The organism is Paraburkholderia sp. SOS3, assembly GCF_001922345.1.
In the GTDB taxonomy this organism is placed as follows: domain Bacteria; phylum Pseudomonadota; class Gammaproteobacteria; order Burkholderiales; family Burkholderiaceae; genus Paraburkholderia.
Window position 1 is genome coordinate 2,178,232 of the sequence record NZ_CP018812.1, and the last position, 115,343, is coordinate 2,293,574.

General features: G+C 64.8%; 101 protein-coding genes, 1 pseudogene and 1 riboswitch (2 of these 103 only partly in view). Of the genes and pseudogenes, 43 read left to right on the forward strand and 59 right to left on the reverse strand.

Translation table 11 applies throughout. The features are described 5' to 3' along the window. Both BTO02_RS29855 and BTO02_RS29860 read right to left on the reverse strand, forming a co-directional pair. Positions 1–181 carry the start of a putative bifunctional diguanylate cyclase/phosphodiesterase gene (locus BTO02_RS29855; protein WP_083615544.1) on the reverse strand. Its footprint begins 2,180 nt before the window's first position, so 181 of the gene's 2,361 nt are visible here — the first part of the coding sequence; the start codon lies at positions 179–181; its stop codon lies beyond the left edge, outside the window. A gap of 150 nt (positions 182–331) precedes the next feature. After that, positions 332–1,003, reverse strand: a complete 672-nt coding sequence (locus BTO02_RS29860; protein ID WP_075160641.1) for a MarC family protein — start codon at positions 1,001–1,003, stop codon at positions 332–334. 363 nt (positions 1,004–1,366) lie between these two features. Between BTO02_RS29860 and BTO02_RS29865 the strand changes: the two genes are divergently transcribed. The 3 genes from BTO02_RS29865 to BTO02_RS29875 all read left to right on the forward strand — a co-directional run bounded on the left by BTO02_RS29865 (position 1,367) and on the right by BTO02_RS29875 (position 3,735). Then, positions 1,367–1,579: a DUF3311 domain-containing protein gene (locus tag BTO02_RS29865; protein ID WP_075160642.1), complete on the forward strand. Its 213-nt coding sequence runs from the start codon at positions 1,367–1,369 to the stop codon at positions 1,577–1,579. After that, positions 1,576–3,054 (forward strand): sodium:solute symporter family protein, encoded by a 1,479-nt coding sequence (locus tag BTO02_RS29870; protein WP_075160643.1) that lies wholly within the window; start codon positions 1,576–1,578, stop codon positions 3,052–3,054. Before BTO02_RS29865 ends, BTO02_RS29870 begins: the two co-directional genes overlap by 4 nt. 342 nt (positions 3,055–3,396) lie before the next feature. Next, positions 3,397–3,735 carry a hypothetical protein gene (locus tag BTO02_RS29875; protein WP_156884025.1) on the forward strand — a complete coding sequence of 113 codons (339 nt, stop codon included), beginning with the start codon at positions 3,397–3,399 and terminating at the stop codon, positions 3,733–3,735. Between the two features lie 56 nt (positions 3,736–3,791). Here the strand turns inward: BTO02_RS29875 and cobM are convergent, their stop codons facing one another. From cobM to BTO02_RS29895, 4 genes are all read right to left on the reverse strand, one after another. Continuing rightward, complete coding sequence (gene cobM, locus BTO02_RS29880) at positions 3,792–4,517, reverse strand: precorrin-4 C(11)-methyltransferase (RefSeq protein ID WP_075160645.1); 726 nt, start codon at positions 4,515–4,517, stop codon at positions 3,792–3,794. Then, positions 4,514–5,245, reverse strand: a complete 732-nt coding sequence (locus BTO02_RS29885; protein ID WP_075160646.1) for a cobalt-precorrin-6A reductase — start codon at positions 5,243–5,245, stop codon at positions 4,514–4,516. The genes cobM and BTO02_RS29885 overlap by 4 nt, the downstream gene beginning before the upstream one ends. Before the next feature lie 33 nt (positions 5,246–5,278). Beyond that, positions 5,279–6,544, reverse strand: a complete 1,266-nt coding sequence (gene cbiE / locus BTO02_RS29890) for a precorrin-6y C5,15-methyltransferase (decarboxylating) subunit CbiE (protein ID WP_083615444.1) — start codon at positions 6,542–6,544, stop codon at positions 5,279–5,281. Positions 6,545–6,658: 114 nt separating this feature from the next. Further along, the gene (locus tag BTO02_RS29895; protein ID WP_075160647.1) at positions 6,659–7,183 is read right to left on the reverse strand and encodes a hypothetical protein; all 525 of its coding nucleotides are present in this window, start codon (positions 7,181–7,183) and stop codon (positions 6,659–6,661) included. Positions 7,184–7,457: 274 nt separating this feature from the next. Between BTO02_RS29895 and cobG the strand changes: the two genes are divergently transcribed. From cobG to BTO02_RS29920, 5 genes are all read left to right on the forward strand, one after another. Beyond that, positions 7,458–8,990, forward strand: coding sequence for a precorrin-3B synthase (cobG, locus tag BTO02_RS29900; protein ID WP_442953514.1), 1,533 nt, complete (start codon positions 7,458–7,460; stop codon positions 8,988–8,990). Beyond that, positions 8,983–9,609 carry a precorrin-8X methylmutase gene (locus tag BTO02_RS29905; protein WP_075160648.1) on the forward strand — a complete coding sequence of 209 codons (627 nt, stop codon included), beginning with the start codon at positions 8,983–8,985 and terminating at the stop codon, positions 9,607–9,609. Before cobG ends, BTO02_RS29905 begins: the two co-directional genes overlap by 8 nt. Then, complete coding sequence (locus BTO02_RS29910) at positions 9,610–10,374, forward strand: precorrin-2 C(20)-methyltransferase (protein ID WP_075160649.1); 765 nt, start codon at positions 9,610–9,612, stop codon at positions 10,372–10,374. After that, a complete protein-coding gene (gene cobJ / locus BTO02_RS29915; protein ID WP_083615446.1) occupies positions 10,362–12,239 on the forward strand; it encodes a precorrin-3B C(17)-methyltransferase in 1,878 nt (625 codons plus the stop codon). The genes BTO02_RS29910 and cobJ overlap by 13 nt, the downstream gene beginning before the upstream one ends. Positions 12,240–12,408: 169 nt before the next feature. Beyond that, positions 12,409–13,371: a flagellar brake protein gene (locus tag BTO02_RS29920; RefSeq protein WP_075160650.1), complete on the forward strand. Its 963-nt coding sequence runs from the start codon at positions 12,409–12,411 to the stop codon at positions 13,369–13,371. A 107-nt stretch (positions 13,372–13,478) separates the two neighbouring features. Here BTO02_RS29920 and BTO02_RS29925 read toward each other — a convergent pair whose 3' ends face one another. The 4 genes from BTO02_RS29925 to cobW all read right to left on the reverse strand — a co-directional run bounded on the left by BTO02_RS29925 (position 13,479) and on the right by cobW (position 20,344). Further along, complete coding sequence (locus BTO02_RS29925) at positions 13,479–14,018, reverse strand: vWA domain-containing protein (RefSeq protein ID WP_075161519.1); 540 nt, start codon at positions 14,016–14,018, stop codon at positions 13,479–13,481. A 149-nt stretch (positions 14,019–14,167) separates the two neighbouring features. Then, the gene (locus BTO02_RS29930) at positions 14,168–15,310 is read right to left on the reverse strand and encodes an ATP-binding protein (protein ID WP_075161520.1); all 1,143 of its coding nucleotides are present in this window, start codon (positions 15,308–15,310) and stop codon (positions 14,168–14,170) included. A 47-nt stretch (positions 15,311–15,357) separates the two neighbouring features. Beyond that, the gene (cobN, locus tag BTO02_RS29935; protein ID WP_075160651.1) at positions 15,358–19,170 is read right to left on the reverse strand and encodes a cobaltochelatase subunit CobN; all 3,813 of its coding nucleotides are present in this window, start codon (positions 19,168–19,170) and stop codon (positions 15,358–15,360) included. A 58-nt stretch (positions 19,171–19,228) separates the two neighbouring features. Next, a complete protein-coding gene (gene cobW / locus BTO02_RS29940; protein WP_075161521.1) occupies positions 19,229–20,344 on the reverse strand; it encodes a cobalamin biosynthesis protein CobW in 1,116 nt (371 codons plus the stop codon). 514 nt (positions 20,345–20,858) lie between these two features. Continuing rightward, positions 20,859–21,100, forward strand: a riboswitch (cobalamin riboswitch). Between the two features lie 258 nt (positions 21,101–21,358). Here cobW and BTO02_RS29945 point away from each other — a divergent pair. Genes BTO02_RS29945 through BTO02_RS29965 form a run of 5 tightly spaced genes read left to right on the forward strand, consistent with a single transcriptional unit; the run spans position 21,359 to position 24,597 of the window. Continuing rightward, positions 21,359–21,838 carry a cobalamin biosynthesis protein gene (locus BTO02_RS29945; RefSeq protein ID WP_075160652.1) on the forward strand — a complete coding sequence of 160 codons (480 nt, stop codon included), beginning with the start codon at positions 21,359–21,361 and terminating at the stop codon, positions 21,836–21,838. Continuing rightward, the gene (gene cobO, locus BTO02_RS29950; protein ID WP_075160653.1) at positions 21,835–22,437 is read left to right on the forward strand and encodes a cob(I)yrinic acid a,c-diamide adenosyltransferase; all 603 of its coding nucleotides are present in this window, start codon (positions 21,835–21,837) and stop codon (positions 22,435–22,437) included. The genes BTO02_RS29945 and cobO overlap by 4 nt, the downstream gene beginning before the upstream one ends. Positions 22,438–22,440: 3 nt before the next feature. Then, positions 22,441–23,787 (forward strand): cobyrinate a,c-diamide synthase, encoded by a 1,347-nt coding sequence (locus BTO02_RS29955; protein ID WP_075160654.1) that lies wholly within the window; start codon positions 22,441–22,443, stop codon positions 23,785–23,787. Next, positions 23,771–24,418, forward strand: coding sequence for a 5,6-dimethylbenzimidazole synthase (bluB, locus tag BTO02_RS29960; RefSeq protein ID WP_075160655.1), 648 nt, complete (start codon positions 23,771–23,773; stop codon positions 24,416–24,418). The genes BTO02_RS29955 and bluB overlap by 17 nt, the downstream gene beginning before the upstream one ends. Before the next feature lie 17 nt (positions 24,419–24,435). After that, positions 24,436–24,597, forward strand: a complete 162-nt coding sequence (locus BTO02_RS29965) for a hypothetical protein (RefSeq protein WP_156884026.1) — start codon at positions 24,436–24,438, stop codon at positions 24,595–24,597. A 38-nt stretch (positions 24,598–24,635) separates the two neighbouring features. On the opposite strand, the gene ribA is transcribed toward BTO02_RS29965, so the two are convergent. Next, on the reverse strand, positions 24,636–25,283 hold the full coding sequence (gene ribA / locus BTO02_RS29970; RefSeq protein WP_075160657.1) for a GTP cyclohydrolase II: 648 nt from the start codon (positions 25,281–25,283) through the stop codon (positions 24,636–24,638). Between the two features lie 257 nt (positions 25,284–25,540). Between ribA and BTO02_RS29975 the strand changes: the two genes are divergently transcribed. After that, positions 25,541–25,978, forward strand: coding sequence for a CBS domain-containing protein (locus BTO02_RS29975; protein ID WP_075160658.1), 438 nt, complete (start codon positions 25,541–25,543; stop codon positions 25,976–25,978). A 96-nt stretch (positions 25,979–26,074) separates the two neighbouring features. On the opposite strand, the gene BTO02_RS29980 is transcribed toward BTO02_RS29975, so the two are convergent. Both BTO02_RS29980 and BTO02_RS29985 read right to left on the reverse strand, forming a co-directional pair. Next, positions 26,075–26,410: a DUF4148 domain-containing protein gene (locus BTO02_RS29980; protein WP_075161522.1), complete on the reverse strand. Its 336-nt coding sequence runs from the start codon at positions 26,408–26,410 to the stop codon at positions 26,075–26,077. 195 nt (positions 26,411–26,605) lie between these two features. Further along, positions 26,606–27,304 carry a DNA-3-methyladenine glycosylase gene (locus BTO02_RS29985; RefSeq protein ID WP_075160659.1) on the reverse strand — a complete coding sequence of 233 codons (699 nt, stop codon included), beginning with the start codon at positions 27,302–27,304 and terminating at the stop codon, positions 26,606–26,608. 349 nt (positions 27,305–27,653) lie between these two features. On the opposite strand from BTO02_RS29985, the gene BTO02_RS29990 reads away from it, so the two are divergent. Further along, positions 27,654–28,022 (forward strand): BON domain-containing protein, encoded by a 369-nt coding sequence (locus tag BTO02_RS29990; protein ID WP_075160660.1) that lies wholly within the window; start codon positions 27,654–27,656, stop codon positions 28,020–28,022. A gap of 114 nt (positions 28,023–28,136) precedes the next feature. Here BTO02_RS29990 and BTO02_RS35715 read toward each other — a convergent pair whose 3' ends face one another. Both BTO02_RS35715 and BTO02_RS33995 read right to left on the reverse strand, forming a co-directional pair. Next, the gene (locus BTO02_RS35715) at positions 28,137–28,265 is read right to left on the reverse strand and encodes an acyl-CoA dehydrogenase family protein (protein ID WP_442953515.1); all 129 of its coding nucleotides are present in this window, start codon (positions 28,263–28,265) and stop codon (positions 28,137–28,139) included. Continuing rightward, a pseudogene (locus tag BTO02_RS33995) lies at positions 28,251–28,681 on the reverse strand (acyl-CoA dehydrogenase family protein); the annotation flags it as partial. The pseudogene BTO02_RS33995 and the gene BTO02_RS35715, both read right to left, overlap by 15 nt. A gap of 155 nt (positions 28,682–28,836) precedes the next feature. On the opposite strand from BTO02_RS33995, the gene BTO02_RS30005 reads away from it, so the two are divergent. Further along, entirely contained in the window at positions 28,837–29,919 is a 1,083-nt protein-coding gene (locus tag BTO02_RS30005; protein ID WP_075160663.1) for a calcium:proton antiporter, read from the forward strand. 94 nt (positions 29,920–30,013) lie between these two features. Here the strand turns inward: BTO02_RS30005 and BTO02_RS30010 are convergent, their stop codons facing one another. From BTO02_RS30010 to bcsD, 7 genes are all read right to left on the reverse strand, one after another. Continuing rightward, positions 30,014–34,897, reverse strand: coding sequence for a cellulose biosynthesis protein BcsC (locus BTO02_RS30010; protein WP_075160664.1), 4,884 nt, complete (start codon positions 34,895–34,897; stop codon positions 30,014–30,016). After that, positions 34,870–36,075 (reverse strand): cellulose synthase complex periplasmic endoglucanase BcsZ, encoded by a 1,206-nt coding sequence (gene bcsZ / locus BTO02_RS30015; RefSeq protein ID WP_442953516.1) that lies wholly within the window; start codon positions 36,073–36,075, stop codon positions 34,870–34,872. The genes BTO02_RS30010 and bcsZ overlap by 28 nt, the downstream gene beginning before the upstream one ends. Positions 36,076–36,190: 115 nt before the next feature. Then, positions 36,191–38,716 carry a cellulose biosynthesis cyclic di-GMP-binding regulatory protein BcsB gene (bcsB, locus tag BTO02_RS30020; RefSeq protein WP_075161524.1) on the reverse strand — a complete coding sequence of 842 codons (2,526 nt, stop codon included), beginning with the start codon at positions 38,714–38,716 and terminating at the stop codon, positions 36,191–36,193. Between the two features lie 130 nt (positions 38,717–38,846). Beyond that, complete coding sequence (bcsA, locus tag BTO02_RS30025) at positions 38,847–41,087, reverse strand: UDP-forming cellulose synthase catalytic subunit (protein WP_075160665.1); 2,241 nt, start codon at positions 41,085–41,087, stop codon at positions 38,847–38,849. Continuing rightward, the gene (bcsQ, locus tag BTO02_RS30030; protein ID WP_075160666.1) at positions 41,084–41,872 is read right to left on the reverse strand and encodes a cellulose biosynthesis protein BcsQ; all 789 of its coding nucleotides are present in this window, start codon (positions 41,870–41,872) and stop codon (positions 41,084–41,086) included. The genes bcsA and bcsQ overlap by 4 nt, the downstream gene beginning before the upstream one ends. Continuing rightward, on the reverse strand, positions 41,869–42,783 hold the full coding sequence (gene bcsP / locus BTO02_RS35720) for a cellulose biosynthesis protein BcsP (protein ID WP_075160667.1): 915 nt from the start codon (positions 42,781–42,783) through the stop codon (positions 41,869–41,871). The genes bcsQ and bcsP overlap by 4 nt, the downstream gene beginning before the upstream one ends. Positions 42,784–42,973: 190 nt before the next feature. Further along, positions 42,974–43,438: a cellulose biosynthesis protein BcsD gene (bcsD, locus tag BTO02_RS30040; protein WP_075161525.1), complete on the reverse strand. Its 465-nt coding sequence runs from the start codon at positions 43,436–43,438 to the stop codon at positions 42,974–42,976. A gap of 406 nt (positions 43,439–43,844) precedes the next feature. Between bcsD and BTO02_RS30045 the strand changes: the two genes are divergently transcribed. Next, a complete protein-coding gene (locus tag BTO02_RS30045; protein WP_075160668.1) occupies positions 43,845–44,240 on the forward strand; it encodes a hypothetical protein in 396 nt (131 codons plus the stop codon). Between the two features lie 174 nt (positions 44,241–44,414). Here BTO02_RS30045 and prpR read toward each other — a convergent pair whose 3' ends face one another. Next, on the reverse strand, positions 44,415–46,409 hold the full coding sequence (prpR, locus tag BTO02_RS30050) for a propionate catabolism operon regulatory protein PrpR (protein ID WP_075160669.1): 1,995 nt from the start codon (positions 46,407–46,409) through the stop codon (positions 44,415–44,417). Between the two features lie 215 nt (positions 46,410–46,624). On the opposite strand from prpR, the gene prpB reads away from it, so the two are divergent. After that, positions 46,625–47,548: a methylisocitrate lyase gene (gene prpB, locus BTO02_RS30055; protein ID WP_075160670.1), complete on the forward strand. Its 924-nt coding sequence runs from the start codon at positions 46,625–46,627 to the stop codon at positions 47,546–47,548. A 46-nt stretch (positions 47,549–47,594) separates the two neighbouring features. After that, positions 47,595–48,776 (forward strand): bifunctional 2-methylcitrate synthase/citrate synthase, encoded by a 1,182-nt coding sequence (prpC, locus tag BTO02_RS30060; protein ID WP_075160671.1) that lies wholly within the window; start codon positions 47,595–47,597, stop codon positions 48,774–48,776. Positions 48,777–48,882: 106 nt separating this feature from the next. Here the strand turns inward: prpC and BTO02_RS30065 are convergent, their stop codons facing one another. Both BTO02_RS30065 and BTO02_RS30070 read right to left on the reverse strand, forming a co-directional pair. After that, a complete protein-coding gene (locus BTO02_RS30065; RefSeq protein WP_075161526.1) occupies positions 48,883–49,932 on the reverse strand; it encodes a M23 family metallopeptidase in 1,050 nt (349 codons plus the stop codon). A gap of 581 nt (positions 49,933–50,513) precedes the next feature. After that, entirely contained in the window at positions 50,514–51,521 is a 1,008-nt protein-coding gene (locus BTO02_RS30070) for an aldo/keto reductase (protein WP_075160672.1), read from the reverse strand. A gap of 198 nt (positions 51,522–51,719) precedes the next feature. Between BTO02_RS30070 and BTO02_RS30075 the strand changes: the two genes are divergently transcribed. From BTO02_RS30075 to BTO02_RS30085, 3 genes are all read left to right on the forward strand, one after another. Further along, positions 51,720–52,640, forward strand: coding sequence for a LysR family transcriptional regulator (locus BTO02_RS30075; RefSeq protein WP_075160673.1), 921 nt, complete (start codon positions 51,720–51,722; stop codon positions 52,638–52,640). 411 nt (positions 52,641–53,051) lie between these two features. Further along, complete coding sequence (locus BTO02_RS30080; RefSeq protein WP_083615448.1) at positions 53,052–53,975, forward strand: GlxA family transcriptional regulator; 924 nt, start codon at positions 53,052–53,054, stop codon at positions 53,973–53,975. Between the two features lie 153 nt (positions 53,976–54,128). Next, positions 54,129–55,499, forward strand: a complete 1,371-nt coding sequence (locus BTO02_RS30085; protein WP_075160674.1) for an undecaprenyl-phosphate glucose phosphotransferase — start codon at positions 54,129–54,131, stop codon at positions 55,497–55,499. 29 nt (positions 55,500–55,528) lie between these two features. Here the strand turns inward: BTO02_RS30085 and BTO02_RS30090 are convergent, their stop codons facing one another. The 11 genes from BTO02_RS30090 to BTO02_RS30140 all read right to left on the reverse strand — a co-directional run bounded on the left by BTO02_RS30090 (position 55,529) and on the right by BTO02_RS30140 (position 67,680). Next, positions 55,529–55,939, reverse strand: coding sequence for a serine O-acetyltransferase (locus BTO02_RS30090; protein ID WP_075160675.1), 411 nt, complete (start codon positions 55,937–55,939; stop codon positions 55,529–55,531). Positions 55,940–55,954: 15 nt separating this feature from the next. Continuing rightward, entirely contained in the window at positions 55,955–57,169 is a 1,215-nt protein-coding gene (locus BTO02_RS30095) for a hypothetical protein (protein WP_075160676.1), read from the reverse strand. Positions 57,170–57,183: 14 nt separating this feature from the next. Then, positions 57,184–57,924 carry a WecB/TagA/CpsF family glycosyltransferase gene (locus tag BTO02_RS30100; protein ID WP_075160677.1) on the reverse strand — a complete coding sequence of 247 codons (741 nt, stop codon included), beginning with the start codon at positions 57,922–57,924 and terminating at the stop codon, positions 57,184–57,186. A 77-nt stretch (positions 57,925–58,001) separates the two neighbouring features. Next, positions 58,002–58,727, reverse strand: coding sequence for a heparin lyase I family protein (locus BTO02_RS30105; protein WP_075161528.1), 726 nt, complete (start codon positions 58,725–58,727; stop codon positions 58,002–58,004). 107 nt (positions 58,728–58,834) lie between these two features. Beyond that, positions 58,835–60,001, reverse strand: coding sequence for a glycosyltransferase family 4 protein (locus tag BTO02_RS30110; protein WP_075160678.1), 1,167 nt, complete (start codon positions 59,999–60,001; stop codon positions 58,835–58,837). Further along, complete coding sequence (locus tag BTO02_RS30115) at positions 59,998–61,314, reverse strand: flippase (protein WP_075160679.1); 1,317 nt, start codon at positions 61,312–61,314, stop codon at positions 59,998–60,000. Before BTO02_RS30115 ends, BTO02_RS30110 begins: the two co-directional genes overlap by 4 nt. Beyond that, positions 61,307–62,551, reverse strand: a complete 1,245-nt coding sequence (wecC, locus tag BTO02_RS30120; RefSeq protein ID WP_075160680.1) for a UDP-N-acetyl-D-mannosamine dehydrogenase — start codon at positions 62,549–62,551, stop codon at positions 61,307–61,309. Before wecC ends, BTO02_RS30115 begins: the two co-directional genes overlap by 8 nt. A 79-nt stretch (positions 62,552–62,630) precedes the next feature. Further along, the gene (wecB, locus tag BTO02_RS30125; protein WP_075160681.1) at positions 62,631–63,785 is read right to left on the reverse strand and encodes a non-hydrolyzing UDP-N-acetylglucosamine 2-epimerase; all 1,155 of its coding nucleotides are present in this window, start codon (positions 63,783–63,785) and stop codon (positions 62,631–62,633) included. Positions 63,786–63,849: 64 nt separating this feature from the next. Further along, a complete protein-coding gene (locus BTO02_RS30130; protein WP_075160682.1) occupies positions 63,850–66,054 on the reverse strand; it encodes a polysaccharide biosynthesis tyrosine autokinase in 2,205 nt (734 codons plus the stop codon). 4 nt (positions 66,055–66,058) lie between these two features. Further along, positions 66,059–66,496, reverse strand: a complete 438-nt coding sequence (locus BTO02_RS30135; RefSeq protein WP_075160683.1) for an arsenate reductase/protein-tyrosine-phosphatase family protein — start codon at positions 66,494–66,496, stop codon at positions 66,059–66,061. Beyond that, positions 66,493–67,680, reverse strand: coding sequence for a polysaccharide biosynthesis/export family protein (locus BTO02_RS30140; protein ID WP_083615547.1), 1,188 nt, complete (start codon positions 67,678–67,680; stop codon positions 66,493–66,495). Before BTO02_RS30140 ends, BTO02_RS30135 begins: the two co-directional genes overlap by 4 nt. Positions 67,681–68,028: 348 nt before the next feature. On the opposite strand from BTO02_RS30140, the gene BTO02_RS30145 reads away from it, so the two are divergent. After that, positions 68,029–69,132: an OpgC domain-containing protein gene (locus tag BTO02_RS30145; protein ID WP_075160684.1), complete on the forward strand. Its 1,104-nt coding sequence runs from the start codon at positions 68,029–68,031 to the stop codon at positions 69,130–69,132. Positions 69,133–69,329: 197 nt separating this feature from the next. Beyond that, entirely contained in the window at positions 69,330–70,136 is an 807-nt protein-coding gene (locus tag BTO02_RS30150) for an alpha/beta hydrolase (RefSeq protein ID WP_075161530.1), read from the forward strand. 81 nt (positions 70,137–70,217) lie between these two features. On the opposite strand, the gene BTO02_RS30155 is transcribed toward BTO02_RS30150, so the two are convergent. Next, a complete protein-coding gene (locus BTO02_RS30155) occupies positions 70,218–71,321 on the reverse strand; it encodes an AI-2E family transporter (RefSeq protein ID WP_075160685.1) in 1,104 nt (367 codons plus the stop codon). 332 nt (positions 71,322–71,653) lie between these two features. Here BTO02_RS30155 and BTO02_RS30160 point away from each other — a divergent pair, with 332 nt between their 5' ends. From BTO02_RS30160 to xth, 7 genes are all read left to right on the forward strand, one after another. Beyond that, positions 71,654–71,944 (forward strand): DUF3331 domain-containing protein, encoded by a 291-nt coding sequence (locus BTO02_RS30160; protein WP_075160686.1) that lies wholly within the window; start codon positions 71,654–71,656, stop codon positions 71,942–71,944. Between the two features lie 662 nt (positions 71,945–72,606). Next, positions 72,607–73,821 carry a sulfotransferase family protein gene (locus BTO02_RS30165; protein WP_075160687.1) on the forward strand — a complete coding sequence of 405 codons (1,215 nt, stop codon included), beginning with the start codon at positions 72,607–72,609 and terminating at the stop codon, positions 73,819–73,821. A 412-nt stretch (positions 73,822–74,233) separates the two neighbouring features. Beyond that, the gene (locus BTO02_RS30170) at positions 74,234–74,572 is read left to right on the forward strand and encodes a DUF4148 domain-containing protein (protein WP_075160688.1); all 339 of its coding nucleotides are present in this window, start codon (positions 74,234–74,236) and stop codon (positions 74,570–74,572) included. Positions 74,573–74,722: 150 nt separating this feature from the next. Next, on the forward strand, positions 74,723–77,281 hold the full coding sequence (locus tag BTO02_RS30175) for an adenosylcobalamin-dependent ribonucleoside-diphosphate reductase (protein ID WP_075161531.1): 2,559 nt from the start codon (positions 74,723–74,725) through the stop codon (positions 77,279–77,281). A gap of 226 nt (positions 77,282–77,507) precedes the next feature. Next, on the forward strand, positions 77,508–79,124 hold the full coding sequence (locus BTO02_RS30180; RefSeq protein WP_083615451.1) for an EAL domain-containing protein: 1,617 nt from the start codon (positions 77,508–77,510) through the stop codon (positions 79,122–79,124). A gap of 244 nt (positions 79,125–79,368) precedes the next feature. Beyond that, complete coding sequence (locus tag BTO02_RS30185; RefSeq protein WP_075160689.1) at positions 79,369–80,427, forward strand: aldo/keto reductase; 1,059 nt, start codon at positions 79,369–79,371, stop codon at positions 80,425–80,427. 136 nt (positions 80,428–80,563) lie between these two features. Beyond that, on the forward strand, positions 80,564–81,490 hold the full coding sequence (xth, locus tag BTO02_RS30190; protein ID WP_075160690.1) for an exodeoxyribonuclease III: 927 nt from the start codon (positions 80,564–80,566) through the stop codon (positions 81,488–81,490). Positions 81,491–81,618: 128 nt separating this feature from the next. Here the strand turns inward: xth and BTO02_RS30195 are convergent, their stop codons facing one another. Next, entirely contained in the window at positions 81,619–81,966 is a 348-nt protein-coding gene (locus BTO02_RS30195) for a DUF4148 domain-containing protein (RefSeq protein WP_075160691.1), read from the reverse strand. A 336-nt stretch (positions 81,967–82,302) separates the two neighbouring features. On the opposite strand from BTO02_RS30195, the gene BTO02_RS30200 reads away from it, so the two are divergent. Then, the gene (locus tag BTO02_RS30200; RefSeq protein WP_075160692.1) at positions 82,303–82,881 is read left to right on the forward strand and encodes a DUF4337 domain-containing protein; all 579 of its coding nucleotides are present in this window, start codon (positions 82,303–82,305) and stop codon (positions 82,879–82,881) included. 108 nt (positions 82,882–82,989) lie between these two features. On the opposite strand, the gene treA is transcribed toward BTO02_RS30200, so the two are convergent. Together treA and BTO02_RS34895 are read right to left on the reverse strand one after the other, a co-directional pair. After that, positions 82,990–84,840 (reverse strand): alpha,alpha-trehalase TreA, encoded by a 1,851-nt coding sequence (treA, locus tag BTO02_RS30205; protein WP_075160693.1) that lies wholly within the window; start codon positions 84,838–84,840, stop codon positions 82,990–82,992. Continuing rightward, positions 84,743–85,150, reverse strand: a complete 408-nt coding sequence (locus BTO02_RS34895; RefSeq protein ID WP_198039361.1) for a hypothetical protein — start codon at positions 85,148–85,150, stop codon at positions 84,743–84,745. Before BTO02_RS34895 ends, treA begins: the two co-directional genes overlap by 98 nt. On the opposite strand from BTO02_RS34895, the gene BTO02_RS30210 reads away from it, so the two are divergent. After that, a complete protein-coding gene (locus BTO02_RS30210; RefSeq protein ID WP_075161533.1) occupies positions 85,149–86,270 on the forward strand; it encodes an aromatic ring-hydroxylating oxygenase subunit alpha in 1,122 nt (373 codons plus the stop codon). The genes BTO02_RS34895 and BTO02_RS30210 overlap by 2 nt on opposite strands. Positions 86,271–86,285: 15 nt before the next feature. Here BTO02_RS30210 and BTO02_RS30215 read toward each other — a convergent pair whose 3' ends face one another. The 3 genes from BTO02_RS30215 to BTO02_RS34555 form a co-directional block, all read right to left on the reverse strand. Next, positions 86,286–88,334 carry a M3 family metallopeptidase gene (locus tag BTO02_RS30215; protein ID WP_075160694.1) on the reverse strand — a complete coding sequence of 683 codons (2,049 nt, stop codon included), beginning with the start codon at positions 88,332–88,334 and terminating at the stop codon, positions 86,286–86,288. Between the two features lie 47 nt (positions 88,335–88,381). Beyond that, complete coding sequence (locus BTO02_RS30220) at positions 88,382–89,974, reverse strand: serine hydrolase (RefSeq protein WP_075160695.1); 1,593 nt, start codon at positions 89,972–89,974, stop codon at positions 88,382–88,384. A 190-nt stretch (positions 89,975–90,164) separates the two neighbouring features. After that, positions 90,165–90,416 carry a hypothetical protein gene (locus tag BTO02_RS34555; RefSeq protein ID WP_156884027.1) on the reverse strand — a complete coding sequence of 84 codons (252 nt, stop codon included), beginning with the start codon at positions 90,414–90,416 and terminating at the stop codon, positions 90,165–90,167. On the opposite strand from BTO02_RS34555, the gene BTO02_RS30225 reads away from it, so the two are divergent. Continuing rightward, a complete protein-coding gene (locus BTO02_RS30225) occupies positions 90,405–91,040 on the forward strand; it encodes a LysE family transporter (RefSeq protein ID WP_075161534.1) in 636 nt (211 codons plus the stop codon). The two genes, BTO02_RS34555 and BTO02_RS30225, sit on opposite strands and share 12 nt — an antisense overlap. A 29-nt stretch (positions 91,041–91,069) precedes the next feature. Here BTO02_RS30225 and BTO02_RS30230 read toward each other — a convergent pair whose 3' ends face one another. The 4 genes from BTO02_RS30230 to BTO02_RS30245 form a co-directional block, all read right to left on the reverse strand. Beyond that, positions 91,070–91,492: a hypothetical protein gene (locus BTO02_RS30230; RefSeq protein WP_232243583.1), complete on the reverse strand. Its 423-nt coding sequence runs from the start codon at positions 91,490–91,492 to the stop codon at positions 91,070–91,072. Positions 91,493–91,663: 171 nt separating this feature from the next. Next, a complete protein-coding gene (locus tag BTO02_RS30235) occupies positions 91,664–92,860 on the reverse strand; it encodes a cytochrome P450 (protein WP_075160697.1) in 1,197 nt (398 codons plus the stop codon). 110 nt (positions 92,861–92,970) lie between these two features. Further along, entirely contained in the window at positions 92,971–93,906 is a 936-nt protein-coding gene (locus BTO02_RS30240; protein WP_075160698.1) for a 2-hydroxyacid dehydrogenase, read from the reverse strand. 170 nt (positions 93,907–94,076) lie between these two features. Continuing rightward, positions 94,077–94,250 (reverse strand): hypothetical protein, encoded by a 174-nt coding sequence (locus BTO02_RS30245; protein WP_156884028.1) that lies wholly within the window; start codon positions 94,248–94,250, stop codon positions 94,077–94,079. 891 nt (positions 94,251–95,141) lie between these two features. Here BTO02_RS30245 and BTO02_RS30255 point away from each other — a divergent pair. From BTO02_RS30255 to BTO02_RS30270, 4 genes are read left to right on the forward strand one after another with little or no spacing between them, the layout of a single operon-like run. Continuing rightward, positions 95,142–96,011, forward strand: coding sequence for an ABC transporter ATP-binding protein (locus BTO02_RS30255; protein WP_075160701.1), 870 nt, complete (start codon positions 95,142–95,144; stop codon positions 96,009–96,011). Further along, on the forward strand, positions 96,008–96,823 hold the full coding sequence (locus BTO02_RS30260; RefSeq protein WP_075160702.1) for an ABC transporter permease: 816 nt from the start codon (positions 96,008–96,010) through the stop codon (positions 96,821–96,823). Before BTO02_RS30255 ends, BTO02_RS30260 begins: the two co-directional genes overlap by 4 nt. Further along, positions 96,805–97,791, forward strand: a complete 987-nt coding sequence (locus tag BTO02_RS30265) for an ABC transporter substrate-binding protein (RefSeq protein ID WP_232243584.1) — start codon at positions 96,805–96,807, stop codon at positions 97,789–97,791. The genes BTO02_RS30260 and BTO02_RS30265 overlap by 19 nt, the downstream gene beginning before the upstream one ends. Before the next feature lie 35 nt (positions 97,792–97,826). Next, positions 97,827–99,122 carry an amidase gene (locus tag BTO02_RS30270; protein ID WP_075160703.1) on the forward strand — a complete coding sequence of 432 codons (1,296 nt, stop codon included), beginning with the start codon at positions 97,827–97,829 and terminating at the stop codon, positions 99,120–99,122. Between the two features lie 35 nt (positions 99,123–99,157). Here the strand turns inward: BTO02_RS30270 and BTO02_RS30275 are convergent, their stop codons facing one another. Together BTO02_RS30275 and BTO02_RS30280 are read right to left on the reverse strand one after the other, a co-directional pair. Continuing rightward, positions 99,158–99,421, reverse strand: a complete 264-nt coding sequence (locus BTO02_RS30275) for a hypothetical protein (protein ID WP_156884029.1) — start codon at positions 99,419–99,421, stop codon at positions 99,158–99,160. 136 nt (positions 99,422–99,557) lie between these two features. Continuing rightward, positions 99,558–100,919, reverse strand: coding sequence for a cytosine deaminase (locus BTO02_RS30280; protein ID WP_198039285.1), 1,362 nt, complete (start codon positions 100,917–100,919; stop codon positions 99,558–99,560). 285 nt (positions 100,920–101,204) lie between these two features. Here BTO02_RS30280 and BTO02_RS30285 point away from each other — a divergent pair, with 285 nt between their 5' ends. From BTO02_RS30285 to BTO02_RS30295, 3 genes are all read left to right on the forward strand, one after another. Continuing rightward, entirely contained in the window at positions 101,205–101,999 is a 795-nt protein-coding gene (locus BTO02_RS30285) for an aspartyl/asparaginyl beta-hydroxylase domain-containing protein (RefSeq protein WP_075160705.1), read from the forward strand. 115 nt (positions 102,000–102,114) lie between these two features. Continuing rightward, positions 102,115–103,194, forward strand: coding sequence for a DNA topoisomerase IB (locus BTO02_RS30290; protein WP_198039348.1), 1,080 nt, complete (start codon positions 102,115–102,117; stop codon positions 103,192–103,194). Beyond that, on the forward strand, positions 103,191–103,580 hold the full coding sequence (locus BTO02_RS30295) for an NUDIX hydrolase (protein ID WP_083615453.1): 390 nt from the start codon (positions 103,191–103,193) through the stop codon (positions 103,578–103,580). Before BTO02_RS30290 ends, BTO02_RS30295 begins: the two co-directional genes overlap by 4 nt. A gap of 37 nt (positions 103,581–103,617) precedes the next feature. Here BTO02_RS30295 and BTO02_RS30300 read toward each other — a convergent pair whose 3' ends face one another. From BTO02_RS30300 to BTO02_RS30325, 6 genes are all read right to left on the reverse strand, one after another. Next, positions 103,618–103,911 (reverse strand): DUF4148 domain-containing protein, encoded by a 294-nt coding sequence (locus tag BTO02_RS30300; RefSeq protein WP_075160707.1) that lies wholly within the window; start codon positions 103,909–103,911, stop codon positions 103,618–103,620. Positions 103,912–104,142: 231 nt separating this feature from the next. Then, positions 104,143–105,582, reverse strand: coding sequence for an MFS transporter (locus BTO02_RS30305; protein ID WP_075160708.1), 1,440 nt, complete (start codon positions 105,580–105,582; stop codon positions 104,143–104,145). A 46-nt stretch (positions 105,583–105,628) separates the two neighbouring features. Then, positions 105,629–106,300 (reverse strand): CoxG family protein, encoded by a 672-nt coding sequence (locus tag BTO02_RS30310; protein WP_075160709.1) that lies wholly within the window; start codon positions 106,298–106,300, stop codon positions 105,629–105,631. Positions 106,301–106,328: 28 nt separating this feature from the next. Further along, a complete protein-coding gene (locus BTO02_RS30315; RefSeq protein ID WP_232243585.1) occupies positions 106,329–107,822 on the reverse strand; it encodes a UbiD family decarboxylase in 1,494 nt (497 codons plus the stop codon). Between the two features lie 105 nt (positions 107,823–107,927). Further along, the gene (locus BTO02_RS30320; protein ID WP_083615454.1) at positions 107,928–108,365 is read right to left on the reverse strand and encodes a PaaI family thioesterase; all 438 of its coding nucleotides are present in this window, start codon (positions 108,363–108,365) and stop codon (positions 107,928–107,930) included. Between the two features lie 14 nt (positions 108,366–108,379). Continuing rightward, positions 108,380–108,619: a hypothetical protein gene (locus tag BTO02_RS30325; RefSeq protein WP_075160710.1), complete on the reverse strand. Its 240-nt coding sequence runs from the start codon at positions 108,617–108,619 to the stop codon at positions 108,380–108,382. Positions 108,620–108,873: 254 nt separating this feature from the next. Here BTO02_RS30325 and BTO02_RS30335 point away from each other — a divergent pair, with 254 nt between their 5' ends. Together BTO02_RS30335 and BTO02_RS30340 are read left to right on the forward strand one after the other, a co-directional pair. Then, the gene (locus BTO02_RS30335; protein WP_232243586.1) at positions 108,874–109,869 is read left to right on the forward strand and encodes a LysR substrate-binding domain-containing protein; all 996 of its coding nucleotides are present in this window, start codon (positions 108,874–108,876) and stop codon (positions 109,867–109,869) included. A gap of 4 nt (positions 109,870–109,873) precedes the next feature. Next, a complete protein-coding gene (locus BTO02_RS30340) occupies positions 109,874–111,520 on the forward strand; it encodes a class I adenylate-forming enzyme family protein (protein ID WP_075160712.1) in 1,647 nt (548 codons plus the stop codon). A 43-nt stretch (positions 111,521–111,563) separates the two neighbouring features. On the opposite strand, the gene BTO02_RS30345 is transcribed toward BTO02_RS30340, so the two are convergent. The 4 genes in view from BTO02_RS30345 to BTO02_RS30360 are tightly spaced (at most 58 nt apart) and all read right to left on the reverse strand, a layout consistent with a single transcriptional unit that may run on beyond the window. Further along, the gene (locus BTO02_RS30345; protein WP_075160713.1) at positions 111,564–111,944 is read right to left on the reverse strand and encodes a RidA family protein; all 381 of its coding nucleotides are present in this window, start codon (positions 111,942–111,944) and stop codon (positions 111,564–111,566) included. A 3-nt stretch (positions 111,945–111,947) separates the two neighbouring features. After that, complete coding sequence (locus BTO02_RS30350) at positions 111,948–113,330, reverse strand: MFS transporter (protein WP_075161539.1); 1,383 nt, start codon at positions 113,328–113,330, stop codon at positions 111,948–111,950. 58 nt (positions 113,331–113,388) lie between these two features. Beyond that, entirely contained in the window at positions 113,389–113,883 is a 495-nt protein-coding gene (locus tag BTO02_RS30355; RefSeq protein WP_075160714.1) for a (2Fe-2S)-binding protein, read from the reverse strand. A 2-nt stretch (positions 113,884–113,885) separates the two neighbouring features. Beyond that, a protein-coding gene (locus BTO02_RS30360) for a xanthine dehydrogenase family protein molybdopterin-binding subunit (protein ID WP_075160715.1) crosses the window boundary here: on the reverse strand, positions 113,886–115,343 show its 3' portion. The gene runs 861 nt beyond the window's last position; 1,458 of the gene's 2,319 nt are visible here — the last part of the coding sequence; the start codon falls outside the window, past its right edge; it ends in the stop codon at positions 113,886–113,888.

Consider the following 115,343-nt stretch of genomic DNA (forward strand, 5'->3'; position numbering starts at 1 on the left):
GCAGTTCAGGCAGCGGCGCGCTGCGCGAGAGCAGGCGCAATACGGCACGCTCCGATTCGAGCACCTGTGCGGCGACGGCCGGCCGATAGCCGCCGCTGCCATGCAAAGGGCCGGCCTCACGGCCGGCTTCGCCGTGAAGTTCGCTATCGGTCATCCTGTCTGCGCTATCCTGGCGGTTCATCATTGCGGCTCCACAACACGACAACGGCACACGGGTGCGATTCGAATACCCGGGTTTACGCTAATGCCACGCCTATTCATGCGGATTGCACGTTTATCTTGTGCTGTTTATGCGAACTGGATTTTCACGACATCGACGCCATGAGCGACATCATGAAGCGGGCCGGTTTGCCGCCAGCGGCGCAAGAAATTCGGAAAATCCGGTCAACATGATCTGGACGCCGATGCAAAGCAACAGGAACGCCGATACGCGCAACGCGACCTTCGTGCCCTCCTTGCCGAGAAAGTGCGCGATATACGCAGAACGACTGTACGTGAAATAGACGACCAGCACGACGAGTATCGAGATCACGATCGACGCGATCGACGACAGCACGAATTCGCTGAGCTTGTGCGTGCGGTTTGCATTGAGCGCAATAGCCGTTGCGATCGTGCCGGGGCCCGTGGTGAGCGGCATCGTCAACGGAAAGAAGGCTTTGGACATCGCATTGTCGGGATCGACGGGCTTGCCGGCCGCCGCTTCGGCGCGCGTCTCGGGTGCGTTGAGCATATTCCACGCGCTGACCGCGACCGCGAGGCCGCCGCCGATGCGCAGCGCCTCGATCGAGATGCCGAAGAAATGCAGCACCGGCGTGCCGACGAAGAACACGACGATCAGCACGAAGAATGCGTTGATCGACACGCGTTTCGCGAGCGTCGCGCGTTCCTCGACGGTCAGCGACTCGGTGCGGTCGAGAAACACGAAGGCGATCGCAAACGGATTGATGATGCTGATCAATGCGGTAAAGCCGAACAGGATGTCGGAGACGAGGCTGCTTGTCATTGTTGTCGGTCCGATCGATGGGCGTGGGGTGCGTGGGGTGAGCCGGTCTTGTAACCGCCGGACTTATCAGTGCCTGCCTTGCAATCGATTCTGCTGCGCCGATGCGGGTGCGCCGCCGCACAGTGTACCGCTTACCCATGTCGTCACGGTTCAGGCATCCGGTATGCGCGACTTGAGCCAGTCTGCATAGCTTTCGAATCGCATTCATATTTTTGATCGCTTGGCGCGGACGGCGCAGGCGTCTTACAGTCGGACGCTCAGGACCGCCTGCCGAAGACGCTCACGACCGCAGGACCCGCAGGACCCGCAGGACCCGCAGGACCGTGTCGACCGCCCGTGCGACCATCGTTCGAGGAGATGCCCATGTCCTTTCGTCTGCTTGCCGCGCTGCCATTCATCGGCATTCTGCTCGGCGTGCCGTTCGTCAACCGCGTCGAGCCGCTCGTGCTCGGCATGCCGCTCGTGCTCGCCTGGATCGTGATGTGGGTCATATTGAGCGCCGCGATCATGGCGATCGTCTACCGGCTCGATCCGGCCAACCGTGAACCCGCCACGCAAGCGGAGGATCGCCGATGAGCAGCGCACTGGTCATCATCGCCGCCGTGACGCTGTTCGCGCTGTATCTCGGCGTACGTGCACGGCACGGCCACGACATGAGCCTCGAGCAGTGGACCGTCGGCGGACGCAGCTTCGGCACGGCGTTCGTGTTCCTGCTGATGGCGGGCGAAATCTATACGACGTTCACGTTCCTCGGCGGCAGCGGCTTCGCCTACGGCAAAGGCGCGCCCGTCTATTACATCCTGGCTTATGCAACGCTCGCGTATGTGCTGTCGTACTGGCTGCTGCCGCCCGTCTGGCGCTTCGCAAAAACCCATCGGCTCGTGTCGCAGCCGCACTTCTTCGCGCGCAAATACGATAGCCAGGCGCTCGGCGTGCTGGTTGCCGTGGTCGACGTCGCCGCCCTGATTCCGTACCTGGTGTTGCAGCTGAAAGGACTCGGCATCATCGTTTCGACCGCATCGTATGGCGGCGTGTCGCCCTCGGCGGCAATCTGGATCGGCGCCGTGGTCGTGACGATCTATGTGATCGCATCGGGCGTGCGCGGCTCCGCCTGGAACTCGGTGATGAAGGATCTGCTGATTCTCGCGGTCGTGCTGTTCCTCGGCATCTATCTGCCGATTCGCCACTACGGCGGCATCGGCGAGATGTTCCATGCGATCGACGCCGCGCGGCCGGGCTTTCTGACCTTCCCCGAAAAAGGCTCGAGCGTTACATGGTTCCAGTCGACCGTGCTGCTCACGGCGCTTGGCTTTTTCATGTGGCCGCACACGTTCGGTTCGGTATTCACCGCGAAAAGCGAACGCATCTTCCGGCGCAACGCGATGGTGTTGCCGATCTATCAGCTGATCCTGCTGTTCGTGTTCTTCGTCGGCTTCGCGGCCTCGCTGAAGGTGCCAGGCCTCAAGGGCGGCGACATCGACCTGTCGTTGCTGCGGCTGTCGATCCAGAGCTTCGATCCGTGGTTCGTCGGCGTGATCGGTGCGGCTGGCGTGCTGACCGCGCTCGTGCCCGGCTCGATGATTCTGACCACGGCGTCGACGCTGCTCGCCAACGACATCTATCGCGGCGCGCTCGCGCGGCAGGCGCCCGATGCGGCCGTTGCAAAGCTTGCGCGCCTGATGGTTCCGTTGGTGGCGCTCGTCGCGGTGCTGTTCACGCTGCACGGCGGCGAGACGATCGTCGCGCTGCTGCTGATGGGTTACAACTTCGTCACACAGCTGTTCCCGGCGCTCGTGTGCAGCCTCGCGGCACGCAATCGCGTCACGAAGCAAGGCGCGTTTTGCGGGATCGCCGTCGGTGTGCTCGTCGTCACGGTCACGACACTGATGCACCTGAGCGTGGGCCAGTTGTTGCCGTTCCTGCCCGATACGCTGAAGGACGTCAATATCGGCTTCGTCGCGCTGACGCTCAATGTGATCGTGCTCGCGATCGTCAGCGCGGTGACGCAGCCGCATCTGCACGCGGAGCAATCGGGCGCGCGCATGCGCTAGCGCCGCGCGGCCGTCGCGCCGCGCTTCGTTACTCCGGCTACTCGTGCGAGCGGAGGGCAGCGCGTTGCGCTATCCACTTCGACGCTCCGACACTTCCTTCTCGTCCAGCGTGCTCGCCCCGTTGCGACCACGCTCCTTTTTCCCTGCGCGCAAAGCGGATTCTCAAAGCCAATCAGCACGCATACGCGTGCATCACCTGTTGCCGCGATCAACCAATAAGAATGTGTTCATCCGATCGCGATAAACATGGAGGAAAGCTAGAGAGATTTAGAGAGCTGCAGATTTATCTTAAACAACCCTTATTATTTTCTAGCGCAACCGAGTTGCGTAAAAGGAATTGTGATGAGCGTACCCGCAACACTTCCTCCCCCGGCTACGTTTGCCGACGTGTCGCCGATTTTCACGCCCGCCCCGCAGGGCGCGCGGCCGGCCCTGCCGCAACAGCTGCCCAATCAATATGCAAACGGGCAGTCCGTGTACGATTTTCATCCGAATGGCGTGGGCGGCCAGGCCGGCCAGTATCAGGTCTATGACGAACATGGCACGAAACGTCTCAACCTGAATACGTCGCAGGACGGACACGTTGGATTTGCCCAGTCCTACAACGACCACGGCGTTTCGCAGTCGACCACCATCTACGGCGAGAACGGCCAGGCCCAGAAAATGACCTACGGTTCGTAATACGCCCGTATTGCCCGTGCGGGTTCTACGCCGCCGCTTCGAGGCAGGCGCGCTGCCTAATCCCTGGCGTAGAGCGTCGAGTTCGCAAAGCGCTCGGCGGACAGCACGTGGCCGACCAGAATCAATGCGGTCCGTTCGATATCGGTTGCCTGCACTTTGCCGGCGATATCGGCGAGCGTACCGACTACTTTCTCCTCGTCGGGCCAGCTGGCCCGATACACGACTGCCACGGGGCAATCGTCGCCATAGTGCGGGATCAGCTCTTCGGCGATGCGCGCGAGATGCCGCACGCCGAGGTGAATCGCCATGGTCGCCCGGTGGCGCGCAAGGTCTCCCAGCTGTTCGCCCGCCGGCATCGACGTCTTACGCGCATAACGCGTCAGAATCAGCGTCTGCGAAACGTCGGGAAGCGTCAGTTCGCAGCCGAGCGTCGCCGCACAGGCCGCCGTCGCGGTCACGCCGGGCACGATTTCGTACGGAATGCCAAGTTCGCGCAGACGCCGGATCTGTTCGCCGATCGCGCCGTACAGCGATGGATCGCCCGAATGCACGCGCGCGACGTGCTGGCCCTTCGCATGCGCGTCGGCAAGCAGCGCGACGATCGCATCGAGGTCGAGCTCCGCCGTATTGACCACGACCTCGGCCGCGTTGCCGGCAAGCACCGCGTCCGGCACGAGCGAGCCGGCATAAAGAATGACCGGGCACGTGCGCACGAGGCGCTGCCCTTTCACCGTGATCAGTTCGGGATCGCCCGGTCCCGCGCCGATAAAAAACACCGTCATGAATCTGCACTCCATTCGGTTAGCGCGCGCAGCAGCGCGGACGCGCTGTCGAATTCGCGATCGGCCGCCGGCAGTTCGGGGCGCCGCGTCATCACGACCGGCAAGCCCCGTTCGCGCGCGACCTCGAGCTTCGCCGCGGTCGCGCTGCCGCCGCTGTTCTTGCTGACGACGACGTCGACGCCCAGCATCGCGAACAACGCGCGTTCGCCGTCGACCGTAAACGGCCCGCGCGCGCCGATCACCGACGCGCGCGTATTGCCGGCATGCGCTTCGAGACAGCGCACGACCCAGTATTGATGCGCGGGAATCTCATCGAGATGCGCGAGCGGCTCGCGACCAAGCGTGAACAGCGGGCGCCGGTATGGCGCGAGCGCTTCGACGATCTGCGGCCAGTCGTCGACGAACCGCCAGTCGTCGCCCGCTTGCGGCTGCCACGGTGCGCGCCGCAGCGCCCAGTACGGGACGCGCGCCGCGCGGCATGCGATGGATGCGTTGCTGCTGATGCGCGCGGCGAACGGATGCGTCGCGTCGATCAGCAAACCGATACGTTCATCCGCGAGATACGCCTGCAAGCCCTGCGCGCCGCCGAAACCGCCAACGCGTACGGTGCAGGCCAAACCCTCAGGCATTTTGCCGATTCCGGCAAGGCTGTATAAATCCGATGCGCGCAACGCGCGTGCGATCTGCAGCGCGTCGCCCGTTCCGCCTAGCAGCAGAATGCGCGTCATCGTCGTGTCGTGGCGAATCACGCTGTCACACCGTTACGGTTTGATCGCTGCGTACAGCGTGATCGGCAATGCGGGGCGCCACGTTTCGAAACCGCCCAACGGCTGCGCTTCGGCCAGCGCGATACGCGAGAGCGTGCCGCCATGACGCTTGCGATATGCGGCAAGCGCGGCCTCGCCTTCGAGCGTCACCGCATTGGCAACAAGCCTGCCGCCGCGTTTCAATGCGCTCCAGCATGCATCGAACACGCCGGGCACCGTGACGCCGCCGCCGATAAACACCGCGTCGGGTACGGCCAGCCCCGCGAGCGCAGCGGGCGCCTCGCCTGCCACGATCTGTAACGCCGGCACGCCGAGCGCATCGCGATTGCGCTCGATGAAACGCTGGCGTTCGCTATGCGCTTCGACCGCGATCGCGCGACACGATGGATGCGCGCGCATCCATTCGATGCCGATCGAACCGCAACCGGCGCCGACATCCCATAGCAGTTCGCGCGGCGCCGGCGCGAGCCGCGCGAGCGTCAGCGCGCGCACGTCGCGTTTGGTGAGCTGACCGTCGTGGCTAAACGCATCGTCGGCCAGGCCCGGTGTCAATGCGAGGCGCGGCGCGTTGCCGCCGGCGCGGCACTCGAGTGCGATCAGGTTCAGCGCCGCGCATGGCGCGGCTTGCCACGCATGCGCGAGCCCATCGATACGCCGTTCGAGCGGACCGCCGACGTGCTCGAAAACGGTCATTCTGGTTTCGCCGAAGCCTTGCGCGGCGATGTGCGTGGCGATCGCGGCAGGCGTTGTGCCGTCGCTGCTCAACACGATGAGCCGCGCGCCGTCGTGCAGATGCGCACCGACGGCGGCAAGCGGCCGGCCGACGACGGACACGGTGGCGATGTCCTGCAGCGGCCAGCCAAGGCGCGCCGCGACATACGAAACGGAGGAAGGCGCGGGCAGCACACGCATCTCGTGTGCGCCGACGTGACGCGCGAGCGTGGCGCCGATACCGAACCACATCGGATCGCCGCTTGCCAGCACGCAGACGGCCGCACCGCGTGCGCCAAGCAGCGGCGCAATATCGAACGGACTTGGCCAGCGCTCGCGGCGCGCGTGGAGGCGCGCGGGCAACATGGCCAGATGACGCTCGCCGCCATAGACGACCGACGCGTCGAACAGCGCGCGGCGCGCGGCGCGTCCGAGTCCGGCGAAGCCGTCTTCGCCGATGCCGATGACAGTAAGCCAGGGCTGCGCGCGGCTGACCGCATCGCGAGGATCTGATTCCGGTTCGGGTTGCTGCAATGCGTGCGTCGACATCGAAACGAAGCGGGGGTCGGCTGTAGAACGGTAATGATACCGCGCCGTCAGCCGACCCCCGTCACGTGCGCGGCATGGCCCGCACGCATGCGTCGTTATGTGCGGCGTTCAGGTCTAGGGGTTGCTGCCGCAGGCCTTGCAGTTTTTGTCGAAGTCGTCGACCGTGGCCTGGATCTGGTCGACTTTCGGGCCGATCTTGCCGAGCGACGTCTCGATGTCGGTGAGGTCTTTCTGGGTTTGAGACGACTGCGACCTTAGCGTATCGACATTCTTGTTGATCTGACCAATATTTCTGTCGACATTGGCGAACCTGCCCGAGATGTTCGTCACGCCGCTCTGTACGTCGTCGAGCTTGTTCGACACGCCGTTCACGTTGCCGTTCACCGCATTCACGCTGTTGGTCAGCGCATCGATTTTTCCGGACAGATTGCGATACCCGCCCAGCGAAGCCAGCGACACCGACGGATTTTTGAGGATCCGCGTGTCGGACTCGTCGCCCTTGTCGCCGGCGCCGGACGGCGTGCGGGATTGGACTGAAGCACCGCCGGGCCGCTGATCCGAAGCGCCGCCGTCGTTGTAGTTGTAGTTATAGAACTGGACTTGCTGGTTGCTGCCAATGTTAAAGGTCTGGATTGCCATGCTCGATTCCTTCAAGGTTCAATGCGTTCAGCGAATGACGGACATTTGATACTGAAGAACAGATCGAATAGCGCTCGGGCGACGCTCCTTTCCTCGTGAAGACAGGCTCATTGTCGCGATGCGCGCGCGTGACGGGCGGTATTCGCACACCACGTCCGGCGGCTTGCGAGGCATGGGCCGCAGACCGTCCAGCGGGCATTGCGCGCTTCAAACAGGGCATAATACGAACGGTCGCCGGGGTCAGCCGCGCGACATTAACCCGGTATTTCACTTGATCCACGCTTCATCCGCTGCTCGAACCGCTATCGGCACGCTGCGCGCCTCGGCATGTCCAGGCCTGCTGCGGATCGTCGCCGCGCGCGACGGGGGCATCTGCCGGATCAGGCTGCCGGGCGGTGCGCTTTCGCACGACGAGGCCATTGCTATCGCCGATGCGGCTCACACGCATGCCTCGGGCGTGATCGAACTGACGAACCGAGCCAATCTGCAGATACGCGGCGTGCGCGCAGGCGAAGAGCACGCGTTGATCGAGCGCCTGCTTGCCGCGGGTTTGGGGCCACGCGCTGCGGCACTGGACGCAGCCGATGCCGTCGATGCCGTCAATGCAGCGACCGATACGCCGCTCGCCAACCCCGCCGCCGACGACGTGCGCAATCTGATGCTGAGCCCCGCTGCCGGCTTCGACCGCGCCGCGCTGTGCGACACGACCGATCTTGCCGCGCAGATCCTCGACTTGCTGCAACGCGAAGCACGCTTCGCGGCGCTATCGCCGAAGTTCGCGTTGCTGCTCGACGGCGGCGAGCAACTCGCGATGCTCGGGCATCCGCACGATATCTGGCTGGCGGCGCTGCAAGCCCGCGACAATGGCGGCCCGCGCTTCGCATTCGGTCTCGCCGGCTGTGCGCCGGTCGCGCCGGACGATCTGCCCGCGCTCGGCGCCGTGCGGCGCGAGCATGTCGTCGCGCTCGTCGGCGCGCTCGTGCACGCATTCCTCGATCTGGCCGCGCCCGAAGAAATGCGCATGCGCGATCTGCTCGCGCGCATACCGGCTGCAGCGGTGCTCGCGCGCATCGATGCGTACACCGCGGTTCGCGCATCCTTGTCGCGCGATGCGTCCATCGCTGCGTGGCGCCGTCCCCTCGCGCAGCCGTCACTGCGCTTCGGTGCGCATGCGCAGAGCGAGCCGGGCCTGTCGTACATCGGCGGCGCTCCGGCGCTCGGACGCGTCGACGCGCCAACCCTGCGCGAACTTGCCTCGCTCGCGCGCGATGCGGGCAACGGCACGCTTCGCATCACGCCATGGCAAAGCGTGCTATTGCCCGGTGTCCGCACGCAAGCGGCACCGTCCACGCTGCTGCGGCTTACCTCGCTAGGCTTCGCATGCGACCGCTCGCTGCCGTTCGCGCGGCTCGTTGCATGCACGGGCTCGTCCGGCTGCGCAAAGGGCCACGCCGATACGAAAGCCGATGCGCGACGGCTCGCCGCGCGGTTGCCGGCCGACGTCGACGTCCATCTGAGCGGCTGCACGCGCTCGTGCGCCGCCGCGCATCCGGTGCCGTTCACGCTGCTCGCGGTCGCGCCCGAGCGCTACGACCTCTATCGGCGAGACCTCGCGCACCGCGGCAACGGCAACGACAGCCGCAGCGATAGCGATAGCGATAGCGACAGAAGCAACGGCAACGGCGACCACCACGCGACGCAAGCCGTTTCCGGCAGCGGCTTCGGCCGCTGCATCGCTCACCATCTAACGATCGAACACGCCGCCGAACTGCTCGAGCGGCTGCCCCGGAGTTTCACTGATGCCTGACTACATTCGCGACGGCAACGAGATCTATCGCCAGTCGTTCGCGACGATACGCGCGGAAGCCGACCTGTCGCGCATCCCCGCCGACCTCGAAAAGCTCGCGGTGCGCGTGATTCACGCGTCCGGAATGGTCGACATGGCCGGCAGCCTGCGGTTTTCCGACGGCGCGGGCCGCGCGGGGCGCGAAGCGTTGCAGTCCGGTGCGCCAATTCTGTGCGATGCGCGGATGGTCGCCGAAGGCGTCACGCGCGCGCGTCTGCCGGCCGGCAACGATGTGATCTGCACGCTTGGCGATCCGCGCGTGCCGGCGCTTGCGCGCGAAATGAACAACACGCGCTCGGCCGCTGCGCTCGAATTGTGGCGGCCGCATCTCGCGGGCAGCGTCGTCGCAATCGGCAATGCGCCGACCGCACTCTTCTATCTGCTCGAGATGCTCGATGCCGGCGCGCCGCGCCCCGCGCTGATTCTCGGCTTCCCGGTCGGTTTCGTCGGTGCGGCCGAATCGAAGGCGATGCTGGCCGGCGATAGCCGCGGCGTGCCTTATGTCGTCGTCGACGGCCGGCGCGGCGGCAGTGCGATGGCGGCTGCCGCGGTCAATGCGCTTGCGTCGGAGGTCGAATAAATGCAGAAAAGCGAACCATCCGCTGCAGTGCGCGGCCGCCTGCTCGGTCTCGGCGTCGGACCGGGCGACCCCGAACTGATCACGCTGAAGGCGCTGCGTCTGCTGAAATCCGCGCCCGTGGTTGCGTACTTCGTCGCGAAAGGCAAGAAGGGCAACGCGTTCGGCATTATCGAAGCGCATCTCACCGATGCGCAGGTCCGCTTGCCGCTCGTCTACCCGGTGACGACCGAAGCGCTCGAGCCGCCGCTGTCGTACGAAGCGATCATCGCCGACTTCTACGATACGGCCGCCGAAGTGATTGCGGGCCATCTCGATGCAGGCCGCGACGTCGCCGTGATCTGCGAAGGCGATCCGTTTTTCTACGGTTCGTATATGTATCTGCACGATCGCCTTGCGGACCGGCTCGCGCCGCGTTTCGAAGCCGAAGTCGTGCCCGGCGTGTGCTCGATGCTCGGCGGCGCGGCGGTGCTCGGCGCGCCGCTCGTCTATCGCAACCAGACGCTGTCGGTGCTCTCGGGCGTGCTGCCCGAAGCGGAATTGAAGCGGCGCCTGTCCGATGCGGACGCGGCGGTCATCATGAAGCTCGGCCGCAACTTCGACAAGGTGCGCCGCGTGCTAGACGAACTCGGGCTCGCCAGGCGTGCGCTGTACGTCGAGCGCGCGACGATGGCGAGCGAACGTATCGTGCCGCTCGCCGACGTCGACCCGATGGCGTCGCCGTATTTTTCGCTGCTCGTTGTGCCGGGGGAAAAATGGCAAGGCTGATGGCGCCGGCAATCGTGATTCTCGGCAGCGGCGCGCTCGCGACTGCGCGCCGCATACAACGCCGTTATCCGGGTGCGCGCGTGCATGGATTGCGCAGCCGCTTCGATGCACGCGCCGAACGTGGCGCCGGGTCCGGCCATGAAGCAGGCCATGAAGCAGGCCATGAAGCTGGCCGTGAAGCTGGCCATGAAGCGAACCAAGAAGCGCACCTCCAAACCCGCATCGAAGCTGACCTGGAAGCAGGCACCGAAGGCGTCGACATCGTCTACGAAGAACTCAGTGCGTATCTGCGCGAACTCTATGCGAGCGGCACGCCGATCATTGCGCTGTGCGCGGCGGGCATCGTGATCCGTTGTGTTGCGCCGCTGCTCGCGAACAAGGGCACGGAGCCGCCGGTGCTTGCGGTCGCCGAAGACGGCAGCGCGGTCGTGCCGTTGCTCGGCGGACTGGCAGGCGTGAACGCGATGGCGCGCGAGATCGCGCAGGCGCTCGATGTGCCGCCCGCGATCACGACAAGCGGCGAACTGCGTTTCGGCACCTGTGTGCTGAATCCGCCGCCAGGGTATGCGCTTGCAAGCATCGAGCAAGGCAAGCGCTTCGTGTCCGATCTGCTGGCCGGTGAACGTACGCGCATCGAAGGCGGTGCGCACTGGCTCGACGATGCGCCGTTGCCTCGCTCCGAAACGGCGCGACGGGCGATTCGCGTCACGCCGCTTGCGTGGGACGGCAACGCCGACGAGCTGCTGATTCATCCGCGCAGTGTTGTCGTTGCGCTGGCCGATGGCGATGGCGAAACCGCGGTGGCGCGCGTGCGCGATGCGCTCGCGGCCCGCGGGCTGTCGCCGCTGGCGCTTGCCGCGGTTGTCGTGCCGAGCTCCTGTTCGGGCGACGAGGCACTTGAGCGCGCGGCTCATGCGTTGGGCGTGGCGCTGCGTTTTGCCGATGTTGCCGACGCTGCCCACACCCGTTCGCTACCGCGCGCATGGCTCGAAGCCGCATTGCCCGCGCAATGCGAGATCGTCGATGCCGGTCCAGGCATCGCTCTGGCCGTCGCCGAAACACCGCTCGATCCCGACACCATCGGCCGCGCACGCGGCCGGCTGACCGTCATCGGCCTCGGCCCGGGCAGCGCCGAGCTCATGGCGCCGGCCGCGCGCGACGCGCTGCGGGACGCGACCGACATTCTCGGCTACGCCACTTATGTCGACATGGCCGGCCCGTTTCGCGCCGACCAGCGCGTGCATCCGACCGACAACCGCGAAGAGATGCAGCGCGCGCGTCATGCGTTCGAGCTCGCGAGCGGCGGACGGCATGTCGTGATGGTGTCGTCGGGCGACCCCGGCGTGTTCGCGATGGCTTCGGCCGTGCTCGAAGCGCTCGACACGTCCGGCGCGCCGCATTGGGCCGACGTCGAGCTGCAGATCGTCCCGGGCGTCTCGGCCGCGATGGCGACGGCCGCGCGAGCCGGCGCGCCGCTCGGCCACGACTTCTGCATGCTGTCGCTGTCGGACAACCTGAAGCCGTGGGCCGTCATCGAGTCGCGCGTCGCACTCGCGGCGCAAGCCGATCTCGTGATGGCGTTCTACAACCCGGTATCGCGCGCGCGCCCGTGGCAGCTCGACAAGGCGCTCGACATCGTGCGCGCGTCGCGTGCGCCGGACACGGTCGTCGTGCTCGGACGCGACATCGCCCGCCCCGGCGCGTCGCTCGTCTCGACGACGCTCGGCAGACTCAGTTCGGCCGACGTCGATATGCGCACGATGGTGATCATCGGTTCGTCGACCACGCGCGCTTTTTCGACACGGCCGCCATCGGCTCGCGGCACGCCGCGCGAATGGGTCTATACGCCGCGCTGGTATCGGTAACGCATGGCCGCGGCGCCTCGTCGCTCATCACGCGTCATCGATCTTCCAGCGCCGCGCATATGCAATGTGGTTGCATGCGCAATGAATCAGGGATTCTCCCTATCCAGATTTTTTTGGCGACCGACGATAACACCGGATAACCCTTATTTCCCGTGTTTTCAACGCGCCTATGCAAACTGACGAAGCGGTTGCAACGACAAACCCGGCCAACGCGTGCGCCGCGCCCGCCGCGCTTTTGAACGCCGACGCGGTACCGATCGGCGTGCCGCTCGAATGGCCCGTCGTCGATGCCGACGGTTCGCTGCTGTTCGATCGCGGCGCCGTCGTGATCGGTCCGGACGAGCGCCGCTTTCTGTTCGCGCACTTCAAGCCGCATCGCGGCGATCTGCAAGCCGATGCGCACAACGCCGCGAACGGCGCGCTCGACCCTCGCGGCGACGACGACGAAGACACGCCGTTATCGCTGACAGACACGCATCTGTCGATCGGCGCGCCGATCGGCATTCGTCCGCAAAACGCGAGCGGACCGATGTACCCGAGCCGCATTATCGGCTTTGCGCCGAACCAGTCGGTGTTCGCGATGCCGCCGCACGTCGACGGCCGCCCGCTCACGCTCGCGATCGGCGAAAACGTCGAGATCGTCGCCATCGCGAGCCAGGCGGTGTTCCGCTTCGTCTGCACGGTCGATGCGGTCTGCCGCCTGCCGTTCGACTACGTCGTGCTATCGAAGCCCGGTGTGATCCGCCGGCTGCGCGAACGCAAGTCGATTCGCGTGCGCGCACGCCTGCCCGTGCGCTTCGGCGTGAATCCGCAAGGCGACGCGTACGAAGGGCTCGGCGTGATGCAGACGATCAGCGCGCTCGGCATGTCGTTCGGCACGCCGTGGCTTGTCGCCAAAGTCGGCGAGCGCCTGCGCGTCTCGTTCCGGCTGCAATCGAACGACAGCGACACGCTGATCGAAACCACCGCGATCGTGCGCAATGCGCAACCGGCATCGGCCACCGACGCGCTCGCCACGCACGGGCTCGAGTTCGAGAACCTCGACGCGGCGCAACAGCTCGCGCTGAAGTCGTACGTGTTCGATCGGATCGACGATATTTCGCATTGGTCGAACGCGGCGCGTCCGGCTTGATCGATCCCGTCTCGAAGCGCCGCATGCGCGAGCAAGTCAGCGACTGAGCCCCGGCCGGTTGCAGGCCATGCAGGTTGCAATACGCTGCTAGCGTGCTCGCACGTTGGTCAGTCCGCTGCGATCAACTGGCGAGGCGTCACATATTCGCCGTCCCACGCACGCGCCAGTTGCGCGCATCGGCCGAGCCGGACGGCATCGCTTTCGAAGTCGACGAAAACGACGCGATGCGCGGCGTCGGGGCGCACCGGCATGCCGGCGCTGCGCCCGTCCGACAGCACCCATAGCCAGCGCTGCTGACCCGGCTTGCGCCTCGCTGCGCCGGCCAGCAACCGTGCCGCGCGTTCGATGGCTGGCGCGAACGGCGTCCCGCCGCCGCCGCCGATCGGATCGAGCCAGCGCTCGCTCCAGCCGCGCGGTATCGCCGGTCCGAAGCGCAAATCGGCGCTCACGCCGCCGAAGCAGATCAACGCGGCCTCGTGCCGATCGGCACGCGCACGCGCGAACAGCGCGGCAAGCAGACCCTTCGCGAGCGCGAACCGCGCGCCCGCCAGCATCGAGCCCGAGCAGTCGAGCACGAAGCAGTGCAGCACGCCGCGCGCCGGCGCTTCGCGCACAAACCGCAGATGATCGGCACGCAAGCGTTGCATGCCCTTGGCCGCAAGCGTGCGCGGCCAATCGATGCGCACGCCCGATCGACCGCGCGCCGCATGGGCGCCATGCTGCGCATGACGCCAATCGCCTGCCGGCCATCGAAAACCGCTGCGCGACACGCCAGCGGCGGCGTTCTTCCGATGGCTCAGCGTTTTTTTGACGGAAGCGTGATCACGCCTTTGACGTGCGTAGCACCGGTGGTTTCGGGCGGCAGATAGCCCCAGTCGCTTTCGGGTGAAGCTTGCGATTGCGACGGCGTGTGCGCTTGGGTGTGCGTTTGGGTGTGCGTTTGTTCCCTGCCGCCGTCAGACGCAGCCGCGCGGTTGTCGCGCCCCTCGGCTCGTGCCGCATCACGATCTTCCGGCTGCCGCTCATGCTGCACCCCGCCAGCTCGTTGCCGATGCAACAACACCGCGTGCGCGACCCGATCGACGTGCGTGGCCGTCACCGCGTCCGCCGCTTCGAGCGCGGCGAGCGCGCGCGCCGCGCGCAGCATCACGAGGTCGGCGCGCATGCCGTCGACCTGCGCCGCAATGCACAGCGCGCTCACACGCTCGTGCACGGCATCGTCGAAAGCGAGTTGCGGGAGCGCATCACGCGCGGCCCCGATGCGGCGCACGAGGTCCTCTTGCTGCTGCGCATGGCGTTCGCGAAACGCGCGCGGGTCCGTATCGAATGCGAGCCGCGCCTTGACGATCTGCTGACGGATTTGCGCGTCGAAGCAATTTTGCAGCGCGACCGTCAGACCGAAACGGTCCGTCAGTTGCGGACGCAGTTCGCCCTCTTCCGGGTTCATCGTGCCGATCAGCACGAAGCTCGCCGCATGGCTATGCGATACGCCGTCGCGCTCGACCGTGTTGACGCCGCTTGCCGCCGCATCGAGCAACGCATCGACGAGCGCGTCGGGCAGCAGGTTCACTTCATCGACATAGAGCACGCCGCGATGCGCGCTCGCCAGCAACCCGGGCGAGAAACGCACCGTGCCGTCGCGCAGCACGGTTTCGATATCGAGCGTGCCGATCAGGCGCTCTTCGCTCGCGTTGAGCGGCAACGTAACGAACCGGCCGTCAGGCAGCAGTTCGGCCAGTGCGCGCGCGGCCGTCGACTTCGCGGTGCCGCGCGGGCCGCTCACGAGTACACCGCCAATGCCCGGGTCCACCGCGGCGAGCAGCAGCGCCTGCTTCAGCTCGTCCTGACCGAGCAGCGCGGCGAACGGGAAAATGGGCACGCGGCCGACTTCGCCTGGTTGCTTGGCTGTTTGTTCCGCCGGTTGCGCGCCTGGTTGCACGCCGGTTTCTTCGGTCGCGCCGTTCGACGCGTGAGTCGTGGCCTTCATCATCGCGTTCCTTCGATCTGTTGTTCGCTTGCAAGCAGATGCTGTTCGATCTGTTGCCGATACGCGCCCGGTTCCTGCCATAAGCCGCGCTGCATCGCTTCGACGAGCCGCTCGCAGATGCCGTGCAGCGCATGCGGATTGTGCGTCTGCAGGAACGCGCGCGTGTCAGCGTTGTTCAGGTAAGCGTCGGCGACAAGCGCATATTGATGGTCGGCGATCACGCGCGCGGTCGCGTCGTAGCCATACAGGTAGTCGACGGTCGCGGCGATTTCCGCCGCACCTTTGTAGCCATGCCGCTTCACGCCATCGAGCCACTTCGGATTGACGACGCGCGAGCGGATGACGCGCGCGATCTCTTCGCTCAGCGTGCGTACGCGCGGCGCATCCGGGTTGCTATGGTCCGCGTGATACAGCTGCGGCTGGCTGCCGGATAAATGCCGGACCGCCGCCGCCATGCCGCCCTGGAACTGGTAGTAATCGTTCGAGTCGAGCACGTCGTGCTCGCGGTTGTCCTGGTTCTGCAGCACGACGTCGAGCGTCGCGAGCCGTGTGCCGAATGCGTGGCGCGCGTCTTCGCCCGAGGTCTTTTGCGTGTACGCGTAGCCGCCGTGTGCGAGATAGGCACCGGCCAGATCCGCGTCCGTCTGCCACTGGCGCGTGTCGATCATTTCCTGCAGGCCGGCGCCGTATGCGCCCGGCCGCGAACTGAAGACGCGCCAGCCCGCGCGGTTGCGCGCCTCCTGCGCATCGACTCCGCGCGCGATCCACGCATCGCGCTCGCGCAGCACGCGCGCCCGGATCGGGTTCAGATGCTCGGGCTCGTCTTCGAGGTTCGCCACTGCCTGAACCGCCGCATCGAACAGATGCATGACATTCGGAAACGCGTCGCGGAAAAAACCCGATACGCGCAGCGTCACGTCGATGCGCGGCCGGTCGAAAGCGGCAATCGGCATGATCTCGAAGTCGCTCACGCGATGGCTGCCCGGCGCCCATTTGGGACGTACGCCGAGCAACGCGAGCGCTTGCGCGATATCGTCGCCTCCGGTGCGCATCGTTGCCGTGCCCCACACCGACAGGCCGATCGCGCGCGGATAGTCGCCGTGCTCCTGCAGATGACGTTCGAGCAGCTGCTGCGCCGATTTGAGGCCAAGCGCCCAGGCGGCTTGCGTGGGGATCGCGCGCGTATCGACCGAATAAAAGTTGCGGCCTGTCGGCAGCACGTCGGGGCGGCCGCGCGATGGCGAGCCGCTCGGTCCCGGCGGCACGAAGCGGCCTTCGAGACCGCGCTTGAGCTGCTGCATTTCTTGCGGACCACAGGCGTCGAGGCGCGGAAGCACCGCGTCGCGCAGGCGGCGCAGAACGAGCGCGGCTTGGGGCAATGCGGGGCGTGCGTGCTCGTCTGGTAACGCGCCGCCGACGCCGCACAGCTCGTCCAGCAGCTTGCCGGCGAGCAGCTCCAGCCGCTCGCGCGCGTCGCCGTTATGGCGCCACGGTGCTTCGCTGACCTGTTGCAGCAGCGGCGGCCTCGCGCCCTGCCAGGGCGCCGACCAGTCCGCCGTCAACGGATCGAACAGACGATCGATGCCGAGATCGCGCGCGAGCGCATCGATGAGCCCCGCGTTCGCGCCGTGCCCGTCGCCGACCGGATAGCGGCCGAGCGCGAGCAGCGTATCGCGCCGCTGCACGCCGCGCGGCGACTGGCCGAACGTGTGCAGCCCGTCGCGGATCTGCGCTTCCTTCAGCTCGCACAGCCACGCATCGACGCGCGTGAGCAACGCGTCTTCGGCATCCTGACCGTTGGGCTCGGCGATGCTCAGTTCTTCGTGCAGCCGGTGTTCGACGATCGTCGCGAGAATCGTGCGTCGCAGCAGCTTCGCGCGCCGCGCATCGACCATCAGCGCTTCGTAGTATTCGTCGACCTGCCGTTCGAGATCCTGCAACGGCCCATAGCTTTCGGCACGCGTGAGCGGCGGCATCAGATGATCGACGATCACCGCCTGCGCGCGCCGTTTCGCCTGGCTGCCTTCGCCCGGATCGTTGACGATAAACGGATACAGGTGCGGCATCGGCCCGAGAATCGCATCGGGCCAGCACGCATCGCTGAGCGCGACGCTCTTGCCGGGCAGCCATTCGAGATTGCCGTGCTTGCCGACGTGCAGGACCGCGTCGATAGCGAACTGTTCGCGCAGCCAGAAATAGAACGCGAGATACGCATGCGGCGGCACGAGCTCCGCGTCGTGATAGCTCGCGTAGTCGTTCTGCTCGCGCGAACGCGACGGCTGGATGCCGACGAACACATTGCCGCAACGCCAGCCCGCGATCATGAAGCGGCCGCGCCGCACGGCCGGGTCGCATTCCGGTGCGCCCCAGCGCGCATTCAGTGCATCGCGCAACGAGGCAGGCAGGCGCGCGAAATAGGCTTCGTAGTCGGCGAGCGCGAGACTTTGCAGCGCGGGCCTCAAGTCGCGCACGACCGGATCGTTCGTTACGCCGCTCGTCAGCAGGTCGAGCAATGCGTCGCCGTCGGCGGGAAATGCTTCGTCCGCCGCGATGCGGTAGCCTTCGTCGCGCAGCATGTGAAGAATGCCGACCACCGAGGCCGGCGTATCGAGGCCGACGCCGTTGCCGATGCGCCCTTCGCTTGCCGGATAATTCGCGAGAATCAGCGCGACCTTCTTGTCTGCATTATCGAGCGCGCGCAACCGGCACCAGCGCTCGCTCAGTTCCGCGACGAATGCGACCCGCTGCGCGTCGGGCTGATAACGTACGACGTCCACTTCGGTGTGCGGACAACGATACGCGAGCCCTTTGAAACTGATCGCGCGCGTGATGATGCGGCCGTCGACCTCCGGCAGCGCGATATGCATGGCGATGTCGCGCGAGTTCAGGCCATGGTTGTCGTTGATCCAGTCCTCGCGGTTGCCGCCCGAAAGGATTACCTGCAGCACCGGCGCATCGCCGGCCACGGCAAGCGGCACGGGATCGTCGATCGCGCCGGCGGCGAACGCCGTGGTATTCAGCACGAGCGACGCATGATGTTGCGCGCACAACTGTGCGACGACCTCGCGGCTCAACGCGTCCTTCAACGATGTGATCGCGATCGGCAGCGGATTCATCTGCCGCGCTTCGAGCGCGTCGATCAGCGCATCAAATACGGCCGTATTGGCGGCCTGTAGATGCGCCTTGTAGAACAGAATCGCGACGACCGGCGCCGCCGCGCGCCAGCGCGCCTGCCAGTCGGCGATGGTCGGCGTGTCGTGTGCGGGGTGATAAAGCGCGGCCGCGGGCAGCGGCACCGGCAGCGCGGGCTCGCGTCCGAAGCCGAGCGCGCGCCACGCGATGCAGCGCAAGAACCCTTCCGCGTTGTGCGGCCCGCCCTCGCGCAGATACCGCCAGAGCCGATGGCACAACGCGGCATCGGCGGTGCTGCGCGCAAGCAGGTTCGGATCTTCCTGCAAGTCGCCCGAGAACATCGCGAGCGTCTGCCGCTTGCGCTCTGCGAGCGCGACCACCTGTTCGATACCGTACGGCCAGTACGCTTCGCCGCCGAGGTGATCGACAACGACGACGCGCGCATGCTGCAACACGTCTTCGATATAGAAGTCGACCGAGGCCGGTTGCCGCAGATACGTGACGTTCGCAAGGCGCACGCTCGGAAAACCGGCGGGCAGGCGCGGCACGACGCTCGCGAGCAGCGACAGCGTCGTATCGGCCGAGCTCAGCACGACGATCTCCGCGGGCCGCTGGTCGATCCGGATCACACCCTGCGTGTCGTCGACGAAACCGCCCGGCGTGGTGCGCAGCAAATGCATGTTCGTGCCGCCTCGTGTGAGTGGCGCCCGCACGCGCGGTGGCGCGCGGGCAGCCTTGTCAAGCCTGTTGGGCCGCGTGCATGCGCAGCGCTTCGTCGAGCGCGCGCTGCAATACCGCTTGCTCGAGGTCCTCGCCGATCATCACGAAACGGCTCGCGTGCGGGCTCGCGGTCGCGTCGCCCTGCTGCTCCTGCGGCCGCCAGCGGCGATCGAAATAGCTGTCGAAACGGCGCCCGACGCCCTGGATCACGAGACGCATCGGCGCGTCCGGCAGCGCCGCGAAGCCTTTGACGCGATACACGGTATGCTGCTCGACCACGCGTTGCAGCGCGGCGATCATTGCTTCGCGCGACGGCGCGTATGCGCTGACCACCACCGAATCGAACTCGTCGTGATGGTGGTCGACGTGGTCGGGGTCATCGGCCGAGCCATGATGATCGTGGCGCAGGTGAATCGTTTCTTCCGACGCGGACTCGAGCCCGAGCAGCGCATGCAGATCGAGCTGGCCGTTCTGCGCGCGCACCACTTTGACTTGCGCCGGAATCTCTTCGCGAATGGTCGCTTCGACCGCTTGCGCTCGCGCGTCGTCGAGCAGATCGGTTTTGTTCAGAATGACGAGGTCCGCCGCGCACAGCTGGTCTTCGAACAGCTCGTGCAGCGGCGACTCGTGATCGAGATTCGGATCGGCTTTGCGCTGCGCGTCGACAGCGAGCGGATTTTCGGCGAACTGGCCGCTCGCAACGGCCGGCCCGTCGACGACGGTCACCACCGCATCGACGGTGAAGCTATTCCTGATCGACGGCCAGTTGAACGCCTGCACGAGCGGCTTGGGCAGCGCGAGGCCCGACGTTTCGATCAGCACGTGGTCGATCTGGTCGCGGCGCTCGACGAGCTTTTCCATGACGGGAAAAAATTCCTCCTGCACGGTGCAGCACAGACAGCCGTTCGCGAGCTCGTACAGCTGGCCTTCGATTTCGCGGCCTTCGTCGTCGCAGCCGATGCCGCAGCCTTTGAAGATTTCGCCGTCGATGCCGAGTTCGCCGAACTCGTTGACGATCACAGCGGCCCGCAGTCCGCCGGCGTGCCGGAGAATATGGCGTAGCAGCGTGGTTTTGCCGCTGCCGAGAAAGCCCGTGACGATCGTCACAGGAATTTTGCGCATCTGGGTTTGCATGGCGACTTTACGATGTGAACGCGGCGCGATGTACGACACAAGGAGCGACATCGAGCACGCGAAGAAGTGGACGGAACGCCGCAACCCCGCGGCATCAACCCTGGTCTTCCGGCCGGTATCCGGGCTGGCGAGAGCGCCGCTTCACCTTCCCACGCGAGTGAACAGTTTCTCGCGCAGTGGTTTTTCTGCCCGCGCGGCCTTGCGCGCGGACCTCGAAGCCGGCTCTGCACCGCGGCAACCGCGATGCGCTCGCCTTCCGTTGCGGGGGCAGCACAGGTTGACCTGAAGCCGCTACGCGGCAGCCGCATTCGACAGGTTCAGGCCCGCTGTTTCCCGTTTAACTGCACACGCCGGACGGCGCGCGCGAGCACCAGAAGTGGCTGCGAGTGTAGGCGCGGGGCGGGGAGGCGTCAAGAAACGAACCGATCATCGAGCTTCGGTTTTCGCGCCCGGGAGCGGCGATCGGCCACGTATGCCGATGCGCCCGGTGCCTGGCGGCGATGCGTTCATGTGCTATCGTATGCGCGCGTCCGGTGCCGCCTATGCGCGTAGTGCTCGCATGCGGTTAAACGGGAAACAGGAAAGCGCGGTTGCATGCTGCACGCGCCCAACCTGTGCTGTCCCCGCCAACGGTAAGCGGCCTGCGGACTCCATGTCCGCGCATGCGCTTCGATGCCACTTTCGGCCGTCCGCCGATGGGAAGGCGAAGCGCATGAGGCCGTCAGCCCGGATACCGGCCGGATGCAAGGGGGCGAACGTCACGGTCGCCAGTCGCCGGTTCCGCGGGGGACGGATACGGGCGCCCACGCATGGCGCAACCGCTAGCAACGGCTTTGCAACCGCTTTGCAAACTGCTAAGCAACCGCTCGCCGCCGTGCACGCTATGTGGCATTGCATGACACGTCTTCATTACGCGCTTGCCGGCGCGGCTCCTTGTACGACCGCACCTCGCGCCGCCAATCTGCGCGCGCTTTTTCTCGCGCCTCGTTGTCCAACGCATCACGGCGGCGCGCGATGAGGCATGCGATAACCGCACGGCCGAAACGGCTCGTCGTCGGCATCGGCTGCAAGCGCGGCGCGAGCGTCGAACAGATCGATGCGGCCGTGCGTAGCGCGCTCGGCCCGCATTCCATCGACGACGTCCGCGCGGTCGCGACCGTCGACATCAAGGCTCGCGAAGCCGGCATCGCCGGTTTCTGCGCGCGTCATGCGCTGCCGCTGCACGCCTTTTCGCGCGAGCAGATCGCGAACGCAGCCTCGGTTTTCGCGGGGCAGACTTCGGCGCCCTCGCGCGCCGTGCGCGCGCACGTCGGCGTCGACGGCGTGTGCGAACCGTGCGCCCTGCTCGCCGCCCCGCAAGGGCGGCTCGTTGCGCCGAAACGCGCATTCGAAGGCGGCGTGACCGTCGCCATCGCCATTGTCGATTCCGTTGCGCATGCAACGTTCGGTCGTGAACGCACCCAGCATCGACAACACCATCAGGACGCTCAATGAAAACCGACCCCGAATCGCATCAGCGCATGACCCAGCGCCGCCGCGAAGGCCATGAGAAGAAACAGGCGGAAGCGACCATCGAAAAAGGTCTGCTGATCGTCAATACCGGCACCGGTAAAGGCAAGAGCACGGCGGCGTTCGGCATGGCCGTGCGCGTGCTCGGTCACGGCATGCGCCTCGGCGTCGTGCAGTTCATCAAGGGCGCGTTGCATACGTCCGAGCGCGACTTCCTCGGCAGCCTGCCGAACTGCGAGTTCATCACGATGGGCGACGGCTACACGTGGAATACGCAGAACCGCGACGCCGATATCGCCACCGCACGCAAAGGCTGGACCGAAGCCAGACGAATGATCGAAAGCGGCGACTATCAAATGGTGATCCTCGACGAGCTGAACACGGTGCTCAAGTACGACTATCTGCCGCTCGACGAAGTGCTGGGCGTGCTTGCCGCGCGGCCCGGGATGCTGCATGTGGTCGTCACGGGGCGGCATGCGCCCGATGCGCTCGTCGAGGCGGCCGATCTCGTCACCGAGATGCGCGCGATCAAGCATCCGTATCGCGAGCAGCACGTGAAGGCGCAGCGCGGCGTGGAGTTCTGAACGATGGCGCAGTGCCCCGCGCTCTTTATCAGCGCACCTGCCTCCGGCCAGGGCAAGACGACGATCACGGCCGCGCTGGCGCGCCATCATCGCCGGCAAGGGCGCCGCGTGCGCGTGTTCAAGACCGGCCCCGACTTTCTCGATCCGATGATTCTCGAACGCGCGAGCGGCGCGCCCGTGCTGTCGCTCGACCTGTGGATGGTCGGCGAGGCCGCGTGCCGCGAACTGCTCGCACAGGCCGCCGCGCAAGCGGACCTGATTCTGATCGAAGGGGTGATGGGTTTGTACGACGGCACGCCGAGCAGCGCGGATCTGGCGGCTGCGTTCGGCGTGCCCGTGGTCGCCGTGATCTCGGCGAAAGCCATGGCGCAGACGTTCGGCGCCGTCGCGTTCGGACTCGCACACTATCGCGACGATGTGCCCATGCGCGGCGTGTTCGCGAATCGCGTCGGGTCGACGCGGCATGCGCAGATGCTCGAAGCCGCGCTGCCGCCCGGCCTCGAATGGATGGGCTCGATCGCAAGCGCCGCGGACATCGAATTGCCGGACCGGCATCTTGGCTTGCACCAGGCCGCGGAGATCGTCGACCTCGACAAGCGGCTCGATCAAGCCGCCGACGCGCTCGCCTGCACGCCGCTCGCCCGGTTGCCGCCCGCCGTGCAGTTCGGGCCGACGCAAGCGCCGGTGCCGGCATCGGATCCGCTGCGGCCCGGCAGCGGCGCGCGACCCGCAGCGCTGCCGCGCCTGCTCGAAGGCGCCCACATTGCCGTCGCGCGCGACGCCGCGTTCTCATTCATCTACCCGGCGAATCTCGCGTTGCTCGACACGCTCGGCGCGCGCGTCAGCTTCTTTTCGCCGCTCGCCGACGAACCGGTGCCGGACACTGCCACTGCGCTCTATCTGCCCGGCGGCTACCCCGAATTGCATGCGGCCACGCTCGCGCGCACTGCGCGCGCGGCCGGCTCGGTGCGCGCGCATGCGGCCGCCGGCAAACCGGTGTTCGCCGAATGCGGCGGCATGCTGTACCTGCTCGAAAGCCTGACGGCCGCCGACGGCACGACGACGCCGATGCTAGGCCTGCTGCCCGGCCACGTGCAGATGCGCACGCGCTTCACGGCGCTCGGCATGCAGCAGCTCGACAGCCCGCTCGGCACGATGACCGGTCACACGTTCCACTACTCGCACGTGAGCACGCCGCTCACGCCCGTGCTGCATGCGACGCGTCCGCAGTCGGACGCGGCCGGCGAAGCGGTCTACCGCTCAGGCCCGATCGTCGCAACCTATATGCACATCTACTGGCCGTCGAATCCGGCCTTCACCGCGGCACTATTCCATGGCAACGCGTTTTAACGACGCCGATCGCGCGGCGGTCTACCGCGCCATTTACGAACGCCGCGACATGCGCCACTTCGTGCGCGGCCCCGTCGACCCCGCCGTGCTGCAGCGCCTGCTCGACGCCGCGCACCACGCGCCGAGCGTCGGCTACATGCAGCCGTGGCGCATCGCGCGCATCACCGATGCGGCGCTGCGCGCCGCGCTGCAAGACGCGGTCGAACGCGAGCGGCTACTGACCGCCGACGCGCTCGGCAAGCGGCGCGACGAGTTCATGAAGCTGAAGGTGGAAGGCATGCGCGATTGTGCCGAAGTGCTGGTTGTCGCGTTGATGGACGGACGCGACGCGCACGTCTTCGGCCGACGCACGCTGCCCGAGATGGATCTCGCCTCGGTGTCGTGCGCGATCCAGAACATGTGGCTCGCGGCGCGCGCGGAAGGCATCGGCATCGGCTGGGTGTCGCTGTTCGATCCCGCGGAAGTACGGGCGCTGCTGGGCATGCCTGACGGCGCACAGCCGGTTGCGATACTCTGCGTGGGTCAGATCGACGAGTATTACCCGGAACCGATGCTTGAAATGGAGCGCTGGGCGACGCGCGCGCCGCTCGCCGATTGCGTGTTCGAAAACCGGTGGCCGGATGCGACGTGACAGAACCGGATAACGAAATGAAAGAACCACGAAAAATATCGGCAGCAGAGGTCGTCTGGCTGGTCTGCTTCCTGGCACTGTGCCTTTACCCGCCGACTTTGTTCGGCAAGCTCATGGGGCTTATTGTTTTCGCGATTCTGGTCAGGTGGTATGTGCGCGGCGACCCGCGCTTCCGGTAGGCCGTCGCGTTCGCTCACGCGGCAAGTCGCGCAAGCGGCTACTCGTTCTCGTCGAAGTAGTGGCCGAATTTCGCCTGCTTGGTGCGGATATACCGCTCGTTCTCTTCACGCACCGGAATGGCAAGCGCCACGCGCTCGCACACGGGAATGCCGTGTTTGGCGAGCGTGTCGAACTTCTCGGGGTTGTTGCTCATCAGCCGCACCGACGTGACCTCGAGCACACGCAGAATGGCGGCCGCCGAATCGTATTCGCGCGAATCGTCGGGCAGGCCGAGGTCGAGATTCGCTTCGACCGTGTCGCGCCCCTGCTCCTGCAGCGCATAGGCGCGGATCTTGTTCGTCAGGCCGATGCCGCGCCCTTCGTGGCCGCGCAGATACAGCAGCACGCCGCATCCTTCAGCCGCGATATAGCGCAGCGCGAGGTCCAGCTGTTCGCCGCAATCGCAGCGGTACGAGCCGAGTACGTCGCCGGTCAGGCATTCGGAGTGCAGGCGTGTCAGCACCGATTGCTTGCCCGCGACGTCGCCCATGACGAGCGCGACATGTTCGGCGTCGCCGTCGGTGACGCGGAACACATACGAGGTAAAGGTGCCGTATCGGGTAGGGAGCGTGGCTTGCGCTTCGAGCGCAACGCATTCCTGGGTATGCGGATCGTCGCCGGGCGACGGATCGTGAGACGTGGGCATGGCGTTAAGCGGATGTCTGACAGAGCCCGAGTACGACCGGGGAAATAGTGTGGAACTGGAGTTTACCGCTAAACGCGAAGACCCATTCGTCATGCATCCAGTCGCAGCGACCCGCATCGGCGCGTGCGTGCGGGATCCCACGTGGCACGTCGCACCGAAGCAGCGTCGCCGTGCGCGCGACTGCCGCCTATACTGGATTGGCCAGTCCCTGACGACAGCCGCCACCCGGTGTGCTGCACTGCGAAAGGAGCCGCTTTATGACCCGCGTTGCACAAGTACTCAAAGCGAAGACGGACCAGAACGTCTACACGATCGCCGCGTCGGATTCGGTCTACAACGCACTCAAACTGATGGCTGACAAGCAGATCGGCGCATTGCTCGTCATGGAAGGCGAGGCGATCGCCGGCATCGTCACCGAGCGCGACTATGCGCGCAAGGTCGTATTGATGGACCGCTCGTCGAAGTCGACGCCGGTGCGCGACATCATGAGCAAGGCCGTCCGGTTCGTGCGCCCCGAGCAGACGACCGACGAGTGCATGGCACTGATGACCGAACGCCGCATGCGCCACCTGCCCGTGCTCGATCACGACAAGCTGGTCGGCATGGTGTCGATCGGCGACCTCGTGAAGAACATCATTGCCGAGCAGCAGTTCACCATTCAGCAACTCGAGCAGTACATCACCGGAGCCGGCTGACTCCGCAATCGCAAGCAAGCCGGCCCGCGCATCTGTTTCTGCGCGGGCCGGCCTGTTCGACGACGGCCTTGCTGGCCGAACCCATGACCGGCCGGATCAATGGCCGAAATTAACCGTATTGGCCCGGTCGAGGCGCGCCGGCGCACCAGCTTGCGACGTACCGCCCGTCGCTGCGCCATAACCTGTGTCAGCCGCCGGTTGCTGCGCGACAGCTTGCGCGTTCTGTTCCTGCACGCGGTGTTCGGCAGCCTGGATATCGGCCGGGTACGTCGCGTCGTTCGCGGTCGCCGGGTTATAGCCGGCCTTTTCCAGTTGAATCAGTTCGTTACGAACCTGGGCACGCGTCACACCGGGCTCGTTCGATTGCGCAAACGACACAGCCGGAACAGCGAGCACGGCAGCGATGGCAACAGCCTTGATCAGCGATTTCATAATCCTTACCTCCGACATTTCTTTTTTGCTTGACTTCTTGCCCCATGCAAGAGCCAGTGACTCCATTCTATGCAACGGCTTCCTAAGGGAAAACCCCAATTCTGAAGAATCTTAATTGCGAAATATGCAAACGTGCGCCGTGCATCGACCTGTCTTCGGCGATGGCGCAGCAATCGACGCGACCTCACGCCGCGCTCACGTCGCCTTGCCGTCTTCGTTGCCGTCTTCATTACCGATTTCGTTGCCGATTTCGTTGCCGAGGTCGACGGCTGACCTACCGGGCATCAATAATTTGCGCGGTCCGCTGACGAACGCGCTGCCGGGCTCGTAAAAGCGCAGCAGCCGGTGCATCTCGCGCGACAGGCCGATGCGTGTCGTCGTCGCGACCGGCACGGCCTTCGCGCGTGGAATCGCGCCGAGCCAGAGCCCCGTGCCCGTGCATAGATCGACGCCGTTCTGCTGCGGCCCGACACCGAACGCAAGCGTGAGCCGTCCGGGACCGCGCGCGAGATCGCGCAGGGCGATAGCGGGACGGCGCACCTGCATCCAGGCGATGCCTTCGAGCGGTTCGACCGCGCGCAACAGCACGCCGGCGCCGATGCCTTCATCTTCGGCAGACACGTTCAACATGTAGGACAGCCCATAGGTGAGCCGCACATACGCGTGCCCCGGCGCGAGAAACAGCGATTCGTTGTATTGCCGGCGGCCGATGAACGCGTATCCGGTCGAGTCGCCGACCGGATATGCCTCGGTTTCGACGATGCGACCGCTGATGCGTCCTTCCGCCATGTCGTGCACAAGACACTTGCCGACCAGATACCGCGCGAGCTCCGTCGCGTCGACCGGCAATGCCGCGCGCTCGAGCGGCGCGATGCGCCACGTCTTTTCATTCATTCGTCTGTCTCGCCGTGCGCGTTTCGCGACCCGTGCCATGCGCCCGAAAGCAAGCCGGTTCGCGCGTCTTCGCGAAATCCGTTGTGTCAAAACCTCAGTCGCTTTCCGTAAGCGATCACTGTGGAACCAATTGCGGTATCTTTACACTCCGACAGACGTCCGCATGGCAGCCGTAACAGCCGGCCACCACAGTTTGTCAGTAGGCCACGTTCGGGTTTTCACCCGGGTTTCGCCGTACACCGCAGCACCGTTCCACGCGTTTTCATCCCAGAAGTAGAGAAGTTGGTAGTGCAGTGGTCCCCCATCCCGGGGCTGACCGTCGCTTAAGCATGACAACAGGAGAAAGTGAATGAAGGCGATCCAGGCAATCAAGGTGGTAGGTGGCGCACTGATCGTACTCGCGTCGCTCAACGCGTATTCGCAGGCAAGCGATACCGGCGCGGACATGAGCACGCAGCCGAGTGCGAAGCAACAGCACAAGGCCATGAAGAAGGCCGACCGTGTTCTCGCACGCAAGGTGCGCGGCGCGCTCGCTAAGGCGAAGGGCGTCAGCGCCGCGAATATCATCGTCCGTGCCAACGCGAGCACCGGCGACGTGTGGCTCGAAGGCTCGGTGCCGGAACAGCCGCAAGTCGAGCAGTCCACGCAGGTCGCGCAAGGCGTAGCGGGCGTGAAGAACGTCAAGAACGACCTGACGATCCGCCCGGTCGGTCAGTAACGCGTCCTGTAACGACGCACGCACCGCTCTTCTTCGTGAAGAGCGGTGTCCTGGAGTCCGGTTCCCGTTCAGTTGTCCCCCGCTTTTCGCTGGCAGTTCTGCCCCGCTTCTCCCTCAATTTTCAAACTCCCGTCGCAACTCGCGCGCAATGACGATCTGCTGGATCTGCGTCGTGCCTTCGTAGATGCGAAACAGCCGTACGTCGCGGTAAAAACGCTCGATGCCGTACTTGCCGAGCGACAGGCCAGGCGTGCCCGCTTCGACCAGAAATGCCGAGATCGCACCGGCGCCGTTGCCGGTTGCATCGGTGCGCGCCATCACGGGCGCGGCAAATACTTCTGCTTCTGTGCCCGCGTGCCGTCGAGCACGATGCCGGTCGAGCCAATGCCGTTGTTGCTGCCGATTGCCGAATGAAACGCCGGCGACGTTTTGCCGAGTTCGAACGCAACGAGCACTTCTTCCGCCATCGTGAGGCCCAAGCCGCCGTATTCTTCGGGAAGGCACAGGCCGAACAGCCCGAGATCCTTCATTTCCGTCAGCAGCACGGCCGGAACCCGGTCAGTCTGCGCAACGATTTCCTCGTTCGGCACAAGCCGTTCACGGACAAAGCGTGTAATGCTGGCGAGCAACAGGTTCAGGGTTTCCCGGTCTCTGACCATCGCGATGCACCTCCGGAGTCGTCGTTCTCACATCGCATAAATATTATTATATTTCAACGAATTAGAGTACATTCTTAACCTAATAAATGAATTGTCGATGAGCGCTCTAGCGCGCGGATTGCGCGGTTTGAGCAAGAACAAAAAGGACTCAACGAATGACCACTTCTTCGTCCGTGCTGCCTCGCTGGACCATCGTCACGCCGATCGGCGCATGGATCGTGTTCGGCGCCGCGTTGGCGTTTCCCGGGCAAGGCGTGCTGCTCGCGCTGGTCGGCATCGCGCTTGCCGGCTCCGTATTCGCGGGCGTTCACCATGCTGAGGTCGTCGCGCATCGCGTGGGCGAGCCGTTCGGCACGCTCGTGCTGGCGGTCGCCGTCACAGTGATCGAAGTCGCGCTGATCGTGTCGGTCATGTTATCGGCCGGGCCTGAAAAAGCGGGGCTGGCGCGCGACACGGTGTTTGCCGCCGTGATGATCGTCTGCAACGGCATTGTCGGCATTTGCCTGCTGGTCGGCGGGCTGCACCATCGCGAGCAGGGCTTCCAGATTCGCGGGGCGAGCGCTGCGCTCGCGGTGCTCGCGTCGTTGTCCGTGCTTACGCTCGTCATGCCGAATTTCACGCGCACGAGCCCGGGCCCCGTGCTGTCTTCATCGCAGCTGGCGTTCGCAGGCGTGTCGTCGCTCGTGCTGTACGGCGTGTTCGTGTTCGTGCAGACCGTGCGGCATCGCGATTATTTTCTTGCGGACGTGGCCGACGAAAACGTCCACGCGGCGCCGCCCAGCGGCGCCACCGCGCTGCTGAGCCTCGTGCTGCTGTTCGTGTCGCTGGTGGCCGTCGTGCTGCTCGCGAAGCTGCTGTCGCCGTCGATCGAACGCGCGGTCGCCGACGCGGGCGCGCCGCCGGCTGTCGTCGGTATCGTGATCGCGGCGCTCGTGCTGCTGCCCGAGGGTTATGCCGCAGTACGCGCCGCGCGCGCGGACCGACTGCAGACGAGCCTGAACCTCGCGCTCGGTTCAGCGCTGGCGAGCATCGGGCTCACGATTCCGACCGTGGCAGTCGTGATCCTGTGGACCGGCCAGCCGCTCGTGCTCGGCATCGACGGCAAGGACACGGTCATGCTGATTCTTACGCTGCTGGTCGGCACGCTGACCCTCAGCACCGGGCGCACGACGATTCTGCAGGGCGCCGTGCATCTGTCGCTGTTCGCGGCGTATCTGTTTCTGTCGGTGGTGCCGTGAGCGCGTCATTCAATGAGCGCCTCAGTGAGCAGACGGGCAGGCGCGCGGAGCCGCTTTCAGTCGCGACTCGCGCGCGCCGCGTACGGCGTCCCGCTCAATAGTTCGTCGGCTGATACGGCGACGTGAGCGGCGTCGGCGGGAACGTCGTCAAATAACTGCTCTGCTTCGTAAAGGCGTAGCGCACGTAGACCGCGCCGATGAATTCGCGATACTCGTATGCGTTGCCGAATGACGCCGACGCGCCCACCGTCAGCTGCGGTGCAAGCTGATATTCGCCGACGGCATCGACCGAGTACGACACGCCTGTGTGGCTTTGCGCCGGATAGACGGCACCCGGATCGGGCGCGAGGTTCTGGCTGGCCGCCGACGCCTGTTGCTGCGCATTGGTCGGGTAGTATGGCGAACTGTCCTGCCGATAGTGCTGCACGCCGACCGAGCCGCCGAGGTCGTACGCAAAGCGGCCGTTCCTGCCGGTCCAGCGGATCGGTATATTCAGGATCACGTACTGCTGCGGGCTGAAATAACCGCCCTGGCCGAGCGTGAAAAACGACAGGTTGTTCGCGTAGTGCATCACCGTCGTGTTGACGCCGGCCGTGAAGGTCTGATCCTCGTCCTTGTACAGACGCGTGTAGAAGCCGCCGCCGCCCTTGCCCGCCGTGTTGCTCTTCACGTTGTGGCCTTCGAGGTACTGGAACTCGCCATTCAGGTAGACGCCGCTCGTGCCGTCGTCCCATGCGAGATCGCCGCGCAGCCCGTTCTGCGTCACGCCGCCCCACTGCTGACCGGTCGCATCGTCCTTCGTACCCGCATAAGACAGCAGACTGTCGGTGACCGCACGCCGGCCCGCGGTCAGCTTGTACGACACCTGATCGGTCAGCCCGCCGCTGTACTGCAACCCGCCGACGACGTTCTGCTCGCGAAAGCCGAATGGCGTCGCGCCGACGTCGGCTTTCAGCCCGCGAATGTCGTAGCCGAGCGACACGCCTACACCGGCCGCATGCTGGGAGCCGGACGGCGTCGTATTGCGTATGAATGCGCCGGAGCCGAAGCGCGCGAGCGTGTTCGGCGATGCGTCCGACGTGCCGGCATCGAGCGACACCGGCGTCGCCGTAATGACGACGTGGCCGTCGCCCGCATGGATGCGGCCTTCGAGCGGTGCTTCGATGTCGTTCAGATTCGACAGGCCGTTTTCGCCATTGCGGTTGCGAAACACGATGCCGCCGCCCGCCGTGCTTGTCTGTGCGCGGTTGATCTGCGCGAGTTCTTCTTCGACGGTCATCGTCTGCTGCGTTGCCTGCGACGGTGCTTGCGCGGCGGCGGCTTGCGGCAGATACGGCGCGTACAGGCCTGGCGCATTCATGCGCGGCGCAGGCGCGGGAGGCTGCGGGACGTAGGGCACGAGACCGTAACCCTGGTTCGTATAGCCCTGTGGAACCGGCTGCGGAACATAAGGCTGCGCTTGATATGGCTGCGCGGCGTATTGCTGCTGCGCTGGTTGCGGGTATGGTTGCTGCGCGAAGCGCTGCTGCGGATAAGGCTGCTGAGGATAGCCTTGTTGCGGGTAGCCCTGCTGTGGATAGCCCTGCTGCGCATAGGCAGGCGGATACGCGTCCGGAACACCCGCGTTTCGCGCACTGTGGTTCGTCGTGCCGTGTACGTTCTTACCGGACGTGCGCCGCCTGGCGGTGCTCGCGACGCCCTGCTGCCGAGCGTTGCCGGCCGCCGCTTCCGCTTGCGCCCGGGCGGCTTGCGCGGACATCGGCCACGGCGTGCTGACGTACCCGTCGCCAGGCTGCGGCGCGTAGCCGCCGGACTGTCCATAGCCCGGCGCGGGCTGCGCGTACGGTTGCGGCTGCGCATACGCCGAAGCCGGCACAGGCGCAGGTTGCGCGTATCCGCTCGCTTGCTGATAGCCCCCTTGAGCCGCATACGCCGGCGCCGCGTACGACACGCCCGCCTCCCCCTGCGCGGGATAAGGCTGCCCGGGCGCGAGACCGCCGCCCGATTGCGACGAACCGTATTGATCCGGACCATAGCCATCCATGTCCGGCGATGCGGCAGGCAGCGCGCTCGCCGTCGGCGCAATCGGATTCATCGGCGTCGCGGGCGCCGCTGCGACATGCGTCGCACTCTGGGCCGGCTGGATCGGCGGTAGATAAGCAGGCATATCGGGCATCGGATACGGTTGAGACAAAGACGAAGCGATGTCGACAAACACACCGCGCGAGCCGTCGGCGGGCGCACCGATCGACACAGCGGCCCCACCCGGCAACGTACCGCCCGCTGCGCGGTTTGCTGCGCCGGACGGCTCAGCGAACGAAGCCGCAAGCGACGAGGTCGGCACATCGCCCGCTTCGCCCGTCACCTTGTTCGAAAACGGATTGATGCCAGGCGGCGGAATCGGCCCCGACGGCCGCAGCGGCATATTCCACCCGCTTTGCGCGCCTTGCGCGCCCGGCGCCGCCGACGCGCCGCTCTGCGCAAGCAATGCGCGCCGCAGGTACTGCGCGGCAAGCGTGTCCTTGCCTTGCGCGCGATACATGCGCCCCGCGGCAGCGAGCACGTCGAAACTGTCCGGCGCCGCGGCAAGCGCCTGCTTGATGGCCGACTCGGCAAAATCGAAGTCGCGCGCCGACGTCGCGGCCCCCGCCGCCGCGGTCAGCAAACCGACGTCGCCTGGCCGTTGCGCGAGCGCAAGCCGGTACGTCGCGAGCGCGTTCGAATTGTCCTTTGCCGCGGTGTAAAGCCGCGCGAGCGCCGCAAGAATATCGGGATCGTTCGGACGTGCGGCGAGCCACGGTCCAAGCACGTCATAGGCGCTCGCCAGATCATTCGACTGCCGCAATGCGTCGGTACGCCGCACGACGATCGCAACGTTGATCCGCTCGAAGTCGCGCCGCTGCTGCGCCGTGAGCGGCATCGACGAAAGACGGCGCATCGCTTCGCCAAGTTCGGCGTCCTGGCCCGCGTTGAGCAGAATGCCGGCGTCCGTCAGCAGCAGGTTCGGATCGCCCGGCGCACGCGCGAGCGCGTTGCGCACGATCATCAGCGCGCGGCCCGGGTCGCCCGTGTTCACGTAGCCGTTTGCGATCACGCCGATCAATTCGGGGTCCTCTCCGGCGAACGGCTCGGCCGCCTGCAACAGCACGCGCCCTTGCGCCGCGCGGCCGCTGCGCGCGAGCGCGATCGCTTCGTCGGCCTGCTGATGAACCCATAGGCGGTGCTGCAGCACCGTCATCGGCGGCGTGCGCTTGTCGACCGCAATCCGGTCGAGCTGGCTCAATCCGTAACGCCAGTCCTGCATGTCGGCCGCGAGCAGCGCGCTTGCATAGAGCGCGTCCGGCATGTCCGGATGCAATGCGACGAGGCCGTCCATCATGCTCTTCGCGTTCGCATACGCGCCCTGCTTCGCATAGATGCGTGCGAGGTCGAGGCGCAGCCACGGATCGTCAGGATTGCTCTGCAATGCGTCCTCGAACAGCGTGCGCGCGCTGCCGAGATCGCCGCGCGCTTCCGCCGCGCGCGCCTGCGCGGCCTGGGCGGCGCCGCGCAGCTTGTCCGTGCCGCCAACCTTCTCGCGCTGTTCGTCGGTCAACTGATTCGCGAAGGCGAGTGCTTCGTCGCCGCGTCCTTGCGCGGCGAGCGCGCCGACCAGTCCGCGAATCGCGTCGGGGTTGTCCGCCTGGCGCCGTAGCGCCATGCGGAACGCCGCTTCGGCGCCGCGCGGGTCGCCCGTTTGCAGCAGCAGGTCGCCAAGCGCGGTCTGTGCGGTCACGTCGCCGGGGCTTACGGTGATCGCGCGCTCGAACGAGGCGCGCGCCTGCGCGAAGTTGCCGTTGCTCTGTTCGCCGAGGCCTTCGCTCGTGTACATCCAGTAGGTCGCGCTATTGAGCGCTTCGCGCCAGCGCGCGGCGCCGCCCGCCTGCGACGCGCGCTGCAGGTAGTCGTGCGCCTGCTTGAACTGCTCCTGCTTCAGATACGCGACGCCCATGCCGCCCAACGCATCGGCATCGTTAGGCGAAGTCGCGAGCACCGACGAGAAGCGTGCCTTCGCGACCACGAGATCGCCACGGTCGAGCGCGGCGAAGCCGTCGGCGATCGTGCGGCCGCGCGCGTCGACCGTAGCGTCCTGCTGCGCGCGTTCGCGCGCCCGGCGGTCCTGATCGGCGAGCGAGTCCGCGCGCGCCTTGACCGGCACGTCGTCCGGCACGACGTTCAGGTAAGCCTGGAAGAGCGGCGCGTCGGAGGCGCGCACGCCCAGCCAGAGCAATGCCTGGCGCCAGCTCGCTTTTGCCTGCGCGCCGACCGTGGGGTCGTTCGCGAGTTGCGCGAGCCGCGCGATGCCGTCGCGCCGGTTCGCTTCGCGGTAGGTCAATTGCTGCGCGTAGGCGAGCGCGAAACGCGGGTCTTCCGGATGTTCGCGCGCCAGCTGCTCGAGGCCGCGCCGCGCCTCTTCCCAGCCCTGCGGCGTACCGCCGAGCGTCTGGTAGTACTCGAGCGCAAGCTGCGGATCGGCGGGCTTCGCGCCGAGCGCCTGCCGGTACTGCTGCGCGGCCGACGCGGCCTGGCCGCTTTGCGCAAGACGCCTCGCATCGTTGACGGCCTGATCGGTCGGGCTCGCTTCGCCAAGACGCCGCGCGAACTCGCCGATCGCCGGGTAATCCGGCGCCGCCGCGCGCAGTCGCGCGAGGTACTGCTGCGCGCCGCTGCCATCCTTGCGGTCGGCGAGCACGACACCCATGCCGTACAGCGCGTCGGGCTGTTTCGGCTCGATACGCAGGACCTTCTGCCACGCCTGTTCGGCGAGATCGCCGCGCTTGTGCGCCTGCCAGTACTTACCCTGATCGATCAGCACCTTGAGCGGATCGCTTGCCGGCGTTTGCGCTCCGGTTTGTGCAAGCGCGGTCATCGGCGCCGCTGCGCCGGCCCCGAACCCGAGCAGAACGCCGATTACGAGCGCGCGTGGGCGGGTGAGCATACGGTCTCCCAACGCGGCTGCAGCCGGCCGGTTGCATCGAAGCGGTAGCGGCCGTCGGCGGCGCCGGTGCCGAACAGCATCAGAACCTCGTCGTAGTAGACGGGCTGGTTGCCGCCACGCGCGGACGCGCCGGACGACGTTGCGTCGGTCGCCGCGGTGCTGGCCGCCGATGCTCCGAGCGCGGCCAGATGCGCTTGCGCGAGATTCGCCGCGCGTGCGTCGTTGAACGCGCGCAGATAGGGCAGCAGCGCGCCCCAGAAGCCAGGCGGCGCTTCGCCTTGCACGACGCCGCTCGTCGTCATCACGCGCTCCGGCGGCACGCCGGTTTTCGCGATCTGCTCGCGCATCCCGCCGAGCGCATCGAGCCACGGTTTCGCGAGCGGATCGGACGCGTCGGTCAGGCCCGCCCACAGGTACACGCGAATCGCGTCGTAACTGCCGATGTCGCCGTTTTTCGGATCGACAACGAAGCGGCCGTCGCGCCACGCGGCCCAATCGGGTGCGAAGCCGCGCGGTGCCGTGGTTTTCACGAGCGTGTACGCATTGGCCGCAATGCTTGCCCATGGTCCCGACGGCGCCTGCGCTGCCAGTGCGCGCAGCACCGGCAGCGGCAGATAGCTCGGATTGAGCCGCGTCGTGCCGCCCGTCTGAAAACCGCGCGGGCCCGGCAGCAGCATCGGCCCGAGACCGGCGAGCGTGGCGACTTCCTGCTTCCCGATCTGCGTCGCGAGCGCCCAGGCGAGCTTCGAGTACGAAGGCTCGTGCCACAGCCGCGCGGCTTCGAACAGGTCGTAAGCAATCCAGAGGTCCGAGTCGGATGCGGAGTTCGGATCGAGCACGCCATACGAACCGTCGGGCTTGCGGCCCCACTGCCAGGCCGGCAACTGCACGTCGGCGCTATCGAAGCGCCCTGCCGAGAGATTCGAGCGCGTCCAGCCCAGCAGCCGGTCGAAGGTCGTGCGATCGTTCGCGACCAGGGCGAAAAACATCGCGTACGACTGCCCTTCCGAGGTGGTCTGCTGCACCGCCGTCGAATAGTCGACGACGCGGCCGTCCTGCTGCACGAAGCGCGCGACGAACTGGCGGTAGGCGGTCCAGTCGTCGCAATTCGCGGGTTGGGCCGCACGCGCGTCGGCAGCCGGCGCGGTAAGCGAAAGCGCAAGCGCAAGCGTCAGCACGCCTGTCAGCGCGCTTGCAGCATCTGCTGCACCCCACACGGCCCGAGACTTCACCCCGCACGCGGACCTCAGTGCCGAGCCGTTCCGATGCGACCGATAACGAAGTGTCCGCATATCAACCCTGCAGCCGGCGCGCCGCGATCGCGCGCAGCAGCCGGTAGAAGAACGCCGCGATAATGAGCGCCGCGATCAGGCCGCCGGCGAGCAGCAGCAACGGATGCACGGACAGCACCCAGTGCATGTACTGGATCGGCGACAAATGCCCGACGTAGTAGACGTCGCCATTCGACACGACTTCGAGCGTTCGCCCGCGCACGACCGTCAGCGCCCCCTGGATCTGGCTCACGAGTTCGGGATCGAGCATCGCGGTGATCAGGTCGTTATCGGACTGGCCCGCGGCGCCGATCAGCGCAACCACGCTGCGCCCCTTGTGCAACGGCGACTGGAAACCGGTCAGCAGCGCGTCGCCCGACGCGCTGACGAGCGACAGGTCCGCGCGGCCCGCGGTCCGCACGCCGCCGCGGTCGCCGTACCACCACGTCGAGAGGCGGAACGACGGGTTCGACAGCTGCCAGCGGCGCGCGTCGTCGTTGGAGGAAAACGGCATCGACTTTTCCCAGGACGTCAGCAACGGCTGCTGGCCCGGCGCGCCGAGCACGAGCAGATCCCTATCGGCATAACGCGCGATATCGCCGGGCGCGCCGACCGTTACGCCGGTCACCGGGTAGCCGGTCGATGCGCCCATGCGCCCCATCGCCATCAGATAGAGGCTGTAGTCGCCGGGATTCGGCTGCGCCGGCAGGATCACCGCGGTCTGCGACAGATCGGCCATTCGCGTGAACGGGAAGCCGCTGTTCGCGAATGCGGCGAGGTCCGGCAACGCCATGTAGTGCGGGAACGACGAGAGGTCGATCGTCGAGTCCGGATCGATCGCGCCACGCACGTTGTCGAGCACCTGGCCCTGGCATTCGCCGGTCTTCGGCATGTCGTAGTAAAAGTGAAAGCGCAACTGCGCCTGCGATGCGAGCAGATGCGGCGGAATGTAGATTTCGCGCTGCGCGAGCCCCGTGTGATCGGGCTGCAGGCGGGTCAGATAGCGGCCGAGGTCGAGCGCCGACGCCGACTGCGCGGGAATGCGCAGCGACTGCACGAACGTATTGCCGACGCTGATATTGAGCGTCGAGCGGTCAGGCGCGGGCCGCGCGGTAAAGCGGTAACGCAGGTCGATCGGCACGCCTTTCGAACGCCACGTGAACAGATCGGGTGCGACGCGCAGATTCACGCGAATCACGTCGGGGTTGTAACCGGACACCGATAACTCATTAGCCGGCGTCAGTTCGCCGATCCGCACCGGGCGGTCCGTCGGCAGCCAGCGCGGCGCGTCGTAGGGCTCGCGGGCGCGCGGCGCGTCGACATGCGTGATGGTCTGCACGGAGCCCGCAAGCGGTGCGACGCCGAGCGTCAACGCGTCGGCGGCGATCTTCAGCTCGCGCGTATCGCGGCCCAGCACGAGCAACAGCTTGCCGCGCGCCGGCGCGTCGCGGTCCACCACGGCCAGCATCGGACCGTCGATTCGGGGCAGCTTCACGCCGGCCGGTTGTTCGTCGCTGGTTGCGAACACAACGGCATTGCCCGACAGCGGCGGATTGTCGAGTTGCGCCGGAAACAGCGCGCCGCGATAGCGCGCGAACGCGCCGAACCACGATGCGACGATGCCGGCCGCTTCGAGCGTCTGCGCACTCGGCTTTTCGGCGAAGACGAACGGCAATTCGAGGCGGCGGATATCGCGGCGGTCGAAGAAAGGCAGCGGCAGCACGCCGAGATCGGGCTTCGTCGCGAGCGAGCCGAACGTCAGATCGAGCGTGCTCGCATTGCTGACCGTCGCCCACAACGCGCTGCTCGCCGGATCCTCGCACCCCTGCGTGTAATGGCCGATCAACTGCACGTTCAGGTTGTTGAACTCGGTGATGAGCCGCGGCTCGAGCGCAATGTCGCGCGCCACGAGCACGCCGGCCTGCTCGCGCGGCAGCGGCAGCGTGGCCGCGACTTCACCGTTTACGAGCACTTTCAGATGTGACAGGTTCGCGAGCAGCGACGGCGAATAGCTGTAGATCAGATGCAGCGTTGCGCCCGTCACCACTTCGTCGGCGCGCACCGAGAACGGCACGCCGTTCTGGCTGTCGACGCCGCGCAGTTGCAGCGGATCGAGCGCACCGAGCTGCTCGAATGTGAACACCTGACGCCGGCCGCCTGAAACGAGCGTGCCGGCATCGGCCGTGGTCGGCATCGTGTCGCGGCCCGCATGCACGGCGGCGAAGGCCGGCGCGACAGGGTCGGCGAGCGCGGGCTGCGCGGCGGCGCGCGCGTCGAGTACGCGGGCCGGTCCGGGCGCGGAGCCGGTGGACATTCCGGGGTCGGCCGGGGCGAGCGGTGCGCCGCCTTGCGCAGTGGCCAGCCGCTGCGGTAATGGTGCCGCCTGTTCTGCGCCGGTCGTCGCAGGTCCCGCTGCTCTTACCGCAGCTCTTGCCGCCGGTATCGCCGCGGTTATCGCACTCCCCAGACCGAGCACCGCCATGCCGGCTAGCAGCACGCTCAATGCACCGCGCAGGCGATGTATACGGCCCGTCGTTCGCCCGCTCATGCATGTCGTCGAACCGTCTGCGCGACGGCATGCGACCAGTCGGCGCGCATCGCCTTCGCGCGAGTCACGCGGGTCCGATTCAAACGAGTCACTGCGCGCGTCGTCGTCACGTCGCATGTTCCCCATGAGTTTATTTTCCGTCTTTGGAGTCGTTGGAGTTGTTGGCGGCCGCCTTGCGCTTGCCTCCGAATGTGCGCAGGTCGGCATATAGATGTCCGAAGAGCCCTGAGATGCCGCTCAAGCCGACCCTCATCACGTGGCCGAGGCTGCGCAACGGCGTATCGGCTTCGCGTCCTTCGGCCCAGCCGGTCCACGCGTCGGCGCGCGCGAATGTGCTTTGCACGAAGTCGAGCTCCTGTTCACGCGTCATCGGCGCGAAACGCAAGCCGACGCGACCCGGCACGGAATACGTGACGTCGGCCGGAAACACGAATTCGTCGTTGCCGCGAAACAGCGACACGACGACGCTCTCATGCAACGGCACATGCGTCGCGCCGGGCAGTTTCAACGCAACCCCGCCTTCCGCATAGTCGACGGTCTCGCATGCGAGCGTGCGACCGGTCGTGAAGCGCAGCGACGCCGGAAAGCGCATCGCCACGCGGTGCGTGTTGCGCACCTGGCGCTGTTCGCGCGCAGCAGCGACGCTCGCGCCGAGAATCAGCATGTTGTAGCCGGTCCACGCGAGGTTCAGGAGCGTCGTTTGCACTTCGCTCGGCGAGTGGCGGTTCAAGCCGATATGCACGCCGCCCGCGATGAAGCCGAGCAGATTCAGCAGCAGCAGAATCAGGTACGGCCGCGAAATGCTCCAGTCGAAGTATTGCTCTTCGATGCGCCCGCCCTTCGCCGTGACGTTGAATTTGCCGAGCTTCGGGTTGATCAGCGCGAGCAGCGTCGGCGCCGTGATGTACGACGCGAGCACCGATTCATACACCTCGGACCAGAACGAATGGCGGAATTGCCGCTGCATCCGCGAGTTCGTGATGTTTGCGTGGAACATGTGCGGCAACGCGAAAATCGCGATCGTGCCGGCCGCGGCCTGAATGATGTGCGCATTGAAGAACAGATACGACAGCGGCGCCGTCAGAAACACGAGACGCGGAATGCCGTAGAAGAAATGCAGCATCGCGTTCAGGTAGCAAAGCCGCTGCCCGAACGACAGTCCGCGGCCGAAGAGCGGATTGTCGATGCGGAAAATCTGCGTCATGCCGCGCGCCCAGCGGATGCGCTGGCCGATATGGCCACCGAGGCTCTCGGTCGCGAGCCCCGCGGCCTGCGGAATCGCGAGATACGCGGTCGTGTAGCCGCGACGGTGCAGCTTCAATGCCGTATGCGCGTCTTCGGTCACTGTCTCCACGGCGATGCCGCCGACCTCTTCGACCATCGAGCGGCGCAGCAGCGCGCACGAGCCGCAGAAAAACGTGGCGTTCCACAGGTCGTTGCCGTCCTGCACGAGCCCGTAGAACAGTTCGCCTTCGTTCGGCACCTTGCGGAACGTGCCGAGGTTCTTTTCGAACGGGTCGGCCGAAAAGAAATGGTGCGGCGTCTGCAGCATCGACAGCCGCTTGTCGCGCAGAAACCAGCCGAGGCCGATCTGCAAAAACGAGCGCGTCGGAATGTGGTCGCAGTCGAAGATCGCGAAGTACTCGCCGTCTGTGATTTTCAACGCTTCGTTGATATTGCCGGCCTTCGCATGGCGGTTGTGCGTGCGGATCGTCCATGCCACGCCGACTTCTTCGCAGAACGCCTTGAAGTCGGCGCGGCGGCCGTCGTCGAGCACATGGATCGACAGTTTGTCTTTCGGATAGTCGAGCGCGATCGCGGCATAGATGGTCGGCTTCACGACCGACAGCGGCTCGTTGTACGTCGGGATGAAGATATCGACGGTCGGCCACCGGCTGCGGTCGGCGGGCAGCGGCATCGGCTTGCGCTTCAATGGCCATGCGGTCTGAAAGTAGCCGAGCAGCAGCACGAGCGCCGCATACACTTCGGCCGCGACGAGCAGCAAACCCCAGATTGCATCGAGCGGATGCTCCCAGTGCGTCGTTTCGGTGAGGCGCCAGTACATATAGCGGCCCGTCGCGATCACCGACAGCATGATCATCACGAGCGTCGCGAAGTGTCCGTTGGCGCGGCGAAACAGCAGAGCGCAGACAAAGCAGCAGACCGCGAACGTCAACTGCTCGCCGAACGCGAGCGGCACCGTGAAGACGAAATACAGCACCACGACCGCGAAGATCACGAGCGCGATGCTGACCGGCTTGCTGCCGAGAATGCGCCCGTCGATAAGCCGCGACGCGAACCGGTCGAAGCGCGAGCGGCGCGGCGGTTCCGCGTCCGCGGCGGCGAGAATGTCCTCGGGCGTGGCGCTCATGCGACGCTCCCCTGCAACGAAGCCTGCCCGTTCAGCCGTTCGTCGAGCCAGTCGCCGCACGTGCGCAGGTCGGCGGCCGCCTGGCTCAACGGGTCGTAGTGAATCACCGTCGTGTCGTACGCAAGCGATTCGCTCACGCCCTGATCGAGATGCACGACGCCCGGAAACAGGTGCGGCTCGAGCGAGGCGCGCAGCACCTTGAGCACGTCCTTCGTCAGATTGCGTCCGATGTCGACCTGGTTGATCACGTAGCCATAACCGATAAAGTCCGCGCGCGGCACCGCGTAGGTCTGGATCAGCCGCTCCATATGCGGAATCGCTGCGTACGACGCGGCATCCGCGATCACGACGTTGAGCACGAAACGGGCCGCGAGCAGCGCCGCACGCGTATAGACGGTCGCGCCCGGCGGCGTGTCGATGAGCACGATGTCGGTGGGTTCGAGGCCAAGCGACTCGAGCGCGGCGCGCACGAGATGCGGGTCGCTGTCGAGCCGCGCTTCGAATGCGCGGCGATCGTCTTCGTTGAGCGCGCCATGCGGCAGCACGGTCACGCCATCGATGCCGTCGAACATCACGCTGCGCCACGGGTCGCCGCTGACCGTTGCGCGCGAGACGCCATCGAAATGATCGACCGGTATGCCGAAGTGCAAACGCAAGGCGTTTTGCGGATCGAAATCGACGGCGATCACGCGACGTCCGTTCGAGCCGAGCACCGACGCGAGATTCGCGGCGAGCGTCGTCTTGCCCACGCCGCCTTTGGCGGACACGACTGCGATGACTTTCATGAACGTTGGCCGCCCGGCTTCTCGTTGTCGCGGCGCGGCGCGGCGGCCAGTCTCGCGAACACGGTCGCAAGATCGCGTGTGTCGGCTTGTGTCGCTGGCACTGGCTCTTGCAGCGGCGGTGTGGAAAACAGGCCTGAGAGGATCGAGCGCGGTGCGGGCGATGCAGCGTGCGGTTGCGACTGCAATGGCGACGGCGCCGGCGTTTGCAACCTCGGCTCGGCTTCGGCTCGTGCCGGCATACGCACGTCCGTTGCATCACGCGTTATCGGGGTTCGAGCAAACGTTTGCTTTCGATTTGCAAACAAGCTTGCATCAGGCTCACGCGATATTTCCCGTGTCGCGTCGCTCGCCGCACGCGAACCGGAGGCCGACGCAGCCGGCGCCGTGGACGCAGCGGATGCGGGCAACGTGCTCGGGTCCGCCGGCGCGACGGCCGCGGTCAGGCCTACGGCCGCTTGTGCATGTCGATCCGACGCGCTTTGCGCATCGCCTGACGTAGCCGCCGCGCGAGGCGCAGAACTGAATCGCGACGCAGCTTGCCGCGCGGCGTCGACCGGCGGCGGCATCGTCGCGTGCCGGTGACTGCGCGCGAACAGCGGTAACCGTGGCGAGGCGGATGTGACCGGGTCACGCGTCACGTCGTCCTCCTCTGCCGCCATGGCGGTCGAGGTTGCGTTCGCGGCCGACACCGCCGTTGCCGCCTTTACGTCCTGCGCCGGCACCGCCGACTTTGCCGGCGCCGGGCGTCCTGCACCAGGCACCCGCTCCGGTTGCGCGATATCGAGCGCGGACAGCAAAGGCCAGCGTGAAGCCGCATGCTTTGCATCGTCGTCGCGCGCGACTTCCTGGTAGCGGTCGGGATTACCGCCGAATCGCTGGAAGAGATTACCGATGTCATCCGAAACGCTCATGTCTGCTACCCCCCGGGCCCAGACGGGCCCGCTCCTTTCGTTCTTGCTTGTTGCCTGCTTGTTGCCTGCTTGTTACCTGCTTGTTGCCGTGCCTGCTCGGGGCCTTTGCAACGAATTGCCGTCGATAATCGCCGACGTGTCCACGCGACATCGATGCACGTATCGCTCTCGCTTCACTCGCGCCGGTTCATCATGCGGTCTTCGATAGCCTGAATTCGAATGCGCGATGCTGGCTCGCTTCAACCTGACGCAAGGCCAGTCCAGCCGCGCCCAGTTCACTGAGCCATCGCCGATAGGCGCCTTCGAGAAACGCCGGCGTCCAGGTCGCGGCCGTCTTGCCGAACGCCGCAAGCGGCGCGCAGAAATGTTCGATCGCGAGGTATTCGTCGTGCTCGACGAGATTCACGAAACCCCAATCGAGCGAGGACCAGGTGGTGTTGAAAAACGCAGCGAGTTCGTCGAGCGTGGCGCATGCGCCGGCCGGATGTGCATCGGCAAATCGGACACCGATGCGTGCCATCAGCTCGCGCAAGTGTGCGGTATCAAGCTGGGTTTCGAATTCCTGGGCCAGCGCGGTCAGAAAACCACGCCACTGCATTGAAGCCTGATGACTTGCGTAATAGTCGAGCAAGGTGGCCGTGTGTTCGTCTCGCATGTCCGGAAATTTCTTCACGTTTCATTGACTGCACCGGTACCGGCGGACGCCGGATTGACGCGGCATTGCACGGAATTCAGGTGCCGCGCAACGGCGTCGCCAGCATAGCATCGTTCGATGCGCACAAAAAAGCAAACATCGATGCGGACCGCATCCGGCTTGTGTATCGTTGGGAATGAACGACGTTTTGCGATACGCGCGAAAGCGATTCTTGACTTGGGCGGCGCCTAAGTGGATCGCCTGAGCAGAGCCACTCCGGCTCGATGTCTCCGGCGATGGACTGGCCTTCGCGCTGAATCGCGAGTTATCTTTTGACGCTGACTTTGAAGACCGGGTTTGCACGTGACGACAGGCGCACGGCGACCGGCCGCTAACGCTGAACCGATCGAACTACCGGAACCGCACCATGAACGATCAACAAGCCAGGCAGTTTCTCGCCGACGTGCGCAAGCCGCTGCTCGCGCTGCACAAGACGATCCTCGAGCACGAGCGCGCCGGATATGAAAAGGAAATCGGCGCCGTCACGCCGGCGGCATTTTTGCAGGCGCTGATCAACCACCCCGGCTTCCGGTGGCTCGGGGCCTTGTCGACAGTCATTGCGAACGTCGACGAAATGCTCGATGCCGATGACGCGACGCCGGAAGAGCGCATCGGCGCGGCGCAAAGCGTGGTTGCGCTGTTCACGCAGGAGCAGCCTGACAGTGCATTTCTATCGCACTACCGGCAACTTTTACAGGCGAGTCCGGATGTGCTGCACGAGCACGGGCGCGTTGCGCAGGTGTTGCGCCAGATAGGCGCGTAACCGGTCAAAGACCGTTTTATGCGCGTCGCGTCCCGAACTCCCTCACCTTGGGGAAAAGCACCATGCGCCGATCTGCGATGTCGTGAAATCACCTGGCAATGCTTTCTATCGCGGTTTCGCTTCGACCAAGGTGAGACTTTGCGGGATGTCCTCGATGCTATCGGTGCGCGAACGCTACTTCGCCGCACTGAGCTTGCGCCATAACGTCGTCTTGCTGATGCCCAGCAGTTCGCATACGCGGTCGCGATCGCCGCCGCATGCGTCGAGCGCCGCGCGAATTTCGTCCGCTTCCACGCGACGGCTACGCTGGCGCAGCGTCAATGCGCGCGGCGCTTGCGTCGTACTGTGGAAGACCTCGGGCGCGATCGAGCGCAAATCGTCGACGGTCAGCGACAGTGCGCGACTGCGTTCGGCGCTTGCGTTGCAATCATCGCTTCCCGCGCTTTCATCGATTTCATCGCTTTCAACCAGTTCCACTGCGATCCGCTCGATCACGTTCTGCAACTCGCGCACATTGCCAGGCCACGCATGCCGCGCAAGCGGCTCACGCACGGCAGACAATGCGCGCGCCGCCTGCGCGGCGCTGCCGATATGCGCCGCGAGACGCGGCTCGCGCCGTGCAGCCTGATAGAGCAGCTCGGCGGCAAGCGGCGCGATGTCCGTTTGCCGCTCGCGCAACGGCGGCAATGCGACATTCAGGATGTTGAGCCGATAGAAAAGATCGGCGCGAAACTCGCCTGCGTCGACTGCTTCGGTCAGCGCGCGATGTGTCGCCGCGACGACGCGCACATCGATGCGCGTCGGCTCCGTCGAACCGAGGCGCACGACCTCGCGCTCCTGCAACACGCGCAACAGCCGGCTTTGCAGCGGCAACGGCATTTCGCCGATTTCGTCGAGAAACAGCGTGCCGCGATGCGCGGCTTCGATCAACCCTGCTTTGCCGCCGCGGCGCGCACCCGTGAACGCGCCCTCCTCGTAGCCGAACAGTTCGCTTTCGAGCAGCGCCTCCGGAAACGCGCCGCAGTTGATCGCCACGAACGGAAAATCGCGCCGCGCGCTCAACTGATGCAGGCTCTGCGCGATCATCTCCTTGCCCGTGCCGCTCTCGCCGCGAATCAGCACGGTCGCGTCGGACTTCGCGTAGCGGCGCACGAGCTTGCGCACGCGATCGATCGCGGCGCATTCGCCAATCAGATCGTCGAGCCTGTAACGCGCGACGAATTGCTGCGCGCGCTGCCGCGAGCGCAAGGTGCGATCGAGCCGTTCGACCGCCCGCGATTCCTGAAACGTCAGCACCATGCCAGTCGTCGCGCCGCGCTCGACGAGCGGCCCGCGATGCACGAGATAGCTGACGCCGTGCACGGTTTCGAGCGTTTCGCCTTCGGCATCGGGTGCGCCGCGGGCGAGGTCCGGTGCGAGGTCGGCAAGCGGCATGCCGACCGCCGCGACGGGGTCGATGCCGAGCGCCGCCGCGAGGCGCTGATTGATCGCTTCGACGCGCCCTTGTGCGTCGAGCGCAGCGACGCCGTCGCGCAGATGCTGCAGCACGTTATCGAGCCTTTGGCGGCGCGCGATCTCGGTCCACGTCGCGTGCGCGACGTCGAGCGCCGTGTCGAACGCGGCGCGCACCGACGCGCGAGAGTACAGAAACACTGCTTCCATGCCGGCGCGTGCGGCCAGGTCGGTAACGAGGCCGGGTCCGACGAGCGCGTCCACGCCGCGATCGCGCAGGTCGAGCACGCAGCTTTCCGCGTCCTGCGCGGACCGGTACGACGCAAACAGCAGATCGAGGCCGTAAGCCGCTGCAAAGCGGCGCACCTCGGGCGGCGTCTCGCCGTACGTAACGAGCCCCACGGATGCCGCGTCGCGCCTCGCGCGCGCGAGTGCGTGCATCACATCGAAGCCGGTCGGATTGACGAGCACCACCGGCACGTCGACGCGCGATTTCAGATATGTGCCGTTCGAACCGGCGGCGACGACCACGTCCGGCCGCTGCGAACCGGAGGCCGCTTCGATCGCGTGCACGGCGTCTTCATAGCCAAGCGATACCAGGTGCAGGTCGGCGCGGCTGTCGTATTCGTCGGCGATGTCGCGAAACAGGTCGCGCAATTTACTGATGCCGACGGCCCAGATGCGCGGACGCTCAAGCGGATTGGAAGACCGGATCATTGGGGTGTGGGCGGCTGACAGGGTGAACGGTCCGATCGAGGCGGAAGAACTCCGATTATGCGCCCGAATTCAATAATGAAATATCAGATTTCATTATTGAAACCAAGTCCAACTTCAATGTCCGCTCAAAATCGATCGAAATCAACGACTTGCGCACGGTCGCCCAATTGGCCCATTCTTTGCGCTACACCGACCCGTTACCGGAGCCCACTATCATGACGCCCACCACCGAGCCATCTACGAACACCGCCGCACATGCTCAGACAAGCGCCGGCGCCCGCTTCCGCGCCGCAGTCGCCGCGGAAAAGCCGCTGCAGGTCGTCGGCGCGATCAACGCGAATCACGCACTGCTCGCGCAGCACGCGGGCTTCAAGGCAATCTACGTGTCCGGCGGCGGCGTCGCGGCCGGCTCGCTCGGCCTGCCCGATCTGGGCATCTCGACACTCGACGACGTGCTGACCGACGTACGCCGTATCACCGACGTCTGCGATCTGCCGCTGCTCGTCGATGTCGACACCGGCTTCGGTCCGTCCGCGTTCAATATCGCGCGCACCGTGAAAGCGCTCACGAAAGCAGGCGCGGGCGCCATGCATATCGAAGACCAGGTCGGCGCCAAGCGTTGCGGCCACCGCCCCGGCAAGGCGATCGTCTCGCAGGACGAGATGGTCGATCGCATCAAGGCCGCCGTCGACGCGCGCACGGACCCCGCCTTCGTGATCATGGCGCGCACCGATGCGCTCGCCGTCGATGGCCTGCAGGCCGCGATCGATCGCGCGGCGGCCTGCGTCGAAGCGGGCGCCGACATGATCTTCCCCGAAGCGATGACCGAACTCGACATGTATCGCCAGTTCGTGAAGGCCGTGAAGGTGCCGGTGCTCGCGAACATCACCGAGTTCGGCGCGACGCCGCTGTTCACCGTCGACGAGTTGCGCGGCGCGGACGTGTCGCTCGTGCTGTATCCGCTGTCGGCGTTCCGCGCGATGAACAGGGCCGCGGAAAACGTCTATCGCACGATCCGTCGCGACGGTACGCAGCAGGCCGTCGTCGACACGATGCAAACGCGCGCCGAGCTGTACGAAAGCATTGGCTACTACGCGTACGAGCAGAAGCTCGACGAACTGTTTTCGGGCAGCCGGTAAGCGAGTCAATATTCAGTGAGCCTGAATAAACGATGAGGAAACGAAGATGAGCGAAGCAGACACGTCCAGCACGTCCGGTCCATCCGCAGCGGGCGCATTCAAACCGAAGAAATCGGTCGCGCTGTCGGGCGTGACGGCCGGCAATACGGCGCTGTGCACGGTCGGCCGCACCGGCAACGACCTGCACTACCGCGGCTACGACATTCTCGATCTCGCGGGCGCCTGCGAATTCGAGGAGATCGCGCATCTGCTCGTGCACGGCAAGCTGCCGAACCTCGCCGAGCTGGCCGCGTACAGAACGAAGCTCAAGGCGATGCGCGGCCTGCCCGCGAACGTGAAAGCCGTGCTCGAATGGATTCCGGCCGCCGCGCATCCGATGGACGTCATGCGCACCGGCGTCTCGGCGCTGGGCACCGTGCTGCCCGAGAAGGACGATCACAGCGTCGCCGGCGCACGCGATATCGCCGATCGCCTGATGGCGTCACTGGGCTCGATGCTGCTCTACTGGTATCACTACTCGCACAACGGCCGGCGCATCGAGGTCGAAACCGACGACGACTCGATCGGCGGCCACTTCCTGCATCTGCTGCACGGCACGCCGCCGTCGAAGTCGTGGGTCGACGCGATGCACGTGTCGCTGAACTTGTATGCCGAGCACGAGTTCAATGCGTCGACGTTCGCGGGGCGCGTGATCGCGGGCACGGGCGCGGACATCTATTCGGCCATCACCGGCGCGATCGGCGCGCTGCGCGGGCCGAAGCACGGCGGCGCGAACGAGGCGGCATTCGAGGTGCAAACGCGCTACCGGAACCCGGACGAAGCCGAAGCCGACATCCGCAGGCGCGTGGAAAACAGGGAAGTCGTGATCGGCTTCGGGCACCCGGTCTACACGACCGGCGACCCGCGCAACAAGGTGATCCGGGAAGTCGCGAAGAAGCTGTCGAAGGAGGCGAACAACACGAAGCTGTTCGACATCGCCGAGCGGCTCGAGACGGTGATGTGGGACGCCAAGAAGATGTTCCCGAATCTCGACTGGTTCAGCGCCGTGTCGTACCACATGATGGGCGTGCCGACCGCGATGTTCACGCCCGTGTTCGTGATCGCGCGCACGAGCGGCTGGAGCGCGCACATCATCGAGCAGCGCATCGACAACAAGATCATCCGGCCGAGCGCGAATTACACGGGGCCGGAGAATCTGAAGTTCGTGGCGATCGGGAAGCGCCCGTGAAGCGGGCATGAAGCGTGTATGAAGTGGGTATGGAGCGGTCATAAAGCGGAGCCGCTGCGCTCGCACGCAGCGGCGTCCTATGGCGGTCCGCTTTCGATGCCGGCCGTCAACCGCGGTTGTGCGGCAGATAAGGCATCGGATCGATCGGCTTGCCGTCGCGCCGCAGTTCGAATCCGACCGACACGCGCGAGTTGTTTTCACTGCCCATCTCCGCAATCTGCTGCCCCTTGCGAACGATGTCGCCGGTCTTCACGAGCAGCTTGCGATTATGCGAGTAGGCCGTCAGAAAGTCCTTGTTGTGCTGGACGATTATCAGGCTGCCGTATTCGTTCAGACCCGTGCCCGCGTACATCACCTTGCCGTCGGCGGCTGCGCGTATCGGGTCGCCTGGCTTGCCGCCGATTTCGATACCGCGCGTTTCGCCAGGCTGGAACTGTTCGACGACGTTGCCCTGCGCAGGCCATGCAAGCGAGACGCCATTCGCGTGACGCGCCAGTGCTGCAGTGACCTGGTGCACTTCCTCGGGCGTCGGCGGCTCGGCGCTCGCTGAGGACGGCTGCTGCGTCTGCTGCGTCTGCTGCGTCTGCTGCGGCGTGCTCGCGGAAACCGCATCGGCGGCCGGCGGCGTGCTGCTTGCAATCGACGCTGCAGAACTCGAGGCTGGAGTGGAAGCCGCAGCCGCGGCCGCGGTAGCGTTGCGCGCCGCTTCAGGCGACGAAACAACGAGCGTCTGCCCCGGTTTCACGCGCGCCGACACCTTGATCCGGTTCCACGCGGCCAACTGTTTAACGGTGACGTTGTGCTTCTGCGCAATCCGTTTGAGCGTATCGCCGCGCCGCACTCTATACATCGCCGGCTTGACGACGGCGGGCGGCGGCGTCGCCTTCGATTCCATTGCGTGCACCGCAGCATCCTGCGCAACAGCTGCAACGCCGGATGCCGCGGCGGCCGGCGCCGCGGCGACCGCCGGTGCGGACGCGGCCGGTACGCCTGATGCCGCGACATCCGCACCGGCGCCCTGCTGCTGAACATTCACACAACCGGAGAGCGCGACGGCAAGCGCCAGCCTGGCCAGGCCACAGATGCCGCCAACGCCGCGCAAGCCACGGCGGCCGGCACGCCTGTCACTACTCCTGTCGAAACAACGATTCGACATCTTTTGCTCCATGTTCGTCGGCTGACGCGACGTCCGCGGCGTTGCCAGCGTGACCATCGACGTCCGCCGTATTTGACGAAGCCGCGGCTCAAGTGCAGCGATCCTTCGTCAATAGGGCCAGATAGGCGATTAAAATTCAAGCAGAATTGTAAAGGCAGCACACTAACAAACAGGTGCTCCCCAACACTTCGATACAACTGTTTAACAGCTGTATTCGAGCGCGCGGCATGCCGCGCACGCGAACATGCGATCGCATGCTTCGGCACGAGTGCACCGCGGCCTTGTTTTTGTATCGGCAGATCGCCACGAAACTTAAGCGGCAAGCGGGTTGGCGCGCGAAATGGGGGTTAGCGGGACGACGCTATCGTCATCGTCGAGCGCGGGGAGATCTAGCGCTGTCGAAGGTGAACGGAGGAAGGACGAAGCCGCTTCGCGCTGCGCCTGTAACCGTTAAAGCGGAAGAATTTGCCGAAAACGCAGGCGGCCGGTATGCCTGCGTGGCCGCGAGCGGCAATACCCGTTTTTCCGGCGCGACGTTCGGCTCGCATCGAGGTTGACGCGCTCATCGCGCGGCACCTCATTCAATGGTCGGCATAATGCTGTTCGCTGTCGAGATGCTTCATGCCGATCTCGTTGTAACGTGCGCCCGCGACGGCTTCGGCCGGCACCGCCGCTTCGATCTGCGCGAGTTCGTCCGCACTGAACCGCATCTCGAGCGTGGCGAGCGCATCGTGCAGTTGCGGACGGCGGCGCGCGCCGATGAGCGGCACGATGTCGTCGCCGCGCGTGAGCACCCAGGCGAGCGCCAGTTGTGCCGGGTTGCCGCCGTGGGCCGCGGCGACTTCACGCAGTTTGTCGACGAGCTTCAGGTTGCGTTCGAGATTCTCACCCTGGAAGCGCGGGCTGATGCCGCGAAAATCGCGCTCGAGCTTGCGTTCTTTCGACCAGCTGCCGCTCAACAGCCCGCGCGACAGCACGCCGTACGCCGTCACGCCGATGCCCAGTTCGCGGCACGTCTGCAGGATGCCGCGCTCGATGCCGCGCGACATCAGCGAGTATTCGATCTGCAAATCGCTGACCGGTGCGACCTTGTGCGCGCGGCGCAGCGTCTCGTCGCCGACTTCGGACAGACCGACGTGCCGCACATAACCCTGTTTGATCAGATCCGCGATCGCGCCGACGGTGTCCTCGACGGGCACGGACGGATCGAGTCGCGCCGGACGGTAAATGTCGATATAGTCCGTGCCGAGGCGCTTTAGCGAATAGCTGAGGAAATTGCGTACTGACGCGGGCCGTGCGTCGTTGCCAAGCCAGTTGCCGGCCGGGTCGCGCAGCGCGCCGAACTTCACGCTGATCACGACGTTTTCACGCTGGCGTCCGCGCAACGCATCGCGAATCAACATCTCGTTGTCGCCCATGCCGTAGAAGTCGCCGGTGTCGAGCAGCGTAATGCCGGAATCGAGCGCGGCGTGCAGCGTCGCGATGCTTTCGGTGCGGTCGGCGGGACCGTACACGTCGGACATGCCCATGCAGCCAAGGCCGATGGCGGATACTTGCGGGCCTTGCCGGCCCAGGCGACGGTTGTTCATCAGGTACTCCGAAAGATGGCGGGACGTGTCGATTACGCAGCAAATTCTGCATCCCGTACGGTCGGCGATAAACGCGCCGGCTTCGACCAGACTGGTCGAAAAGCGCTAACAATCGAAGGTCACGCGCGCGCAGCCGCGGCCCTTAGCCGGCCACCGAAGCCACGCACGCGGCAAAACACGGCAGATCAGGAGCCCCGGATGGACCACTTGCAGGCAATGAGAGTGTTCGTGCGCGTTGCGCAACTTGGCAGCTTCACGAAGGCGGCTGAGCAGATGCAATTGCCGCGCCCGACCGTCAGCAATGCGATTCAATATCTGGAAGCGCATCTGCGCGTACGTCTGCTGCAGCGCACGACGCGCCGTGTCGCGCTGACGGCCGAAGGCGCGCTTTACCACGCGCGCTGCATGCAGGCGCTCGCCGATATCGACGATGCCGAGTCGCTCTTCGCCGACGCGTCCGCGGGCCCGCGTGGCGCAGTACGCGTCGACATGCCCGAACGGCTCGCCCTGCATACGGTTATTCCGGCGCTGCCCGATTTCTTTGCGCGCTACCCCGATATCCGCATCGTGCTGTCCGCAACCGATCGCCTGGTCGATCTGATCGACGACGGCATCGATTGCGCACTGCGCGTCGGCACGTTGCGCGATCAGTCGCTCGTCGCGCGGCGCGTCGGCGAGTTCCAGCAGTTTCATTGCGCGTCCCCGGCTTACCTCGAGAAACACGGCGTGCCGCGCTCGCCCGACGATCTCGCGGACCACGTCGCCGTCGGTTTCTTTTCGAATCGCACGGGCCGCGACCTCGATTGGGAATTCGAGGAAGACGGCGAACTGCGCACGATCACGATGCGCAGTTCGGTGTCGGTCAACAGCGCACACGCGTATCTGGGATGCTGTCTTGCCGGACTTGGCCTCATCCAGGCGCCGCGCGCGAGCATCGAACCGCTCGTTGCGTCCGGTCAGTTGATCGAGGTGCTGCAGGACTGGAAGGCGCCGCCGTTGCCTGCGTCGATCGTGTTTCCGCAGCAACGTCACCTCGCACCGCGCGTGCGCATCGTTATCGACTGGATGGCTGAATTGCTCGGTGCCGCATATCCGCAAAAGGTCGACGCAAATAGTTGACGCCCATGAAAAGGCAACTGATGCAGGCACACCTGGCGCACCCGGTAGCGAGCACCGGCACTGCGCTTCCGCGCAATCCGCAGCGAGCGCGGAAAGTACTGCAACTACCGCGCGTTCGTTCATGTTTCGAAAGAATCGCGACGTCCGAGGTCCGCGTTCAGCGCCGCAAATAGCGCCGCAATTGCGCTTCGGACATTGACTCCCGTCAAGCTCTCGCAAGGCCCGGACTTTTCTCAGGACCAAATCGGAGTGGTCCTATATTCCCTCCGCGTCATGCTCACTATGCTTCCCCCCTCGACGCTGGGGAACGAGTTGCGCGCAGCAAGACCCGCGGGCCGCCCGCCGACAAGCCACATGAAAATGCGTGCGGCTTGACCAGCGGATCCGTTGTCACGTGGAGATGCACCGAAGATGAGTTCGATCGACTATGCTTTTACGCCGTCCAGACGGCCAACGGGCACCGCGCCGTACACGATCGGCATTGTGCTGTTCGATCGATTCTCGTTGTTGCAGGCCGCGGAAGTCGCCGATGTCTTCGAAAAGGCCAACCGGCTCGACGCCGGCGCATCGGCGCCACGCTACACAACCACCTATCTTTCGGCAAGCGGCGAACATGTGACCTGCTCGCTGCGCATCGCCGTTCTCACGCAGAAGCTTCCTGAACATGCGGCGCGGCATCGTGGCTTTCGCGCATTGTTCGTCGCCGGCGGCGACGGCGCGCGCGAAGCTGCCGGCGACTCGCGGCTGCTCACATGGCTGCGCGAGGCAAGCGCAGCCGCCGGGACGGTCGGCGCGATCGGCGAAGGCAACGCGATCCTGCGCGCCGCCCGCGCGCAACATGCCGACGCCGTTCGCGACGCGTCGATCGTGCCGGCCATCGAGGTGGCGCTCGACACCGTGCGCCGCGATCTCGGCGCCGACGCCGCGCACGTCGTGGCCACGCAGTTGTCGTGGACAAGCCTGCCGAAGCCGGTCTCCATCGCGCTGGATAGCCATGAACCGATCAGGCGGAAGATCCGCGACAGCGCGCAGTGGATCGCGCGCAACTGCGACAAGCGTATATCGATCACGACGGCCGCGCAGCACGCAGGCATGAGCGAGCGCTCATATCTGCGGCATTTTCGCGCGGAGATGGGCATCAAGCCATCCGAGCATCTGCGCCGCACACGCGTTGAACTCGCGTCGAGCCTGCTCGCGCAGAGCGATCTGCCCGTCGACAAGATTGCACGCCGCTGCGGCCTGACAAGCGGCGAATGCCTCGCGCGGCTGTTCCGGCAAGTCGTCCATCTGTCGCCGACCGAATACCGCAGCCGCGCACGCCACGATCCGTCTTGAGCGCGGGCGCCGCGCGGCTTGCAGCCTGACCTCATGCGTCCCGCGCCTGCGACCACTGCCTGTGAACACTCATGACCTGCTGTCGCGGCATCTCGCTACGATCCGGTCACATCGCCTTTTCTTCGCTTCTGAACGCTTTTGGCTTCGCGTCCCATGTTTTCACTCGCTTTACAAATCGGCGATCTGTTGATGATCGTCGCCGGCGCGCTGTTCGCGCTTTCGTGCACATACAGCGATGCGACCACTTCGCATCTCGACGATCTGTTCGGCTTGCTTGGCGTCCTGCTGGCGCTGCTCGCGTTCCATCTGATCGGCGTCTACCGGTCGTCCGACAGCAACGGGGCGGCGGCACGGTCCACTACGCGCGCAATGTGCGGCTGGCTCGCCGCGCAACTCGCGATCGCGCTGATTTCAAGCGCTTACCCGGGCGCGGCGCAACGTATGAACTGGATTCTCGGCTGGACGGCGTTCAGTGCGGCACTGATGCTGCTTCATCGCTATACGCTGTACACCGCGCTTCGCGCCCTGCGCAGCCGCGGCTACGGACGTACGCCGGTCGCGATCGTCGCTCGAGCCGAACACGGCCGCGCGATTGCTACACGGCTCGCCACGAATCAGGACACCGCGTACACACCAGAACTGATCTTCGATACCGCGCTGGAACGCGACACGCTCGTGGCGGACATTCCGACCGTGTGCCAGCTCGAATCGTTTGCGCAACTGGTGCGTGCGCATCGCATCGGCGAACTGTGGATTGTCGATGCGCGAGACGAACCGGCGTGCGTCGAACAGATCGTCGACGCGTTTCGCGACGACTTCGTCAATATCCGCATCGTGCCCGCACTCGAGGGGCGCCTGCTGCCGGAACCGGCCATCGTCGATTGCCTCGGCGTGCCCGTGCTCAATGTGATTGCGTCGCCCGAACGCGGCCTGCGTGTGCTGCCCAAGGCGATCTTCGACCGGCTCTTCGCGCTATGCGCGCTGCTGGGGCTCGCGCCGGTGCTGGCGCTGATCGCGCTGGCCGTCAAATGCTCGTCGCCGGGGCCGGTGTTCTTCCGGCAAAGCCGCAAGGGCATGAACGGCGAAGTATTTTCGATCTACAAGTTCCGCACGATGTATCAGGACGCCGACCGGCCCGGCGCGGTGAAACAGGCGAGCCGCAACGACGCGCGCATCACGCGCGTCGGCCGCTTTCTGCGCGGCACGAGCCTCGATGAGTTGCCGCAGTTCATCAACGTGCTGAAGGGCGAGATGTCGGTGGTGGGGCCGCGGCCGCATGCGGTCGAGCACGACGAGTATTACAAGCATCTCGTGCAGGACTATATGTACCGGTATCGGATCAAGCCGGGGATCACCGGATGGGCGCAGGTCAACGGGTATCGGGGGGAGACGGAACGCGTGGAGAAGATGGCGGCGCGCGTGATGTTCGATATTCACTATATCCAGCACTGGACGATGGGGCTGGATCTGAAGATCGTCTGGCTGACGGTCTTGAAGGGATTTGTGGGCAGCAACGCGTATTGATGCCATGCCGCCCGCGTGCACCGGCGCCGTTATTCGCGCACGATGCGCGCCGGCACTCCCACCGCAGTCGCACCGGCCGGCACGTCTACCATCACCACCGCATTCGCGCCGATGCGCGCGCCGCGGCCAATCGTTACCGGTCCCAGTATGCAAGCGCCGGCGCCGATCAACACGTCATCTTCGATGACGGGCGCACCGGGCCGCCCGCCGCGTCCGCCAATCACGACATTCGGCGCGACGATCACATTGCTGCCGATCGCGGCGTGCCGATGTACGACAATCCCGAGCCCCTGATAACCGAACGTCACGTTGCGCCCGACCTCGACCGACGGCGGCAGCGAAACGGAAAAGAGCATCCGGTTGAGCACCTTGAGCAGCCACGGCAAGCAAGGCACACGAAGCCGGTACAACAAACGGGACAAGCGAAAGACGTAGATCATAGGTCACTCACGAATTCACGACGAACGGCAGGATAGCGATTTCAGATGATCGAAGATCCTGATCGCGATAAGGAACAGCAGAAAGAATACGAAGTTGACGTCCCAGTAGCCCGAGTGAATCGACATCAGCACGAGGGTCAGCAGATAGCAGAAGCCAAAACGCGCCAGCACCCCGCAGCGCAACGCGTACGCGTGAAGCCGCGCGACGCCGAATGCAATACCGAAGAAACCGGCGAACACGCCGACATAACCGAAGTCGACGAAGAGCGCGCCTTGCAGCGTCGGCGTAATGCTCATCGGGCGCCCGGCAATCCACCGCGCGCCGACCAGATCGCCGACGATATTGCGTGCACCCCAATGCTTGCCCGGCAAAAACGTTTCGAAGTTACTGAGCAGCAGGCCGCCATACAGATGGTCGTGCATCGAACTGCCCAGCGTGGCAATCGTGTTCTGACTCGCATCGAACATCGACAGCGCAGGCACGAACGGCAACAGATAGCGGTGCTCGCCGACAAATCGGAAATCGATATTGGTGAAAAAGCGTTCGACGTCGTAGCTTTGCGCCACGCGAAAAAAAGCCATCGTCGCGGCAAAGCCGAGCAACGCGCATGCGGCGACCAGGCTCAATATCGCGGCCTTGCGCCCCGACACCCTGAAAATCGCGTAATACACATAGCAAACCGTGACGAACGCGAGCACAGGCGAACGGTAACCGAGCAGAAGAATGCCCGCGATGTAGACGACTGGCTGCACGAGATCGACCTTGCGTGCGCTTTCGATGTCCGAGATCGTGCGAATCATGAGCCAGAAGCCGTATAGCGGCGCAAGGTTCGAGACGAGCGCGGAATTGCCGAATCGCGATTCGCCCATGAACAGAGGAATACCGCGATTCGCGAGAATTTCGAACACCACGCAGCCCGCAAACAGCGCGAAGAATACGCAGGTCAGCTGCTTCGACGTGCGAGGCTGCAACGGTCTCGCACGCAAGACCGCGCGTCCCGACGAAGCGATGCCCGACACGGCATACCCGAGCACGAGCCCCAGCAATCCGATGCCGAACAGATCCCAGCACAGGCTCTTGTCGTATGCATCCTTGATCGACCACGGCATGTCGATCAGCCCCGGCAGGTTGTACGCGATATAGACGCACAGCACGAGCGTCCACGGGTTCATATGCCGCAACGCCAGGCGGCGTGTCGGGTTCGCGGACGCCTTCAGCCAACGTTCCATCTGCCCTGCTCCGCTTATCCGCGCCGCGTAGCGAGCCACGCCCTGCCGAGCATCAGCGCAAAACGGCTGTTCGTGCCGAGGTAGCGACGCCACATCCGACGTGGCTCCTGCATGACACGAAACAGCCACTCGAGGCCGCAACGCTGCATCCAGCGCGGCGCGCGCCTGACTTTTCCCGCGATCACATCGAACGTGCCCCCGACACCCATCACGAAATCGACGCCCAGTTCGTTCTTCCAGCGGTTGATAAAGTTTTCCTTCTTCGGCGAGGTGATCGCCACGAATAGAAGGCGCGCACGCGATGCGCGGATCGCTTGCACCACGGCCTCTTCGTCGTCCCAGAAGTAGCCGTGGTGATGACCCGCGATATCGAGTCGCGCGTGACGCCCGATGCAAGCCTGCGCCGCGCGCTCGACGACGCTCCCCGTGCCGCCGAGCAGAAACACCGGATAGCCGCGCGTTGCCGCATGCGCGAGCAGCCGGTCGAACAGATCGACGCCCGCAACGCGTTCGGGCACGTCGTGTCCAAGCAGCCGCGCGCCCCATACGACGCCCATTCCGTCGATATTGACGATGTCGCAGGCACGCACCGACTCCGCGAGCCGTGCATCGTTTTGCATATGCACCAGCTTTGCGACGTTGACGACGACATGCTGCGTAAACTGCCTCGCGGCAATACGCTGCCCGATCCATTCGACGGCTTCGTCCATCGTCGCGGCGTCCATCGGGCAGCCGAAGAGTTCGATACGTTTCATAAACAATGACGGCAAGATCGACGATGCCTTTCGAGCAGTTCGAGCGGCTCGTCACAAAGCAATGAGATGCGGCCCGATCAGCGCCGCGTGACGGAGACGGAGACGGATAGCGGGCCGTATAAGACAGTGCTCGTATCGACGTCGGAGGGCGCCATGTCCCACTTTGGTTTGTAGAGGCCGAGTTTCAGATAGGCATCGTCGACGCCCGGATACGCATTTGCCGCACCGCGCGCCGCAAACACCTGCACGCCGTCCTTATAGAGTTCGGTGAGCGCATGTTGTCCCGTTTCGTCCGGCACGTAATGGATGGCCCAATGCACCCAGCGCCCGCGGTCCGCGCTTGCGCAGCACAGCCACTTACCCGCGGAGACCGTGTCGTGCTTCGCGCCGCCATGCACCGATAGTGCGTAGCGCTCGCCGAGCAGCGCGAGGGCAAGGGTCGGTGCGCCGGTCCATTTGCCCTGGTTGACCTGCGCGATGATCATCAGTTGACGCGAATCGAAGGAAAAGTTCGCCGGCAGCCATGTGCTCCAGCGAATCAGGTAGTCGCGGTTCTGCTGGAAGCGCACGGGCGCCGGAAACAGCAGTTCCGCGCGCGGCACGCCATTCGCGACGCCTGCATAGCGCTCGCCGCGATCGATATGTGCGCGCAGCACCTTGCGTGCAGCATTCGCGGAACGGGCCGCATCGGCAGGATCGCTAACGAGCTCGATGCCGCTCGGGTTTGCCTGGACACCGGCTCGCGGGTCGAGGCCGCGCTGCCAGTCGATTTCATACAGCGTCGTGTATACGGTCGAGTCCAAGCGTGCCGGCACATCGATCTCCGCTGTGCGAGCAGGCGCGCACGTCGCCAAAGCGGCCGTCATGCTCACCACACATGCAACCACGCGCAGGCACCAGCGGCTCTTCGTCACGATTTATCTCGCTCGGTGCGCGAGATTGCGCTTACCGTTCGATAGCAATCGATGTAGCGCTCGACAACGGCTGCGCACGAATAGTGCTGTTGCGCACGCGCGAACGCCGCACGCCCCATCGATACGGCTTTGTCCGCATCGCCCATCAGCAGCCTCAGGCACAACGCGAGCGCGTGCGGGTCGGACGGCTCGACAAGAAAGCCGGACACGCCATCTTCGATGAGATCGAGAAAGCCGCCGACGCGCGTGCCGATAACCGGCACCGACGAAAACATCGCCTCGAGCGTCGCAATGCCGAACGCTTCGTAGTGGCTCGGCATGCAGAACGCGCGTGCGCCACGATAGAACGCGAGCTTCTCATCGCCTTCGAGCCAGCCGACGAACCGCACCCGGTCGTCGATCCGATAGTCGCGTGCGAGCCGTTCCCAGCGCGCGATGTCGCCACCGCCGGCGAAGCACACGGGCACGTAGTAGCCGTCGCCGGCAAGCAGCGCGATCGCGGTCAGCAGGTCGTCGATGCCCTTCTGTTCGGTCAGCCGGCCGGCAAAGGCGATATAGGGCTGCGACAGCGCGGCATCCTGCATCTCGCGGCGGGCCATATGCTCGTGAGCCGCCGTCTCCGCGTCGTGCGCGGAATTGCCGATCACGCGCAGCGTGCGACGCGCCGCACCGAGCCGCCGCATTTCGTCGGCAATCGGACTGGACACCGCCACGGACGCGTTCGCATTGCGCAGAAACCATGCGATGGCCTTGCGAGTGATCGGGCCGGACTGCATCGCGAACGGCAGAAAGTTGCCAGCATGCAAATGGAAAATCGTCTTCTTGCCGCGCAGCTTCGCAAGCGTCCACAGCATCAGCTTGCGATAGAACGATCCGTGTACGGACACGTGAAAATGAACGATGTCGGCATGCGGCAACGCACCGAACGTGAAGCTCGGCAAATCGACGAATACAAACGCGGCAAGCGCTGCGAAACGCTTGAAGCCGCGCGTTTCGAAGAATGACAGTCCCACCGCCGCATTCGCGAAACGCGCGCGCTGCGAACCGAGTTCGGCGAGCACGGACGCGATGCCGCCGCGTTGCCCCCGGCCAGGGCCGACATGCAGCACGCGTATCGGGCGCCGCGCGCTTCTTACGGGGGCGACGTGCATCGGTGCATTCATCGATGTCTCCACCAGCCGGTCAGATACACGCGACGCTGGCTGTCGGCGAAAATCGACCATAGATAAAGCGCAAGCAGCACGGCTTGTGCGAGCAGAAACGCAACGGCCGCGCCTTGCGCGCCGTGACGCGGCACGAGCGCAAAGGCGACCGCCACATTGAGCAGGCCCGTGGCGAGAATCAGGCGCGACCGGCTACGGCCCGCCCCGAACGGCAACAGCACCTGAAGTCCCAGGAAATAAGCGAGATTGCCGAACACCATCGACCCGCACAACAAGGCGAGAACCGGAGCCGCGCCGCTGAATTCGCCGCCAAGCACGAAATGCGCGAGCGGCTCGGCCCAGCCGATAAACAACGCGGCGCACACAGCCGAGATGGCCAACGTTATGACCGCACCGAGCACGGTCAGCCGGGCGGCCGATGCGCGATCGCACGCGAACAATGCAGCGATGCGCGGATAGAGCACGGCGCATAGCTGCGCGGGAGCGAGATTGCCGACCGTGCGCAATTTTTCTGCTGCCGCATAGAGGCCAGCCTGATACACGCCGGCCGAACACTTCAGCAGAATCGTGTTGGCCGCACCGAACAGGCTTACCGATGCGTTCGCAACGAACGCGTCGGCCGCTTCGGCAATTTGCCGGCGGACCGCGCCCCACGACGACTGCGGCGCGCGCAGCACACCGAAGCGCCATGCGATCACGACCGACAGCAGCGCGGCCACTACGGGCCCGGCTGCCTGGATCGCCGCGGCAAGCGCCACGTCCTGCGGTCCATGGACGAGCCAGAAAGTCAGGGGCAACGTGACGCCGCGATTGATCGCCACCATCGCCGCGATCAGACCGAAGCGCTCGGTTCCCTGGAAAAACCAGTAGAGCGTGAATACATTGCCGAAGACGCCGAGCCACGACAGCAGAATCACGTCACGAGAACTCGGATCGTGCGGCGTGAACGCAAACAGCAGAGCCAGCGCGGCGAACGACACGAGGCATAAGCACGCCTTCGCCGCCGTCACGGACCAGATCAGTTCATTGAGGGCGGCTGCGCGCCCGGCCCGTTCGACGACCGCTTTCGGGCCGGTCAGCCCGAAGCCCCATTCCGTCAGCAACGTGCCGTACGCCGCGAGCGCCATGCCGTATGCCAGTACGCCGAACTTCTCGGGGCCGAGCATGCGCGTCAAATACGGAAATGTCGCAAACGACGCGAGGTAGTTCACCGCGAACGACACGATCATGATCGCGACGTTGCGGCTCACCCGCGCGCCGGAATGCGCAGCGGCCTTCCCGGCGCGCCCTGCGCTGCGCGTTGCGTCACTCATGCGAGAGCAACCCGCGCGTATCGATCACGACTTTCGCCTGCAGGCGCACCGGATCGATCCGCTTGAACGGCGTGTGATCGACGAGAATCACGATCACGTCGGCCACCGCGATTGCATCGTGCAGCGCCCACAATTCGGCCTTGCCGACGAGCGACGGCGGCAGCACCGCGACGTTGGGCTCGACAGCCAGCACGCGCCCGATACCGCGTTCCGAAAGTGCGCGCACGATGCCAAGCGCAGGGCTTTCGCGCAGATCGTCGATATCGGCCTTGAACGCAAGCCCGAGGCACGCAATGACGGGCTCCTTGAAGCGCGTGGTCGCGCGCTCGATGCGGTCGAGCACATGGTGTGGCTTGTCGTCGTTCACGATTCGCGCCGTGCGGATCAGGCGCGCCGTGTCCGGCGCCGAATCGACGATGAACCACGGATCGACGGCAATGCAGTGGCCGCCTACGCCGGGCCCCGGCTGCAGGATATTCACGCGCGGATGCCGGTTCGCGAGACGAATCAGCTCCCACACGTTGATATCGAGCTGTTCGCAAATCAGCGAGAGCTCATTGGCAAATGCGATATTCACGTCGCGAAACGCGTTCTCGGTCAGCTTGCACATCTCGGCCGTACGCGCATCGGTCAGGATACAGTTGCCGGTCACGAAGATCTGGTAGAGCGCGCGCGCCGCTTCGCCGCAACGCCGCGTCATCCCGCCGATCACGCGGTCGTTTTCGACGAGTTCGCGAATCACATGGCCCGGCAGCACGCGCTCCGGACAATGCGCGACGCGAATGTCGGACGCTTCGCCGGCTTGCTGCGGAAAACTGAGGTCCGGCCGCATCTCGGCCATCCAGCGTGCGACGAGCTCCGTCGCGCCGACCGGCGACGTCGATTCGAGCACGACGAGATCGCCCTTCTTCAGGACCGGCGCGATCGCACGGCTCGCCGCTTCGATATACGCGAGATCGGGCTTATGCCCTTCGGCGAACGGCGTCGGCACCGCGATCAGAAACGCGTCGGCCGGCTCCGGTGCGATCGTCGCACGCAGGAATCCCTGCGACACAACCGCATGCACGAGCATGTCGAGTTCGGGCTCGACGATATGAATCGCGCCGCGGTTGATCGTATCGACCGCGTGCTGGCTCACATCGACGCCGATCACGCGTTTGCGTCTCGCCGCAAATGCAGCGGCCGTCGGCAAACCAATGTAGCCGAGTCCTACTACGGAAATTGTTTCGAATTCCATAATATACCTTTCGTGTTTGACCTTCCTGATTGGACATGACGGCCGGCGCAAGCGTTGAACGTATGCGAGCGGTGAGCGGTTACACCGTGCATAGGCTGGCATCCCGTCGCCAGACGGCCTGCAGCGCATCGACAATGCGAGCCGCGGCGTGCCCGTCGCCATACGGGTTCGCGATGCGCGCCATCGCCGCACATGCGCGCGGATCGTCGAGCAGCGCAAGCGTGCCCGCGACGATCGCCGCTTCGTCGGTACCGACGAGCTTGACGACGCCGGCGTCGACCGCTTCCTGGCGCTCCGTCGTATCGCGCATCACGAGCACCGGCTTGCCGAGCGACGGCGCTTCTTCCTGCACGCCACCCGAATCGGTCAGGATCAGCTCCGCGCGATCCATCAGCCGGACGAACGGCAGGTACTGCAGCGGTTCGATCAGGTGCACGTTCGCCATCCCGCCGAGCAGACGGCTCACCGGTTCGCGAACCGCGGGGTTCAGATGAACCGGGTACACGATGTCGACGTCGGGCCGTGCACGCGCGATGCGCGCGAGCGCCGCGCAAATGCGCTCGAAGCCCGCGCCGAAGCTCTCGCGCCGGTGTCCCGTGACGACGAGCGTGCGCCGGCCAGGCGCGAGGCACGGCAGATCCGCGTCGGCGGCAGCGGCAATCCCGGGCTCGCGCGCAAGCAGCGCGCGCACCTCGAGCAGCGCATCGATCACGGTATTGCCGGTCACGACGATGCGCGCATCGTCTATGCCCTCCGCGAGCAGGTTTTGCCGCGCCCGTTCGGTCGGCGCGAAATGCAGCGCCGCGAGCGCGCCGGTCAGCTTGCGGTTCGCTTCCTCGGGCCATGGCGACAGCAGGTCTCCGGTACGCAGCCCCGCTTCGACGTGCCCGACCGGCACACGCTGATAGAACGACGCCAGCGAGGACGCGAGCGTCGTCGTCGTATCGCCGTGCACGAGTACGAGGTCCGGACGGCAGTCGCGAATCACGTCGCGCATGCCATGCATGATCGACGCAGTGACGTCGTACAGATCCTGGCCGCGTTTCATCACATTCAGGTCGAAGTGCGTGCGAATGCGGAATAGTTCGAGTACCTGATCGAGCATCTCGCGATGCTGTCCAGTCACGCAAACGAAGCAGTCGACGCCGTCCGTCCCCGCAAGCCGCCTGACGAGCGGCGCCATCTTGATCGCTTCGGGCCGCGTGCCGAAGGCCAGCAACACTCTCTTGTTCATATCCGCTCCACCGCGCAATTCAAGGCGCGTTGCACTGCGCTGTTCACCTGCATCGACAATCCGTTCATTGCGTCACGCTCTCGTACGGCGAAAAGCCGCCATAGGTGCTCGCGCGTTGCGGCACATCGCAGAGCACGATGCCGCTGACCGCAACGCCCGCGCTGCCGAGCAGACGCATCGTGTGGCGCAACTCCGCGCCGGAATGACGGCCGTGCCGCATCGCAAGCAACGTGGTGCCCGCGTGCTTGCCGATCAGCATTGAATCGGTCACGGCGAGCACCGGCGGCGTATCGACGATCACGACGTCGTACGCGCGAGAAAACTGTTCGATCGCCTCGGTAAAGCGTTCGCCCATCAGAAGCTCGGCCGGCGTCGCCGTGCTCGTGCCCCGCGACAGCACGTCGAGCCCGGGCAGCACGCCGCGCTGAACCACGCTGCCGGGCGCAGCGCCGCCAAGAAGGTCGGCGAGACCCGGCACGCGCGCGACATCGACATACGATTCGATACTGCCGCGCCGCAGATCCGCATCGATCAGCAGAACGTGCTTGCCCGCCGCGGCGAGCACCGCGGCCAGGTTCACCGACAGGAACGACTTGCCCACGCCGGGCCGTGGGCCAGTGACCATCACGACGTTGTTGATCGCATCGGCGCCCATGCGGAACTGCAGCGCGGTGCGCAGGCTGCGCACGCCTTCGACTGCGACGTCTTGCGGCGCACTGACCGCAAGCACCGCCGACGCGCCGCGCGTGCCGCGGCGCATGCGCTGCAATTTGGCCTGGCGCGTACTGTGCGAAATCGATGCATAGACCGGTACGCCCGACGCCTGCTCGATATCGAACGTATGCTCGAGCCCCCGCGTGAGCGAACGGCGCACGAACGCCGCGCTCACGCCGAGTACGAGACCGATGAGCGCCGCCGCGCCGATCACGAGCGCCTTGCGCGGCTTGACCGGCTTTTCCGCGGTCACGGCATAGTCGACGATGCGTGCGTTGCCCTGCTGCCCCGCACGCAGCACGCGCAGTTGCTGCGCGCTGTCCATCAGCTTCGTGTACAGCTGCGTGTTCACTTCGACATCGCGCTGCAGGCCGAGCGCAACCTGCTGCGTGTCGGGCAGCTTCTTCACCTGCTGCTCGAGCCGGTCCTGCTCGCGGCGCAAACCCGCGAGCTGCGCGTCGATCGCAGCGAGCGACGGATGGCCGGGCGCGAAGCGCGGCGCCAGTTCGTCGCGCTGCTGCTCGAGCGCAAGCATCTTTTCCTTGCCATCGACAATCGCGCGCAGCAGCAGACGCGTTTCTTCGGCGAGATCGACGGTGCCGTGCTGATTGCGGAATGCGTTGTAACGCTGCTCGGCGCGGTCGAGATCCGCGCGCAGGCGCGGCAACTGAAGATCGAGGAAATCGAGCATCTGTTGCGCCTGGCCCGACTTCAGATCGACGTTGCGCTGCACGTAACGCTGCGCGATCGTGTTGACGGTCTGCGCAGTGCGCTCGCTGTTCTTGCCTTCGAGCACGATCGAAATCACGCCGGACTGCCGCGCTTTCTCCTTGACGTCGAGCGCGGCTTGCAGCGCTTCGGTAGTCAGTTGCCGCGAGGCACGCGCGAGCGTGAACTCGGTACCTTCGCGCGCGACGAAGCTTTCCACGTAAAGGCGCAGCGGCCCGTCCTTCGTCTGTCCATCGACGCTGAGCCCGGTCTCGCCTTTCGCCACGACGAGACCATCCGGGTCGATCAGCGAGAACGTGCGGCCGGCACCCACGCGCAGCGTAAAGCGCTGGTCGTAGAGGCGCGGCGGCACGTCGAACTGCGTGACGTTCAGCACTTCGCCGCCCCACGCGAAACGCGCGAGACCGAACACGGGCGTGCCGGACTGGCCCGGCGTCGCACGGCGCGCAAGCCACGCGCCGACGATCGGGACATAGCGCGGCTGCACATCGATATCCAGATGCAGCATGCGCACCGCGTAGTCGACCACCTGCCGCGAGCGGATCAGCTCGATCTCGGCTTCGGTCGTCGCCTTGCCGTCGAACAGCGCGGCGAGATCGCCAAGCTTGTCGTTGACGAGACTCGTGCTGTCGTCGACCTGCACGATCGCGTCGGCGCGATACTTCGGTGTGGCGATCAACGCGTAGGCGACGCCGAGCAGCAGCGTCAGCGCCGTGATCAACGCGATCAGCAAGGCGTTCTCGCGAACCACCGCCGCGACCATCGACAGATCGACTTCATCGGGCGCGCTGTGCGCGTCCGAAACGTAATGAGTTTGCGTAGGCATCGAATCAGCGGCACAGTTGGCCGATGGCGGGTTGCCAGTCGGTGAGCCCTTGCTCGATCTGTGCGATCGCCAGCTCGAAGATGAATGGATCGCGCCGGTACGGGTCGACGACATCGAAGCCGCCTGCGTCGCCGAGGCGATAGACCTTGCCTTGCGCGTGCGGCCACGCTTCGAGCAACGCGTCGCGCTGCTCGCGCGTCATGGTCAGGATCAGTTCCGCATCGCGCACATGCGGTTCAGCGAGCGGCGTAGCCGCGTGCGTCGAAAGATCGAGGCCGCGCCTGCCCATCAGCCGCACGGCGAGCGCGTCGGCGCCGCGGCCATCCGATGCATACAAACCAGCCGATGCGACCGCAACGCCGGGCATGCGGCTCGCGAGCAGCACCTGCGCGACCGGGCTGCGGCACACGTTCGCGGTGCACACCATCAGAACGCCGCTCATTTGCCCACCACCGCAGCCGTGAGGCCTGTGTTGATCATCGGCAGCAACTGGTTCAGCACACGGCTAAAGCGCGCAAGACCCGTCGCATCGACATAGACGACGTCCTTCGGCTGCAGTTCGAACTGGTTGGCGAGCAGCATCGCGACCGGCGATCGCGCATCGAGGTGATAGACGCTCGGCGTGCCCGACAGCGCACCGCGGATCACATACATTTGTGCCGCGTCGGCGCTCGTCTGGTTCAGGCTGCCGGCCTGCGAGACCGCATCGCTCAACGTGAGCCGGCCGTTTCGCATCGGCACTGCCGTCGCCGGATGGTTGATTTCGCCCATCACGTAGACGCCGTTTTCGTCGCGAGAGACGACGCGCAGCATGTCACCCGCCTTCAGCACGATCCTGGCCGGATTCTTCTGCTGCTCGAAAAGCTGCGACAGATTCACCGTGTACGAGCGGCCGTCGCGCACGAGCACCATGCGGCTCTGATCCGCATTCGCCGTGAAGCCGCCTGCGCGGCCGACCGCTTCATAAAGCGTCATCGGAATGTCGTTGATCGGCTGCGCGCCCGGCGCATGCACTTCGCCGTCGATATAGATCTGCGCCGAGCGAAACGACGCAACGCGCACCGTGACCTGCGGATTGCGGAATACGTTGGCAAGGCGCCGCGCGAGCAGGTCGCGCGCTTCGTCGGCCTTCAATCCGGCGACCCGCACGCTGCCTGCATACGGAAACTGGATGCAGCCGGAGTCGTCGACGACGAAACCCGCAGGCGCATCGGCCGCACGCACCTGCGTCTGGGTCTGCGAGCCCTGCGCGGCCGCCAGTTCGGGGTGATCCCATACCGTGATTTGCAGCACATCGCCGACGCCGAGCGTGTACGGACGGCCGGCAGAAAACAGATCGGGGGCACTCTCGCCCGCGGCGCCGTCTCGCATCTGCGCGAGCAGCGCGGCATCGATTTCGCGAATCGGCACGCCGCTCGCACTGCCGGCATCGGCGCGCGTCGCCGCAGCAGTCGATCCATTCGGCACAGCGCCGTTCGACGAAGTGGAGGCATCGCGCGCCATGCGCATGCCGGGTGCGACGCTGCACGCGCACAGCACGAGCGCGGCGGCTGCCAGCGTCACTGCCGTCGTTGCGCGGCGGCCCGGGGCCGTTGCGCGCGCACGTTTCGATATCCTGCACAACATGAAAATAATCAGCGGCTTTTCGCGGCTTGCGTGTCCGTCGTATCGACGCATACCGGCGCATCGGCACCGGCAACACACAGCGGAAAAACTGAGAACCTCGATTTTGAAGAGCCGCCCATCGTAGAAGCGCTCGGCGTACGAGTTCGGCCAAACTCCAAACCGTTTTCGCCAGACGCTCATCTCTTTTTTGTCAGGGATGTCGATCGTCACGCGCGCTGCATCGACGCACGATCGCGGTGCACCCCATGTAACGCCCCGAAACACTTTCGAACAATCGAACGCGCGCGAAACAGGAACCCGCGATATCGGCCTGCAGTCTCTCTGTGGGCCGCCGATCGACCGTACACCATGCCAAAACCCACCCCTCGCCTTATCGAACTCGACTTCTTCCGCGGACTCGTTCTGCTTGTCATCGTCGTCGATCACATCGGCGGCAGCATCGTCTCGCGCTTCACGCTGCATGCGTATGCGCTATGCGACGCCGCCGAGGTGTTCGTCTTTCTCGGCGGCTTCGCAACGGCGACCGCGTACCGCTCGCTTGCCGAGCGGCACACCGAAGCAGTCGCGCGGCAACGCTTCCTGCGGCGCGCGCTCGAGTTGTATCGCGCATTTCTGATCACTGCGGTGCTGATGCTCGTCGTCACGGCCGTGCTCAGCGCGCTGCGCATCGATGCGCCCAATCTCGCGATGACCGATCTCGACGACCTGCTCGATACGCCCGCCTCCGTGCTCGGCGATCTTCTTCTGTTCCGGCGCCAGCCGTATCTTGCGTCGGTGCTGCCGATGTATGCATTGTTTGCGCTGTCCGTGCCGGCCGTGCTGCCGCTCGCGCGCAGCAAGCCGTGGCTGCTGCTCGCGGGCAGCATCGCGCTGTGGGCGATCGCGCCGACCGTCGCCCGCGTGCTGCCGATCGCCGAGGGTGCGCAATGGGACTTCAACCCGTTCGCATGGCAATTGATGTTCGTGCTCGGCGTGCTGGTGCGTTGCCAGCCCGTCTATGAACGTGTCACCTCGCATCGCGACGGCTGGCTCGTCACCGCGCTCGCCATTACGATCGTCGCGGTGGGCGCGTATTACAAGCTGTTCATCGAGACCGCCCCGATGGACGGCAGCCTCAAACAGAATCTGTCGTGGTTGCGCGTATCGAACTTTCTCGCGATCGCGTGGCTCGCCGCGCATATGATTCGTGCAGGCTGGACGAAAAAGCTCGCGGAGCGGCTGCCGTGGATCGGCCAGATCGGACGCAAAGGGCTGCTATGCTTCGTCGCGGGCACCGTGATCTCCCTCGTCGTCGATTCGCTGTTGTACAAGGCAACCGAGGGTTATCTGAACGTGCCGCTCGGCCTCATGGCAGACGGAGTCGCAATCGGTGCGCTGCTTGCGGTGGCGAAAGTTTCGGCACCCATTTCGCGGGTCTTCGCACCGAAGCTCGGCAACCCGTCGTCGAGCTAGCACGAACCCGTTTGCTTTCGCCCGCACCGTCTTTATCGCTCATGCGCAGAACGTTTCGACGTCCACTTCGACCATCCATCGGATTGCTGTGCAGTTTCGTCACGCTCGCCCTGACGGCGAACGCCGCTGCCGCGGTCGACACTCGCGTCGACGCAGCAGCTACTCCGACCGGCCCATCGGCGCCGGTCGCCGCGGGTATGCGAGCCGCAGGGGCGAGCACGGTACAAAGCCACACGTTCCGTTCGACCGCGCTGCAGCGCGACTGGTCATACGTGGTCTACCTGCCGCCCGGGTATCGCGCCGACGGTCCGCCCGACGGTCCGCGCTACCCGGTGCTCTATCTGCTGCACGGCAACGACGACGACGCACATCGCTGGATTACCGAAGGCCATCTGCAAACGGCCGCCGACGCGCTGATCGCGCGCTCGGAGATCCCGCCGGTCGTGATCGTGATGCCGCAAGGCGGCACCGACTGGTACGTCGATCGCAAGGAGAAGATCGAAACCGCGTTCTTCGGCGAACTACTGCCGCATGTCGAATCGCACTACGCGGTCACGAACGATCGCAAAGGCCGCGCGATCGGCGGCGTATCGATGGGCGGCTTCGGTGCGTTGCGCTACGCGATGCTCGAGCCCGATCGCTTTTGCGGCGTGCTGCTGCTAAGCCCGGCCATTTATTCGGGCGAGCCGCCGCCGCAATCGGCCGCGCGCCGCGTCCACGTGTTCGGCGAGCAGCGCTTCGATGCCGATATCTGGCATGCGCTGAACTACCCGGCGCTCTGGCCGCGTTACATGAGCCAGCCCTACCGGCTGCCGATGTTTATCGCCGCCGGCGACCACGACGTCGTGATCGAGGCCGAAGCGTCGCTGCTGTACACGCATCTGCGCGAAGCGGGCAATCCGGCCGCGCTGCGGATCATCGGCGGCGGACACGATTGGGACACCTGGTCCGCCCTGCTGCCCGCCGCCCTCAAATATGGTTTGTCCTGCATCAGGTCGTCGTGATGCATGACGCGCGCCGCCGCACCACGCCGGCACCGCTCGTGCAAGCGTAAGCGGCGGCGGCACGAAACGCCTGATCGGAGCCTATCGGACAAAGTCGGTCCACAGCACCATCAACACCGTCATCAGGGCGGGCCCGATAAAAACGCCGAGCAGCCCGAACGTTTCCGCGCCGCCCAGTATCCCGAACAGCACGAGCAAAAATGGCAGCCGCGTCGAGCTGCCGATCAGCACGGGCCGCACGAAGTGCTCGGCGATAAACACGACCACGAAGCCGAACACGACGACGCCGATCGCGCCGGCCGTGCCGCCTTGCAGGAAAAGCCACAGGCCCGCGCAGCAAAATACGACCGGCGCGCAAAACGGCAGCATCGCGGCGATCGCGGTGACGACACCGAGCAGCGTCGCGTGTGCGACGCCCGTGACCGCATAGGCGATGCCGAGCAGCACGCCTTCTCCGATGCCGACCACGACCAGCCCCGACACCGTGCCGCGCACGGCGCCCGCCATCCGCTCGGCAAGCTGCGCGCTTTCGTTGCCGAACGCGCGGCGCATGCCTTTCAGCACCGCGCCCGAAAGGCTCGGGCCCGCCTGAAAAATGACGAACAGCGTAACGAGCGTGAAGCCGAACACCATGAGCGCGTGCGCGGCCCGTGCACCAAAATGGCGGCCGAACGTGACGACTGCGTTGCCGTGCAGCCCTTTCATCGCCGGCGAGGCTTTCAACGGCTGTCCTAAGTTCGCGTTCCACCAGTTCATGACCTGCTCGGAGCCGAACGGCAGATGGGATACGAAGTCCGGCATCGGGATACCGTTCTGCTCGACGTAGTGCAGCCAGACGGTCACGTCATGCGCCTCCGCGGCCGCCTGCGCGATGCCGACGGCGGCCGGCAGCACGAAAAGCAGCGCGACGAGAACCGTCAGCAGTGTCGCGATGACCGTCGTGCGGCCATTGAACGCGGCCTGCCGCTCGATCCGGCGAAACAGCGGCCACAGCGAGGTTGCAATTACGCAGGCCCAGGCGACGGCGGGGATGAAATCCCGCACCACCCATAACGCCAGTAACACGAGCGCGGTATAGAGCGCCGCCGAAGCGACCCGCTGCATCCTGCGGCGGCTATCCATATCGGCGCCGGCCGTTACGCGCGGCGGGGGGCCCGGAGGAACAGCGGGTGGGCGTGGAATCATATGGCCTCTTCATGTGTTATTGGGGGGCGAGGATTGTTCGCCGTGCGCGCGAGAAGCGCGGCGCGTGTCGCACAGACCTCCGGTCTGCACATCTTAAAGGACGGGGACATCCCCGGCCCGTCGGCCTGTGCAGGCCGTGCACGGGGTACAAAAGCTTGTTGCGGGAATGCGATCGGCCGGGCGCCGCACGTCGGAAAGGCCGGTCTCGCCGTACTTCAAAAGCTTTCATCCCAATTATTTCGGATCAGGCAACAGTGTTTCAACGCCCGCACAATGGCGCTGCCGCGCCGACGGGACTACATTCGGGCACACCCGAATTTACGGAGCCGACCATGACGACGTTAGAGTGCGTACCACTGCTCGGTGCCAACGGCTTGCGCATCGAGATTCTCGAGCGCTCCGAAAACACGCTGGTAATCCGCTGGGTCGAACCCGGTAAATGCCACTATGGGGAACAGCGTTGGCGCCGCCGCTCGGCACACACTTCAGGCACGTGCGCGGTATCGCGCCGCAAGATCCGGCGCGGCGACGCGGTGTTCAAGCCGGCCGAAAGGCCCGCACCGCTGAACGCGGCCGCCATGATCGCAGCGGATATCCTCGCCAACCTGATCAACGGCATCTAGACCGCAAGCATGTAGCACGCTTTACAACGGATCTTTGCCGCCGGTACGGCAACGTTATCGCGTGCGAAGACGCGCAGCGCGGTTGCCGCTTTTGGCGAACGCGTTCTCACGCTTTGACGTGCAGCGCCGGCGCTCGATCGCTTCCGGCCAGCCGTATCCGGTTATCCCGAGCGTGGCACGCGCTTGACCGCGGCGATCATTCGCGCGCCTCGTTCCAGCGCAACATGTGAGCTACCACAGTTACGAGTCGCCGATGCGCTCGATCAGGCGAATGCTGCCATTTCGCTCGCTTCGCCCACTGTCCCCATCGCTCGCTTACTCACTCGACACCGCGTCGACACCGCGTCGACACCGCCTCGGCGCCGCTTCAGCGCCCTGCGTTGATCCGTCCGTGCAGCGACGTTTCCCCTCCTCGCAAGACCCGACTTTTCGCGCACGCCCCCGCCGGGCAAACGAATTGCGTACCGCACTGAATCGATTCGACCCGATGAACTAGAATGATCCCAGCACACCGGTATCAAATGGATTGCGGGGCCTCTTTCCGCAATTCGACAGGATCGCAGAACGAGTCGATCCGGTCCGCAAGGCGGCTGCGCGTACGTGGTGAAGACAAGCCCTGAGCAGTTCACGCTACACAAACCGGCAGGATGCGGGAGGGTACCTTGTTAAAACAATGGATACACAACACGCATAGCATTTCGCGGCTCGCGCTGACGAACTCCCGGCTTTCCGCAGCCGAATTGCTGTCCTGCGCACGCGCGAAAACGGGCCTGCACGATTTCGGCGCCGAGCCGATCGAGGACGCGCTGGACCAGTTGCAGACGGCAGTCTATGAGGAAGCGGACCTGAACCTGTTCGGTCGCGTCTCGACACACTGGGACAATCTGCGGCTACTCACGAATCTGCTCATTCTGCGCGACAGGGAGCTTGCCGATCCCGGCATTCTCGAGCGGCCGATCACGCAACCGGTGTTCGTGCTCGGCATGCCGCGCAGCGGTTCGTCGTTTCTCCACTCGCTGCTCGCCGAAGACGTCGCCAGCTTTGCGCCGCGCTGCTGGCAGGCCATCTACCCCTATCCGGACCATCCTGCCGCCGGGCGCCGCGCAGGCCCGCGCAAGGTGCAGCGCCAGTTCGATTTCTTCCATCGGCTCGCGCCCGATCTGCATAACGTCCACCCGTTCACCGCACTGACGCCGCAGGAATGCACGGAGTTCACCGCGCACAGTTTTCGCAGCCTGCGCTTCGAGACGATTTACCACGTGCCGTCGTACAAACGGTGGGTGCAACAGGCCGGCCACGTTCAGGGGTATCGCACGCACCGGCGCTTCCTGCAGCATCTGCAGGGGCCGCGCGCGACGCGCTGCGTGCTGAAGTGCCCCGACCACGTGTTCGCGATGGAAGCGCTGCGCGAGGTCTACCCCGACGCGCGCGTGATCTTCACGCATCGCGATCCGCTGAAGGTGCTGCCGTCGGTCGCGCGGCTAACGGAAGTGCTGCGCAAGCCGTTTGCGCGGCACATCGACCAGCATGCCATCGGCCAGCAGATCAGCTCCGACTGGGCAAACGGCGCACGACAGATCATCGCGGCCGACGCGCGCGGCCTATGGCCGGACAAGCATGTGTTTCACGTGCACTACAAGGCGCTCACGGCTGCGCCGCTCGACACGATACGGCAAATTTACGATCACTTCGAGCTCGAGTTCACGGCGGCATATCTCGATCGGCTGCAGGAGCAGATCGCACGCAAGCCGACCGGCGGCTACGGCAAGAACGTCTACCGCTTCGCCGACTTCGGACTGCGAGCCGAGGAAGAACGCGAACGCTATCGCGACTATATGGCGCACTTCGACGTGTCCGAGGAAGTCGCCATTCAGTGATCTGCCGGATGCGGGCTGCCGCCCATGCCGTTCCTCGCTGCCGCGGCGTTCACCTCCGGTGAGCGCGAACGCGTATCGCGTATCGCGTGGTGCAATCGGCTTGTGCGAACGGATAGTTCGCGGGCCATGCCCATTATCCGAACGTATAGTCCGTATACCGCGCCGCAAAGCCCGCGCTGCTTCGTTTGATCCAACGTATCGGCAAGCCTGACGCTCGTCGCACCAGAGGCGACGATCGTATCCCTTTACGCTTCCCCGCTCCAAAACTAAATTTCACCCATCGCAAGTGCGCAAGCGCGGTTGAGTAGAGCCGAAGCGCATTTCCGATGCTGGATCGAATCACGTTATGTGCTGGAAGCGCACCTCACGACCGGCTTCCGACCTCCAACTCACTCGTTAAGGAGTCCAACTAATGAACAAGCTCACTGTTGCCGCCATGCTCGCCGCTACCTTGCTCGCCGGTCCGATCGTGGCTCACGCGCAAACAACCGATCCGGTCACGCGCGCTGAAGTACGTGCCGATCTGGTTCGCGTCGAACAGGCGGGATACAACCCGTCGACCGGCGAAGACGTGCACTACCCGGCCGACATTCAGGCTGCCGATGCAAAGATCGGCGCCCAGCAGGACTCCTCGTACGGCGGCGTTGCGCAAGGCACGTCCGCAACGGGTTCCAGCATGCACCGGCACGCGCCGATGCATTCGAACTGTGTCGGCCCGGTCAGCTTCTGCAACATCTATTTCGGCAGCTGAGCGCGGCCGCGGCAGGTGGCGACAATGATCGAGGATGCGGCAAAGCATGCGCAACAGTAGGGCTCTGCATTGCAGCGCCCCGCTGTCTGCGTTAAGGTGGCTCTGATCGTGCCGTTGCGCACCGTGCGCAATGGCGCCTGGAGACTGCCCATGGCCGACACCGACAACGAAATCCGCCCGCTCGACCACGCCATCGCGCCCCAACAGTTTTCTCTCGACGTGCTGCTCGAAAAGTACGCGAAAGGCGACGAGCGCAATGCGGACGATGTTTACCGCCGCGTCGCGCGCGGCGTGGCGATGGCCGAACCCGAAGCATTGCGCGCGCAGATCGAAGAGCGTTTCGCCGACAACCTGCGGCACGGCGCGCTGGGCGCGGGCCGCATCATGAGCGCGGCCGGCACCGGCATCGCGGCGACGCTTATCAATTGCTTCGTGCAGCCGGTTGGCGACAGCATTCAGGGCGTCGACGAAGAAGGCCTGCCCGGCATTTATGTTGCGCTGCTGCAGGCGGCCGAAACGATGCGGCGCGGCGGCGGCGTCGGCTACAACTTCTCGGCGATCCGCCCGCGCGGCGCGCGCGTGCATACAACGAGTTCATCGGCCTCCGGCCCGTGCAGCTATATCGATGTGTTCGACGCCTCGTGCCGCACGGTCGAAAGCGCCGGCTCGCGGCGCGGCGCGCAAATGGCCGTGCTCGATTGCTCGCACCCGGATCTGCTCGATTTTATCGAAGCGAAGCATTCGAAGGGACGCTGGAACAACTTCAACGTATCCGTGGCCGTCACCGACGCATTCATGCAAGCCGTCGAAAACGACCTTCCGTGGCAGCTCGTGCATCGCGCGGAACCGTCGCCGTCGATGCGCGCATCGGGCGACATGCGCCAGCGCGCCGACGGCCTGTGGGTATATAGCGAGCATCGCGCGCGCGACATCTGGAACAGGATCATGCGCTCGACCTACGATGTCGCCGAGCCCGGCATCGTATTCATGTCGCGCATGAACGACGACAACAATCTGCGCGCGATCGAATCGATCCGCGCGACGAATCCGTGCGGCGAACAACCGCTGCCGTCGTACGGTTGCTGCAATCTCGGACCGCTCAATCTCACGCGCTTCGTCGCCGATCCGTTCGCGCAGATGCAAGGCCGCACGCCATCCTTCGACTGGGACGCGCTCGCCGCGCGCACGCGCACGCAGGTGCGCTTTCTCGACGACGTGCTCGACGTCACGCTGTGGCCGCTCGAGGAGCAATACGCCGAGTCGCGCGCAAAGCGCCGCATCGGCGTCGGCTTCACGGGCCTCGGCGACACGCTCGTCATGCTCGGCCTGCGTTACGACTCGGCCGAAGGCCGCGAATTCGCGGCGAAAGTCGCGCGCCTGATGCGCGACGAAGCGTATCGCGCATCGGTCGAACTCGCGCGCGAACGCGGTGCGTTTCCGCGCTTCGATGCCGCGCAGTATCTCGAGGTAGGCACGTTCGCATCGCGTCTGCCCGACGATGCGAAAGATGCGATCCGCAAGCACGGCATTCGCAACAGCCACCTGCTGTCGATCGCGCCGACCGGCACAGTCAGCCTTGCGTTCGCGGACAACGCGTCGAACGGCATCGAACCCGCGTTTTCCTGGACGTATACGCGAATGAAAGTGATGCCCGACGGCAGCCGCGCGTCGTTCGCGGTGGAAGACCACGCGTACCGGCTCTATCGCGAACTCGGCGGCGACGTCGAGCGCTTGCCCGGCTACTTCGTGAGCGCCCTCGACATGTCCGCGCGCGATCACCTCGACATGATGGCCGCAGTGCAGCCCTATATCGACACGTCGATTTCCAAAACCGTCAACGTGCCTGCCGATTACCCGTTCGAAGCATTCGAAAGCCTTTATTTCGACGCATGGAAAGGCGGCCTCAAGGGTCTCGCGACCTATCGGCCGAACGAAACGCTCGGCGCGGTGCTGTCGGTCGACACGCCGCAACCGGCCGATGCGATCGGCGAGACCGGCCTCGACCCGCTGCGAATCGCCATCGATCATCGGCCCAAGGGCGAAATGCCCGCGATCATCGAGAAAGTCGAATACCTGACGCAGGCGGGCAAGAAGTCACTGTACCTCGCGGTGTCGTTCATGGAAGTGACGGGACGCATCGGCGGTGCCGACGTGACGATCGAGCGGCCAATCGAATTCTTTATCCCGGCCGGCCAGCGCGACGAATCGCAGCAATGGATCACCGCGACCATGCGCTCGCTGTCGCTGGCCGCGCGCGGCGGCTTCGTCGCACGCAATCTGCAGGATCTGCGTAAGGTTTCATGGGACCGAGGCCAGGTGCGCCTCGGCGACGTGCAACGTGTCGACGGCACGCGCTCGCCGCGCTGGCACGACTCGGAAGTCGCGGCGCTCGCCTATGCGTTGCAGCAGATTCTGCACCGGCGCGGCTTCCTCGATGCCGAGGGCAATCAGGTGCCGTCGCGGCTGCTCGCGCGTCTGCCGCATACGCACGGATTGCCTTTACCGATTTCGGCGAATCTGAACGCGCAACAACAGCAACATCAAGCGGCCGCGGCGGACGAAGCGCGACAACCGCAAGACGAGCCCGCGCTGCACGGCTTGCGTTCGATGCACGGCCGCCAATGCGGCACCTGCGGTGCGAACGCGGTGATTCGCAAGGACGGCTGCGACTTTTGCACCGCGTGCGGCGAAATTGGTGCATGCGGGTAATGCCGACTCAACCCGGCGCCCGGCCGGGCCGTTAACCCAGGCCGTTAACCAAGCCTTTAAGCAGGCCGCCAACCCGGCCGTCCCTCAAACGCAACGCCCGTTGTTGCCGAACGTGCACATCGCGGCGTTGCCGTCAGCTTGCGCGGGTACAATACCGCGTCGTCTCCACTCAACGGACAGTATCCCGCCGCGACCGGCGCGGGCCAAGCCTAGTCGTCACGCGACCATGTACGATCCGTCGAACTCCGCTGAGGGGAAATTCTCCGAGCCGCAAGAAGAAGCGAGCGTCAAGCGCAACGTCGCGCCGCGCCTTGCGCTCGCCATTGCCGCGCTCTGTTGTCTTGGCGTCACGGCAGGCGCCGTGCTTTGGGGCGAACACTACGCGGACCACGAAGTCGCGGAGCGCGAAAGCCTGATCGGCCATGACATGGTGGAGTCGCTCGACCGCATGTTAACGAGCGTGCGGAACGGACGCCGCGACGCGTTACGCGAACTGGTCGGCGAACGCTGCGCGAAAATCTCGCTGCAACTCTCCGAGTTCGAAACCTACGTCCAGTATGTGCGTTCGATCAACCTCGTCGATAACGACCAGCTCTATTGCTCGTCGTCGATGGGTCCGTTGAGCGTGCCGCTCTCGTCGTATGTGCCGCGCGGCACACCCGACTCGCACGGCGTGATCGTCAATCTGCTTGCGGGCACACCGTTTCAGCCCGGCACGCCGGTTATTTCGATGTACGAACCCACAGGCGACGGCGCAGGCGTGCAATACACGATCGAAGGCGCCTATGTGGCCGATGCGCTTTCACACGGCATACGCTATGGCGCGCAACAGGTCTTTCTGTCGATGCCGGGCTCGGGCGTGCTCAACGACAAAGGCGAATTCGTCCCGGCGATCAAAACGCCAGGCAGGATCGGCACGCGCGTCTATTCGACGCAATGGCCGTTCTCGATCGCGGTGCTCGCATCGGCCGCGCTCGCCACGCAGATGCACTGGCGCTACGGGCTGCTGTTCGGCGCGCTCGCGATTCTGTTCGACCTGCTGATCGCGGCGATTGCCCTGCTCGCACTGGCGCCGCAGCGCCAGTTGCTCGCCGCGGTACGGCGCGGCTTGCGGCTCGGACAACTGCATGTCGTCTATCAGCCCGTGGTCGAGATCGAGACGCGGCGCATCGTCGGCGTCGAAGCGCTGATTCGCTGGACGCATCCGCGCTGGGGCTCGGTCAGCCCGTCGGTGTTCATGACGCAGGTCGAACGCAGCCCGCTGCTCGCCCAGATCACGCGTTTCGCGCTGCGCACCGCCGCTGCCGATATCGCGCAGAAAACCGCGATCCGGCCACTGCGCGTCGCGGTCAACGTCGCGCCGATGGATTTGCAGCGCAAAGACTTCGTGGCCGATGTTCTGGCGGTGAGCGATGCGCTTCCGCCAGGCGTTACGCTGATTCTCGAATTGACCGAACGCTTTCTGCTTGCAAGGCAGCCGCGCACGCAAGCCATTTTCGATGTATTGAAAGCGCGCGGCGTGCAGTTCGCGATCGACGACTTCGGCACGCAGCACAGCAATCTTGATCTGCTCGGCCGCTTTCCTTTCGATTACGTGAAGATCGACGGCCAGTTCGTACGGCAGATCGACAAAGGCGGCACCGCGCTGATCAAGGCCATTGCCGCCGTCGCCAGACACTTCGGCATGGAAGTGATCGCCGAAGGCGTCGAAACCGAAGCACAGCATGCGGCGCTGCGCGAGCTCGGCGTGCCGTTCGGCCAAGGCTTTCTCTATCAACGCCCGGTCGGCGCGAGCGAGCTTTCCGTCGAAAAAGAACCGGGTTTGGCCGCCACCGGTCTTTGACCGGGCGTTCGCTCGACCTGCGCCAAAGCGCATCGACGACGGGAATAGTCGATCCCGTACTCGCGGCGAATTTTCCTCATCGAAAAAATTACAGCCATTTCGCCTATAGTGACAGCGGGCTCGAAGGCTGCGATCACCGCAAGCGCAGCAACGACGCCTTACACAATGCTTTGGTATCGAAAGCGATACGCGAGGCATCACACAACTGTCAAATCAATCCTCTGAACACGGAGACTGTCAGATCATGGAATACCGTCAGCTTGGCCGCTCGGGCCTCATGGTGTCGACCATCACGCTCGGCACGATGACAATGGGCGGCAAGGGCAAATTCGCGAGCGTCGGCGACGTCGGCCTCGACGAAGCGCGCCGGCAAATCGATCTGTGCCTCGATGCCGGGGTCAATCTGATCGATACCGCCGATGTCTATTCCGATGGCGCGTCCGAGGAGATCGTCGGCGCCGCGCTTGGCGGCAAGCGCAAGAACGGCGTGCTGATCGCGTCGAAGGCGCGCTTTGCGATGGGCGACGGCCCGAACGATCGCGGGCTGTCGCGCTATCACCTCGTGCGCGCATGCGAGGCGAGCCTGAAGCGCCTGAACACCGACGTCATCGACCTCTACCAGGTGCACGAGTGGGACGGCATCACGCCGCTCGAAGAAACGCTCGAAGCGCTGGACCTGCTCGTGCGGCAAGGCAAGATCCGCTATGTGGGATGCTCGAACTATTCGGGCTGGCATCTGATGAAGGCGCTGCATATCAGCGAGCGCGACCGCTTGCCGCGCTTTATCAGCCAACAGATCCACTACACGCTCGAAGCGCGCGAAGCCGAATATGAACTCGCGCCGATCGCGCAGGATCAGGGGCTCGGCATTCTGGTCTGGAGTCCGCTTGCGGGCGGCTTGCTCTCAGGCAAGCACCGCCGCGATACGACGCCCGAGGGCACGCGCCAGCTCGCGGGCTGGACCGAACCGCCGATCCGCGACGCGCAACGGCTGTGGAATATCGTCGACGTGCTCGTCGACGTCGCGGCCGAGCACGACGTGTCGGGCGCGCAGGTCGCGCTCGCGTGGCTGCTAGGACGCCCGGCGGTTTCGTCGGTGGTCATCGGCGGGCGCAACCACGATCAGCTGCGCGACAACCTCGCCGCGGCGAATCTCAAGCTCACCGCCGAACAGCGCGCGCGTCTGGACGAGGTGAGCCTGCCGCCGCTCATCTATCCGTACTGGCATCAGACGTGGACAGCGAGCGAACGGCTCGGTCCGGCCGACCTGTCGCTGATCGGCCCGCATCTGCGGAAGGCTTAGCTTCGCTAGCGGCGCCTACCGTTCCGCATCGGTCCGCATCGGTCCGCACAGGCCTGGCACGGGCCTGCATCGCGATTGACGATGCAGGCCCATCGAGCGCATCGTACAGGCATGGCACTTGCAACGATGCGCTCTCATGAAGCTCGCCACCTTCAATATCAACGGCATTCGCTCGCGTTTACCGTCGCTCGTCGCATGGCTCGAGAAAGAGCAGCCCGATATTGCGTGCCTGCAGGAACTGAAGGCGCCTGACAGCGCGTTTCCGGAAGCCGAACTGCGCGATGCCGGTTATGGCGCGATCTGGCATGGGCAGACGGCGTGGAACGGCGTCGCGATACTGGCCAAAGGCGTGAAGCCCACCGAGACGCGGCGCGGACTACCCGGCGGCGACGCCGATACGCATAGCCGCTATATCGAAGCGGCCGTCAACGGTTTGCTGGTCGGCTGCCTGTATCTGCCGAACGGCAACCCGCAGCCGGGTCCAAAATTCGACTACAAGCTCGAATGGTTCGAACGCCTGATCGCTTACGCGCAGACGCTTTTCGACAGCGGTCATCCGGTCGTACTGGCCGGCGACTATAACGTCGTGCCTACCGACTTCGATATCTACAACCCGCGCTCCTGGCTGAAGGATGCGCTGTTGCAACCCGAAAGCCGCGAATGCTATGCGCGCCTGCTCGAACAGGGTTGGACCGATGCACTGCGCAAGCGCTATCCCGACGAGAAGATATTCACGTTCTGGGATTACTTCAGGCGGCATTGGGAAACGAATTCCGGCCTGCGCATCGATCATCTGCTGCTGAGCGCGCCGGTGGCGTCCGCGCTGCGCGATGCGGGCGTCGACAAATGGGTGCGAGGCGAAGCGCATGCGAGCGACCATGCACCCGCATGGGTCGAACTGAAACTCGACACGCGCAAAGCAGACGACGACGCCGTCAAGCGCGTCGCGCGAAGTGCCACCAGGAAGGCTGCGACAAAAGAGACTGCCGCAAAAAAGATTGCTGCAAAGAAACCTCCCGCAAAGAAGGCTACTGCCAGAAAGACACCTAAAGCACCGGCGTAAGCGTCCAACGCAAAGCTCGCGCGGATAAGGCGTTCATGCGGCACAGTTCCCCGCCTTCCGCGCCTCCCCGCCCGACCGTACGACCGCCACGCTCAAGGCGAGCCGCGTAGAAGCAAGCTTCGCGAAGCTTACGGATGGTTGTAGGAACCCGAAGCCTTCAACCAGTCGTTGCCGCCTGCGGCCGCTTGCGGAACCTGAGCACGCCCCGACTGCGACGTGCCGTTCGTTGCAGGGCCATAACCGCTCGTTTGCGACGCGCCGCTTTGCGCGACCACTTGCGATTCCGCAGCCGCGAGCCCGTCCGGATAGTGCGCGTCGCCCGTATTCCACAAGCTCGCGCCTCTTTCCGCCTTCTGCACCTGCGCGAGTTCCGCACGCACCTGGGCACGCGTGACGGGCCCGTTCGACTGAGCAAACGACACCACCGGGGTAGCAAGCACCGCAGCGACCGCGATTGCGCCAATAAACGATTTCATGAAACACCTCCCAAAAGCCGTTGACGAAGCCACGACAGAACTTGTCTGTGACCGTTGGGAACCACTATAGCGACGCGAATCCCCAGGGAAAACCCTTATAACGAGAAAGGACCTTTGCGTATTTCGAATGCAATTGTTTCGACGGTCCGAACGTTTACCACCGGTCTGATTGTCTGCAGATTAATCGGACGCGGCGTGCCCCTGTTTCGATAGTGGCGAACATCCTTCCCACACGTGACGAACATGCGCATTCGGCCGACACCCGATCTCGGCATTCGCATACGTCGACGCCAGGTCCATGCGTTATGCTGGCGCCTTTTGCGCGAGACCCGAGCGATGTCCGACGAATACGAAGTCCACGGCCCGCACGACCATGCGGTCGAGCACGCGGGCGCCCATGCCGCCGGTCCGAGCGCGTCGCGCATCGCGGTCATGACGGCGATCCTCGCGAGCGTCGGCGCGATCGCGTCGTACCAGAGCGGCGCGAACGAGAATCTCGCGCTCTTCTACAAGAACGAAGCGGCCATTCGCAAGACCGAAGCGTCGGACCAGTGGGCGTACTACCAGGCCAAAGGCCAAAAGCAGAACCTCGCCGAACTCGGCGCCGCATTGAGCGATGCTTCGTCCGCGGCGCACGCGAAATTCGTCGTCGACGAACAACGCTATGCCGCCGACAAGGAACCGATTCGCGCCAAGGCCGAATCGCTCGAAAACGAAGCGAAGAAAGACAACGAGACGAGCGAGTCGCTGCAGCACCAGCATCATCGCTGGGCGCAAGCGACGACGCTGATCCAGATTTCGATCGCACTCGCGGCAATCACGCTGCTGACGAAAAAGAAGTGGCTGCAGACGATGACCGGCGCGATCGCGCTGATCGGCGCCAGCTTTTTTATCGCAGCGTGGCTGGCCGTGTGAAGCGACTGCGGCGCTTCCGATGCCCGTACCCATCACGCTTCGATGCGGCGCCGACAGGCCACGTGTAACGCAACTTTGCCGGTAAGCGCGCCGCCCTCGCTGCGAGCGCTATTTCCCCGGCGTTTCCTGCAAGCGATGCGTCGTCTGCGGCGCAGCCGCGGCCGACGACGCCGCCTCCGACACGCCGCGCGGCCCTTCCGGCACATCGACAGGCCGCGTCGATCGCACCGCAGCCGGATACATCGCCATCAGCGTGCGCAGTACGCCATTCGTCCAGCCGAAGCCGTCCTGCAGCGGATATTCGCCGCCTCCCGCCGCGGTCGCACCGGCCTTCGCGTCGACATCGTATTTTTCGACGAGCTTGCCGGTGCGCTGGTAGTAGGCGACGTTGGTCTGAATCCAGCGCGTCGCAATCTGACTGGCGAGGTCCGAGTGGCCATAACGGCGCAAGCCGGCCACCGCCAGATACTGAAGCGGCGCCCAACCGTTCGGCTCATCCCATTGTTGCCCCGATTGCACCGTAGTCGTAGCGAGGCCGCCGGCCCGCAGCAGCCGCGCACGCATCGTCGACGCGACCGCGGCCGCCTGTGCCTTGTCGGCGACGCCGAAGTAAAGCGGATAAACGGTCGCCGCACTGAGCCGGTGCGTAAGCCGCCGCGCGTTGAAGTCGTAATCGCCAAACGCGTGCAATTGCGGATCCCACAACACGCGACGAATCGCCGCCGCTCGCGCCGACGCCCGTTCTTCGAAGCGCTGCGCTTGCGCCGCATCGCCCTTTAGCCGATAAGCGTGTGCGATCGTGCGTTCGAGATCGGTCAACAGGCTATTCAGATCGACGGGAACGAGCGACGTTACTTCGACTGTGCCAAGCGTCTTGCCGTCGGCGAACCAGCGCGAGCTGAAATCCCAGCCCGTTTCGCCGCCCGCGCGCAGATTGCGCCAAAGATCGGCCGCATCGCGCTGCGGCATTTGCCGGGCCGTGACGACGTCTTCGCGGTACGACTCGTCGCGCGGCGTATCGCGTGCGTCCCAATAGCGGTTCAGCACCGTGCCGTCCTGCAGCTTCACGAGATGGCGATAAGCGCCGCCGCGCGCGACATGCGCTTCTCCGTCCATCCAGTACCGGTATTCGGCAAGCAGTTCGGGCAGATAATGCAGATACACGGCGTCGCCGTCGCGCCCGGCCGCGAGCCGCACCATCTGCGCGAAGAACGGCGGCTGCGAGCGGCTCAGATAGTACGTACGGTTGCCGTTCGGGATGTGCCCGTAGCGGTCGATCAGCGTCGAGAAATTATTGAGCTCGTCGTCGAGCAGATCGTCGCGGCCGCTCGCTTCGAGCCCGAGCATGATGAAAAACGAGTCCCAGTAGTAGATCTCGTCGAAGCGGTCGCCGGGCACGATATACGGATACGGCAGCGGCAACAACGACGACCATTGGCTCGCGCTTTTATCCGGATCGCGCCGCAGCACATTCCACAGCGTATCGATATGCGCGGTCACGCTCTGATTCGGATCGGACACGTAGTGCTTCGTTTCGCGCGCCGGCAGCGTGAAGTGCGCGTCGACGAACTGCTTCAGTTCGAAGCCGGGCTGCGATTTCCGCTGTGTGTAATCGGCCGCGATATGCGACGGCGTATCGTTGGGGATCATGTCCGCGAAAGTCTTGCTGTCGGGAAACAGATGCGCGAGTTCGACATCGCGATAGAGCGCGCCATAGAGTTCGGACGGCGGTACGGGCACGACCGGCGACGGCGTGGTCTTGCCTGCTGTGCCGGCAGAGGATGCACTGGCTGCTTCGGTGTTTGCCGGCGGCCTCGCCCCAGCAGGCGATGACGATGCCTCGACGGCGGGCGCTGCACTTTCAGCGGCCGCGAGCGCGGTGCTGCCGGTCAAAAGACACGCTGAACAGCACAAACAGGCGGCGGTACTGCGCGCGCGACGAGACAAGGCTTGCGGCATCGATCGAAATCCTCGCAGTTGGGGGCGGGGTTGTGCAGATTCCTGCAGACGAAAGACGCAAGCCAGCAAACAATGTTCCCCGCATGCCGCTTTTCCTGCTCGCGAAATCTCGAGACGGCGAAGGTGACGGGGGCGATATCGCACGCAGCACAACGATCGCCTCGCAGGCGGCGTGTTCCGCAGGTTTCATGCCGGAGCAGTCGGCGCAGCGCGCAACACCGCGCCAGTTCTGGCGCGCTGCCCCTTCGTTGCGCGACGTGCCGACATGTAGACATAATTCGCTGACGTCGCAAGTCGAGGTGAGCGCCATGCAAGAGTCCGGTTCATCCGAATGCAGCAGCATCGTCCGGCCCGCCAACGAGGTCGCCGCGCGCGATCTCCGGCGCGTGCCGATCCATCCCGATCACTGGTACCCGCTCGCGTGGTCGAGCGAAGTCAAACGCGGCCACACGCACGGCGTGCGTTTTGCGGGCGAGCCGATCGTGCTCGTGCGCACCGCATCGGGCACGGTATTCGCGCTCGAAGACCGCTGCGCGCACCGGCAGATCCCGCTGCGCGACGGCGTCGTCGACGGCGAAGCGATCCGCTGCTGCTATCACGGCTGGACCTACGACTGCACGGGCCGCTGCGTCAACATTCCGTACCTGGGCCGAGAGCGCCTGCCGAACGGCGTACGCGCGTATCCGTGCCGCGAATTCGAAGGCCTCGTGTTCGTGTTTCCGGGCAACCCGGCACGGGCCGAATCGACACCGCTGCCCGCGCTTGGCTCGATCGCGAATCACGCGTACAAGACGCGCCGCTATGCGCGCGACGTCGCGTGCCATTACTCGTTCATGCACGAGAACCTGATGGATATGAACCATCAGTTTCTGCATCGCCGCGTGATGGGACAAATGAGCGCGCGTTCGCTCGGACGCCGCCATGGCGAGAACTGGGTCGAAGTGGACTACACGCTCGAGCGCGAAGGCGGCAGCCGGCCGCTCGGCGAAGCCGTCGTGCTCGGACAGGGCGCACAAAACAGTCCGAGCGGCCACGATGTGATGACGGTGCGCACCGACTACCCTTATCAAACGCTACAGATTCGCAACGCGAGATCGACGTTGATGCTCGACTTGTGGGCCGTGTACGTGCCGCTCGACCGCGAACAGCGCACGACGCGCGCGTTCGGCCTCGTGTCGATCAAACGGCCGCGCATGCGCATGCTGCTCGATGTCGCGTGGCCGGTTCTGATCTGGTTCACCGAGCGCATCTTCAAGGAAGATCGCTGGGCCGTCGAACGCGAGCAACTGGCGCACGACGAACAGGGCGCCGACTGGAATCACGAGGTATTTCCCGTGATCAACGAACTGCGCGAGCTGCTGCGACGCTGCGGCGCGCAGGCATCGCGGCGCGTGATTCCGATCGAGACGCCCGCAGCGCCGGCCGATTGACGGCGCCGCACCTCGTCAGGCAGCCAGCAATCCACGCTTGCGCAACATCGGCTCCGCTTGCGGTTCATGCCCGCGAAACGCGCGGAACGCCGCGCGTTCGTCGCGGCTGTCGCCCGCGCTGTACACGTAGCGTGCGAGCTTGTCCGCGAGCACCGGATCGAACGCATTGCCCGCTTCCTGGAATGCGTCGAACGCCTCCGCTTCGAGCACCTCGGCCCACATGTAGACGTAGTAGCCGGCCGCGTAGTGCGCGCCGCTGAAGATATGCGAAAAATGCGGCAAACGGTGCCGCATGCCGACTTCGCGCGGCACACCGAGACGCGCGCGCGCTTCTTCTTCGAAGCGTGCGATATCGATATCCGCCGCATCTTTCTGCTGATGCAGCGCCAGATCGATCAACGCCGACGACGCGTACGACACCGTTTCGAACCCCTGATTGAAAGTCTGCGACGCGCGGATGCGCTCGATCAGCGCGGCCGGTATCGGCTCGCCCGTTTCGACATGGCGCGCATGTTTCTCGAGCACTTCCCGTACGGTCGCCCAGTTCTCCATGAGCTGCGACGGCAGCTCGACATAGTCCTGCGGCACGCTGGTGCCGGACAAACGCCCATACGTCACATCGGACAGCAAGCCGTGCATCGCATGACCGAATTCATGAAACAGCGTGCGCACGTCGTCGAAGCTCAGCAGCGTCGGGCCATCGCCGTTGCGCGCGAAGTTGTTGTTGTTCACGACGATCGGCTGAACGGCCTCGCCATGACGGCCGTTGCGCATCTGCCGGCGATAGACGTGCATCCACGCGCCGCCCTGCTTGTTGGGCCGCGCATAGTTGTCGCCGAGAAACACGCCCACGCGCTCGCCGCCGCGCTGCACTTCCCATAGGCGCACGTCCCGGTGATACAGCTCCACGCCGCTCTGCTCGACAAACTGCACACCGAACAGACGCCCCGCGCAATCGAACATCGCATTGAGCATCGCATCGAGGCTGAAATACGGCTTCACTTGCGCGTCGTCGAGTGCGTAGCGGGCTGCGCGTACCTTTTCGGCGAGGTAGTACCAGTCCCACGGCTCGATGCCGGTCGGCTCGCCGAGCGCCGCGGCCTGTTCGACGAGCGCCGCCCGTTCACGCGCGGCGCTCGCTTTTGCAGGCTCCCACACCTGCCTGAACAGCCGGTCGACGGCACGCGCGTTGCCGGCCATGCGGTCGGACAGCGCATAGTCGGCGAAGCTTTCGTAACCGAGCAGGCGCGCCTGCTCCGCGCGCAATGCGAGAATCTGCCGGGCCAGCGGCCGGTTGTCGCGTCCCGCCGTTTCGCCGCGCGATGTCCATGCGCGCCATGCGGTTTCGCGCAGATCGCGGCGCGTCGAAAACGTCAGGAAAGGCTGCACGAGCGAACGCGCAAGCGTAATCACATGGCCGTCCATGCCGCGCTCGCGCGCCGCACCGCGTGCGGCTGCGCGCAGGAAATCGGGCAGCCCGGTGAGGTCCGCTTCCGAGACGAGCTGCAGCCGATACGACGATTCGTCGGCAAGCACATTCTGCGAAAACTGCGTCTGCAGCTCCGCAAGCTGCACGGCGATCGCCGCAAACCGTTCGCGCGCCGGACCTTCGAGCGCCGCGCCCGTGCGGATGAAATCGGTATGCACGCGTTGCAGCAGCCGCTGCTGCTCTTCACCGAGGTTCAACGACTGCGCCTGCCGGTGCACTGCATCGAGCCGCGCGAAAAAGCCGGCGTGCATCGCCACGCGGCTGTCGTGCGCGGCAAGACGCGGCGCCATCTCGCGCTCCACCGCCTGCAGTTCCGGCGGCGATTCCGACGCGCACAGATTGTCGAAGGCGAGCCGCACGCGGTCGAGCTTCGCCCCCGCGGCGTCGAAGGCGGCGACCGTATTGTCGAACGTCGGTGCATCGGCGTTCGTTGCGATCGCATCGATTTCATTCAGATGTTCGTCGAACAGCACGGCGAATGCCGGTGCGAAATGTTCACTGCGAAGCTGCCCGAACGGCGGTAGCTCGTAACGCGTTTGCCACGGCTGCAGCAGCGGATTGTCTTGCCCGGTCATGTCGGTTTGCCCCTTTGTCTTCGGCTACACGCCATGATAAGGCAAGCCTACCGGATGAACGTGCCGAGGCCGTTTTCGTCGTAATACTCGAGCGTGACGCGATCGCTCAGGAAGCTCGCTTTCGAAATCGTGCCGGGCGACGCATTCTCGTTGTACAACGTGAACGTGAACACATCGCCGTCCCAATGCGCGAGCGGCAGCACGATGGGCACCGGCCCGATCGCGAATGTCAGCACACCGTTGCGTTCACCGACCTTCAACGGCCCGAAATAGTCGTTGCGATAGGTGCCCGTGTATATCGACGGCGCGCGCGGCGGCAGCGGCGAGGCGGGCCGTGCGGCGCCGACCAGCGATCCCTCGGGCTTCATCATCGGCGCGAGTGCGTTTCCATAGAGCGTCGCCCAGTCGCGTTTGATCGAACCGAACTGCACGAGATCGAAGAACTGTGCCGTGATCGTTTCCGGCACGCCGATCGGATAGCCGTTGGTCAGGGCGACGATCGCCACGCCGGTCGACGGCACGACGACGAAGTTCGTCGCCGCGCCGACCGCGAATGCGCCCGAATGGCTGTAGCTCGGACGCCCGGACTCCGTCATGCCGACATTGAAGCCGAAGCCGTAATAGCTGGCCGGATGCCCGGCGCCCGGCGGCGCCGACTGCACCTGCTGCGACACGGCGGCCTTCAGCGCGGCGGCATCGACGATACGTTTGCCGTTGAACATGCCCTGCCCGAGCATCATCGCGAGCCACTTCGCCATATCGTTGACCGACGAACTCGCGCCACCGGCCGGCGCCTGCGCGTCGGGCATCGTGCCCGGGCCGACCACCCATCGATCGCCGCGCTTCACATGGCCCGTCGCGCGATTCGCGCGTGCAGCGAAATCCGCATGACGCGAACTCGTGCTCGTCATCCCGAGCGGCTTGTAGATGACCTCTTCCGAAAGCGTGGCCCAGTCGGTGTCGGCTGCCGCAGCAACCGATATCGCCGCCGCCGTCAGTCCAAAATTCGTGTACGCGTATGAATTGCGAAAGCCGTGCAACGGCAGATAGCGCAGCCGTTGCAGGATCTCGGTCTGACCATACCCCATGTCTTCGAGACGATCGCCCGCGTGGTCCGGCAAGCCCGAGCGGTGCGCGTACAGGTCCGCGATCGTGACGGCCTCGCTCGCTTGCGGATCGGATAGCGTGAACCACGGCAGATGCGTGCGCACGGTCGTGTCCCAGCTCACACCGCCCTTTCCGATTTGCCGCGCGACCACGCTCGCGCCGACCGGCTTCGATAACGATGCGAGCTGAAACACGGTATCCGCATCGACCGGCTGGCCGCTGCCGACCTCGCGCGTGCCGAATCCTTTTGCGTAGACGGTCCGCGTGCCGCGGACCACGGCGATCGCAAGCCCGGGAACGCCCGTGCGCGTCATCTGCGCCGTCGCGAGTTCATCAAGCTGCGCGATCGCGCGGTCGATTTGCGCGGACGGAATCGGCGGCAGTTTGCGCGGCGGCGCGCACGGCGCGCTATCGTTCGATGCACCGTGCGCGCTCGATGAGAACGGCGCGGCAAGCGCTGCACCGAGCGACGTCAGTACGGGCGCGCAAAGCGCTGTGCCAAGCAGGCGCCGCCGTTGTTCGAAGCGTGTCATTGCGCGTCTCCCGGCACCACGCGTGCCGATCTATCGTGTACCGGCGTGCTTGCCGCCTGCTGCCTGCCGCCGCCTGCGGTATGAACACGATAGTCTGATCACATCTTTTACGCATGCATAGTGCTGCGCCGCTCATAGTGCGGTAAAAGTTCGCGCGCCGGATTGCCCGGCAAACACGCGAATTGCGCACCTATTTGGTTTTGCCTGAATAGCCGCGATCCCGAAGTGTTTCCTGCCGGGCCAGCACGAAGAGATAGTCAGCTACGCGAAGCGATCGCGCGAAAGCGCAGGCGCGTCCCGGCCGACGCTTGATTTCACGCATCGACATTTCACGCGTCGCGGTAAACTTGCCCGCGTGACATCGTCGGCGCGGCTCTACCGGCCGCACGCACGCATCTACCTTGCCGAACCCAAACGCAGGAAAACGACCTTGCAATTTCATATCTGGATTACCTACGCGCTCGCCTGTTGCGCGATCGCGCTGTCGCCGGGGCCCGGCGCCGTACTTTCGATGAGCCACGGGCTGTCGTACGGCGGCAGGAAAACCACGGCCACGATCATCGGCCAGGAGCTCGGCCTTGCGTTCGTGCTGCTCGTTGCCGGAGCCGGTGTCGGTTCACTGCTGCTTGCCTCGCTCTGGGCGTTTTCCGCGGTGAAGATTGGCGGTGCTGCCTATCTGATCTATCTGGGCATCATGCAATGGCGCTCAAGGCACTCGCCTGCCGAAGCGGATGCGGCGGCGGCTCCCGTCACCTCGTGGCGCAAGCGCTTTACGACGGGCCTGCTGACCAACGCGACGAATCCCAAGGCGATCGTGATCATGGTCGCGGTGCTGCCGCAATTCATCGTCGCGCATGAGCCACTCGTGCCGCAACTGATGGCGATGACCGTCACGATGATGATTGTCGATACGACCGTCATGCATGCCTATGCCTATGGCGCGAGCGCATTCAGGCGCGTACTGCGCGGCGAGCGCGCGATCCGCACGCAAAACCGGGTGTTCGGCGGAATTCTGATGGCGCTCGGCGCAGGGCTCTTTTTCGCGCGGCGTGCGCCGTCGGCCTGAGCCGCCAGAGTTGCCGCGCCCGCTGTCGCTTAGGGCCGCTCCGTAATCGGTCCGTCCACATCGATTTTCCCGACCGCGCCCGCCGGCCCTTTCACGGTCAGCGGCCCGCGCACCTCGAGGTCGCCGCGCACGACGAGCGGCCCCTTCACCGTCAGCGGTCCGTAGAAATTGTTGTCGCCAGCGCGGCGCTGCGCTTCGTCGGGCTGCAACTGCGCGACGCGCTCGGCCGTGAGCGGACCGTGCACCGCAAGATTTCCTCCGACCTTTAGCGGCCCTTCCACCGTGACGGGTCCGCGCACCACCGCCGAACCGAGAATGTTGAGCGGTCCTGTCGTGACCGGCTCAGCCGACGCCGGAAACGACGCGCCGATTGAAATGAAACCGCAAGCGGCAAACCATACGAATGGAGCCGCGATTGCACACCGCACGGTGCGCGCGATAGAGTCAGTCACGATGCCTCCCCAGGCATGAGCCATAAGCCACGAGCCATTTCATCCGCGGCCGTGCCGCAAGTGACCGGCGCGTTGTGTCATCCGTTCAGTTCAGTCTACTTGCGTGTAAGGCGCATGACAAACCGCCGCGCGCTGCGCTACCGCCGATCTATCACCGATCTATCGCCGTATCTACCACCGCGCATCGAGCGACGTCACGCCGCGCAGATTGCCGCGCCGATTCCAGCTCAGACTATCGAGCCCGGTGAGCTCGAGCCCCGGCAAGCGCTGGAGCAGCACGCTCAGCGCGCTTTCAAGCAGAACCAGTGCCATCCGGTGACCCAGGCAGTGATGAATGCCGCTGCCGAAGGTCTGCAGGCGGCCCTCGTCGCGTTCGATATCGAGGCGCTCCGGGTGCGCGTGTCGCGAGGGATCGCGATTGGCCGAACCGAACATCAGGAGGACCGATGTTCCGCATGGCACCTCGACACCCGCGATTTCGACATCTTCGAGCGCCGAACGTATGGTGGTCTGCGCCGAGCTGTCGTAGCGCATGCACTCGAGCACCGCCCCGCGAAGAAGCGCCGGTTTTTCTTTCAGCAGCGCGAGTTGATCCGGGTGACGATGCAGCGCAACCAGCGCGTTGCCGATCATGTTCGACGTCGTTTCATGGCCGGCAAGAAACAGCAGGATCGTGTTCGATACGATTTCGTCCTGCGACAGGGTCTCGCCCTCGTCTTCCACCGTCAGCATCATCGAAATCAGATCGCTGCCCGGGCGGCGGCGCCGCGCTTCGACCACGCAGTGGAAATAGTGTTCGAGGTCTTCGTAGCCCGCGCACGCACGCCCGAGGTCATCGGCATTCATCGGCGCGACGTCGATCACCTTCGCCACCGCGCTCGCCGCCACGCCCAGTTGCATTGCATCTTCGTCAGGAATGTCGAGCATCTGTCCGATCATGCGCAGCGGTAGTGGAAATGCGAATTGCGTCACGAGATTCGCCGCTTTTTCGCGTTCGAATGCGTCGATCAGTTCATGCGCCGCCCTGTGCGCCGTTTCCTTCATCGCCTCGACTTGCCGCGCATCGAACGCCTTGGCGATCAGGGCGCGCTGCCGCGTATGCGACGGCGGATTCATCACCAGAAACATGCGGCTGAAGCCCTGAAAGAGTCGCATATGCATCGCGTCTTCGCCGTAACGTATGCGGATGCTTTCGGGATAGTTCTTGCCGAAGCGCCGGTCGTGCAGGATCGCTTCAATCACGTCGTAGCGCCCTGTAATGACGGCCTGGGGACCGATGCGAACGAGCGGTCCTTCGGCACGCAGCTCTGCGTAGAACGGGTAGGGGTTGTCGAGGAAGTCAGAGGTAGTGAGATCAGCCAGTTTCATGGCGGCTTCCGCGAAAAAGACACCCGGTAAAGACACCCCGGCCGAGCCATTTATTCCGGTTCTTTTCTGGCCCGATGCAACCGCGCATTGCGCCGCGCGCTTCGGCCCGATCAAATCGGCGTCGACACCGTTTCGCCGGCGAAATGACGCGTCGCATTGTCGATGAAATTGCGCACTGATGCGGCAATGGCCTCGGGCGACGTGCCGGCCACATGCGGCGTCAGCACGACATTGCGCAAGCGGATCAGCGCTTGCGGCGGCCCAGGCTCGCCTTCGTACACGTCGAGGCCCGCGCCGGCGATTTTTCCGTTCGCGAGCGCATCGGACAGCGCCGCCGTATCGACCACGCTACCGCGCGACACATTGACGAGAAAGCCGCGCGGCCCGAGCGCCTCGAGCACCGTGCGGTCGACCATATGCTGCGTGGCGGCGCCGCCCGGCGTCGCGATCACGAGGTAATCGCACCATCGCGCGAGCTCGACGACATTGCCGAAATAGCGAAACGCGGCATCGGCGCGTGGCTTCCGGTTGTGGTAACCGGTTTCGATATCGAAGCCCGCCGCGCGGCGCGCGACCTTCATGCCGATATTGCCGAGGCCGACGACGCCGAGGCGCTTGCCCGACACGGTCGGCGCCATCGGCAACTGCGTGCGCCATACGCCTTCGCGTGTCGCGCGGTCGCGATAGGCGATATCGCGCACGGCGGCAAGCAACAGCGCAAACGCATGATCGGCCACGCAATCGTCGTTGGTGCCTGCGCCATTGCATAGCACGATGCCGCGTGCACGCGCATGGTCGATCGCGATGTTTTCGTAGCCTGCCCCGAGCGCGCTGACGAATTCCACTTTCGGTAACTGGTCGAGTTCCGCCGCCGTGAGGCCGGTCGTGCCGTTTGTCAGCACGGCGCGAATCGCGGCGCCGTGCGTGCCGATCGCAACGCTGCGTTCGGCGGACGTTGCCGCATAAACGATATCGAAGTGCGCGGCGACTTGCGCATAGCTGTCGTCATGAAGCGGGATCAGCACCAGCAGTGAAGGTTTATTCATGTTGTGGTTCGGGCATGAAAACGACAATGAGCGCGCAGATGCACGCGTAAAGCGTGTAACTGAAGAAGAAACGGCCAGACACAGACGGTAAAAGTATGACCGATCTCACCGGCATCGTGGGCAATCCGCCTTGACGTCAGCACGACCTGCCCGATCGCGGCCAGCCGGCGTTAGCGCCCGGCACTCACGACGCGCTGTACGCGTGCCTCGTCGTACAGGCCGGCTTCGATGCCGTCCATATGCGCGGTTCCGCTGCCGGCGCGTCGCTGCCCGGCAGGCCCGATATCGGTCTGCCCGGCGAGAATCCGGAACGATCGACAACGCACACGGGCACGCGTCGGCACGGGCACGCGCGATGCTGATTCGACGAGGGTCAATCGAATCAGGGGAACGTGATGACCATTCTTTTTCCGTCGAGGAACCCAGACACAGACACAGACGCAGGCGCAGACGCCGCGGTGGCGGCTCGCGTTCGCGCCGGGCGTGCGCACGACGCCGCGGCTATGTTGGCGGCCGCTGCGTGCGGCGCCCTGCTGGTCGCGTCGACTGCTGCGCACGCGCAACAACCCATGCCGAGCGTGCCGCACTCGCCGGAAAACCGCGCCGTGGCCACGGCTCCCGCGACGGACCCGTCGGGCTCCGCAGTGCATGAATCGCAGGCGCCGCAGGCGAAAGATGCGAAGGGCGCGAAGAAAGGTCCGACGGCAGGATCGAAAGGAAAACCGGCGGGCGCGGGCGGTTTCGATAACGGTCTTTACGGAACCGGTGCAGGCAGTAACCAATAAGGTGCATCGGCGCGCGCACTAAGGAAGTGCGGCAGTTGCACGAGGTGCGTCATGCGCGGCGACAGGCACATACGGCACTGAACACCCGCAGCACGCAGCTCGCACGCATCATGTTCAGTGCGACATGCGCGCCGCGCAACAAGCGCCGCGCTACACAAGCGTGCATCGCGCACACTTTCGCGCGCGCATTTACTGCACCACCATCTGCGACTCAATGCAAAGCCCGCACTTTTAAGGCGCACGCCACGCGCCTTCCTCAACACCTTTCGGTATTCCACTAAACACGCACAATCGAACCCGATTCTTTTTTTGATCAGCTTGCCCGCTTATTTTGAGCCGTGCATTGTGCATTGTGCATCGCGATATCCCAGATAGCGGATATACGTTGCTGCGGCCGCTTGCGCATGTGCGCTCGCGGAATCGAAGAACATTTTCGATGCCCGAATTCCGATGCTGACCAATGCTTCTGTTGTATCCCAGCCCGCCGCGCGCGGTGCGAACACCCTTCCCGCACGGCTGCATGTAGCCGAACTCACCCACACATTCGAAGCCGAAGACGGCGCAGCCGTACCAATCTTCTCCGGGCTCGACTTCTCGGTCGGCAGCGGGGAAATCGTCTCGATCGTCGGCCGCAGCGGCGCCGGCAAGAGCACGCTGTTCAATCTGATCTCAGGACTCCTGCCGCCGCAATCGGGGCGCATTGCGATCGGCCCGCGCGCCGACGGATCGCCGGGCCGCATCGCGTACATGCTGCAAAAAGACCTGCTGCTGCCGTGGCGCTCGGTGCTCGAAAACGCGGTGCTCGGCATCGAACTGTTTCGCAAGGTTACGCCGCACGATTTCGAACGCGCGCGGCACATGCTCGCGCGCTACGGCCTTGGCGCCGTCGCCGACGCCTATCCGCACTCGCTGTCGGGCGGCATGCGCCAGCGCGTCGCGTTGACGCGCACGCTGCTGGTGGAGCCCACGCTCGTGCTGCTCGACGAACCGTTCTCCGCGCTCGACTACGAAACGCGCCTCGCACTCGAAGACGACGTAATGGCGCTGCGCGAGACGAACGGTACGAGCGTCGTGCTCGTCACGCACGACATCGAGGAAGCGATCGCGATGAGCGACCGCGTGATCATTCTCGGCGGCCGGCCCGCGCGCATCGAACAGTCGCTCGATATCGAACTGACCGTCGAGGGCGCGCGCAATGCGATCACCGCGCGCGAGGCGCCCGAGTTTCGTACGTGGCATGCGCGCATCTGGGGTGCGCTGCGCGGCCAGGCAGCACACGCGGTTCAACTGCGCGACGAGCGCAAAGGAATAGCAGCATGAGCGAAGCGATCCTGACAAGCGCGCCGGTAGCGGCGCGCGCCAAGCGCCGCAAGCCGCGCAATCTCACGAGCACCACGGCGGTCACCGCGATCATGATCGCGCTCGTGGCGCTGTGGCAGGTCGCCGCCGCGCGCGGCTGGATCAACGGCCAGCTGTTCGGCTCGCCCGCCGGCATCTACAGGAACGCGCAAATCGGCCTGACGCAAGGCACGCTGATGTCCGACACGCTGGTCACGTTGTACGAGACGGTGGTCGGCCTCGTCGTGGGCAGCGGACTCGGCATCGGTCTCGGCCTCCTGCTGTGGTTCGTGCCGCGCGTGTCGGGCGTGGCCGAAGGCTTCTCGGTGCTGCTCAACAGTATTCCGAAGATCGCGCTCGGGCCGCTGATCGTGATCTGGTTCGGCTCCGACATGACGTCGAAGGTGTGGCTCGCCGGCATCTCGACCTTCGCGGTCGCGATGATTTCGTCGTGTGCGGCCGCGCGCGAAGTCGACCGCGATCTGCTGAACCTGTTCCGTTCGTTTAACGCAAAACCGTCGATGATCTTTCGCAAGCTCATCGTGCCGGGCGCGCTGCCGTGGATTTTCTCGACGCTGCGCGTGAATATCGGCTTCGCGCTGATCGGCGCGGTGGTCGGCGAATACATTGCGTCGCAAGCGGGGCTCGGTCACGAAGTGTTCGTCGCCGGGTCGCTGTTCGACCTCAATACCGTCTGGCTCGGCATTATCGTGCTGACCGTGATGGCCACGCTGCTCACCTGGATCGTCCAATACGCTGAAAAAAGGATCGTTGCATGGAAAACAAAACGATGAAGCGGTTTATCCGCCTCACCATTCTTTCGCTCGCTACGGGGTTGACGTTTGGGGCTGCGCACGCCGCGCCGCCTGAAAAAGTAGTCGTCTATCAGGCGTTCCAGTCGATTCAATATCTGCCGCTCTATGTCGCCATCGACAAGGGCCTGTTCACCAAACATGGACTCGATGTGCAGAAGGTCACGGCCGGCAGCGGCGCGGCCGGCGTCGCCGCCGTGATCGGCGGTCACGCGGATTTTTCATTGCAGGATCCGATGACGGCGATCCTCGCGAATCTCAAGGGCGCCTCGCTCGTGAATGTCGCGAATGTCGTCGCGGGCGTGCCGGTGTGGATTCTGGCACCGGGTAACTCCCCGCTCAAAACGCAGTCCGATCTCGCCGGCAAGAGCGTATCGACCGCGCTGCCGCCGAGCACGAGCACCTACCTGCTGCAGCGTCTCGTCAAACAGGAAAACATCGCCGACGTGAAGCTCAATACAGTGCAGATCGGCACGGAACTGTCGCCGGTCAGCGCGGGCCGCTCGGACGCCGCTGCGTTGTACGAACCGCAAGTCGACGAAGGGCTCGCCTCCGGCTACAAGATCGTCTATGCGTTCCCGAAGGCGTATTCGGGCGGCTACGCGTTTTCGACACTCGACACGCTCACGTCGACGGTCAAGGACAAGCCGAAAATGGTCGCAGCCTTCGTGACAGCGATTGGCGACGCCGAAGCGCTGATCCAGTCTTCGCCGGACACCGCGAAGGAAGTGGCGCGCACCGAGTTCCCGACGCTTTCGCAGACCGTGGTCGATAATGCGGTGGGGCGCCTGATCGCCCAGAAAATCTACGCGCAGACACCCGAGATTTCAGAGCAGGCGTTCCGTAATGCGCTCGACTTGCAGGAATATATCGGCAACATCAAGCCGGGCTCGGTGACGTACGCAAACGCAGTCGACAATTCGTTCGCCAAGGCAGCGGCGGGAAAGTAGACGCGCAAGCAGATTCCGGAACAACCACCACCGTTATGAACTTCGAATCCCAGCAACCTTGGGCCGCCATGCTGATCGAAAGCCGCGGCGATGCGCAGGCATGCGCGTCGCGGCTCGATCGCGCGCGGGCGCGCGCCGACGAGCGCGACGCGCAACTGAAAGCCTTCACCTTCCGCCCCGAGCGTTACGACGGCGTCGGGTCCGCCGCATGCCGGCCGCTCGCCGGCATGCCGATCGCGGTGAAAGATCTGATCGCGACCGCCGACATGCCGACGCGATACGGTTCGCCGGCTTACGCCGATCATCGGCCCACCGAAGATGCGGCGATCGTCGCGCGAATTCGTGCACAGGGCGGCATCGTGCTCGGCAAGACCGTGACGACCGAATTCGCATGGCGCCATCCGGGCCCGACCGTCAACCCGTGGAACGCGCTGCATACGCCGGGCGGCTCGTCGAGCGGCTCGGCCGCCGCCGTCGGCGCGGGCATCGTGCCGCTCGCGGTCGGCACGCAGACGCTCGGCTCGGTGATCCGCCCCGCCGCGTACTGCGGCGTAGTCGGCTACAAGCCGACGCACGGCCGCATACCGACAGCGGGCGCGCATCCGCTGTCGCAATCGCTCGACCATATCGGCTTCTTTGCCAATCACGTCGACGATGTGGCGTTCGCGTATGCCGTCCTCGTCGACGAGAAACCCGACGCCGTTCAGTCGCCCGATGCGTGGCAAAGCTATTTCGCAGCGCGCCAGCCGAAATCGATCGGCGTGATCCGCACGTCGATGTGGTCGCGCGCCGACAGCGAACAGCAGGCGAATTTCGACGCGTCTCTCGCGATGCTGCAGGCGGCCGGCGTCAAAACGCTCGAACTCGATCTGCACGTGGACCTGCCCGTCATCATCGATGCCTTGCATACGATCGTGCAGGTCGAGGCATACCGCAACATAGGCCCGGTCGCGGCGGAACATCCGGACAAGGTTAGCGATAAGATGAAAGCGCTGCTTGCGGACGGCGCTGCTGTGCCTGCGGCGAAATACCTCGACGCGTGCGCGCTGCAAAAGGAGCTGTCCGCGCAATCCGCAGCGTTTCTCGGCGGCTGCGATCTGGCCGTGTCGGTGCCGGCGACCGGCGGCGCGCCGCGCGGTCTCGACGACACGGGCGATGCGACGTTCTGCGCGGCCTGGAGTTTTCTCGGCATGCCCGCCGTGACGATTCCTTCGGGACGCGCCGCGAATGGCTTGCCGCTCGGTTTCCAGCTGATCGGCGAGCGCGATGCGGACCTGAACCTGTTGCAATACGCCGCGTGGGCGCAGGCCACCTTGCCGGCGTTTCGCTAAGGTAACGCCGGCACCGGCCGGCGTCTTCAGCGTCTTCAATCGGGCAGGATCTCTCCCGGCGCCTGCATCATGTCGAGCGTATAGCCCATGTTGAAATAGCCGGCACGCGCATACATGGCGATGCGCTCGAGGCGCTCGCCCGCTTCCTGCGCTTGCGATGCGGCCGGTGCCGCTGCGCTGTGCGACGCGCCGCCATCGTCGTCGCTGCCGCGGCGGCGCTTGCCCGAGCCGTCGTCGCGGTGCGCGAATCCGATCGGCTTGAGCCAGCCTGACCATCTCGTCTTCGTCGAATGTGGCATCACGCGCTCCATCGCCGGCATCGTTTCATTGAATCTAGTCGCTATCCGGCAGGAATCCAAACAAGTTTTTCGGGAATGTAATGCGCCGATCCCGTAGAACCCGGACGGCGGCCTGCCGCGGAAATGTCACGCGCCGTCAGAGCTCATTGCGCGACAACGGCCGCATCAGATCATCGAGCAACCGGTAATCGGGTAGCGTCGTATCGATCGGCTTTCCATTTCTCAACACGATACGGTCGGACTGAGGCCTGGAATGCAATTCCGAGTAGTTCCTCGCGCGCGTCAGTATCAGATTCGCTTTTCTTCCGACCGCCAGCACGCCGAATGAACCATCCATCCGCATGATTTCCGCGGGCGCCGCTGTCGCCGTCTTTATCCAGTCACCGAACGGATGATCGAGGTGCAAAATCTTCACCGCCTGCGAGAACGTGTCCAACATGTCGTGATCGCCGTACGCATGAAACACGTCCCGGCAGTTGTCCCCTGCTACGGCCACCCGTAATCCGCGCGCTTTCATCTCGTGGATCAGCGTGACGCCTCTCCATGTCGGCGTACGGCCGATCGCGCGCGACTGCAGATACATGTTGACGGTAGGCAAGCAGACGATCGAAATGCCGGCAGCCGAAAGCGCGTCGAGCGTTCGGTCGACAACGCCTTGCGGCTGTAACGCAAGCGAACAGCAATGGCTGCACGTCACTGTTCCCTGAAATTTCTCCTGTACCGCGATGTTCGCGACCTCCGCGAGCATGCGACTGTCGCGATCGTCCGTCTCGTCGACGTGTAAATCCACATCGAGGCCTCTTTCGGCGGCGAGCCGGAACAGGCGAGTCAGGGCCTCGCGCGCATTCTCGACGCTTCGGCTCCCGGACGAACTTTTCGCTTTCAGTACGGACCCGATCGAACCTTCGAGCTCTGCGACGCGGTTGACCAGTTCAACCGCGCCGTCCGCCAGAAATGCCTGCAACGGCAAGAGCGCGTTGGCCTGTAGCTCAAGACGGCCCGACCATTCTTCGCGTAAATCGCAGAAGACCGGGAGCGTGATGCTCGCCTGCCTGTCATGGCAATCGAGGTTCGTCCGTATCGCAACCACGCCGTGCGCCGACGCCGACAGCAAGCCGAACTCCATCCGGCGCCGTACATCGGCCGCGGTCCATCGAACGGAGCGGTCTTCATTGTTTGCTAGGGCCGCACCGGCGAAATCGCCATTCGTATTCGGCGCTCTCGGCGCGATATGAGCCTTGTCGAGATGCGCGTGACAATCGATCATGCCGGGCATCAGCAGCGCGCCATCGACATCCGGCCCGCTCTCGGGCGCTGCTGTCCCCGCCGGTGAAATGGCGGCGATTCTTCCTTCATCAATGAGAATGTCGGCCTTGACGATCTCCTGAGATGGAGCGAACAGCATTGCTTCCGGCATCTTGACGAGGCAAGCGGGAAGGTTCGCATTGCGCAGCGTATAGCTGGCCCGCAGTGGAATCGGGATGAATGTTTTCGTCACTTTCACAGTTCCATAGCCGATCGTTCGACTTGAGCGCGAGGGCTGGGCTGGACCACCTTGTCGACACAGAACGGTTTGCCCCCGACGGCTATTCCCTGCCTCGCAGAGTATTTTTTACCTTCTTACCAGAAAGGATTACCGAAAATCCGCAACATCGTTGCATCAACAACCATTCGGAGCCCGATGGTTGTCGCGCGACCGACACACTTCCTGACGCCAACCGTCATTTAAACTGTCATCGAGCCTACGATAGGCATCGCCGCTTCGATTCCACGCGAGGTTGCGATGAGAAGCAAAGACCTGATGTGCTTCGCCGCGTTGTCGGCGCTTGTGTACGCACGGCCAGCAGCGTTTCCGGTTATCGCGGGCATCATCGCGGCAGGGGTGTGCGACTTCCAGCGCAGCCGGCAATTCGACGCGGTCAGCTGGCGGCGCTACTTCCTCGGCAACGGCACGCTAACGTGGGTGCTCTCGCCCTTCAACCTCCTGATCGATATGTTGTGCAGGCGCAATCTGCGCGTCTACGAGCTATCCGATCTGCCCGCTGCGCACCGCGAAGAGGTCAGCGCGATCATTGCCGCGTTTCGCGAGCACTTCGTACTCGTTCAATCGCTCGCGTGTCAGATGCCGGGCAAGAAACGCGGCATGTGCTTTTTGCGCTGGTACGGGCGGCGCCTGCCCGGGTCGCTGCGCATACCGGGTCTCGATCGCGACTTCGAATACGTGCAGACTATCGGCTGCTCGGTGTTCAACGAGCGCCAGCGCACTTCGGTGCACTACGGACCGCTGCGCCTGACGCTGCGCTGTCTCTACAATCTCGACCCGGACCAGCACGGCGAAGCGTTTATCGATGTCGCTGGCAAACGGCATTACTGGCGGCACAACCCGCTGTTTATCTTCGACGACACGCTCGTGCACCAGTCCGTCAACGATTCGGACCGCTTACGCTATTGCGTGTTTCTCGACGTGCTGCGGCCGAGCCCTTTGACGCCGGTGCTGCGCGTGCTCGTCAAGGGCATCGGGGGCGGCATTCTGTTTGCGCGTCGCGTGTTCTACGCGAACTGGGACATGCTGCACTAGCCCGTGCGGTGCCGGCTTCCGCGTGACTTCCTCTGATTCGGGCACGCCGATTGCGCGTCGGCTTGCGCCCTTCGTGGCAGTGACCAACCAGACGGGAAGAACGCCAGTGAAAACCATGACGCGCGACACGGCGCAGGCCATTGCCGCGGCCATGCCGCCTGACTTGCCTGCAGGTTTGCGATACGTGGACGACACGCGGCCAGGCTATACGCGCAAGAAGATCGCGCGGGGCTTCGCCTACTTCGACACGCGTGGCAAGCGTATCGAAGACGAAGCGGTGATCGCGCGGATCAATGCGCTCGTGATCCCGCCCGCTTACACGAATGTGTGGATTTGCCCCGACTCGCGTGGACATATCCAGGCGACGGGGCGCGATGCGCGCGGGCGCAAGCAGTACCGCTATCATCCGCAATGGCGCGAAACCCGCGACGCCGACAAGTTCAGCCGCATGGCCGCATTCGGCCGCGCCTTGCCGAGAATACGCGCGCGCGTGCAGCGGGATCTCGCGCGCAGCGGCATTCCGCGCGAGAAGGTCATTGCCGCCGTCGTGCATTTGCTCGACCACACGCTGGTTCGAATCGGCAACGCCGAATACGCGCGCGAAAATCAGTCATACGGACTGACGACGCTACGCAAGAAACATCTGAAAATCCAGTCTGGCGAAGTGCGCTTCCGTTTCGCGGGCAAAGGCGGTATCGAGCACGACGTGCCGATCGGCAATCCACGCGTCAAACGCATCGTGCGCAAATGCGCGGAGTTGCCGGGCCACGATCTGTTTCAATACATCGACGAGGACGGCACACGCCGCACGGTTGGTTCGGCCGACATCAACGACTATCTGCGCAGCGTGAGCGGCGCAGACTTCACCGCGAAGGACTATCGCACGTGGGCAGGCAGCGTGTTCGCGATGGCTACGTTGCGCCAGCTGGTTTGCGAAGACGCCGCAGATGCGAAGCGCCATATCGTGGCGACGGTGAAACAAGTCTCGACGCTGCTGCGCAATACGCCCGCCGTCTGCAGACGCTGCTATATTCACCCCGAAGTATTCGCCGCTTTCGACGCGGGAATGCTGACTGACTTGCCGCCACATACAGCGAGGCGCCATTTGAGAGTCGACGAAATTGCTTTTGCGGCGCTGCTCGCGCAGGTTGAAAAGCGCACGCGCGCGTCGCCGAAAAGGAGATTCCGGTCATGAAAAGCCGGGCAACTGTCGTTTGCGTCAGAGACTCCGCGATTCTGCTCGTGTCGAAACCGCAGTCGAGATGGGCGCTGCCAGGCGGCAGGATCAGAACGAACGAGCGGCCTGCCGATGCGGCGCGCCGCGAGGTTGCGGAAGAGACCGGCGTGATCGTGGACAGGGTGGTGTATCTCTTCCAGTTCCGCGGGCTCAGCACGGTGCATCACGTGTTCTGGGCCTCGCTGCCTGAAGGCGCGGCGCCTCGCCCCGGCGAGGAAATCACGCGTTGCGGATGGTTCGCGCGCGCAGACCTCATCACCCTGCCGACCAGCGTGCCGACACGCGAAATCGTGAGGCTCGTGCTCGAGCCTCACAGCGCGCTCGCCGGCATGTGCGCCGCTTGAACCGGCGGCTGACGGCCGCTTCTCGCGCCCGCTGATTTTATTGCGTGTCGTCGCCCTGATAGAACGTCCGTCCGGACCCGGTGAGTTTCGCCGCGGACGCGATGCTGCTATACGTGCCGTCGGATCTCATCGCGTCGAGGCGGCGCTGCGCCGCCTGAACGTTTTCCGGGTACGCGGTCGAATCCGACGTCGACGGGTTGTAGCCCGAAATTTGCAGGGCGACCACATCCTGCCGTACCTGCTCGCGCGTCAACGGCGCATTCGATTGCGCATAAGCGCCGAGCGGCAGCAGACAGATGGCGCACAGCGCCGAAGCTTTCGTTACTTTCATGGCGGTCTTCCGTCGGGGTGGTAGCGTAAACCCCGATTTTACCGCCTGGGCCCGACAAACGACTGCAGCGCGCGTGGAAACCGCACGCGCGCTCGATGACAGCCGTTTACATGGCGCGTCGGTTGCGCCCTATCCGGTGTCCGTCACTGCCTTCCGTTGCTTCGGATTCAGCTTTGCCGTCATTGCAACGCATCCTGGTTCGTCGAACGAAAGATGGCTACCGATCGAATCTCACGGCGCAATCTCTTCGAGGCTACGCTCGCGCGTCTCGGTCATTTTCAGCGCGCAGATCGCGCCGACCACCGCGACGAGCGCGAACATCGAAAAGACCGACCCGATACCGTGCTTGTGCAATAGCAGGCCCGCCAGCGACGGACCGACCGCCGACGCGAGCCGCAACCATGACGTCGCGAGGCCGGTGCTCGTCGCACGCATCCGCGTCGGATATACCTCGGGCGTGTACAGATACAACACGGCCGCAATCGAACCGACAATGCCGTAACTGATGGTGGCAAGCACCATCACGCTCCATACGTCGTGCGCGCCGAAAAACCTCAGGCATGCGAACAGCACGGCCGCGACGCAGAATGCGGACACCGTCCAGTTACGGCGGCCCACACGATCGATCACATACGCGCACACCAGCAGCAACGCGACCTGCGCGACATTCGTCATCGACGCCGCGCGCAACGCCGTTTGCAACGGCAAGTGATAGACCGAGCGATACAGCGTGGGCAGCCAGTTGTTCAGGCTGTTCGCAATGAAAAACGCGCTGGCCCACAGCACCCAGACGATCAACGTGCGGCTGCGATAAAACGGCGACAGCAGTTCGCGCCAGCCGGCGCGCGCATTCTTCGATGCGCTGCCGCGTGAAACGGAGCCCGCATGCGCCGGCTGCTTCGCCGCCATCGGCGCAATGCGCCGGCCGGTGCTCGCTTCCATTTCCTTCACGATCGCTTCGGCTTCGGCGAGCCGGCCTTTCGCAATGAGCCAGCGCGGCGATTCGGGCAAGCGCGACACGAGCACTGCGATCAGCAGTCCCGGCACGGCGCCGATCCAGAACATGATTTTCCAGCCGACCAGCGGCACGAGCCACGCGCCGATCTGCCCCGCACCCATCAGTCCGAGCGGGAAGATCAGTTCGTAAAGCAGAAAATACTTGCCGCGGCCGTGCGCATTGGACAGCTCGCTGATATAAGTCGCCGCGACCGGCATTTCCCCGCCGACGCCGATGCCCTGAATGAAGCGGCACGCGAGCAGCATCGGAAAGCTGCCGCTCAACGCGCAGCCGAGGCTCATCACCGACATGATCGCGATCGAGATCGTCGCGCTGCGAATGCGTCCGCGGCGCTCGGCAAACCAGCCGAATATCAGCGCGCCGACAAACTGCCCGACGTAGCTCGCGCCGATCAGAATGCCGATCTGCAGCGGCTCGATGTGCCACAAGCCGATCAGCACGGGAAGCACGAATGCGATCGACAACGCGTCGAAGGCGTCGAAGAATGTCGCGCTACCGACGATGATGCGTGCGCGCCGGTGCCATCGCGAGAACGGCACGCTTTCGATTCTGCGCACGAGCGCCGCGCTCGCGGCATCCATCGCCGTCTGCGCGACGTGTGCGCCGGTGTCGACCGACCTCACGGCGCGGTGCAGCGTGTCGCCCTCCTGCATTTTTTGTCTCCATGGTTGTGTCGGGCACCCGCGTGCGCCCTTGTTGTTATCGATGCATCGCGTACACCGCGATCAATGCGACGACGACGGCCGCGCCCAATGCCCAGGCCCATGCCTTGCCGCCCGATCCCGAACCGGTCTGCGGATGACCGATCGCGACCGCGGCAGCGCCGGCTCCCGCAGCGCCTCGCGGCATGCTTCGCTCCGACGCAGCGCCACTCGAACCCGATGCCGCGGACGAACCCGAAACCGAACCGACCGCACCCTGCTCTGCCGACCCGATCAGCGCCGCCGTGAAGCGCCCGAAAAATTCCTCGGCCATCTTGCGCGCCACGCCGTCGATCAGACGGCCGCCAACCTGCGCGAGCCGCCCGCCGACCTGCGCATGCGACCGGTACACGAGGCGCGTCGCGCCGCTGCTTTCCGACACGAGGTCGACATGCGCGCCGCCTTTGCCGAAGCCCGCCGCGCCACCCGACCCTTCGAATGTCAGCGAGTACGAGTGCGGCGGCTGCAGATCGGTCAACACCATCCTGCCCTTGAAGCGCGCCTTGATCGGCCCGACCGTCGCGGCCATCACCATCTGGAACTGGTTGTCTTCGACGCGCTCGAACGACTCGCATCCGGGTACCGCCGCCTTCAGGATCTCAGGGTCGTTCAATGCGGCCCATACGCGTTCGCGAGGCAGCGGCAAAATCTGTTCGCCCGTCAGTTCCATGTGTATTCCTCCTTAGCCGATCTGCTCGTCAACCGAGTATGTGTTGCCACTTCGCACGCGTCTTTTGCTGCAATTGCTTGCTCGCCTCTGCGACTTCCGGAAATTCCTTGAGGAAGTCGAAAGGACGGCATGCGTCGATAATCGCCTTCGAGTTGAACGGCGCCTTGTACGGATTCGCGATCGACATCGGATCGTTTTTCGAACCCATGCCGCGTTTGACGATGTCGATATCGATGTCCGGATCGGTGCGCGTCGCGACGGCCCACATTACTTCCTGCAGGTTCGCCGGGTCGATATCGTCGTCGACGACGATCGAATAGCGCGACATGTATGCGCCGACGCCGCACTGGCTCAATATGTGCGCGGCCTGACGCGCATGGCCCGCGTAGCGCTGGCGGATCGCCACGACGTTGAACATGCGCGCACCGCCGATTTCGTGCGCCCACACGCCCGCCACATCGGGCACGCCCGCGGCCTGCAGCGCATCGACGAGCAGCGCCGAGCGCATCACCGCTTTCGAATACGAATAATCGTTGGGCGGCTTCGCGGGCGGGCTGCCCATGATGATCGGGTTGCTGCGATGGTAGATGCGCTCGATCGTCACGACCGGCGCCGTTTCGGCCTTGCCCGGGTAGTAGCCGTGAAACTCGCCGAACGGTCCTTCGATTTTCACGTCGCCCGGATGCGCATAGCCTTCGATCACGATCTCCGAGGCGGCCGGAAACGGCAGCCCCGTCAGTTGACCTTCGACCACCGCTACCGGCTTCTTCAGAATCGCGCCGATATAGTTGTACTCGCACATGCCGAACGGCACTTCGATGCCCGAAATCAGGTAGCCGAGCGGATCGCATCCGATGACGATCGCCACCGGAAACGGCTTGCCGGCCTGCATATGCTTGTCGTACTGAATCGCGCCGTGCTTGCCCGGAATCATGTCGAGGCCGACGTGATTGCGGTCGTGAATCATCACGCGGTACGTGCCGACGTTGATCCACTCCGAGTCGAGATCTTTCGTCACGACCATGCAGCCGGTGCCGATGTAGCGGCCGCCGTCTTTCTCATGCCATAGCGGCGCGGGAAACGAAAACAGATCGACGTCGTCACCCGCCTGAACGTGTTCGAACACGGGACCGTTGCTTACCGTCACGGGCTCGTATTCGGGCGCGTGCGCCTGCCATTGCTTAGGCTTGCCGCGCAGTGTTTCCACGAGTCCGCGATGCGTGTCTTCGCGGCCGACGCGCAGGATCGACGACAGGCGCGCGGGGCTGGCGGTGCTGCACGTCAGCACGCGATGCCCTTGCGGATAGCCGGGAATATCGTCGAACAGCAGCGCGGCCGGCCGCGCCTTCTTCACATTCAGTTCGCTGATCGCACCGAGCTCGAGATTCCAGTCCGCGCCCGCCACCTCGGTCAGTTCGCCGAGCGCGCGCGCTTCTTCGAGCCATGCGCGCAGATCGAGCGCATCGGTAGTGGCGCTTTGGGGGATGCCTGCTGTCGTGTCCGCTGTCATGCCTTGTTTCACGTCCTGTGTCTCCTGTTTGCCGTCCCCCACATTGAAGCAACGCGCAAGCACTCGCAAGCGACCATCGTTCATATCGGGGATGAGAAGGATTCATGCAACGCGCGATCAGTCGAGTTCGCCGCGTGGCGCATGCAATGGCTCGCGCCGTCCATAGCCGCCCGCGTATTTGAACGTGCCCTGGGCGGTTGCAATCAGCGTCTTCGCATCGATCCACGCTTCGCCGCGCGCAAAATAGATCGATCGCCCTTTGCGTTCGAGAAAGCCTTTTCCAATTAGCGTGTCTCCGACACCCTTGTCAAGGAAGTTGAGCGTCAGCGATAACGTGACGCCGTGTATCGGCCGTTGCGGATCGGCGCTGAAAAGGCCCGCATAGCCGCATGCCGCATCGAGCAGCGTCGCGACGACGCCGCCTTGCAGCACGCGCTGGCGGTTCAGCATGCCCGGCTGCAAACGAAGATGGAATTCCGCGTAGCCTTCACGCCATTCGATGCGTGTCATGCCCAGGCTGGCGAGGAACGGATTTTCGAGCGCGTCGATCTCCACAACCGTTCCTCCGCTCAACCAGCAGACCGGCCGGTGGACCCGAGGTTGAGCGGTTCAGGCCGCCGGGCGGCCGCCGGCAGCGCCGAGCCGTCAGGTTGCGCCACGTACCGCGCAGCGCGTCGCCGCGTGAACTGCGCACCGAGCTGCGCACCGAGCTGCACAACAAGCTGCGCACCGAACTGTGCACCGAAATGCGCGATCGCCTGACCCTGCCCGCGCGCGAGGCGCCGGGCCTTTTCCTTGCCGGTCGTCATTGATTGTTCCGGGTTTGTAATGATTGATTCGCGCGCGCCAATCGACGACGCTTTGCTCGACCGGCCAAGAGTGCATGAGTGCTTTCACCGCGCGCAAACTAACTTTTTTCATGCCTGTATGAAAAAGTTTCATTTCCTCGCGGCTGCCAACGGGCCGATCATCGCAGCATCCGATGCTGTCCTGTTCGCGTTCCCACCCTTGTGAAACCCGCTAGAATCCGCATCAGAGATCCTGCACTGCGCTGACTCATTGAATGAGACCCTACATTCCCTCTCTGCAGAGCTTGCTTGCGTTCGAAGCCGCGTCGCGGCACCTGAGCTTTACGCGCGCGGCGCAGGAACTCGAACTCACCCAAACGGCGATCAGCCACCAGATCAAAACGCTTGAAGACCGGCTCGAAGTCAAGCTGTTCGTGCGGCGCCGCAACGTGCTCACGCTCACGCCCGCCGCGCGCGAGTATCTGAATTCCGTGCACGAGGCGATCAATCTGCTATCGATCGCCACTGCGCACGCGCGCAAGAAAAAGCCGAGCACGGTGCTCACGGTTACCTGCCTGCCGACCTACGCGGTCAAATGCCTGATTCCCGCGCTACCCGAATTTCAAGGCGCGCACCCGGACATTACCGTGCATGTCGCGACCAGTTCGACCTTCAACGAGTTCGAGCGCAACAGCTATGATGTCGCGATTCGCTATGGTTCGGGCCGCTGGGCGTCGACGCGTTCGGACCGGCTGCACGGCGAAGAATTCTTTCCCGTGTGTTCGCCCGCGGTACTCGCCGAAGCGGGCAAGTTCGGATCGATCGCCGACGGCCTGTCGCGCATGCGGCAGATTCGCACCTACTTCTACTCGATGTATCAGGACGACTGGCCCGCGTGGCTCGAGGCCGCCGTGCACGGCGGCGTCGAATTCGCGAGCGAATCGGTGTTTCACTTGCAGCTCACGTCGTTAGCGGCGGCGGTCGACGGCGTGGGCATCGCGATCGGCCGCACGCCGCTCGTCAACGGCGATCTCGCGAGCGGCAAGCTCGTCGCGCCGTTCGACGTGCGCGTGCCGTCGAGTTCCGCCTACTTCGTCACCTCGCCGATCGACAAGGCCCGCACGAAGAAAGTCGAGCTGTTCCGCGAATGGGCGCTCGCGCGGCTCGGAGAGAAGCGCGAGCACGACGGGCGCAACGAGCACGATGGGCACGCGGGGCGCTCCGCGACGCATGCGTCGGCTGCCGTCGTCGCGGCCGACTCCCCTTGCTGAGTTCATGTCGAGCGACAGTCCACCGGTAGCCGACCCGCCCTGGCGCACCGTCGCGGCCCTGATCGACGAGCACAGGCGCGCAACGCCGGGGAAGCATGCGATCGTCGATGTCGAGCGGCGCGTCAGCGTAACGTTCGAGCAGCTTGCATGCCGCGTCGACGGTATTGCGCGGCAACTCGCACGGCACGGTGTCCGCAAGGGTACGCGCGTCGTGCTCGCGAACTGCGAGGCGTCCGACAAGCTCATGCTGTGGCTCGGCACCTGGCGGCTCGGCGCGGTCGTGTGTCCGCTCGACGTTCCGTTTGTCGGCAACGAGACCGCGCGCAAGCTGCTGGAAACGCTCGCGCCGGGTCTCGTGGTGTGTCCCGACCATGACGGCGGCCCGCTTTCCGCTATGACGGCGGCGCCGATCGTACGCTTCGCCGCAGGTGGATTCGGCACGGCGCAAAGCCGCACCGGCGCGCAACGCGCCAGCCCGGGCATGATGACGCTCGCGCCCGCCGCCACCCAAAGCGATCAAGCCGCCGAAGATGCCGCGCCGCTGCCCGACGCCGAAAGCGTCTGCGCGATCGACGATATTGCCTCCTTGTGCTGCACATCGGGCACGACCGGCATTCCGAAGATCGTCGTCTACGATCACGCGTGTTACTGGCTCAACGGCCTCGACAGCATCGACCTGCTCGACCTCACCCGCGACGACCGCACGCTCGAATATCGTTCCTTCGATTGGTACTCCGCACAGATCCTGAGCCTGATGCCGTTCCTCCAGCTGGGCTCGACACTTTGCATCGCGCGCAAATTTTCGCGCAGGCAGTTCGGCAGCTGGGTCCGCGAAAATCGCGTGACGGTCAGCGCCGGCGTGCCGACCGTGCTCAACCTGCTGCTCGAGGCGCCGCTCGATGCCGCGACCGATACGTTCGCGTCGTTGCGTGCGATGACGTGCAGCACGGCACCGCTTTCGCCGGTTCAGTGGACACGCTTCGAAAAGCAGTACGGCATCCGCATTCTCAATCTGTACGGTTCGTCGGAAGCGGGCTGGATGTGCGGCAGCCGTGCGCAGCGCCGCAAGATCGGCACGGTCGGTTATCCGGCCGCGCATATCCGCTTCGACATCGTCGACTCAGAGGGTGTTTCGTGCGCGCCCGACGCGGAAGGACAAGTCGTGGTCGACGGTGCGAAGCTGGCGCTCGGCGTGCTGCAGGCGGATGGGTCGATGCTCGCGATACGCGGTGCGCCGCTTTTCACGCGCGATATCGCGGCACGCGACGCCGAAGGCTTTGTCCGCATGTCGGGCCGCATGGACGACCTGATCATTCGCGGCGGCGTGAAGATCGTGCCGCAGGAAATCGAAGACGTGCTGCGCGCGCATCCCGAGGTGCAGGACGTCGCCGCACTCGGTGTGCCGGACCCGGTATATGGTCAGGAAACCGTATGTTTCGTCGTGACGCAAGCTGGCGCGTCTGTCGATCCGCAAGCATTGCGTTCACACTGCAGGGCGCACCTCGCACGCGAGAAGGTGCCGCAAGACGTGTTCGTGGTCGCGTCGTTGCCGCGCAGCTCGCGCGGCAAGATTCTGCGCGATGCGCTGCGCCAGCAGTGGTGGCGCAGCGTGAGTATGCCGCCGGATCTGTCGGAGCCGGAGTTCGAGTAAGCGAACCGACGGCGATTCGTCGCGGCGCGCCGCTACTTCATTTTTACGGCGCGAGCCGATAGGCAACCATCTGCAACTCGACGAGAAAACCGTGATGCAGCTCCGGCACCGGCACCACCGCGCGCGCGGGCTTATGCGTGCCGAAATGCTCCGCATAGAGCCGATTGAATTCCGGCCAGTTATTCACGTCGACGATATAGGCCGTGCATTGCACGACATCGGTCAGCTTGCAGCCTGCTTCCTCGAGCACGCGTTCGCAATGCTGCAGCGTCGCACGCACCTGACGCGCGAAGTTCTCTGGCCCGTCGACCGCCACGCCCGGCCCCGGCAGCATGCCGGAAACGAACGTGAAGCCACCGGCCTGCACGGCCTGCGAGTAATGACCGCCGGGCGCGGGTACCTTGTCGGAAAAAATAAAGTTCACGGTTCAGACCTCTTCGGGTAAGCGCTGCCCTCGCGTTTCCGGCAGCCATGGCGCCAGCACGAGACCAACGAGATAAATAAAACCGACCGTTACCGCGGCATGACCGTAACCCCCAAAACGGGCGATCAGCGTGCCGGCAATCAGCGGCCCCGTCCACGCGAGAAATCGCGGCACATTAAAGCACAACGCGATAGCCGTGCCGCGCACGCGCGTCGGGTACAACTCGGGCAGCCAGGTCGGCATCCACGTATATTGCCCGAGGCTGAAAAAGCCGGTCACGCAGCAAACGACGAGCATCAGCACAAGATCGTGCGTCCACATGAAAAGCACGGGCGTCAGCACGAACGCCATCGCGAAGAACAGACATGTAATGCGTTTGCGGCCGTAGGCATCGGCGAGAAATCCGAGACCGATATAACCGGCAATCGCACCGACGTTATAAGCCATGCCGGCGAAGCTCGCCCATGTCGCCGCAGGCATACCCGCGCGCGCGGCCTCCGAACCGACATACGGCGGCACCCATGTCGAAATGCCCCACCAGCCGAGTGTCGTCGAAAGCGACATCAGTATGGCAATGCACGTGCGGCGCCGCAGTTTCGGGTTTCCGAGCAGATCGACCAGCGTGAAGCGCGCGAGCGCCTGTTCGCGTTCGTCGAGCGTCGCGCCCGCGCGCTTGCGTGCGAGCGTCGCCTTGCGATGCGCGTCGACGCGTTCCCATTGTTCGGATTCGGGAATCCCGGCGCGCATCCACAGCGTGGCGAGACCCGGCAGCACGCCGATCACGTACATGTAGCGCCATGCATGTTCGCCCGCGCCGCTCATGAAAAGCCATACGAACGATGCGACGAAGAAGCCCGTGCCGAGTCCGCATTGCATCAGGCCCGCCCCTTTGCCGCGATGGCGGTCCGGCCAGATTTCGGCGGTCATCGCGGTGCCGGTCGCCCATTCGGAACCCATTGCAAGGCCGACAATGAAGCGCAACGCCGCAAACGACGCCCAGTTCCACGACAGCGCACTCAAGCCGGTGGTGAGCGAATACGCGAGGATTGCCAGCATCATCATCCGCTTGCGGCCGATATAGTCGGTCAGCACGCCGCCGATCAGGCCGCCGATGCCCCAGCCGAGCAGCGTCAAGGCAATCACGAGGCCCGCATAGAACGGAATCTGCCCGCGCAGCGACGGCTCGAGCAACTGACCGAGCGCACCGCCCACCGTCAGGATCAGCGCATAGGTTTCATAGCCGTCGAAGAACCAGCCGAGGTTCGATGCGGCGAGCGCCCGCCACTGCTGCCCGTCGATCGACCGGTACCAGACCACATTCGCGGCCGCATCGTTTGACGCATGCAGCGGCGTGCCGCCGCCTGGCCGCTCGAGAGGTTGATGCATCGTCCTGTCTCCTTCGTTATTGTTTTGCGCCGTGCGCGGCACGTCGGACGCGAACCCGCTACACGGCGACCGCCTTCGACCTGCGCATCTGCGCCGCGAGCTGCACGGCTTCGATAATCTCGGGATAGGCCGCGCAACGGCAAAGATTGCCCGACAGGAAATGCCGGATTTCCGCTTCGCTCGGATCGGGGTTGCGATCGAGCAGTTGCTTGCTCATCAGAATGAAACCGGACGTGCAAAAGCCGCATTGAAATGCGCCGCATTCGATAAATGCCTGCTGCACGACATCGAGTTCGCCGTTCGCATCGAGCGCTTCGACGGTGCCGACTTCGCCGCCGTCGGCCATCGCGGCCAGATAGAGGCAGCCCGACACGCTCTCGCCATTGACGATCACCGTGCAGCATCCGCACAGCCCTTGCCCGCAACTTTCGCGCGCGCCATACAGCGTGAACTGCTGCCGCAGCACTTCCAGAATGGTTTGATGCGGTTCGATCTCGGCGCTGACCGGTTCGCCATTCAGCGTGAAATGGATCAGGACGGAGGTAGCGCTCATCGTTATTCCTCTGCTAGCGGTTCGTTGCGCGCCGCGCACAGCGCGCGATAGACACTCTCGGGCGTCAGCGGCAGCGATGTGAGGCGCACGCCGACTGCGTCTTCGATCGCCTCGGCAATCGCGGACGCGACGCCGAACGTCGAACTCTCGCCGACGCCCTTCGCGCCGAACGGCCCATTGTTTTGCACCGATTCGACCGTTTCCCGGCCGATTTTCGCGGGGATATCGTGTATCCCGGGAATCTTGTATTCGGCAAACGAAGCATTGCGCAGCTGGCCTGCTTCGTCGAACTCCATACGTTCGAACAGCGTGATGCCGAGCTGCATGATCGCGGCGCCCGAAATCTGCGTATCGACCACTTTCGGATTGATCGGCGTACCGCAATCGACGACGTTCTCGAAACGCAGCAACCTGAAATGCCCGGTTTCGGTATCGACCTCGACCTCGACGCCGCAGCCGCCGACCATCCAGTTCGGCGTGATGTTTTCGGACTGGCCCGTCTCGTGCGACGGCGACTCGTAGTTCGGAATAAAGCTGCCGATCCCGACGATATTGCCGGCCTGCATCTTGTACTTGCGACGCAGCAGTTCGCCCGCGCGCATCGCAGGCACGCTCGGCACGCCGAGTTCTTCGGCCAGCTCCGCGATCTTGCGATTTACGTCCTCGGCGGCGAGGCGCACCGCATGGCCCATATGGAACGTCGAACGCGAGCCGAGCGTCGCCATGTCGTAGGGCGTCACGTCCGTGTCGGGGCGCATCACCTTGATGCGTTCGGCCGGAATGCCAAGCACCTCGCCCGCCATCAGCGCGATGGCCGTCTCCGATGCCTGCCCCATATCGACCGTGCTCGAATAGACGGTGCAGCTGCCGTCGCCTGCGAGGCTGATCATCGCCATCGACGTGGTCGGTGCGACGAGCGCCTTGAAACCGACGCCGATGCCGCGGCCGCGCCGCAACGTGCCGGTGCCGCGCTCGAACGGCGCATTCCAGTTCATCCGGTCGGCGACGCGCTCGAGCACGAGCTCGACGGCCGCATCGTGCATCGTCGTACCGGTCGGATGCATGCGTCCTTCGCGCAGAAGATTGCGGCGCCGGAATTCGACAGGGTCGATCTGCAACGCGCGCGCGATCATATCGGCGTGGCTCTCGTAGGCCCACACCATCTGCGGGATGCCGAAGCCGCGAAACGCGCCCGCCGGCGGCAGGTTCGTGTAGACCTGGTACGAATCGATCGAGACGTTCTCGATCTCGTACGGGCCGGTTGCGGTGAAGCCCGACTTTTGCGTCACACGCGGGCCGATATCGGCATAGGCACCGCCGTTCCACCATACTTCGCACTTGCGCCCGGTAATGCGTCCGTCGGCGGACACGGCCGTTTTCATGCGGAATGTCGTCGCGTGCTTGGTGATCGTGAAGAACTGCTCTTCCATCGTCAGCGACACTTTCACGGGCCGCTTCGC

Excerpts from the sequence above, each read along its gene's own strand:
- BTO02_RS29860 (WP_075160641.1), bottom strand. The coding sequence starts at position 1,003 with ATGACAAGCAGCCTCGTCTCCGACATCCTGTTCGGCTTTACCGCATTG.
- BTO02_RS29865 (WP_075160642.1), top strand. The coding sequence starts at position 1,367 with ATGTCCTTTCGTCTGCTTGCCGCGCTGCCATTCATCGGCATTCTGCTC.
- BTO02_RS29870 (WP_075160643.1), top strand. The coding sequence starts at position 1,576 with ATGAGCAGCGCACTGGTCATCATCGCCGCCGTGACGCTGTTCGCGCTG.
- BTO02_RS29875 (WP_156884025.1), top strand. The coding sequence starts at position 3,397 with ATGAGCGTACCCGCAACACTTCCTCCCCCGGCTACGTTTGCCGACGTG.
- cobM (WP_075160645.1), bottom strand. The coding sequence starts at position 4,517 with ATGACGGTGTTTTTTATCGGCGCGGGACCGGGCGATCCCGAACTGATC.
- BTO02_RS29885 (WP_075160646.1), bottom strand. The coding sequence starts at position 5,245 with ATGACGCGCATTCTGCTGCTAGGCGGAACGGGCGACGCGCTGCAGATC.
- cbiE (WP_083615444.1), bottom strand. The coding sequence starts at position 6,544 with ATGTCGACGCACGCATTGCAGCAACCCGAACCGGAATCAGATCCTCGC.
- BTO02_RS29895 (WP_075160647.1), bottom strand. The coding sequence starts at position 7,183 with ATGGCAATCCAGACCTTTAACATTGGCAGCAACCAGCAAGTCCAGTTC.
- BTO02_RS29905 (WP_075160648.1), top strand. The coding sequence starts at position 8,983 with ATGCCTGACTACATTCGCGACGGCAACGAGATCTATCGCCAGTCGTTC.
- BTO02_RS29910 (WP_075160649.1), top strand. The coding sequence starts at position 9,610 with ATGCAGAAAAGCGAACCATCCGCTGCAGTGCGCGGCCGCCTGCTCGGT.
- cobJ (WP_083615446.1), top strand. The coding sequence starts at position 10,362 with ATGGCAAGGCTGATGGCGCCGGCAATCGTGATTCTCGGCAGCGGCGCG.
- BTO02_RS29920 (WP_075160650.1), top strand. The coding sequence starts at position 12,409 with ATGCAAACTGACGAAGCGGTTGCAACGACAAACCCGGCCAACGCGTGC.
- BTO02_RS29925 (WP_075161519.1), bottom strand. The coding sequence starts at position 14,018 with ATGCAACGCTTGCGTGCCGATCATCTGCGGTTTGTGCGCGAAGCGCCG.
- cobN (WP_075160651.1), bottom strand. The coding sequence starts at position 19,170 with ATGCATTTGCTGCGCACCACGCCGGGCGGTTTCGTCGACGACACGCAG.
- cobW (WP_075161521.1), bottom strand. The coding sequence starts at position 20,344 with ATGCAAACCCAGATGCGCAAAATTCCTGTGACGATCGTCACGGGCTTT.
- BTO02_RS29945 (WP_075160652.1), top strand. The coding sequence starts at position 21,359 with ATGAGGCATGCGATAACCGCACGGCCGAAACGGCTCGTCGTCGGCATC.
- cobO (WP_075160653.1), top strand. The coding sequence starts at position 21,835 with ATGAAAACCGACCCCGAATCGCATCAGCGCATGACCCAGCGCCGCCGC.
- BTO02_RS29955 (WP_075160654.1), top strand. The coding sequence starts at position 22,441 with ATGGCGCAGTGCCCCGCGCTCTTTATCAGCGCACCTGCCTCCGGCCAG.
- bluB (WP_075160655.1), top strand. The coding sequence starts at position 23,771 with ATGGCAACGCGTTTTAACGACGCCGATCGCGCGGCGGTCTACCGCGCC.
- BTO02_RS29965 (WP_156884026.1), top strand. The coding sequence starts at position 24,436 with ATGAAAGAACCACGAAAAATATCGGCAGCAGAGGTCGTCTGGCTGGTC.
- ribA (WP_075160657.1), bottom strand. The coding sequence starts at position 25,283 with ATGCCCACGTCTCACGATCCGTCGCCCGGCGACGATCCGCATACCCAG.
- BTO02_RS29975 (WP_075160658.1), top strand. The coding sequence starts at position 25,541 with ATGACCCGCGTTGCACAAGTACTCAAAGCGAAGACGGACCAGAACGTC.
- BTO02_RS29980 (WP_075161522.1), bottom strand. The coding sequence starts at position 26,410 with ATGAAATCGCTGATCAAGGCTGTTGCCATCGCTGCCGTGCTCGCTGTT.
- BTO02_RS29985 (WP_075160659.1), bottom strand. The coding sequence starts at position 27,304 with ATGAATGAAAAGACGTGGCGCATCGCGCCGCTCGAGCGCGCGGCATTG.
- BTO02_RS29990 (WP_075160660.1), top strand. The coding sequence starts at position 27,654 with ATGAAGGCGATCCAGGCAATCAAGGTGGTAGGTGGCGCACTGATCGTA.
- BTO02_RS30005 (WP_075160663.1), top strand. The coding sequence starts at position 28,837 with ATGACCACTTCTTCGTCCGTGCTGCCTCGCTGGACCATCGTCACGCCG.
- BTO02_RS30010 (WP_075160664.1), bottom strand. The coding sequence starts at position 34,897 with ATGCTCACCCGCCCACGCGCGCTCGTAATCGGCGTTCTGCTCGGGTTC.
- bcsB (WP_075161524.1), bottom strand. The coding sequence starts at position 38,716 with ATGAGCGGGCGAACGACGGGCCGTATACATCGCCTGCGCGGTGCATTG.
- bcsA (WP_075160665.1), bottom strand. The coding sequence starts at position 41,087 with ATGAGCGCCACGCCCGAGGACATTCTCGCCGCCGCGGACGCGGAACCG.
- bcsQ (WP_075160666.1), bottom strand. The coding sequence starts at position 41,872 with ATGAAAGTCATCGCAGTCGTGTCCGCCAAAGGCGGCGTGGGCAAGACG.
- bcsP (WP_075160667.1), bottom strand. The coding sequence starts at position 42,783 with ATGAGCGTTTCGGATGACATCGGTAATCTCTTCCAGCGATTCGGCGGT.
- bcsD (WP_075161525.1), bottom strand. The coding sequence starts at position 43,438 with ATGCGAGACGAACACACGGCCACCTTGCTCGACTATTACGCAAGTCAT.
- BTO02_RS30045 (WP_075160668.1), top strand. The coding sequence starts at position 43,845 with ATGAACGATCAACAAGCCAGGCAGTTTCTCGCCGACGTGCGCAAGCCG.
- prpR (WP_075160669.1), bottom strand. The coding sequence starts at position 46,409 with ATGATCCGGTCTTCCAATCCGCTTGAGCGTCCGCGCATCTGGGCCGTC.
- prpB (WP_075160670.1), top strand. The coding sequence starts at position 46,625 with ATGACGCCCACCACCGAGCCATCTACGAACACCGCCGCACATGCTCAG.
- prpC (WP_075160671.1), top strand. The coding sequence starts at position 47,595 with ATGAGCGAAGCAGACACGTCCAGCACGTCCGGTCCATCCGCAGCGGGC.
- BTO02_RS30065 (WP_075161526.1), bottom strand. The coding sequence starts at position 49,932 with ATGTCGAATCGTTGTTTCGACAGGAGTAGTGACAGGCGTGCCGGCCGC.
- BTO02_RS30070 (WP_075160672.1), bottom strand. The coding sequence starts at position 51,521 with ATGAACAACCGTCGCCTGGGCCGGCAAGGCCCGCAAGTATCCGCCATC.
- BTO02_RS30075 (WP_075160673.1), top strand. The coding sequence starts at position 51,720 with ATGGACCACTTGCAGGCAATGAGAGTGTTCGTGCGCGTTGCGCAACTT.
- BTO02_RS30080 (WP_083615448.1), top strand. The coding sequence starts at position 53,052 with ATGAGTTCGATCGACTATGCTTTTACGCCGTCCAGACGGCCAACGGGC.
- BTO02_RS30085 (WP_075160674.1), top strand. The coding sequence starts at position 54,129 with ATGTTTTCACTCGCTTTACAAATCGGCGATCTGTTGATGATCGTCGCC.
- BTO02_RS30090 (WP_075160675.1), bottom strand. The coding sequence starts at position 55,939 with ATGATCTACGTCTTTCGCTTGTCCCGTTTGTTGTACCGGCTTCGTGTG.
- BTO02_RS30095 (WP_075160676.1), bottom strand. The coding sequence starts at position 57,169 with ATGGAACGTTGGCTGAAGGCGTCCGCGAACCCGACACGCCGCCTGGCG.
- BTO02_RS30100 (WP_075160677.1), bottom strand. The coding sequence starts at position 57,924 with ATGAAACGTATCGAACTCTTCGGCTGCCCGATGGACGCCGCGACGATG.
- BTO02_RS30110 (WP_075160678.1), bottom strand. The coding sequence starts at position 60,001 with ATGAATGCACCGATGCACGTCGCCCCCGTAAGAAGCGCGCGGCGCCCG.
- BTO02_RS30115 (WP_075160679.1), bottom strand. The coding sequence starts at position 61,314 with ATGAGTGACGCAACGCGCAGCGCAGGGCGCGCCGGGAAGGCCGCTGCG.
- wecC (WP_075160680.1), bottom strand. The coding sequence starts at position 62,551 with ATGGAATTCGAAACAATTTCCGTAGTAGGACTCGGCTACATTGGTTTG.
- wecB (WP_075160681.1), bottom strand. The coding sequence starts at position 63,785 with ATGAACAAGAGAGTGTTGCTGGCCTTCGGCACGCGGCCCGAAGCGATC.
- BTO02_RS30130 (WP_075160682.1), bottom strand. The coding sequence starts at position 66,054 with ATGCCTACGCAAACTCATTACGTTTCGGACGCGCACAGCGCGCCCGAT.
- BTO02_RS30135 (WP_075160683.1), bottom strand. The coding sequence starts at position 66,496 with ATGAGCGGCGTTCTGATGGTGTGCACCGCGAACGTGTGCCGCAGCCCG.
- BTO02_RS30140 (WP_083615547.1), bottom strand. The coding sequence starts at position 67,680 with ATGTTGTGCAGGATATCGAAACGTGCGCGCGCAACGGCCCCGGGCCGC.
- BTO02_RS30145 (WP_075160684.1), top strand. The coding sequence starts at position 68,029 with ATGCCAAAACCCACCCCTCGCCTTATCGAACTCGACTTCTTCCGCGGA.
- BTO02_RS30150 (WP_075161530.1), top strand. The coding sequence starts at position 69,330 with ATGCGAGCCGCAGGGGCGAGCACGGTACAAAGCCACACGTTCCGTTCG.
- BTO02_RS30155 (WP_075160685.1), bottom strand. The coding sequence starts at position 71,321 with ATGATTCCACGCCCACCCGCTGTTCCTCCGGGCCCCCCGCCGCGCGTA.
- BTO02_RS30160 (WP_075160686.1), top strand. The coding sequence starts at position 71,654 with ATGACGACGTTAGAGTGCGTACCACTGCTCGGTGCCAACGGCTTGCGC.
- BTO02_RS30170 (WP_075160688.1), top strand. The coding sequence starts at position 74,234 with ATGAACAAGCTCACTGTTGCCGCCATGCTCGCCGCTACCTTGCTCGCC.
- BTO02_RS30175 (WP_075161531.1), top strand. The coding sequence starts at position 74,723 with ATGGCCGACACCGACAACGAAATCCGCCCGCTCGACCACGCCATCGCG.
- BTO02_RS30180 (WP_083615451.1), top strand. The coding sequence starts at position 77,508 with ATGTACGATCCGTCGAACTCCGCTGAGGGGAAATTCTCCGAGCCGCAA.
- BTO02_RS30185 (WP_075160689.1), top strand. The coding sequence starts at position 79,369 with ATGGAATACCGTCAGCTTGGCCGCTCGGGCCTCATGGTGTCGACCATC.
- xth (WP_075160690.1), top strand. The coding sequence starts at position 80,564 with ATGAAGCTCGCCACCTTCAATATCAACGGCATTCGCTCGCGTTTACCG.
- BTO02_RS30195 (WP_075160691.1), bottom strand. The coding sequence starts at position 81,966 with ATGAAATCGTTTATTGGCGCAATCGCGGTCGCTGCGGTGCTTGCTACC.
- BTO02_RS30200 (WP_075160692.1), top strand. The coding sequence starts at position 82,303 with ATGTCCGACGAATACGAAGTCCACGGCCCGCACGACCATGCGGTCGAG.
- treA (WP_075160693.1), bottom strand. The coding sequence starts at position 84,840 with ATGCCGCAAGCCTTGTCTCGTCGCGCGCGCAGTACCGCCGCCTGTTTG.
- BTO02_RS30210 (WP_075161533.1), top strand. The coding sequence starts at position 85,149 with ATGCAAGAGTCCGGTTCATCCGAATGCAGCAGCATCGTCCGGCCCGCC.
- BTO02_RS34895 (WP_198039361.1), bottom strand. The coding sequence starts at position 85,150 with ATGGCGCTCACCTCGACTTGCGACGTCAGCGAATTATGTCTACATGTC.
- BTO02_RS30215 (WP_075160694.1), bottom strand. The coding sequence starts at position 88,334 with ATGACCGGGCAAGACAATCCGCTGCTGCAGCCGTGGCAAACGCGTTAC.
- BTO02_RS30220 (WP_075160695.1), bottom strand. The coding sequence starts at position 89,974 with ATGACACGCTTCGAACAACGGCGGCGCCTGCTTGGCACAGCGCTTTGC.
- BTO02_RS34555 (WP_156884027.1), bottom strand. The coding sequence starts at position 90,416 with ATGAAATTGCAAGGTCGTTTTCCTGCGTTTGGGTTCGGCAAGGTAGAT.
- BTO02_RS30235 (WP_075160697.1), bottom strand. The coding sequence starts at position 92,860 with ATGAAACTGGCTGATCTCACTACCTCTGACTTCCTCGACAACCCCTAC.
- BTO02_RS30240 (WP_075160698.1), bottom strand. The coding sequence starts at position 93,906 with ATGAATAAACCTTCACTGCTGGTGCTGATCCCGCTTCATGACGACAGC.
- BTO02_RS30255 (WP_075160701.1), top strand. The coding sequence starts at position 95,142 with ATGCTGACCAATGCTTCTGTTGTATCCCAGCCCGCCGCGCGCGGTGCG.
- BTO02_RS30260 (WP_075160702.1), top strand. The coding sequence starts at position 96,008 with ATGAGCGAAGCGATCCTGACAAGCGCGCCGGTAGCGGCGCGCGCCAAG.
- BTO02_RS30265 (WP_232243584.1), top strand. The coding sequence starts at position 96,805 with ATGGAAAACAAAACGATGAAGCGGTTTATCCGCCTCACCATTCTTTCG.
- BTO02_RS30270 (WP_075160703.1), top strand. The coding sequence starts at position 97,827 with ATGAACTTCGAATCCCAGCAACCTTGGGCCGCCATGCTGATCGAAAGC.
- BTO02_RS30275 (WP_156884029.1), bottom strand. The coding sequence starts at position 99,421 with ATGCCACATTCGACGAAGACGAGATGGTCAGGCTGGCTCAAGCCGATC.
- BTO02_RS30285 (WP_075160705.1), top strand. The coding sequence starts at position 101,205 with ATGAGAAGCAAAGACCTGATGTGCTTCGCCGCGTTGTCGGCGCTTGTG.
- BTO02_RS30290 (WP_198039348.1), top strand. The coding sequence starts at position 102,115 with ATGACGCGCGACACGGCGCAGGCCATTGCCGCGGCCATGCCGCCTGAC.
- BTO02_RS30295 (WP_083615453.1), top strand. The coding sequence starts at position 103,191 with ATGAAAAGCCGGGCAACTGTCGTTTGCGTCAGAGACTCCGCGATTCTG.
- BTO02_RS30300 (WP_075160707.1), bottom strand. The coding sequence starts at position 103,911 with ATGAAAGTAACGAAAGCTTCGGCGCTGTGCGCCATCTGTCTGCTGCCG.
- BTO02_RS30305 (WP_075160708.1), bottom strand. The coding sequence starts at position 105,582 with ATGCAGGAGGGCGACACGCTGCACCGCGCCGTGAGGTCGGTCGACACC.
- BTO02_RS30310 (WP_075160709.1), bottom strand. The coding sequence starts at position 106,300 with ATGGAACTGACGGGCGAACAGATTTTGCCGCTGCCTCGCGAACGCGTA.
- BTO02_RS30325 (WP_075160710.1), bottom strand. The coding sequence starts at position 108,619 with ATGACGACCGGCAAGGAAAAGGCCCGGCGCCTCGCGCGCGGGCAGGGT.
- BTO02_RS30335 (WP_232243586.1), top strand. The coding sequence starts at position 108,874 with ATGAGACCCTACATTCCCTCTCTGCAGAGCTTGCTTGCGTTCGAAGCC.
- BTO02_RS30340 (WP_075160712.1), top strand. The coding sequence starts at position 109,874 with ATGTCGAGCGACAGTCCACCGGTAGCCGACCCGCCCTGGCGCACCGTC.
- BTO02_RS30350 (WP_075161539.1), bottom strand. The coding sequence starts at position 113,330 with ATGCATCAACCTCTCGAGCGGCCAGGCGGCGGCACGCCGCTGCATGCG.
- BTO02_RS30355 (WP_075160714.1), bottom strand. The coding sequence starts at position 113,883 with ATGAGCGCTACCTCCGTCCTGATCCATTTCACGCTGAATGGCGAACCG.